A 107,359-nucleotide genomic window follows, 5' to 3' on the forward strand; every position below is an offset into this window, starting at 1 on the left:
GACCGCACCCCCGGCATGCCCAGAACATGCCGGAATGGCAGGCGCTCGTGATGTGCAGCCCCCGGAAAGTCAGGAACCTTCGCCAGCACCCATGCGATCAGCAGCACGGTCAGGCCCGACATGATCCAGAAGGCCAGACGCCAGCCGACGGCAGCGCCCAGCCATGTCCCGGCGGGCACCCCCAGCGACAGTGCAATCGGTGTGCCGACCATGGCAATCGCTAGAGCATTCTGTGATTAGATTGATGCGTATCCTGAGTTCTTGAGATAATTGGCGCATTCCCGTGGAGAGAAGCATTTGATGAGTTCGCCGATGCGTTTCCATGTTGTCTCAACGGATCTCTCTGCGGCTTTTCGCAGCAAAGTCTTGAGTTTGGCGAAGGCCTGTTCGATCGGATTGAGATCGGGACTGTAGGGCGGCAGGAAGATCATCCTCGCCCCGACAGCCCGAATGGCCTTGCGAACCGCATCGCCCTTGTGACTGCCGAGATTGTCGAGCACGACGATATCGCCCGGCTTGAGTGTTGGAACCAGAAACTGCTCGACATAGGCCAAAAAACTGCGCCCGTTGATCGGTCCGTCGAGAACGCAGGGTGCGGTGATCCGGTCATGACGCAAGGCAGCCAGAAAGGTCAGTGTCTTCCAGTGGCCATGAGGGACTCTGGCTCTCAGTCTCTCACCTTTGCGGCAACGGCCGTGCGTGCGCGTCATGTTGGTCTTGGCCCAGGTTTCGTCGATAAAGACCAGATGCGTGGGATCTATATCGGCCTGATAGCGCTTCCAGAATTTACGCTTGCGCGCGACGTCAGGCCGATCCTGCTCGCAGGGCAGCACGCTTTTTTTTGAAGCTGATCCCTTCGGATTGGAAAAAGCGCGAGAGCATGCCTGTGTCGGCCTGAACGCCACGCTCCTCGCGCAGTCGGATCGACAGCGCCGCAAGGGTGATATCAGGTTCGGCATCAATGATGGCCAGCAGCCAGGCCCGTTCAGGTCTGGTTTTCGAGGGACGATGCCCGCCCGTGCCGGCGCAGCACCGATCTCCGATGCGTCTTGCGCGCTGCACCCATTTGATCGCTGAAGAATCACTCACGCCGAAACGCCGCGCCGCTGCCCGGCAACTCATGCCGTCTTTCTCCACCGCATCAATCACGCGGTCTCGTAAATCCTGCGAGTAAGCTTTTGGCATGAAGGCTGGCCTCCTTCACCAGTCTTCATCTTGAATCACATCAGACGCCCTTTTGGAATCCTATGATTCAATCTATTCGCAGCGTGCTCTAGGGCACGGCCCTGCTGGGCGCGCGTCACCATCCGGCGTGCGTAACCAGCCAGCAACGCCCAGGCGAGACCCGCCGCCGCACCCGCTCCGTACCGGGCCACGAGGGTCGCGCCATAATGCGCCGAAAACGCGGTGATGGAATTGAATACCACGAAACCTATGATCGCCAGCAGCAGAACCTTTCTGCGCCGCCATCGCTGCGTGGCGAGTGTCAGCGGAATCGCCGCACTCAGTGAGCCTATGGCATAAGCCGTCACCATCTGCCCTGCCAGCGCAGGGGAAATATGCAGACCCACACCAATCTCGGGCAACAGACCGGCTGGCAGGGTTTCGGTCATGATGCAGATAAAGCCGGTCATTGCCAGTGCGAGCAGACCAGCAACAGGCAGACGTTCATTGGAATTTTGCGACGGTAATGTTGTCTTCGGGGTCATGCGCCACTCATATACGGATCGATTGATACACATATATGGGAGTAGCAAAATCTTGGCAATTATTTCTGGATCACTTAATATGGAAGTCTTTCGGAAGGAGCGATAGCATGGCGCGGACTGGGCGGCCCCGTGAGTTTGGCCGCGACAGAGCGATTGACGCCGCCACGGCGCTTTTCTGGGCGCAGGGCTATGAGCCGACCTCCCTGACCCAGCTCAAGTCCTGCATGGGTAATATCTCGCCCGCGAGCTTCTATGCCGCGTTCGGCTCGAAGGAAGCCCTGTTCCGCGAAGTTGTGCAACGTTATCTGGAGACCTACGGACAGGTGATGGCGCCCTTATGGGACGAGAGCCTGTCCCCGCGTGAGGCCATTGAACGGACGTTGCGCGGTTCGGCACGCATGCAGGCAACCCGTACACACCCGGCCGGGTGTCTGCTCGTCTGCGGCGCCAGTAACTGCTCACCTGAAAACGAACCCGTCCAGGCGCTCCTCGCGGCGGAACGACAGCGCACGCGTAAGGGCATCAGAGCCTGCGTGGAACGCGTCATCGCCAATGGCGAATTAAAAGCGTCCCCGGCGACAAAGGTCCTGCCCAATATTCTCACGACTTTTTTCCACGGCATGACATGTGAGACCAGGGACGGGGTGACCTCCAACACTCTGGATGCGGCCGTCACGTCTCTCCTGACATTGTGGGATATCAACGCGGTGAAGCGGGGGAAGAGCAAAGTGTCCTAAAAAACGCCGACGATCTGACTGCGGCGAGACGATTTGGATCCTATAGGAGTATTCCATATCAGTCGGTCTACAAATTGTTGACCGTGCTTCGCGTTCCTATTATGGATCGATTGGTATGGAAATTGTGCCTTCGAAACACGATGCCACGCCTCTTCAGGGAATCCGATCATGAGCACATTGTTGATTTTCATTGAGAACTGACCCGGGTTTTTCATCAGGAATTGACCCAGCCAGGTGCTATTTCAGGCATAGTCGGACGGGCGGTCGAGAAGAGGATCTGTCCTTTCTGTTTTTTGACGCGGCGGTGCTGGCGCGGAACCTGTAGCTGTCATTTCCTGTCTCGAGGATATGACAGTGATGGGTCAGCCGATCGAGGAGCGCCGTTGTCATCTTCGGGTCACCAAAGACGTCTCCCCATTCACTGAAGCTCAGATTGGTTGTGATGATGACACTGGTGCGCTCGTAGAGGCGGCTGAGCAGATGGAACAGCAGGGCGCCCCCTGACGCGCTGAAGGGAAGATAACCGAGTTCATCAAGGATCACCAGATCCAGGCGGAGCAGCCTGTCGGCAATCTGCCCGGCCCGGCTGGCGGTTTTTTCCTGTTCGAGCGCATTGACCAGGTCGACCGTTGACCAGAAGCGCGCCTTCTTCCTGTGATGGGTGATTGCCTGGATGGCCAGCGCGGTCGCCAGGTGGGTTTTCCCGGTTCCCGGACCGCCGATCAGCACGACATTTTCAGCACGCTCGATGAAGTCCCCGCCATGGAGTTGGCGGACCATGGGTTCGTTGACCTGCGTATCGGCAAAGGAGAACCCGGACAGGTCCTTATAGGCGGGGAACCGGGCGGTCTTTGTTTGGTAGGCGATGGAGCGTACTTCGCGTTCGGCCTTCAGGAGTTGTGAGAGGATGGGGATGGCCGCCTCGAAGGCGGGTGCGCCCTGCTCGATGAGGTCAGCCGCGGCCTGGGACATGCCATACATCCGCAATCCACGGAGCATGACGACAAGTGAAGCGGCGGCAGGATCATGACGCATGGCGGCTGTCCCTTCGCAGAATGTCATATCGCCCTGTATCGGCGCACGGTTCGTGTTCGAGCACCAGGGCCTGTGGGGCATCAAGCCGGGGAACCACGGTTCTCCTGGCATCGATCAGGCGATGAAGCGTATTGAGAACATGGGTCTTGGTGTCGCCACGCCGTCTTCAAGTGCCAGTTCAACCGCGCAGAGGACAGCCTGCTCATCATGCTGCAGCACAAGGGCCAGGATTTCAGCCATTTCCCGGTCGCCTCCAGGTCGCCTGAGCAGTTGATCCTGCAGGGTCCGGAAGGCGGCTGGCAATTCGGTAAACGGCGCGCCATTGCGTAGGGCGCCCGGTTTGCGCTGTATGACCGCCAGATAATGCCGCCAGTCATACACCGTGCGGCCTGGCACGCCATGCGAACGCGTGATGATCCGGTCATGCACGCACAAAACCTGCCCTTCGGCGATAATGCGCAGCCTGTCGGGATAAACCCGCAGGCTGACCGGACGATTGGCAGAGGAGGCCGGCACGCTATAACGGTTGCCTTCGAACTGGATCAGACAGGTTGGTGAGACGCGCTTGGTCTGTTCGACAAACCCGTCAAAGGGACGCCCCGGCACCATGAGGTGAGGACGCTCGCTGGCATGGACCTCGGCGATGCTCCGGGTCAGTTCGATATGCTGCAGCCGTTCCCAGCAGTCCAGGTAGCGAGCGGGCTTCCAGCCAGGCATTCAGCGCCCCCAGATCAGGAAAGGCAGGCAGATCCTGCCAGATATGGCGCCGGGCATCCTGCACGGTCTTCTCGATCTGCCCTTTCTCCCATCCCGCTGCCGGATTGCAGAAGGTCGCCTCGAACAGATAATGGCTGGCCAGGGCCATGAAGCGCAGATTGAACTGCCCCGGGTTTACCGGAGAGCGATTTGTTCAGCGCTCAGGCTGCGATATCAAGTCTGCTCTGATCTGCATAGAAGGCGCGTTCGGCTTCGGCGGGAGGCCTGTAGCCAATTGGTGCCAATAGGCGTCGATTATTATACCAGTCCACCCATCTGAGTGTTTCCCATTCGACCTGCACCATGGATTTCCATGGCCCCAGATGATGGATAACTTCGGCCTTGTATAAACCGTTGATCGTCTCCGCCAGTGCATTATCGTAACTGTCACCGACCGTGCCGACCGAGGCATCGATGTCAGCCAGCGCCAGGCGTTCGGTATATCGGATCGACAGATATTGTGATCCACGGTCCGAATGATGGATCAGCACCTTATTTCCTGCAGGCTTTCGTTGCCAGATGGCCTGTTCAAGGGCATCGAGCACGAACTGGGTGGTCATGGAGGTCGAGACCTTCCAGCCCACGATCCTGCGGGCGAATACATCAATGACAAACGCCACATAGACCATGCCATTCCGGGTCTGGACATAGGTGAAGTCCGAGACCCGGAGCTGGTTGGGAACCTCGGCCCGGAACTGCCGGTTGACCCTGTCATCGGGACAGGGACGCGCCGTATCCGGACGGGTCGTGATGACCTTCCTGCCCCGGATCACCCCCTTCAGGCCCATCTGCCGCATCAGGCGCTCGACAGTGCAGCGCGCGACCTTCCGTCCTTCGCGCTGCAGGCTGTGCAAGACTTTGCGCGCACCATAAACATTACGGTTGTCGTGCCAGATCCGACGGATATGCGCCATCAGATCCCTATCACATTGTGCTCGTATGCTGGCTCTGGCCGGATCTCTCGCTATGGCCGCCTGATGATAAAACGTGGAAGGGGCAATCGGCAGAACGCGACAGATTGGCTCGACCCCATAATCGGTACGACAGGCTTCAATAAACGCGATCATTTGCGAAACGGGCGGTCGAGCTCCGCCTGCGCAAAATAAGCCGAAGCTTTCTTGAGGATCTCATTGGCCTGACGCAGTTCACGAACCTCACGCTCCAATGCCTTGATCCGTGCCGTCCCGGCTGTGGTCGGTCCCGGTTGTGCACCAACATCTCGCCGCGCCTGCTTCCACCAGTCGTGCAGGCTGTCTCCCGAACAGCCAAGCTTGCCACCAATCTCCCGACAGGCTGCCGAAATGCTCGGGTAATCCGATCGATGTTCGTCCAGAAGGCGCACGGCGCGCTCACGGAACTCAGGCGAATAACGCGATGTTTTCTTCTTCTCTACCATAGGGTTCATCCTCCGAGAGTTTTACTCTCCGGTAAACCCGGGGCAGTTCACTCACAGGCGCCCCGTGAACAGGCGAGCAGTCCACCTGCCAGAATGGTCTTTCCATTGGACGGTACAAGGCGCGCTGCAATCCGGTCCCACTGTCTGAGTGTCCGGGTGGCGGTGCCTTCATGCACGAGAACAGGCTCGCCACCCCGCAGCAGGTCACGCGCCGTGAAGCTCTGGCCGGGTCTGATGTCCGAGACTTCATACAGGCTCATGACCGAAGCCCTGAGCGCACGCATATAGGCGCTGTTGCGCGGCCCTTCCTTCCAGCCCCGGCGTTTCAGATAGACGTCAACGATGTTCCGACCATCGTCCCGGTCCTGCCCGAGAAAATCCTCGAAGGCACAGCCCCACAGTGTCATGGCGACGTCGGGGCCGATCATCTCCGCCAGATCCTCGAACGTGATGTCGCCCGCTTCCAGCGCCGGACCGATGTGATCGCCGAGCACTTCCGCGAAACAGTCCTGCCAGTCATCCTGACCGAGATATCTGATCAGTCCCGTGAGTTCGTCTGCGGCCATGAGGCTTTCCTGCTACTCCAGTTATGGACAGCAGAGGGGAGACTGTCCTGACTCGACAGGGCAGGATCATACCCTGAAACAGGCGACGGGATGCCCCTCCCCACTTTCACGCATTTGTGACCTTCGACAAAAATGCGCCGGATTACCTTTCCGTCTGTTTCCTATGTGTTTCCTGCGGTGGTTTTTGAACACAAAAAAAGCCACCCTTAAGGGTGGCTTTTCTCTTGTCTTTTCAGACACTTATATATGGTTGCGGGGAACCGCACACTACGATCACGGCGAAATGTGGCGAATGGTCATTCGCAAGCGTCGTTGGTTGCGGGGGAAGGCAGCCAACGATACTTGCGATTGGTGGATCGCGAGATACCCCGTCTTGCCGCGTGAGACAGAGATTATGCCAAAGTGTAAGCACAGAAGTAACCTCCGGCGAGGCCGTCCATCCCCGCTCGACGCAGGAACGGCCCTTCAACGCTCGACGAGGGCCTCCATTGCGGCGGGGTAACGCTCGCCCCGGAGGGTAATGGAGGAGAGACGCTTCTCGATCGTCCGAAGATCTTGCCCGGAGAGCCGGACATTCACTGCGCCTAGATCGTCTTCGAGATGAGCCAGCTTCCGTGCGCCGGGGATCGGCACAATCCAGGGCCTGCGCGCCAGCAGCCAGGCGAGCGCGATCTGCGCCGGTGTCGTGCCCTTGTTCCACGCGATCTCTCTGACCAGATCGACGATCGCCTGATTGGCCCTCCGGTTCTCCGTATCGAAGCGCGACGTCGCGTTGCGGAAATCGCCTGTCGGGAAGGTGGTCTTTTCGTTGATCGTGCCAGTCAGGAAGCCCTTGCCGAGCGGGCTGAAGGGCACGAAGCCGATGCCCAGTTCCTCCAGCAGCGGAATGATTTCCGTCTCGGGTTCGCGCCAGAACAGCGAATACTCGCTTTGCAGTGCCGCCAGAGGCTGCACCGCATGCGCCTTGCGGATCGACTCGCCCCCCGCTTCGGACATGCCGAAATGCCGCACCTTGCCAGCCGCGATCAGGTCCTTCACCGTCCCCGCCACGTCCTCCACGGGCACATCGGGATCGACGCGATGCTGATAAAGCAGGTCGATGGTGTCGGTGCGAAGGCGCTTCAGCGACCCTTCCACCGCGCGGCGGATGGTCTCGGGGCGGCTGTCTGGCCCGTCCGCGATCACGCCGTTGCGGAAGCCGAATTTTGTGGCGATCACGACCTGATCGCGGATCGGCTGCAACGCCTCGCCGACGACGTCCTCGTTTGTGAAGGGACCATAGACCTCCGCCGTGTCGAAGAACGTGACGCCGCGATCATGCGCCGCACGGATGAGCCTGATCGCCTCGCCGCGATCTGTCACCGTTCCGTAGCTGTGGCTGAGGCCCATGCAGCCGAAACCGATTGCGGAAACCTCAAGGCCACTCTTGCCAAGTACACGCTTTTCCATCGCTTATTCTCGCTTCCGGGATGTCGCCTACAAATTCCTCCCCCACTCTAACCGCTGCCCTTTATGGCGACTATGGCGTAAGATCGGCATGAACCTGTGAGCATGACGCATCAATGTTGCGAGAGAACACGAACGACCTTCTGGCCTTCATGGCGGTCGCCCGCGAACGGAGCTTCACGCGCGCGGCCGCGAAACTGGGCGTTTCGCGATCGGCTCTGAGCCACACGATCCGTAACCTCGAAGAGCGTCTGGGCCTGCGGCTGCTGGCGCGCACAACCCGCAGCGTCGGCCTAACCGAAGCCGGTGCGCGTCTGCTGGACACCATCGCGCCACGCTTCGACGAGATCGAGGCGGAACTGGTTGCCATGAGCAGCCTCAGAACCAGACCGGCCGGCACCATCCGCATCACGGCGACCGAGCACCCTACCTACACCGTCCTCTGGCCTCGGGTGTCGGAACTGCTGCGGCAATACCCGGACATAAAGATCGAGATCGTCGTGGATTACGGCTTGCGGGATATCGTCGCCGAGCGCTTCGACGCCGGCGTGCGCGTGGGCGAGAGCATCGCCAGGGACATGATCGTCGTGCCGATCAGCCCCGCTCTGCGCTCCGCCGTCGTGTGCAGCCCGGCCTATGTCGCGCGGCACGGCGTGCCCGCGACGCCGCAGGACTTGACGACACACGCCTGCATCAACATGCGCCTGCCCACCCACGACACGATTTTCGAGTGGGAGTTCGAGAAGCAGGGCCGGTCCCTGAACATGCGTGTCGATGGCCCGGCGGTGGTCAACACGCTCGCACTGCGCCTCAACGCCGCACTCGACGGCGTGGGCCTTGCCTACATGCCGGAGGATTACGCCATGCCCCATATCGAGGCGGGCCGACTCGTCCGCATTCTGGAGGACTGGTGCGATCCTTACCCCGGCTATCACCTGTTTTACCCGAGCCGCCGGCAGATGACACCGGCTTTCGCCCTGCTGGTCGAGGCGCTGCGGTATCGGGCGTAAGTCGCCAGCATCCGGCAACCACGCCCTACGTAATCCTGCAGTCCCAACTCTGATCGCTGATGTCAGGCAGACAGCATAGGTCGTGAGCGATCACGGTCGGTGCCCACGTGGCGGCCACGGACGTGGCCGGGGAACCGAAGACCTGGAAAGCATAGGGATGACACTCCCGCCGCGACAATACTGTCGCGAAGTGAAGACCGATTATCGGGAGAACGAAAGAAAGCGAGCATCTTGATCTTCTTCTTCCAGAACATATCTTCGGCTAGAAAAAGGTATCTGTTCAGAGAAACTCGCCAATGCTCCTCAACAATTCTTCCGGCGCTTCTTCCTGGGGGCTGTGACCACAGTCAATAGCGTGTCCCCGCACATCCGTGGCTTTTTCGCGCCACGTTTCCACGACGTCATAAAGTGCGCCGATGGTCCCTCGTGCGCCCCACAGCGCAAGGAGTGGCGCTTCGACCCGACGGTCGGCATCTTCCGCGTCGTGAACGAGATCGATGCCTGCCGCTGCACGATAGTCCTCACACGCGGCATGCCGCATCCGGGCATTGGCATAGCAGCGACGGTATTCCGCCATCACCCGAGGATCGACGGCGCCTGCAATTTTGACCTGTCCCGCTATATGCGTTTCCAGAAAGAAATCCGGATCGGCACTGATCAGCCTTTCCGGCAACGGATAGGGCTGGATCAGAAAGAACCACCAGAAATAGCGCCGCGCAAACTCCATGTCGGTCCGGGCGTACATTGTCGCTGTCGGCGCAATGTCGATCAGCACCAGCTTTTCCACCGCCTGCGGCGCATCGAGCGCCAGGCGATGAGCCACGCGTCCACCGCGGTCATGCCCGACAAGCCGGAAGCGCTCAAAACCAAGCGCTTTCATGACGCCAATCTGATCCGCAGCCATGGCGCGCTTGGAATAATTGATGTGTTCAGGGCCGCCGTCGGGCTTTGCGCTGTCACCATAGCCTCGGAGATCAGTCGCCACGACGGTAAAACGCTCCGCCAGTACCGGCGCGACCTTATGCCAGGTCAGATGCATCTGCGGATGGCCGTGAAGAAGGAGAAGCGGAGGTCCTTCCCCGCCTATGGCGGTACGGATACGAACTCCGTTCACATCGGTATCCTGCCACGTAAAGCCGGGCAGCAATTCCGGAAATGCCCTGACGACCATGACCCCACCTGATTTTTTTTCGACGACCGCACCAACAAGTGTGACACTACAGGACTATCTCTTCGTCTTCGGGTCAAAACCTGTTTATTTACTATCTTTCGCCACTCTCGATATTCCCGCTCCTGTCACGCGGTATTCCCGTCTCCAAATTTCCGGGATGGATTATTGCAGGCGCGCTTCTGCTCAACCGGCGCCATCCGCGGCGTCTCGCCCACCGACGCCAACAGCCGCCTGCATCACCAGCCCGGACGCGCAATACCGTCCCAGAGCCGCCACAAGATGCCCAAACACCGCATCAATCCGGCGGCTGTGACGCAGATCTTCATGCGCGACAACCCAGGCCTCGAGTTCGGCGACAACCAAGCCCGGCAGCACGCGCACCAGATCCCGTTCGCCAATTGGCAATTGCGTGACACCGATCCCCAATCCCGCGCGTACCATGGCAAGCTGGGCCGGATGACTGTCGGTGCGGAGCGCGAAATACAGCTTCTCTCCCAGCGTCTTTTGCAATTCCCGTGTAAAATCTTGATCCATCCGGGATCGGTCCGAGCCGATCAGCGTGTGCCGGGCCAGATCCGTCGCACCTTCCGGCACCCCATGCCGCTCCAGATAAGAGGCGGTCGCGAAAAACCCGAGCGGGATACATCCTGCCCGTTTCGCCACCAGCGCCCCATGGCGCGGACGACGCATCCGGATCGCGATATCCGCTTCCTGCCCCGGCAGATCTGCGTTCTCGTTGCTCAGGACCAGTTCGACGGCGAGGCCCGGATGGCGCTCCCGCAGCGGGGCCAACAGACGCGGCATGACCTCGATGCCGACGAATTCGGCGACGCTGATACGCACCGTACCCGCGATCTCACCCCCGGACGCGGACGCAGCGCGATAGAAAGCCTCTGACGCGAAGGCCATACGCCGGACATGGACCGCCAGTTCCCGGGCGTCATCCGTCGGAACCAGCCCATTCACCGTGCGCGAGAAGAGTGGCTGACCGATCGCGCGCTCCAGCGCCTCGATCCGGTGACGCACGGTCGGCTGGGTCAGGCCGAGGCTGCGCGCCGCCGCCGACAGGCTTCCCGTATCGAGAACCGCGAGGAAGGCCCGTTGTCCGTCCCAGTCCGGAGAAAGAATGCTCATCGTTTTTCAATGAGCAGCATGCCGATCTTTGTCAATTTCCTTCGCGACCGCCTCCGTTCACTCTTCCGGTGGAAACGCAGGGAGATCGCAGCGTGACGAAAGCAATCCTCGTTCTGGGGGCAACCGGCGGCATTGGCGGCGCGGTCACACGGGTCATGCTGCGTCGCGGCTGGCAGGTGCGGGCAATGGTGCGTGACCCGGCCCGGGCTCAAGGGGGCTGGGGTGACGATGTGATGCCCCACTGGGTGCAGGGCGATGCCATGCTCCGGGACGATGTGGTGAGGGCCGCGACCGGGGTCGACGTAATCCTGCACGGCGTCAATCCGGCAGGCTACCGCAATTGGGAAACAACAGTGCTGCCGATGATCGACAACACGATCGCCGCCGCCAGGGCTACCAGCGGAGCGCGCATTGTGCTTCCGGGAACGATCTACAATTATGACGCCGCCACAGCGCCGGTGATCGGCGAAACGACACCGCAAAATCCGCCAGGCCGCAAAGGCAAGATCCGCAAGGCCCTCGAATGTCGCCTCACCGACGCCGCCCCGGAGGTTCCGAGCCTGATCGTGCGGGCGGGCGACTATTTCGGCCCTGACGCACAGCAGAGCTGGTTCGCTCAGGCGTTGGCGAAGGCGCCGCTGAAGCAGATCACCTATCCCGGCCGCACTGGTATCGGTCACGCTTGGGCTTACCTGCCTGATCTGGCCGAAGCAATTGCGCAACTGCTCGAACTACGACCCGGTGCCATGGCAACCGTCGAACGCATGCAGTTCAGCGGGTTCTGGGACGCAGACGGCACACACATGATCGCTGCGCTCCGCCGCATGACGGGCACGCCGGATCTCTCAGTCCGGCACTTCCCATGGTGGTTGATGCGCCTTCTTTCTCCATTCGGTGGTTTTCCGCACGAAGTGATCGAGGTTAAGCCCTACTGGCATTATCCGGTCCGGCTCGACAACAGTCGCCTCGTCCAGTTGCTGGGATCAGAACCTCATACCGACATCAATCAGGCTGTCAGAAACGCCGCGAACTGTCCCGGAGTCTCAACGTCCTAATATTTGGCATATGCATTTTGGCTCGCGGGAGCAGAGCTGTCTGCAACTTTAGTTAACCTGCATCATGACTGCCCCCCCTGCTTGAGTCGGTGGCCAGATCGAAATCCATGCGATCGCGCTGTCCATGCGATCAGGAAACCGACGGCGACGAGCACCATCACGGCCCATGGGAACGACGCCGCGCCCCATGTATCGAACAACACACCACCCAGAAGGCCACCTCCGGCTATGGCACTGTTCCACGCCACGACATTCATCGACAGCGCGACGTCCGCGCCAGCGCCGGCCGCATCGGCCAGCGCGGTCTGGAGCAAGGTTGCGGCCCCGCCGAATGTCAGCCCCCATATCGTGACACCAATCACGATCACAGTCGGCGACGCTGATTCAATGGCGAAAGCCACTGACACGACTGCGAATAGGGCCAGACTGAGCAGAACGGACAAGCGTAAAGCATGATCGACCGTGCGGCTGGTCAGCAAGATGCCCGCCAGCGCGGCAATCCCGAACAGCAGCAGAATGCGATCCGCCTGCCCTACTAGTCCGGCGGGTGCGATGAACGGCACAATGTAGGTGTAGAGCACGTTGTGCGCGAGCATCCACGCCATCACGACCCCCAGAACGGGCTTCACACCCGGCATGCCCAGAACATGCCGGAATGGCAGACGCTCGTGATGTGCAGCGCCCGGAAAATCAGGAACCTTTGCCAAAACCCACGCAATCAAAAGCACTGTCAGACCCGACATGATCCAGAACGTCAGGCGCCAGCCGACAACAGCCCCCAGCCATGTGCCTGAGGGAACCCCCAGAGAAAGCGCGATTGGTGTGCCTACCATAGCAATCGCAAGAGCTTGCCCCTGCTGAGCGCGCGTTACCATCCTGCGCGCGTAGCCGGCCAGCAACGCCCAGGCGAGACCCGCCGCCGCACCCGCTCCGTAGCGGGCCATGAGAGTCGCGCCATAATGCGTCGAAAACGCGGTGATGGAATTGAACACCACGAAGCCGATGATCGCCAGCAGGAGAACCCTCCTGCGCCGCCATCGCTGCGTGGCGAGCGTCAGCGGGATCGCCGCACTCAGAGAACCGACGGCATAGGCCGTCACCATCTGCCCAGCGAATGCCGGGGAAACATGCAGACCAGCACCGATCTCGGGCAAAAGACCCGCCGGCAAAGTTTCTGTCATAATGCAGATGAAGCCGGTCATGGCCAGCGCGAGCAGACCGGAAACAGGCAAGCACTCGTCGGTTTTTTTCGCGGACGGTACGATGGTCGGTGTCATGAGCCACTCAATATATGGAACGAATGATACACATATATGCGGACCGTAAAATCTTGGCAATAATTTCTGGATCGATTAATATGAAAGTCTTTTCAAAGGAGCACTAGCATGGCGCGGACTGGCCGTCCCCGTGAGTTTGACCGCGACAAGGCGATCGACGCCGCCACGGCGCTTTTCTGGGCGCAGGGTTATGAACCGACGTCCCTGACCCAGCTCAAGGCCAGCATGGGCCATATCTCGCCCGCGAGTTTCTATGCCGCGTTCGGTTCCAAGGAAGCCCTGTTCCGGGAAGTCGTGCAGCATTATCTGGCAACGTATGGTCAGGTCATGGCCCCCTTATGGGATGAAAGCCTGCCGCCACGTGAGGCCATCGAACGGACGTTACGCGGCTCAGCGCGCATGCAGGCGGCCCGTACGCATCCGACCGGCTGTCTGGTCGTGTCCGGCGCCAGCAACTGCTCACCCGAGAACGAACCTGTCCAAGCCCTTCTCGCCGCAGAACGACAGCGTACGCGGGCAGGTATTAAGGCCTGCGTGGAGCGCGCCATAGCCAGAAATGAATTGAAGGCCTCCCCGTCAACAGATGTCCTGCCCGATATTCTCGCTACTTTTTTTCATGGCATGACATGCGAAGCGCGGGATGGAATGACTGTTGACACTCTGGATGCTGCCATCACATCCCTCCTTACGTTGTGGGATATCAACACTGTCAAACCTCTCAAAAATCGACAAAAAAACACCGAAAACACGGGGGTCAGACTGTAGCCTTCCACAAAAACCCCCAACTTTCATATCGTCCGGTCCACAATTCCTTGACGTCGCTTCATGTCCATATTATGGATCGGGTGATACGGAAGTTGGGTTTCCGAATAGGACGCCATCTTTCCGCGAGGAGTCCGTTTATGAACACACCCAAAATCGCCCTTATCACGGGTGCCAATCGCGGCATCGGCTACAGTATCGCGAAGCATCTGACGGATGCTGGCATTAATGTCGTCGGCACTTATCATGCCAATGAAGATGAGGCGAAAGCTGCCGAAATCGCCCTCAGCCATGAAAAAGTGAAGTTGCGTATGCTGCAACTGGACATCGCGAACCATACGTCGTTCACGGATTTTGCTCAGCGGGTGAAAGCCCTTCTCGCAAACGAGTTCGGGCTGCAGGGACTAAATTATGTTGTCCAGAACGCCGGCAACATCATTCACACACGCTTCGATGCCGCTACCTCCGAACAACTCGATAATCAGTACAACATCCACTTCAAGGGCCCTTACCTGCTGACAGTGGCGCTCCTGCCACTGCTTCGCGATGGCGGCCGCATTCTCAACATCACCTCTGCCGCGACCCGCTTTTATCTGACGGATCATGGCCCCTATTCGGCCATGAAGGCCGCAACCGAGGTCATTTCGCTCTACATGGCGAAAGAGCTGGGGGAGCGCGGGATTACCGTCAATGCCGTCGCCCCTGGGGCGGTCGCATCGGATTTCGGCGGGGGGCTGGTCCGTGACGATGCCACGGTAAATAAAAGCCTTGCAGACATCACTCCGCTGGGACGTGTCGGGCAACCCGATGATATCGGAGCCGCTGTCCGTGCCCTTCTGTCTGATGATATGCGCTGGGTGAATGGTCAGCGTATCGAAGTGACGGGAGGGCAGTCGCTATGATGGCCGGACAGACACGAACAGGAGCCGCATTATGATCCATGTGATGGCCAGCAGCGTTCTTCCTGCCTCCGTTTCGTCCGTCTGGGGGCTAATCCGTGATTTCGGCGCCCTAGGCAAGTGGTTGCCGGGGGTGAAAACCTGCGTGATCGAGGGCGATGAGCCCGGTGACCGTGTCGGCGCGGTCCGCCGCCTTGAAATGGGCGATGTCGGCGTGATCCGTGAACAGCTTCTCGCATTATCCGACGTAGATCATACTGTGATGTTCTCGATTATCGAGTCCGCCCTGCCGATCAGTAACTATCGGTCAACGATCAGCCTTCTTCCCATAACGGATGGTGACCGAACGTTCATTCAGTGGCGGGGACAGTTCGAAGCGCCCCTCGAACATGCCGCCAGTATGGAGGCCAGAATGCCGACAGGTATCTATCAGCCAGCATTCGACAGGCTGGCAGAAATCTTGGCGTAGCAGGAAATGCCGTCATGAACAATTTTGAGGGAAAATCCGTCCTCGTGCTTGGCGGCAGCCGCGGGATTGGGGCCGCCATCGTGCGCCGTTTCGCTTCGAAGGGAGCGAAGGTTCTTTTCACATATTGGTCTTCCCCGGACGATGCCGAAGTTTTGGCGGCTGAGACCGGAAGCAAGGCCCTCCGCGCCGACAGTGGCGACCGGGACACTCTCATCGCGCTGATCGCTTCGCTCAGTCCTCTCGACGTGCTGGTCGTCAACTCTGGAATTCTTGGCGCGGGCGATCCGCTGGAGATCCCCCCGGATGACATCGACCGGCTGTTTCGTATCAACATCCATGCGCCTTACCATGCCGCCATTGCTGCTGCCCGGACCATGCCCGCCGGGGGCCGCATCATCTTGATCGGGTCCGCCAATGCAGACCGTATGCCGATGACTGGCCTTGCAGCCTACAGCGCCAGCAAGGCCGCACTGAAAGGCATGGTCAAAGGACTGGCTCGTGATTTCGGAGCGCGCGGCATCACCGTCAATGTCGTCCAGCCCGGCCCCACTGATACAGACATGAACCCTGCCGATGGACCGCTGAAAGACGTGATGCACGACTTCATGGCGATCAAACGCCATGCCACGGGCGCGGAGATTGCGGGGCTGGTCGCGTATCTTGCCGGACCAGAGGCCGGCATCATCACGGGCGCCGCATACAACATCGATGGTGGCTTCGCGGCCTGACGAAATGACTGATCCCTTAACCACTCGCTGGAAATAAGGACCGAGGACCATGACCGATACAGCTTCCAACGCTGCCAGCTCCGGCACCTTCACGATCGGCGGCGATCTCGCCGTTCATCGGCTCGGTTTCGGTGCCATGCGCATCACGGGCAAAGGCATATGGGGACCGCCCACCGATCACGACGAGGCCATCCGCACGCTGAAGCGCCTTCCCGAACTCGGCGTCAACTTCATCGACACGTCGGACGCCTACGGGCCGGATGTTTCAGAATGGCTGATTAAAGAGGCGCTTCACCCATATCCCAAAGGTCTCGTGATCGCCACGAAGGGCGGGCTTACCCGGTCGGGGCCAGATATCTGGAAGCCGGTCGGACGACCGGAATATCTTCTCCAGCAGGTGCATAAAAGTCTGCGGAATCTCGGCGTCGAGCAGATCGATCTGTGGCAGTTGCACCGGATCGATCCCAAAGTCCCGGCGGATGAGCAGTTCGAGGCGGTCCGGTCCTTCATCGATCAGGGACTGATCCGCCACGCGGGACTGAGCGAGGTCTCCGTAGAAGAGATCAAAGCGGCATCGAAGTTCTTTGACGTGGCGACCGTCCAGAACCGCTATAATCTCGTGGATCGCAGCAGCGAAGACGTGCTCGACTACTGCACGCCGCAAAACATCGGATTCATCCCGTGGTTCCCGCTCGCGGCCGGCGACCTCGCCAAGCCGGGATCGATTTTAGACACCATGGCAGGCAAATACGGCGCTCACCCGAGCCAGATCGCTCTGGCCTGGGTCCTAAAGCGCAGTCCAGTGATGCTGCCAATCCCCGGGACCTCGAAGGTCGCGCATCTTGAGCAGAATATCGCCACTGCAGACATCACCCTGTCTGAGGAAGATTTCGCGGTGTTGGACGCGGAGGGACGCAAGGCGCTTCAAGCGGCATCTTGACCTCAATGTCGCACATCACCCGACGTATCAATTCATAAGAGAAGCCTTAAATCCATGGCCGGACGATATCTACACAATCCACGTGGAACACATGTCGGACAAGCACGGATGGAACAAATAGGAACCGAGGCAGAAAGGGACCATAACGACCATGCGCACTGCGGAACTCCGCTATTTTCTGGCTTCTGTTGAAGCTGGAAGTTTCGGGAAGGCCGCATCATCCCTTCAACTGCGAGTATCGACGGTCAGCCGAGCAATTGCTCGACTTGAGGATCAACTGGGTGTTGCGCTCTTTGAACGAACCTCCTCTGGCATTAAACTTACGACTGCGGGACGCATAGCATTACGCTGTGTCCGTCGCGTCCTGCGCGAGACAAATGCACTCACGGAAACACTCGACCGAAGTTCCTTCGGAGAAATCGGAGAGGTGCATCTCGGTTTTCATCTTCCACCTCTAAACGCCGTCCTGACAAGTTTGCTCGTCGAATGGCGGACAACCTATCCCGGCATAAGTGTCACACCACACGAACCGGGTGAAAGAACACTCCATTCCGCACTGATCGAACGTCATATCGACGTTGCCTTGCTTCCTGAATTAGCCCTTTCTCAACACCACCCGCATACTCCAATTTACTTCGAGCCCTTGATGGCGGCCGTGCCAAATACTCACCGCCTCGCCGAAAAAACAACAATTCAATGGACTGACCTCAAAAACGAAAATCTGCTTCTATGGTCGTGGGGAAAAGATAGGATCGGTCGTGATTTCTTTGCTACGCGGCTACCCGGCATTAATGTGCGCATTTTTGAAACGGGCAACATGACCCTGCTCGCTTTCGTGCGGGCAGGATACGGCGTCACTGTCGCAGCGCAAACTTATTCGACTCTCAACCTCCCCGGCCTGAAATTCATCCCAATCGACGAGGAAGATGCCGGGTTCAAGATCAATCTGGTCTGGCGTGCCGAAAGCGAAGATCCCGTAGTAGGAAAATTTGTCGCCTTCATGCGTGACCGGGCAAAGCCCTATTGGCGAGTTACCTCTCCCCGCGCAGCTTCCGAAAGCCCCTATCCGCCCCCATGAAACGAGCGAGCATTGGTGAGATCAGCTTCGCTACTGCGATCTCGGCCTGACCGCTCTCACGCGCCAGCAACCGCCCGTATTCAACCAGATCGCGATGTACGGTGGCCGGTAGCTCAATGGTCAGCCGCACCGGTTTGTCATTCTCAATCGGCCCAAGCCTGAGCTTTGTCATCGGGGAGCCTCCTGTCTGTAGGGGGAAAGAACCAGATCGCGATGCACCATGACCCGGACGGGAAAACCGCGCCGGATCGTATTGGTGGGCTGGATATTGAGCGAGCGTCCGACCATCTGCTCACCGATCTGGTTAAATCCTTGCGATCCGCCGGTGCGCAGCGCCTGGGCGATGCCATTGCTACCGCCAATATCGGCTTCTGAACCCACGCTCAGCATCGTCGAAACCAGAGCGGCCTTGAACACCTCCCCCCAGTGATTGTCGGTCTGGTCCTGCAACCCGGCGTAGCCCGCCGCATCGGCGGCAGGTTCGTTTTCTAATACGATCGAATCCCCGACCCCGCGTATCAGCCGGGTCCAGACCAGCAGCACGCGGGTCTGGCCGTAGGCGATCTGGGAGTCATAGCGGCCGATCAGTTTCGCGCCCTGCGGGATCAGCAGGATATGGCCGGTCGGACTGTCATAGACATTCTCCGTCACCTGCGCCGTGACCTCACCGGGCAGGTCGGAGCGGATGCCAGTAATCAGCGCGCCGGAAATGATCGATCCCGCCTGGATTACATACGGACTGGGAGCGAGCGTCAGACGCACGGCGCTGACGGTACGCTGGTCGACCGGGCCATCGAGAAACGCCTGGTTGCGATCGGTGGCAGCACCGGCGGCCAGAAGCGGGGTGGCACCGGCCGTCACCGGGGCGGCGCTGTTTCGCCCGACCTGCGTCTGGGTAAAGAGATGACTGACCCGGGCTGCTTCCTGCTCCTGGGCCATGCGCTGCTTCTCGGGATCGGCCGGTGCGGCGGGTGTCGCCATGCCGGGGGCACCCACGCCTGCCTTGAGGAACGGCCTGCCGAGATCGCCGGGCAGCGGAGGCCCGAGGCGCGGCGGGTGGGTATAGTCTCCCGGCAGGGTCGCCAGCCCGTCCGGCGTGGTGCGATTGCCGGTATTATAGAGTTCAGCCTTGCCCGTTCGAGGTGCCGGCTTCAGCGCCACATAGAGCGCACCCCCGACGCCGATGATCGCCATCAGCGTCAGCCCCATGATCACCTTGCGCGACAGTCGCGTGACCGGCGGTCGCGTCACGCGCATCCGCATCTCGCCGGGCGGCCTGACCGGAGGTACCGGTTTGCTCGCCTCCTCTGCTCCGGTGCTCCCGCTCACGACCGGCGCGCTCCATCGGTACGGACGATGCGCACTACCTGCTGGTGCTTCGCCCCAAGCCGCAATTCGGCTGCCGCGAACAGGCGATCGACGATCATCCGGTTGCCGCGCACCCGGTAATTCACCAACTGGCCGTCCCCTTGCGGGCCGATGACCCACAGCGGCGGCATCTCGCCCTGGGCGATGCCGGTCGGAAACTCGATGAACACCTGCCGCCCGTCATCGAAGGCCCGCAACGGCCGCCACGGCGCCTCGTCGCCCTCGATCCGATAGCGGAAATTCAGCGCATCGAGATCGACGCCCGTCGCGACCGGAGTGCCAAGATCAGAATCCCGATCCTGCCCGCGCAGGGCGACGATCTGGTCCTGCGGATAGTCCCATGAGACCGAAGCCATATAGGTCCGCTCGTCGGAGCGCAGTTCCAGATGATAGGTCCGCCGGTCGGTATTGATGACTAGGTTGGTGGTCAGGTCCGGCCGCGTCGGTTTGAGCAGGATATGAATCCGTTTCGACGCCCCTGCCCCGCTCTCTGTATCACCGATGATCCAGCGGACGGTATCGCCGGCGGCGACCGGACCGGAGCCAACCAGCTTCTCGCCCGGCTGCAGTGCGATGTCGGTGATCTCGCCGGGTGCGGCGTAGAGCTGATAGAGCGCGCCCTCGGAGAAGGGATAGACCTGGATCGCATTGAGATAACCGGCACGCGTCGGCTGGACCCGCGCCGCACTATTGGCATGCTCGACCCGCTGATGGGGATCGGCGGCTTCCGGCGTCGTACGCCGATACGGGATCGGCTTGAGCTGCCCCGGCAGCGGCAGGGGCTCGGGCAGAGCCACCACCTGCACCGGTTTCGGTAACTCCGGGGTAAGAACCGCCTGCCGGGGCGTATCGTCGTACCGGATGGCAGGCGGCTTCCATGAGGAGCAGGCCGCGAGCGGCGCCAGCAGGATCATGAGCGGCGCGACGGTATTGAGGGTGCGCATCAGCCGAGTTCCCTGGACCAGTTAAGGGCGTGAATGTAGATGCCGAGCGGATTCTTGCGCAGCCGCTCGGCATCGGTGGGGGTGGTGACGACAAGGGTCAGGAGCGCGCTCCAGCGTTCGGTCGAGGCCAGCGCGCCATCGACATAGCGGCGCTCAATCCACTCCACCCGGAAACTGTCGTCGGAGGCACGGATCACGCTGGCAATCTCGACCGCCACCTGCATCCTGCCGAGCTTGCCGAACGGATCGTTGGTGCGGGCATAATCGTTCAGGGCCAGCGCGCCGCGATCGGTGACGTAATTATAGGCGTCGAGCCAGTTCTGCCGCAGGACCACCGGATCGGCCGGGATGCCGCGCACCTCGGAGATGAAGCGCGCCAGATACCAGGCGATCTGCGGATCGGTCGGCCGATAGGCGGCGGTTGCCGGACCGACGGCCTGCGCCTGGCCCAACCGGTCGATCTGTACCACCCATGGCGTAATGGTGCCCCGCGCCGACTGCCAGACCAGCCCGGCGGAAAGCCCTCCGCTCAATGCCAGGCAACCGAAGAACGCCAGTCGCCAGTTACGGGCCTGGACACGAGCCGAGCCGATGCGGTCGTCCCAGACCTGGGCTGCCTTGTGATAGGGCGTTTCCGGTTCCGGCGTTCTGCCGAACCGTATAGTGGGGCGGCGGAACATGGCTATTCTCCTTCCGAGAGATCGACGTCATGGCCGCCGCTGGGCCGGTCGCCGCCTTTGATCGCCTGCGCAGCGGCATCAGCCCCGCCTTTGATCCGGTTGTTGCGCTGCATCCGGCTGGCCCAGGGCGGCGGCTTGCCGGCAGAAGCTCCGCCAGCGCCAGAAGCGGTCGCACCGCCCGTGGCGGCGGCTCCGCCGGCCTGATAACTGGTGCGGACACTGGCCATGGCGCGGCGCAACGGGCTGGCGGCAGCGGACAATCCGGCCTTCGCGACACCTGCCGCACCTCCGGCCTGATAGGCGGCGGTCGTGCCGCCCGCGACAAAGGCCCCGCCACGCACGGCGGCGGCCGCGGCCCCCACGGCCAGTCCGGCCCCGGATGCGGCAGCCACACCAGCGCCGACCACACCAGCCGCCGTGGCGACAGCGGAGCCAGCCCCCAACTGCGGACCACCGGCGATCAGCCCGTTGGCCAATGCCGGTCCGAACACGGTCAGGCCGAGCAGCGTCAGGGAGGCGAGAATCAGGGTCAGCGCATCATTGATGGTGGGCGGGTTGTTGAAACCACTGGTGAACTGGCCGAACACCGTCGAGCCGATGCCGACGATGACGGCCAGCATCAGCACCTTGATCCCGGACGAGACGACATTGCCCAGCACCTTCTCGGCGAGGAAGGCGGTGCGACCGAACAGGCCGAAGGGCACCAGCACGAAGCCTGCGAGTGTGGTCAGCTTGAACTCGATCAGCGCCACGAAAAGCTGGATCGCCATGACAAAGAAACTGATGACCACGATCAGCCAGGCGAGCAGCAGCACCACGATCTGGATTGCGTTGTTGAAGATGGCCACGAAACCGACCAGCGAGGAAATCGAGGTCAGGATCGGCTTGCCGGCATCGATGCCGACCTGCGCCAGCCGCCCCGGCTGGAGAAGCTGCGCCTGGGTGAGATGGCCACCACCAGCCTCGATGCCGAGGCCTGCGAAGGATTCATAGATGATGCGGGCGAGACCGTTAAAATTCCCGATGATGAAGGCAAACATGCCTATGAACAGGGTCTTGCGGATCAGCCGCGCCAGTACGTCCTCGTCCGGCGCCAGCGTCCAGAACAGCCCGGCCAGGGTGATGTCGATCGTGATCAGGGTGGCGGCGAGCCAGTGAACGTCGCCCTGCACCAGACCGAAGCCGGAATCGATATATTGGGTGAAGATGGCAAGGAAATTGTCGATGACGCCGGTGCCCTGCTGCATGGCGTCACCGTGCGGTTTCGGGCGCAAAGAAGCGCTTGCGGTTCTCGGCCCAGATCGCTTCGCAAGCCGGATCGCCGTCGGCCTTCATGCCGAGGGCCTGGCAGCGCGCGAGACCGACGGCCAACCGGTCACGAGACCCCGGCGGCCCAAGATCCGGCACGCCGACGTCACGGGGGATATGCCGGAGATGAAGGCTTGCGGCCACGATGATCAGAACGACCAGCCCGACGGCAGCCAGCCGGAAGACGATCGGCGGGGAGAGACGTGGCCAGCGCATCAATGGAACATCTGCGCGGAGCCGGAGGTGTAGCCGGCGCCGTAATTGAGGAAATTCGCCAGTTGTGCCCGGCCCTGTTCCTCGCCTTCGACCTGACGCGCACCGTCCAGCGCCTGGGCGCGGCCCATCGCCGTGACGACTGCGGTGAGGTCGGCAAGCTGGCGCGTCTGCAGCGCGGTCAGCTGGTTGCCCGATTGCGCGGCCTGCAGGGCGCCGGTCGCGGACTGGCTCGAGGTGACCAGACTGTCGATCTGGCTGCGCGTGGCATCAAGATTCTGCACCGCGCCGGTCTGCACGCGCAGCCCGTCCTGATAGGCACCCCGCGCGTTCTGCCATCGCGTCTGCGCGTCGGCGGTCATCTGCGTCGCCGAGGACGGGCTGCCGAGCGCCTGCGGGTAGGTCTGCGAAAATGCCTGATCGATACTGGTCAGGTTATAGGAGAGCCCTCGCGCCTGGCCGACGATCTGCTCCGTCTGCTGGATTGATTGCTCCAGCGGCGACAGGACGGAGAGCGGGAGGTTCGCGAGATTGCGGGCCTGGTTCTCCAGCATGGTCGCTTCGTTGAGCAGGCTCTGCGCCTGCTGGTTGACCTGCTGCAGTGCCCGAGCGGCAATCAGGACGCTCTGCACATGATTGGCCCCGTCATAGACTGCCCATTGCGCATGGGCTGGCGCACTCACGGAAAACGGCAGCACCAGAGCAACGCCGGACACGAAAACTGATTTCATTGTCGGCATGTTTTTCATGATCCCTCTCCCGGATTGAGCATCTCCACCGCCCACTCAACACCTTTGTGCATTAGCCATGCCGCCGCGAACCCGTCGCGCCCATGCCGGGCAAAGATCCGGTCGATGGCGGCCTGGTCGGCGGGCGAGGACGCGGCGGTGAAGGCCAGCGCCACCTCGGACAGGCCGAGATCGAACAGCCGGTTGCCCCGCCGGGACTGGCAGTAATAATCGCGCTTGGGTGTCGCCCGGCTGAGGATCTCGATCTGGCGATCGTTCAACCCGAAGCGGCGATAGATCGCGGCGATCTGCGGCTCCAGCGCCCGGTCATTGGGCAGGAACACCCGCGTCGGGCAGCTCTCGATCAGCGCGGGGGCGATCGGGCTGGCATCGATATCGGCCAGCGACTGGGTGGCGAAGATGACGGAAGCGTTCTTCTTGCGCAGCGTCTTCAGCCATTCCCGCAACTGCCCGGCAAAGGCGCGATCGTCCAGCGCCAGCCAGCCCTCATCGATGATCAGCAGCGTCGGGCTGCCGTCAAACCGGTCCTCGATACGATGGAACAGATAGGACAGCACGGTGGACGCGGCACCCGAGCCGATCAGCCCCTCGATTTCGAAGGACTGGATATCGGCGACGCCCAGCCGCTCATGCTCGGCGTCGAGCAGGCTACCCCACGGCCCGCCGACACAATAAGGCTGCAACGCCTGTTTCAGCGCCAGCGACTGGAGCAGCGCCGACAGGCCGGTGAGGGTGCGTTCCGCAACCGGGGCCGAGGCCAGCGAGGTCAGCGCCGACCACAGATGCTCCTTGAGATCGGGCGCGACAGTGATCCCCTCGCGCTCCAGTAATGTCGCGACCCATTCCGCCGCCCAGGCCCGTTCGCCTGGCTCGTCGATGCGCGCCAGCGGCTGCAACGCGACGGGTTCGTTCCCGTCCTGCGCCAGCGCGCCGCCGAGATCGTGCCAGTCGCCGCCCATCGCAAGCGTTGCCGCGCGGATCGAGCCACCGAAATCGAAGGCGAAGATCTGCGCCCCGGCATAGCGACGAAACTGCATCGCCATGAAGGCCAGCAGCACCGACTTGCCGGCACCGGTCGGCCCGGCGATCAGCGTGTGGCCAACATCGCCGACGTGGAGTGCAAAGCGGAACGGCGTAGAACCCTCGGTACGGGCATAAAATAACGGCGGGGCGGCAAAGTGCCCGTCCCGCTCCGGTCCGGCCCACACCGCAGAGAGCGGGATCATGTGCGCGAGGTTCAGGGTGGAGACGCAGGGCTGGCGGACATTGGCGTAGACATGGCCCGGCAGGCTGCCGAACCAGGCTTCGAGTGCGTTCACCGTCTCGCGCATGCAGGTGAAATCGCGGCCCTGGATGGTCTTCTCCACCAGACGCAGCCGATCGGCGGCGACCGCCGGATCCTCGTCCCACACCGTGACGGTGGCGGTGACATAGGCCTGCCCGACCTGATCGGTGCCGAGTTCCTGCAACGCCGCATCGGCATCGGCGGCCTTGTTGGCGGCATCGGAATCCAGCAGCACCGACGCCTCGTTGGTCATCACCTCCTTGAGGATGGCCATGATCGATTTGCGCTTGGCGAACCATTGCCGCCGGATCTTGCCCAGCGCTCTGGTCGCGTCAGTGCGGTCGAGACAGATCGCCCGCGTCGACCAGCGATAGGGAAAGGCCAGCCGGTTCAGCTCGTCCAGCAGCCCCGGCCAGGTCTGGGTGGGAAAGCCGGTAATTGTGAGCGTGCGCAAATGGGCGTCACCCAGGCGCGGCTCCAGCCCGCCGGTCAGTTCCTCGTCCACCAGGATGGCATCGAGGTGCATCGGGATTTCTGGCACCCGGACCCGCTGCAGGCGGGTGGAGATGCAGGAGTGGAGATAGGTCAGGGTTTCGCCGTCATCGGGCCAGTCGGCTTCCGGCATGAAGCCGTCGAGTAGCGCCAGCACCCGGTCGGTCTGATCAATGAATCCCGCGACCACGGCCTGCCAGTCGGAGCCGCCACGGGCGCGGTTCTCGTAGAGCCAGGCCTCCGCGCGGGCGGCGTCGTCCGCCGGTGGCAGCCAGACCAGGGTGAGGAAATAGCGGCTCTCGTAATGGGCACCCTCTTCCTCGAACTGCGCCCGACGCTCGGCGTCGACCAGTTCGGAGGCCGGATCGGGGAACGGGCTGGAAGGATAGCCCCGCGCTTGTCGGCGCTGCGCCTCCACGAAAATGGCCCAGCCGGAGCCGAGCCGCCGTAGGGCGTTGTTCAGGCGGGACGTGATCGCGACCAGTTCGGATGCGGTCGAGGAGTCCAGGTCCGGACCGCGAAAGCGCGCGGTGCGCTGGAAGGCGCCATCCTTGTTCAGCACCACGCCTCTGGCGACCAGCGCCGCCCAGGGCAGAAAATCGGCGAGACGGTCGCGACGATGGCGGTATTCGGCAAGGTTCATCATGGCGACCTCATCCGACCATATGGGTGGGATAGCGCAGGTGCCGGCGCACCACGTCGACGAAGGCGGGATCTCGCTTGGCGGCCCAGACGGCGGCGAGATGGCCGACCAGCCAGAAGATCCCACCGGCGATCCACAGCCGCAGGCCGAGGCCGATCGCTGCCGACAGCGTGCCGGTGACGATCGCCACCGTGCGCGGCGCCCCGCCGAGCAGGATCGGCTCGATCAGGGCGCGATGCACCGGGGCGGTGAAGCCGGGAATGCTGTCCGGCTCCATCAGATCAGCGCCCCGCCCGAGAAGGAGAAGAAGGACAGGAAGAAGCTGGACGCGGCAAAGGCGATCGACAGGCCGAAGACGATCTGGATCAGGCGGCGGAAGCCGCCCGAGGTCTCCCCGAAGGCCAGGGTCAGACCGGTCACGGTAATGATGATCACCGAGATGATCTTGGCCACCGGCCCCTGCACGGATTCCAGTATCTCGTTGAGCGGGGTTTCCCACGGCATGCTGGAGCCCGAGGCGTAGGCCGGCGCCGACAGCAGGGCGAGCGAGAGCGTGGCGCCAGCCACGGGAAAGCGGCGGCGCAGGGCAATCATGCTTGTCATGGCGGATCTCCGGCGGATGCGAGGATGTAGTCCCCGTCCGGGGTCAGGCCCCGGACAGTGGCGAGTTCGGCCAGCCGCCGCGCGCTGCCGCGCCCGGACAGCACCGCGATGACGTCGATCGTCTCGGCGATCAGGGCGCGCGGTACAGTGACGACGGCTTCCTGGATCAACTGCTCCAACCGGCGCAGGGCGCCGATCGCAGACCCGGCGTGCAGGGTGCCGACCCCGCCGGGATGACCGGTGCCCCAGGCCTTGAGCAGGTCGAGCGCTTCGGCGCCGCGCACCTCGCCGATCGGAATCCGGTCGGGGCGCAGACGCAGCGAGGAGCGCACCAGGTCGGAGAGCGAGGCCGCGCCGTCTCTGGTGCGCAGGGCAACCAGGTTGGGCGCGGCGCATTGCAGTTCGCGGGTGTCCTCGATCAGCACCACCCGGTCGCCGGTCTGCGCGATCTCGGCCAGCAGGGCGTTGACCAGCGTGGTCTTGCCGGTGGAGGTGCCGCCGGCAACGAGAATATTCTGACGCTCGGCGACGGCACGGCGCAGAAACGCGGCCTGTGCGGCGGTCATGATGCCGGCAGTCACATAATCGTCGAGCGAGAACACCGCGACCGCCGGACGCCGGATGGCGAAGCACGGTGCTGCCACCACCGGGGGCACCAACCCTTCGAACCGCTCCCCGCTGCCCGGCAGTTCGGCGGAGACGCGGGGGCTGGCGGGATGCACCTCGACCCCGACATGATGGGCGACAAGACGGACGATCCGCTCGGCGTCGGCAGGCGTGATCCGGGTGCCGGTATCCTCCATCCCGCTGGCGAGCCGGTCGATCCACAGTCGGCCGTCCGGATTGAGCATCACCTCGACGATCGACGGATCATCAAGATGCCCGGCAATCGCCGACCCAAGGGCAGTGCGCAGCATGCGCGTGCCCCGGGCAACGGCTTCGGAACGGAAAGGCGCAACGGTCATCGGAAACCCGCGATTGGCCTCCCGAGGGAGGCTGTGGATCAGCGGGGTTGATTAGAAAGAGGCACGAACACGGAAGCGCAACAAGTCTCTGGGACCGTAGGGCGCCGGGATAGAAGAACTTGCATAGGAGTAGGTTGCTGTTTGGGCGCTGACGGGGCGACAGGGCGCTGCTACCGTTTTCTGGAATCGACCACGACACGGAGCTGTGCCCGCATGAGCAAAGCCTTTATTGCCGCCGTTCTTCGGGACGTTCATCATCCACAAGACCAAGGTCGGCAATACCGTGCGCTTCAAGGCCAGTCCGGTGCTGAAGAAGGTCGTGTGATCTGTCAGTCGGTCTCGTCAGCAGGTTCGAAAAAAGAGCCGGAAAGTGATAGAACTTGAAGATGGAGAGCGGACTGCACCCCCATCATAACTGTCATCCGAACGGACGCGGCTCTTCGACACAAGCAAGCACGCCATCCGGCAGCGGCCGCTGAAGGCACAGAGCCTCTACTGCCGGCGCGTTCATCCATACATCCAGTTCGTCCGGCTGCGTCAGGATCACTGGCATGGCCTTCGGATGGACCGCTCCTACGTCCCGGTTGGCGTCGGTGGTCAGAAACCCGAACAGGTCATCCGTCGTCTCTCCATCAGCCAGTTTCCGCACTGACGTCCAACGACACCAGATCCCGGCAAAGAAGGCCAATGGCTCTCCGTCGCTGCGGGCAAACCACACCGGCCGCGATTTCCCGTCGGGCAGACGCTCCGGTTCCGAGAAGGCGGTCAGCGGCACCAGACAGCGATGGGCAACACCTTCCCAGCACTTCCACCATGTCGAGGTCGGATTGCGGATGTTGGTGACACCACGATCGACCTTGTGCCCCCTGAGATAACCGGGCGGTGTCGGCATGCCCCAGCGCGCCATGACCAGTTCGCGACCATTGTCGCCATTCCGCACGACCGGTGCCATCGTATTCGGCCAGATCTCGGGCAACGGCTGAAGATTGCCTGTGCGATCCTCAAGGACTTTCGCGATCTCCCTGATCGCCTGCGGGTTGGAGGTCATGGAATAGAGATTGCACATCGGTCCTGCTCCCTTATGACCACATGCCGCGTAATCTGGCCGCCATATCGATCCTTACGGATTTCACCGCCTCCTGCCGGACCTGTTCCTCCGGTTTCACGACCGGCCACGCCACTGACTGAAACAGAGGCAGCATGTCCCGGTCGATGAAACGTGTGCGCGAGGCATAGACATGCCGGTCGCCCCGACTGTGCTGACCGTGCACATAGAAACGCTGCGGCACCATGATATCGAGACTGTCCTTCGCCCTTGTCATGGCCACATAGAGCAGGCGACGTTCCTCCTCGATGTCATCCTTCTCACCGGTGGCCAGATCGGACGGAATGCAGCCATCCACAGCATTCATCACGAAGACATTCTTCCATTCCTGCCCCTTGGCGGAATGAATGGTGGAGAGGATCAGATAGTCCTCGTCCAGCAGCGGCACGCCAGCCTGATCGGACGTGACATCCGGCGGGTCCAGCGTCAGTTCGGTCAGGAACTTCTCGCGTGACGGATAGCCGCCGGCGATCTGCTCAAGCTGCACCAGATCAGCCAGACGGGTGGAGGCGTCCTCATGCAGCCGCTCCAGATGCGGCTCATACCAGTACCGGACGGCCGCGATCTCACCGGGCCAGCCGACCTGATGGCTGCCAACGGCTGTCAGCAGGTTCACGAAACCCGTCCAGACCTCGCCGCTGCGTTGTGGCGCTTTGACATCCTTCAGCGCCTCGAAGGGATGCGCACTCTCGCCCATCGTATCCAGCACGCGCCGGGCCGAACTTGGCCCCACGCCTAGCAAAAGCTGCAACACCCGGAAGCCCGCGATGCGATCGCGCGGGTTCTGGGCAAAGCGCAATAGCGCCAGCACATCTTTCACATGCGCACTGTCGAGAAACTTCAGACCGCCAAATTTCACGAACGGAATGTTCCGCCGGGTCAGTTCCACCTCCAGCGTGCCGCTATGGTGCGAAGCCCGGAACAGCACGGCCTGCTGCTTCATCGGTGTCCCGGCCTCACGCTCTTCCAGGACCCGATCGGCGATGTAGTTCGCCTGGGCGGTGTCATCCCATATGGTGACCAGTCGCGGCTTTTCTTCCGACGCCCGGTCGGTCCACAGATCCTTGGTGAAACGCTCGGCTGCTTCTCCGATCACGGCATTGGCCGCATCCAAAATGGGTTTCGTGGAACGATAGTTCCTATCCAGCGTCACTACACGGGCCGGTGGATCGAAGGACGCCGGAAAATCAAGAATGTTGCGCACGGTCGCGGCCCGGAAGGCGTAGATCGACTGCGCGTCATCGCCCACCACCGTCAACCCGCTCCCGTCGGGTTTCATGCCTAGCAGGATGTCTGCCTGCAGCCGGTTGGTATCCTGATACTCATCAACCAGCACATGATCCCATTTGCCGCCGATGTCGGCGGCAAGCACCGGATCGCTGACCATCTGCGCCCAGCACAGGAGCAGATCGTCGTAATCCAGAACACCCTGTTCCTGTTTGGCCGTGACATAGCCTGCAAAGAGCTGTTTCAACTGGACTTCCCAACCCGCGCACCATGGGTAGTGCTTCAGCAGCACATCGGCGAGCGGTGCGCCGGAATTCACCACACGGGAATAGATGGCCAGACACGTGCCTTTGCCGGGGAACCGCTTTTCGGTTTTCGAAAAACCCAGATCATGGCGGATCAGATTCATCAGATCAGCGGAATCCTCCCGGTCATGGATCGAGAAGGCCGGATCCATACCGATCTGCTGGGCATACTCCCGCAGCAGCCGGGCACCGATGGAATGGAACGTCCCGGCCCAGGCCAGCGCGTCGGCCAGAGGACCAGCCTTGTCTCCCAGCACCGTTTTGCAAATGCGCTCCACACATCGCGTCATCTCGACACTGGCGCGCCGGGAGAAGGTCAGCAGCAGGATGCGGCGCGGATCGGCGCCCGAGGCGATCAGATGGGCCACCCGATGCGCCAGCGTGTTGGTCTTGCCCGATCCCGCGCCCGCGATGACCAGCAACGGAGAAGAGTCCGCCCCGCCCGGCGAGACTCCGGTCCCATGCGTGACCGCCTGTCGCTGGGCGTCATTCAGACGGGACAGATAATCGTCGCTGCCCGAAGCGGGAGAAGGTTCTGGATTCAATTCCTTAGCGCACTTTCATCAACGATACTGAACCAACATCGGACACCAGCATGCCGGATACGGGGCGAATTTGCATTGACTTGCGTAGCATAATTGGAACAAATCAGGAACATATAATCAGGAAATTTGCCTGCACAAGGAACGTCGAGCCGTGACATGACTGCTGAAACCCATAAAAAACCCGGTCTGGAGACGCTGCAGGCGGCGATCAACCGTCTCGAAGGGCACAGCGACCGACGCCGCACGGTGCTGCCCTTTGGTGTGTGCGAGATCGACAGCCGCCTGCCCGGTGGCGGGCTGGCTCTGGGCGCGCTGCATGAAGTGGCAGGCGGAGGCAACGACGCCCTTCACAGTGCGGCCGCCGGTCAGTTCTGCGCCGGAATTGCAGCCCGCACGCCCGGCAAGGTGCTCTGGATTGTCACCCGTCAGGACGTATTCGCTCCCTCCCTGAAACAGGTGGGGCTGTCGGCACGGCGAACGATCTTTGTCGAAGCCTGTTCGGACGTCGATGTGCTGGCCTGTTTCGAGGAAGGGCTGCGACATGGCGGCCTCGGGGCCGTTGTGGCCGAGGTGGCGCGTCTGTCCATGACGGCCTCACGCCGCCTGCAACTGGCGGCCGAAACGTCTGGTTCGCTTGGCATCGCGATCCGCCGCTGGCGGCGGCAGACCGACGCGGCGGATTTCGGCCAGCCGACCGCCAGTGTGACCCGCTGGCGGGTCTCCGTCCTGCCGTCCGTGTCGTTGCCGGTTCCCGGTGTGGGAAGACCGCGCTGGTTGCTGGAACTGATCCGCGCCCGTGCGGGCGAATGTGCCGATTTTGAAGTGGAGGCCTGTGATGGCAAAGGGAGACTGGCACCGGGTCGTCTCTCTTTACCTGCCGCTCTGGCCGACGGATCGGATCAGGAAGCGGCTGGGCAAAGACGCGCCAGCGCCTGAGGTGCCGCTGGCGCTGGCCGGGCGAGAAGGACGGCGGCGGGTTGTGCTGTCTGTTGATCTGGCCGCCCGCAAGCTGGGGCTGCGCCCCGGCACACCGGTCGCCAGGGCTCAAGCACTCTATCCCGATCTGGTGCTGATGGATGCCGATCCTGATGGCGACCGTCTGGGACTGGAAAAGCTGGCGCTGTGGTTCCAGCACCGTATTGCGCCCATCGTGGCCGTCGATGCGCCGGATGGGCTGGTTCTGGACACGACCGGGGCAGATCACCTGCACGGTGGCGAGCTTCCCATGCTCAAGGACATGGTTCATCGCATGACGGGCGCCGGGTTTCGGGCAAAGGCCGTGGTGGCGGAGACGTGGGGTGCCGCGCACGCCATTGCCCGTTATGGCCGGGCACCGATTGCCGTTGTGCCCTCAGGCGAGACAGCTTCCGCACTGGCTGATCTCCCCGTTGAAGCACTCCGCCTGCCGGACACGATTGTCGACGGACTGGCCACTCTGGGTGTGTCGCGCATTGGCCCCCTGGCCGCCATGCCTCGTGCGCCGCTTGCGCTGCGGTTCGGTCCCGAGGTGACCCGTAGGCTGGATCAGGCCTTTGGACGCATCGGGGAGGCCATCGTGCCAGTCCGCCCTGTCGATCCGGTGGAGGTCAGCCGCAATTTCGCCGAGCCGATCGGAGCGGTCGAAACCATAGCCAAATACATCGGCAAGCTGGCGCCGCTGCTCTGCCAGGGACTGGACGAACGCGGACAAGGGGTGCGGCGTCTCGACCTGCTGCTGCATCGCGTGGACAGTCGCACCGAAGCGATCCGCGTGGCGACCGCCATGCCGGTGCGCGACGTGAAGCGCCTGACGCGGCTGCTGTGCGAGAAGATCGAGACCATCGATCCGGGGTTCGGCATCGAGCGCATGGTGCTGATCGCCTCACTGGCCGAACCGATGGACCGGCGGCAGACCGTCTCCTCCCTGATCGCCGAGGAAGAGGCCGATGTGTCCGATCTGGTCGACACACTGGCCAACCGTGTCGGCATGCAGGCGCTGTATCGCTTCGCGCCAGTAGAAAGCGATTTGCCCGAACGCTCCTTCTGCCGCGTGCCCGCGCTTGCCCCCGAGGAGACGAAGGAGTGGCCCGAGCACTGGCCTCGCCCTACCCGGCTGCTGGCACGACCGGAACCGGTGCAGGCCATGGCGGAACTCCCGGACCAGCCGCCGCTGTTCTTCATCTGGCGGGGTGTACGACGGAAGGTGAAATGCGCTGACGGGCCGGAGCGCGTGTTTGGCGAATGGTGGAAGAACGACGCGGAACTGACCATCGCCCGGGACTATTTCCGGGTGGAGGATACGAGCGGCGAGCGGTTCTGGCTTTACCGGGCGGGTGATGGTGAGCACGGCGAGACCGGCTCGCAGGGCTGGTTTCTGCACGGGATTTTCGGATGAACACCCCGGTACCGTGCTATGCCGAACTGCAGGTCACAACCTATTTCTCGTTCCTGCGTGGAGCCTCGTCGCCCATTGAGTTATTCGAGCAGGCAAAGGCCCTTGGCATCGAGGCACTGAGCATCTGTGACCGCAACTCTCTGGCCGGAATGGTGCAGGCATACGGAGCCGCGAAGGCTACCGGTGTCCGGCTGGTTGTCGGCTGTCGCATCGACCTGGCCGATTTCCCAGCAGTGCTGGTCTATCCGACCGACCGCGCGGCCTACGGTCGCCTGTGCCGGCTGCTCACCATAGGCAAGGCACGAGCCGGCAAAGGGAAATGCCATCTGCTCTGGGAGGATCTGGTCGCCTGGGGCGAGGGCCTGATCATCGTCATGGTCCCTGACACGGCAGACGATGCCTGCGCTTTGCATCTGCGCAAACTGAAAGACGCCTTTGCCGACCGGGCCTATATGGCGCTGACCCTGCTGCGCCGTCCCAATGACCAGATGCGGCTCTACGAACTGGCCAACCTGGCGCAGCAGGCGCATGTGCCAACCGTTGTAACCAATGACGTGCTGTTCCATACCCATGACCGGCGCATCCTGCAGGACGTCGTCACCTGCATCCGGCATAACACGACCATCGACGAGGCCGGGTTCGTCCGCGAACGTCATGCGGACCGCTATCTCAAACCCCCGCAGGAAATGGCCCGGCTGTTCAGCCGTTATCCGGAAGCGGTGGCTCGCACCGTGCAGATCGTCGAGCGCTGTCACTTCTCTCTGGATGATCTGGCCTACCAGTATCCCGATGAAGTGTCCGTTCCCGGCCAGACGCCCCAGCAGGCATTGGAAGCGCTGACATGGGAGGCCGCAGCCCGCACCTATCCTGAAGGTATCCCGGACGAGGTTCGCAAAAGCCTGAACCATGAACTCGGCCTGATCGGGCGCATGGCCTACGCACCGTATTTCCTGACGGTGAACAGCATCGTCCGCTATGCCCGCAGCCAGGACATTCTCTGTCAGGGACGTGGATCGGCGGCCAATTCTGCCGTCTGTTACGTGCTCGGCATCACGGCCATTGATCCCGCGCGCAACTCCCTGCTGTTCGAGCGCTTCGTCTCCGAAGAGCGGGGCGAGCCGCCGGACATCGATGTCGATTTCGAGCATGCGCGACGTGAACAGGTCATCCAGTGGGTCTATGAGCATTACGGACGTGATCGGGCAGCACTGACGGCCGTGGTCATCCGCTATCGCGCCAAGGGAGCCTTGCGCGATGTCGGGAAGGTCATGGGGCTACCGGAAGACCTGATCCGCACACTCTCGGGCCAGATTCATGGTTGGGGCCGCACGCTGGACGATGACGCCCTGACTGACAGCGGTATTGATCTGTCCGATCGGCGCATCCGCCTGACTCTGGATCTCGCGCGGTGCCTGATCGGGACGCCCCGCCATCTGTCGCAACATCCCGGCGGCTTTGTGCTGACGCATGACCGGCTGGATGAACTGGTGCCGATCGAACCCGCTTCGATGGAGGCCCGCCAGATTATCGAGTGGGACAAGGATGATATCGACGTCCTGAAATTCATGAAGGTCGATATCCTGGCGCTTGGCATGCTGACCTGCATGAAAAAGGGGCTGGATCTGCTGGCGGAGCACAAGGGCCAGCATTTCACCCTCCAGACCCTCCCTGCCGAAGATCCCCGCACCTACGCCATGATCCGCAAGGCGGACACTATCGGCGTGTTCCAGATCGAGAGCCGGGCACAGATGTCCATGCTGCCACGGCTCAAACCGCGTGTGTTTTACGATCTCGTCATCGAGGTCGCGATTGTTCGACCTGGTCCCATACAGGGAGACATGGTCCACCCCTATCTCCGAAGGCGCGAAGGGATCGAGCCGGAAGACTATCCCACCCCGGAACTGGAAAAGGTTCTGAAAAAGACGCTTGGCATCCCGCTGTTTCAGGAACAGGCGATGCAGGTCGCCATGATCTGCGCCGGGTTTACAGCCGCCGAGGCCGATCAGTTGCGGCGGGCCATGGCGACGTTCAAGAACACTGGTACCGTCTCTCAGTTTCAGACACGCCTGATCAATGGCATGCGCGCCAACGGGTATGATGAGGAATTCGCTGAACGGATCTACCTGCAACTGGAGGGCTTCGGGTCTTACGGATTTCCTGAGAGCCATGCGGCCAGTTTCGCCATTCTGGCCTATTCGTCATCGTGGATGAAATGCACCCATCCGGACGTGTTTCTGGCCTCGCTTCTGAATTCCCAGCCTATGGGGTTCTATGCCCCGGCGCAACTTGTCCGCGATGCGCGGGAACATGGCGTGGAAATCCGGCCCGTTTGCGTCAATGCCTCGCGCTGGGACAGCACGCTGGAAGGACCGGAAAGCCCCAACGGGATGTTCGCCGTGCGACTGGGCATGAGCCTGGTGAAGGGACTGGCCAATGATGATGCGGCCCGGATTGTTGCCGCACGAGACTCCCGTCCCTTTACATCCATTGATGATCTGTGGCGTCGGGCGGGTGTGAAGGCGGCAGCCCTGACCCATCTGGCCGAGGCCGATGCGTTCCGGCCCTCGCTTGGGCTGGCCAGGCGCGAGGCGCTCTGGGCGATCAGGGTCCTGCGCGATGAACCGTTGCCGCTGTTCGCGGCAGCCCAGATCACGCGGGAAGCTGAAGAACCGGATGTATTGCTCCAGCCCATGCGCGATGGGGCCGAGGTGGTGCGGGATTACAACCGACTTGGCCTGACCCTTCGGGATCATCCGTTGACTTTTCTGCGTGAGGATCTTCAGGAAAGGGACATCATGTCCTGTCGGCAGGCACTGGCAGCGAAGGATGGGAAGCGTCTCACCGTGGCAGGGCTGGTGCTGGTCCGGCAGCGACCGGGCTCCGCCGAAGGCGTGGTGTTCATGACGCTGGAGGACGAAACGGCCAATATGAACGTCATCATCTGGCCAGACATGTTCGATGCGAACCGGCGCGTGGTACTGGGCGGGCAGATGCTGGCGGTAATGGGCATGCTGCAAAAGGAAGGTGAGGTCGTGCATCTGGTGGCGAAGGAGATCACCAACCTGTCTGGATTGCTGGCCGATGTCGGGAACCGGTCCCTGCATGAGGTCGGCAGGGCACAACAGGAAGCCAGATCTGAACGGATCACGGTGAAATCAAGAAACTTCCACTAGCCCCTGCGCTTACGTGATAATTCTGCTGGTCAACGATGTCGTCTTTCGCCCTCAAAGCAGAAAAATTCAGCAGAGCTTGCCTGATTTGTTTTTTTTGGTGACCGCTCAAAGTACAGTCACGTCGAAGGTTGTCGAGTTTCGCGGTTGTTTTCTGAGTGGTTGATGAAGCGCGTCGTGAGTAGCAGAACGCCATGAAATAACGCGAGCACTCCAAATGCTTCGGCAAAAGCCTCTGATGGGATATGAGACGGACCGGTTGTCGCGAGCCGCCATCCAAGGAATGTGGCGCACACCGTGGTCAACGTCGGCCCCCCGATCCTTTGCATGATGTTCAGCGCAGTCGTTGCCATGGGAATATCGTCCCGAGCGATCGACGCATACCCCGCGCTCATCGCCGGAATGCCCACGGCTCCTCCGCCACCACCGCGCAGAAGCAGGGCGACGCTGAGCAGGGCGGCATTCAGACCGTTATAGGCGAGCACAGCCAGAATCAGTGTTCCAACCAGCGAAAGCAGCGCGCCGCAACCGGTCAGATCGCGCGCGTCAAACCGGTCACTCAGACGACCAATGAGCGGATAGACGCACATCATTCCCAGGCCCAGCGGCGCCATGAGCAGGCCCGTCCGCTCGGGCGAGACACCGCAGGCGTGGATCAGCCATACGGGTAGAAGCATCTGACCAGCGAACGACACCCCGTTCGTCAGAAACATGATGATCGCCGACACCGAAAAGGCGGGCGCACGCAACAGGCGCAGGTCGATCAGCGCATCGTCGCCCTTGCGTCGCGCGGATCGGATATACAGGACGAACAGCACAAGGGATGCGCTCAGGGTCGCCTGCCCGTAAGGTCGGGCGATGTGATCCATGCCGTAGAGAAACAACACCAGGGCAGGCCCGAGCAGCCCGAGCCCTGTCAGATCGAGCGGACGGGCACGCGCGCCCTCTCTGTCGTCCGGGAGAAACAGGACGGCGAGGACAAAGGCCGCCAGCCCGACCGGCACATTGAGAAGAAAGATCCAGCGCCACGACGCGACGGAGAGGATGGCTCCCGCGACAACGGGTCCGAGAAGCGGCGCGAGCAGAACGGGTGCCGTCATCGCACTCGCAACCCTCGGCATCTGTCGGCCCGCCACACGGGCGACCGTCATCTGCGCCATGGGAGCAAGCAGGCCGCCAGCCATGCCTTGCAGCAGGCGGAACGCGATCAGGGACGGTGCCGACCATGCCAGCGCGCAGAAGCCTGATGTCAGCGTGAAAGCACCGAAGCACCATAAATAGACCGCTCGCCCCCCGAGGCGGCTTACGAGCCATCCGTTCAGCGGCAACGTCAGGGCGAGCGCCAGCAGATAACCGCTGACCACCCATTGAACGCTTGAAAACGGCGCGTGCAGGGTCCTAACGAGATCGGGGAGCGACACGTTGACGATCGTGGCGTCCAGTTGCGCCATGAAAGACCCGATCGCCGCGACGCTCACGATTTTCCAGGTTCCGGGAGGCAGTTGATCCGAGCCTTGGGCTGGCAACGACGTTCCGGCGTTCATGAATGATCTCGCCGGGAACCGCGAGACGCGCAGATGTCCGCCATTCGCTCACGCATCCAAGGCAATCGCCTCGCTGGTCGTCACGCGGCCAAGACGAGGAAAAATCTCCTCGCAGGCAAAGCGCTGCATCTCTTCGGTGAATGTGGACATAACATCCTCGGCGAGCACGACGTTGTATCCATGCTCATGAGCCCCCCTGGCGGTGGACTCCACGCCCAGATTGGTCGCGATTCCGCCCAGGACGATGGTGGTGATGCCGCGCCGCCGCAACTGAAGGTCGAGATCCGTGCCGTAGAAGGCACCCCATTGCCGTTTCGTGATACGCAGATCATTCGGTCCGGCGAGCCCGTCAACCAGTTCGGTCCAGTCGGGAGCAAAGCCTCCGGGCGGCGAAAAGGAGCGATCGACGACCGCATGCACCGCGTCCGCGAAATCGGGCGCGAACGCGACATTCACCAGAATGACGGGAGCACCGGCGGCCCGGAAACGCGCCGCGAGTTCTTTCGATCGTTCGACGATCGTGGCCCCCGGTATCGGGGCCAAAGGCAGTCCCGTGATTCCCTTCTGGAGATCGATCAGGACGAGGGCCGTCCGGGTGGGCGGAAGTGAAATCATGGCGTGAGCTTCCCTGTTGACGTTCGCGCGACCGTCCCGAAGCGTTGTCCAGACCACACGGAACCGCTAGAAGTTGAGCAGATACTCAAACAGGAGCATTATTTGAGGATGGACTCAAATACGTCAAGAGCAAAACGGACATCTCTTCAGCCGCTACGCTCGGCCGGACGCCAGCGCGTCGAGGAACTGCTCGCGGCTGCGTCCGACCTTATGGCGGAACGCGGTTACGAGGCGACGACCATGGCGGAGATCGCCGCGCGCGCCGGGGCGAAGATCGGCTCGCTCTATCGCTTCTTTCCGAACAAGGAGGCTGTGGCGGACGCTCTGGTGCAGCGGCATATCGCCATTCTGGAAGACGAATACGCAGCACTTGCCAAACGTGCGGCCACGCTTTCGCCGGAAGCGTTGGCGGATATCCTGATCGAACTGCTTGTCACGCTTCATCCGCGTGTGAAATCGCTGTCCGCCCTGATGGAGGCGCGGACTGACAAGATGGAGATCCGCGACCGCGCGCGAGGTCATGCCGTGGCCGGAATTGCGGCGGCGCTGCGCGTGTGTGCGCCGGGACTGGATGAGGCGCTGGCGAAAGACATCGCGGCGGTCGTTCTGAACACCATGAAAGTCTTGCGCGGCATGCTCGCGAACGACGCGCCCACGACGTCGGGCGCGCCCGATGAGTTGCGGCGGATGAACCGACTTTATCTTTCCGACAGGCTGGCGCCGTTCCGGCGCGGTGCAGACAGCGCAACGGATGGAAAGACACGCTAAATGCGAACCGGAGACGAAGCCACACTTTCCCGGTGTGATGCGTCCTTCGACTGACGGCGCGAGAGATCGGCCGCACTTGCGAAGTGCGAGATGCGCAGCGGCGGCTTCCGCCTACATCCCGGTCATACAGGCGGTTGGGAGAGTTTCCCGAAAGCCGACATGAATCCATCCGACGCTCTGCCGGCAAAGGCGGATAGCGGATTTGCGCATGCATTCTACCCAGTCGAGGCTCGAATCTCACTAGGCGGGCCGGAACCAGATGAGAACTACGTCTACGCCATAGCCCTCTAAAGCCCCCTTTTGGGACTGAGTCGCCATCCATGGTGCCGTTACCTAACGGCTGTTTATGCCATAATCTGCCGATGGTCTGTTGACGTTGGATCAGCGGGACGAACGTTCAGTTTCAGGTTAGCGATCTGCACCCTACGTGTTTAGTCCCGGGATTTGATGGATTGGGTTGATGATGAATCGATCTGGTTCTGAAGTCCATATTTTGCAGATGTATTCATAGGGTGTGAGGCCTTTGAGTGTCTTGAGCCTTCGCCCGAAATTATACGCGGCGATGAAGTCATTGAGGTGCGTCCTCAACTGCTCATGGCTGTCGTAATGGAAGCGTTTGACCGTTGCTTCCTTGATCGTCCGGTTCATTCGCTCGACCTGACCATTGGTCCAGGGGTGATTGGGTTTTGTCAGGCGATGCTCGATCCCGTTAGCCTCGCAGATCATGTCGAAACGCATGGAACGTGACCATGCCGAGCCCCGGTTGCGGGGCTGTTCGGCGAACTGGATGCCGTTGTCCGTCAGGATAGTATGAACCTGATAAGGGACGATGCGCAGAAGATATTCGAGAAATTCCCAGGCTGTCCGTCTGTTGGCTTTGTCCACAAGCTGCGTTACCGCAAACTTGCTTGTGCGATCTATACCGACGAAAAGGTAAAGCTTTCCTTCGGCAGTCTGGACTTCGGCAATATCGAGGTGAAAGAACCCGATCGGATAGCGCTTGAAGTGCTGCCGTTTTGGCTTGTCTCCTTCGACATCAGGCAGGCGTGAAATCCCGTGACGCTGAAGACAGCGATGCAGGGCCGAGCGTGTCAGATGTGGAATGGTGGCCTGCAATGCATAAAGGCAATCATCCAGCGGCAGTAAGCTATGCCGACGGAAGGCCACGATCATCGCTTCGTCAGTCTCGGACAGAACCGTTGAGCGCGGCGCTTTGGGACCTGTCTTCTGATCCTCGACAGTCTGACGCTTCCGCCATTTCGCCACCGTTTTCGGGTTGATCCCGAACTCCTCGCTCAGCGCCGCGAGCGAAGCCTGCGATCGCTGTATTGCTGCTCGCACGGCGTGCGTGGTCGTGGCGCTCCCATGACGTATCTGTCCCATAATGCTTCCTTCCACTCGCGTGAAAATATCACACCATCAAACCCCGGGACTAAACATCTAGGCTAGCCGAGACGGATGGATTTGCAACAGACAGGTTCCAGCGCAAGCCGGGATATGGTGCCGTTAACCGTGTCTTCACCACCGCCAGAGGGCGAAGCGAGCAGATCGTCAGAAGAGAAGCTTCCTGAGATTGGCGTAGATCAGGGCCTTAGTCTCGGTTTCGTCCAATCCTAGCAAAGCGGCCAGTGGAGCGAGTGCCCGCCCCGCATCTGTAGGCTCAGCCGCACGATCCCCTACCTTAGTAAACGGACCGTCCGTTTCGGTCAGGAGACATTCACGCGGCAGGGATCGCAGAAATGCCGTTTTACCTTCCTTGGCGAGCATCTGTTCGTTGATCGAGAAATAGCACCCGAGATCGGCCGCACGGCGTGCTTCCGCTGCCGAGCCCGTGAACCAGTGTAGCACCACCTTCCCGCGATCGGACGGCATGTGAGCCTCGACCATATCGAGGACGATCTTCGCCGACCGTACGCTATGGACCGACAGGATCTTGTTACCGGCTTCGGCACAAGCTTCCAGTACGTGGGCGAAGACCTTCTTTTGCACGTCGAACGAGCTATAGTACCGAGGTCCCGCATCGAGGCCGACTTCGCCGACATAGCGCGTCTCGGGCAGCAACCTCTCCCATAAGCCTATCTCGGCTGCCCTTTCGCCCACAAGCTGAGGATGGAGGCCGAGGCCCGCGCGCACATATTTCGTCGCTCCCGTCACTTCCGCGTTCCGCCGCCACGCCTTAGGCGTCGTCGTCACCGTGAGGGTGAAGACGCCTGCGCGTTCGCAACGCTCGACCGCGCGCTCGAAATCTGGATACAGGTCGAGGTGACAATGGAAATCTACGAGATTGCTCATCCCCGCCCTCTACCTCGGACGCGTGCGAACGCCATCCAGCAATCGCCCGACTTCCTCCAGACCACGCGCGTAGACCCCTGCCATGCGGCCTTGGTCATCCAGATCATGGTCGTAGAGGGGGCCGGGTTTATGGATGAGGATCTTCGCCAGGTCGGGTCGGTCGCGGAGCCGCGCGATCGCCAACTGAAACGAGCGGACCTGTACGCCTTCTGCTTCCGCGCTGTTCAGCGGGCGCTGGCGCAGGTCCTCGAGGAAGTACCTCGTCGGATCGCCGTCCGGCATCGATGCCCGCCGGATGAGGCACGGAACGCAGTATCCGCAATGTCCTTGAGCATAGCCCGCCCACCGCAGTTTCGCGGGGGACGAACAGGAGATCGATTTGTCGGCGATCGTCATGAGGAACGGCTTGTCCGCGCAAGCGTCGACCATCTCGCCCTTGGTCATCGCCCAATAAGGGTTTGACAGTGACCCATCGATGCCGAGCGCGGCGATGATCTCGCGCCAGCGCGCCATATAGAATGGGTGTGTCGTTCGGGTACTAAGTGCCCCGAGACGTAGCGGATCGAGCGGTACGTTAAGCGCGATAAGGCCATTTTCGGGCACTTTGAGGTCGAATGGCCGACGCAGCGCCGTTCCGGCCGCAACACCGAAGGCGAAGAACAGAAACGATCGCGCCCTAGTCGACGTCTCCGATCCGACGCCTTCTGCCAAGTCATGCGCGAAGACCATCGGCAGCCTCACCCATTCGAAACGACGCTGCGGGAATTTCGCCTTGAGCGCCGCGTGGCAAAGATACTGCGCTTTGCTCCCCGCACCTTCGCCAGCATGGCTCACCAGCAGGGGCCGCTCATCGGCCGCGAGGCTATCGATGGCGCCGATCAAGCTATCGAGGCCGCCCGAGAAGAGGTTCACACCCCCGAGATCCGTATTGAGCAGCGGCGCGTCGCCACCGAGCCTTCCCTTGCCCACTGGCCGGGTGCGGAACTCAATCTCCCATCGGTCGCCGCTCAGGAAGCCTAATGCGCGGTCGATCACCGGTCGTGCCCTTTCCCACGCGGCGACGTCACTGACTGGCAACGAGATGCGTATCTCGCGGGTCCAGCCGTCCTGGGCTTCGGTCGCGCGAGCGATCCGCGTATCCGCCGCGTAGACGAGGGCGCCAAGCGCCAGCAGGTCGATGCCGATCTCATTGGGGACCAGATCGAACTTGCGCAGCTCATTGAGCGCCGTCTGTACCCCATAGGCCATCCCGCCTGCGTTCAGGAGCTGGACGTCGGATCGGACTTCGTCGATCCGCGTCAAGACAGTAGGGTCGTCCGTGGGTCCCAATTTGCCGACGAGGAGATGACGCTTCATCGTGCCGCCTCCGCATCGCCCATCGCTTGGAGGATCTGGAAGGCATCCTCGTAGACCGATGTCACGAAACCGTTGATCTGGTCGGGTGAAAGCGTCTGGATGTTACTACCGGAACGCGCCACTGCGTCGGTTACGCCGCGCTGGATGAAATCGTGCAGCATATCCTCGACCTTCTGGGCTGCCGCCGGGTTCGCGGGCAAGGCCACCGCCTTGGTCCCGATGTCATTGCAGATGCGGGCTTCGATCGTGTGCGCCACATAAAGCTCAAAGACCGTTGTCATCTGCTCGGAGGTCAAACCATCGATGTCAGTGATGCCGGCTTCGGCTAGGTCGGCGATCGTCTCTATGAAAGCGTTGCGCGCGATGCCTTGATCTATCGACCCATCTTCCGGACAGACATAGTCCGCCAGCCCCGCGAACACTTCCTCGATAGGACGTCCGGCGAGCGCGGTGAGATTAAGCTCCCGCAAGGTCTCTGCGATCCCGTTGGCCTGCACCGATTGCAGCATCCGGACCACGTTGCCGCCGGACGCGCGAGCGGTGCCCATCCGCTGCGCTGCGCGGCGCGGGCTCCCCATGGACGAGCGCACATAACCTGATACCGCCCGGCCCAGACTGCGCCGATCGGTGCCGCCAGAACGCGCAAACGTCGTGAAATTGGCGCGCGGGGCCGTGAAGCGACCTGCTGCACCCGGTGGCGGGAGTGGCGGCGCGGCGGGCGCAGGTTCGCCATCACCGCTGTTGCCATCGGCACCATCCTGCCCATCGCCTGCGTCATCACCGGCCCCACCGTCCCGGTCGCTGTCGTCGACGAAGGTGGGCACCAGCGGGCGATCGTTATTGGGGCCGTCGAAGGTCGAGGACGTGCCCATCAGCCCTTCGCCCTCGTCCGCAGAGCGGCGGTCGCGCTCGCGGCCAGCGCCGGATTGTCGGTAGCCTTGCTCCATCGCTCCAGCAGAGTCTGGAAGCGCCGTCTTTCGGCGTCTTCGGTGATCACCTCCGACCAACCCGCGACGATCCAGGGACCGCTTGAGGCGGGCAGCGTTCCGAGCATGTCCAAGAGAGCCGACTGAAGGTGCGGTTGCGTACGCACGAGGATCGTCGCGCCGTCGATGCCGGCGGGTGGCCGCGAGAAATCACCCGCACCTAGGATTCGCCGACGCACATAATCGAAGACGAGCGAGGCTTCGGGCTTTGCGAGCGCCCGCAGTTCCGCATCCATTCCCGAGACGGCCATGCGACGGCCCATCAGCCGTTCGACGACCGCCGCCAGCGGGCCGAGGGCGGAGGCTGCTGCGAGATAGTCCTTCCGGTCCTTGGTGACGAACAGATACGGACGCAAATCAACATTGCTCAAGGGCGGCTGAAGCTTCGCCCACGCCTTGATGACGTCCGACGCCTGCCATTGTGTCAGGACCGGATTTTCGACCGTCGCAGGCTCGGGGGCGGCGACAGCCTTGGGGGGCACGACTTTCTTCCCTTCCCCGCCTGCCACAAGTGGTGCAGGGGCCCGAGCCGTTTCGGGTTTGGAACCTTCCTCGAGGACAGCGAGGTCTTTGCAACGACCATCGGGATCGTTCGCCGACGCGAGGCCGATCTCGTCGAACAACGTGGGGATGAACCGTTCCGCTAGCATGAGCTTGGCCAGCACCGGCAATTTGACCGCAGCCCCGAAGCCTCGCGCGTCCGCCGTCCGCTCGCGGAGCAGCAAGCTGTTGAGGAATCGCTTGATCTGCCGCGGATTGCCGGACGTCCCACTAGCCAGCAGCGGCACGATCTGTTCGGTCAGCACGAGATCGTCCGCAACATCCTTCGCGCGCGCACCGAGCGCAGCTTGGACCGCGGCACCATCGAACCCCGTCGGATCCCATGGGCGCTTCAGCGCCTCGCGCGCCACCGCCACCAACGCCTTGAATTGCGCGTCTTCGTCACCGAGCCGTGCGCCCACGAGGAGCAAGGTCACATAGATATGCGTCTCAACCCCGCCGAGCGCCGGGATGCGAAACGGGATCTGGATGAGCTTCTCGAGATAATTGCGCGCATAATCACGCGGACCGGTGGTATCCGGTAAGTCGGGGAAGTGCTTACGCACCGAATATTCGATCATCGCCTCGTCCGCCGCGATGACGAAGGCGGTGCGGTCCATCATCACGAACAAGCGCATCGCTTCAAGCGTCTCGATCGCCGGCTCGGGCAGGCAGCGGTCGAGATCGTCGATCAGGACGACCAACTGCTTCAGTCCAGCGCGATTTAGCAGTTCATCGAATGCCTTACGGAATTCCTCGACTTCCTGCGGGACCCGCCGACTTTCCTTCTCCTTCAATAACCCTTCGGCACCTTCTATGACCTTGTTTATCTGCTCCTTGTCGGCATACTTGGCCGGGTCCGCGAAGAAGCCTTTCACCATGCCGACGACCGCGCCGACATGATCGGGACTGGGCAAACCCGACATCGCGGTGAACGCGAGCCCACCGCCCATCCGCGCTACCTTGAGCCAGTCAATGCGCTTGACGACATCCTTGACGGCATCGGCTGCCTTCGTCGTCAGCGACCTCTTCTCGATCAGCTGCGTGACCACGCCTTCAATCAGCGCGATCTTCGCATCCTCTAATCCCTGGAACCGCCATGCGTTGAACTTAATGCACAGCGTCTCATCATGATCGGCGAACGACGCTTCGATCATCTCCAGCACGCTTGATTTGCCCGCTCCCCAGTCACCGTGGACACCAACGGTGACGGCGCGCTCGGGATCTTCGGTAATGAGGCCGACAATAGTCTTGGCGATCGCATCGTTGTTCAGCAGATCGAAAGTGGTCTCGTTGTCCGCAAGCAGCATTTATTCCCCCGAGAGAGACGGTTTGGGCCAGCCGTCTCCGAAAGCTATCCTGCATCTTGCGATGACTAGATCAAGGGGTGTCGGTATTAAAGCCAAGAGGAACCAGGCAACTGCCTGATGAAAATTGGCCGTGCGAAGGACATGCACCGAAGGCAAAAGGCCGCTTCCGCCCTCATCCCGGACATGCCAGGCAGTTGGGAGAGTTGCCCAAAAGCCGACATGACTATTGCATATCTCTATCGCCACTTTGGGCGGAAAAAGTCCTAATTGTAGGCGCCTGAACAGCAGGCTTATTCCGATAATAAACTATGAATGATATCTATATTTTTATGAATTAAAATCATTTTTGTTCACGGTTTTATTCGGGCATAAAGCGATCACGATAACGATTGCAGCCTGTGAACGTCAGAAACCAAAACGAGAGACTTCCTGTCTACCGTTTGGTCTGGTTCTGGTTTTTTCGGGAAAAGAGAAGTAGAACCACAATGATTCAGGATTCAACATTCAGTATTCATCGACTTCGCTTCGATGAGACCTATCATCCATCTGACCGGACGCGTCTCACGACCAATTTTGCCAATCTGGCGAGAGGGGAAAGCCGTCAGGAAAATCTACGTAATGTCATCAGAATGATTGACAATCGTTTCAATGAACTGGCGCATTGGGATAACCCCACGAGAGACCGTTATTCCATTGAACTGGAAATTGTCTCTGTAGAGATGGATCTCGCTTTTGCTGGAAAAAATGACAGTTTTCCTCTGATTGAAGTATTGTACACAACGATTGTCGATAAAAAGGAAAATAGGCGTATAGAAGGTCTCGCAGGGAACAGCTTTTCCTCATATGTGAGAGATTATGATTTCAGCGTGCTGCTGCCGAAATATAATAAAGACAAGACAGAATTCAGCGTTCCTCACAATTACGGAGATCTGCATGGCAATCTCTTTAAAAGTGTTATAAATTCCGCCGCATATAAAAAGAACTTCAAAAAACGTCCTTTGATATGCCTCAGTGTTTCTACCAACCGGACCTATCATCGGACAGAAAATCAGCACCCTATTCTGGGTGTTGAATACCAGCAGCGTGAATTCTCACTCACGGACGAATATTTTGCAAAAATGGGGATGAAGGTTCGCTATTTCATGCCCTCCAACAGTGCAGCTCCGCTGGCGTTCTATTTTTTCGGTGATCTGCTGTCTGATTACTCCACGCTTGAACTTATCAGCACCATCAGCACGATGGAGTCCTTTCAGAAGGTTTACCGCCCTGAAATCTACAACGCCAATGCCTCGGCAGCCGATTGTTACAAGCCCAGTCTGAAGCACCAGGATTATTCAAATACCCTCATTATCTATGACCGGGAGGAACGCACTCAGCTGGCAACGGCACAGGGGAAGTATACGGAAGAGAATTTCAGCGAACCTTACTACGATGTTCTTGAGCAGTGGTCTGCCAGCTACGCCGCCTGATCAATCAGAAATGCAGGATCAATTCTTATGAAAACGCTACTCCCGACCTCCACAGCCGGCAGCCTGCCCAAGCCGTCCTGGCTCGCCAAACCGGAGACCCTCTGGTCTCCCTGGAAATTGCACGGCGAGGAACTGATCGAAGGTAAACAGGATGCGTTGCGCCTGACGTTGGACGATCAGGACCGGGCCGGTATTGATATCGTCAGCGATGGCGAACAGACGCGTCAGCATTTCGTCACAACATTTATCGAGCATCTCAGCGGCGTCGACTTTGAGAACCGTCAGACGGTTAAAATTCGCAACCGTTACGATGCCAGTGTGCCATCAGTTGTCGGTGCTGTGGCACGCGAGAAGCCTGTCTTTGTCGAGGATGCGAAGTTTTTACGCGCACTGACGAAGAAACCGATCAAATGGGCTCTCCCCGGCCCGATGACCATGATCGACACGCTCTATGACGGCCACTACAAAAGCCGCGAAAAGCTGGCGTGGGAATTTGCCAGGATCCTCAATCAGGAAGCGAGAGAGCTGGAAGCGGCTGGCGTCGATATCATCCAGTTTGATGAGCCTGCCTTCAATGTGTTCTTCGATGAGGTGAATGACTGGGGCATCGCCACATTGGAAAAGGCCATTGAAGGCCTTAAATGCGAAACCGCCGTCCATATCTGCTATGGCTATGGTATCAAAGCCAATATCGACTGGAAAAACGCGCTGGGGGAAGAGTGGCGTCAGTATGAGGAAATCTTTCCCAAGATTCAAAAATCCAATATCGATCTTGTCTCTCTGGAATGTCAGAATTCCCGTGTTCCGATGGATCTGATCGAACTCATTCGCGGGAAAAAAGTGATGGTCGGCGCCATTGACGTTGCCACAAAAACCATTGAGACACCCGAAAAAGTCGCTGATATCTTGCGAAAAGCGCTTCAGTTTGTCGATGCCGACAAGCTTTATCCCTGCACGAACTGCGGCATGGCGCCTTTGCCGCGTGACGTGGCACGAGGCAAGCTCAATGCTCTGGGGGCAGGTGCGGAAATCGTTCGTAAAGAACTCTCGACCTGACAGACTGCCGTAGGTGGATTCCAAAAGAGGGAGAGAAGTAGAGACGACCATGTCGATACGCTCTCCCTTGGGCAAGCAGGATACGATTCAGCTTCTCCATGACGTCAGGGTTTCGGGGGAGATCAACAGTCTTGCAACATCGTCCGCACTGTAAAACGTCAGCGAAAAGCGTCCTGAAGCCTGGCAGGGGTGAGGGGGCGTGTGCCGATGTCTTGCATCGTTATGATCAGCCGTTCGACATCTCTTGCCGTATCGGCCATGGGGCGGGAAGCGCCGAGCACATGGCTGAACCGGCGCAAACGCTTGCGGCACTCTCCCCGTCGACAGCCGACGATTTTGTGAGTTTCCGAGAGGAAATCGACAAAACGGGATATCTGTTCTCCTTTGGACAGCACCGGGCGATCAGGCATTTGAAGATAGCGCATGATGTCTGCGGCAAGGGTCTGTGGCATGGTGCGCGTCAAAGCCTGAGCCGCATTTCATCCGGCTCAACGAAACCAGGGCACCACGCAACACGGGCATCCGAACGGGCTTTCGTCATCAGGATCGTCGCAGGCCAGAGATGGACCGGCCCGATGACGAGCCTGGTGGTTCAGCCTCGGCACAATCGTCGTAGTGTCGGAAAACGCCTCGTCGTCCTGCGGCGTGTTATGAGGCGTCATCGTTCGTTCCATAATACAGCTTGCCAAGTTCGATCGCCGGGCGGCCCTGGCTGCGACGATGGGCGTTGGTATCCCGCAGCGAATAGGCGCAACCGCAATATTCCTGCTGGTAGAAGCGCTCCTGCTTGCTGATCTCGATCATCCGGGCGGAGCCTCCCCCTTTGCGCCAGTTGAAATCCCAGTAGGACAGCCCGTCATAGGGAGATACGGCGCGTTGCCCGCACTCGTTGATCTGCGCCATGTTCTTCCATCGTGAAATACCGAGCGAACTCGTCATGACCGGGAAATCATGCTCATGGGCGTAGAGTGCGGTCCGCTCGAAGCGCATGTCGAAGCACATGGTGCATCGTACGCCACGTTCCGGCTCCCATTCCATGCCTTTCGCCCGGGCGAACCAGTTATCCTTGTCGTAATCAGCGTCGATAAAAGGAACATCATGTTTTTCGGCAAACCGGATGTTTTCGTCCTTGCGGAGGAGATACTCCCGCTCGGGGTGGATGTTCGGGTTGTAGAAGAAGATCGTGTAGTCGATGCCCGATGCCGTCATCGCCTCCATCACCTCACCCGAACATGGTGCGCAGCATGAATGGAGAAGCACCTTCCTCTGTCCGCCCGGCGGTGTCAGAATTTGTCTCGGCTTCTCGTTCATCACTTGTCTCTTCCTGTTCCGGATAGTCTGCCACATGATCCAATATGGAACGGCCGATCTCCTGCAGTCCGAGGATATGGGCGATTGCATAAGTCGGGTCCGCACGATTCAACGTGGAGATATGAAATTCGTTGATACCGTTGGCCTGCAAGGTTCGGATCTGCTCCACCGCCACAATACTGGCGACGATGCGCCGGAGTTCCGGGTTTTCGTCGGTGTCTTCAAACAGACGCCTGAGCCAGGCTGGCACCGCGACCCCACAAAGCGCCGAGAAGCGTGCCACCTGCTCGTAATTCGAGACCGGCATGATGCCCGGAATGATGGGCGCGTTGATACCAGCGGACTGACACCGGTCAAGGAAGCGCAGGCAGGTCGAAGCGTCAAAGAAATATTGCGTGATGGCGCGTGTGGCCCCCGCATCAAGCTTACTTTTGAGATTGTCGAGATCGGCTTCAGGGCTAAGGGCTGCCGGATGCGTTTCCGGGTAGGCAGCGACGGAGATGTCAAAATCGGCGATACGACGTAACCCCGCGACGAGATCGCGGGCATAGGCATAACCACCCGGATGCGGAGTGTAGTCCGCTGTTCCCGCTGGTGGATCGCCGCGCAGTGCCACGATGTGCCTGATCCCTGCTTCCCAATAGCTGCGGGCGATAGCGTCGACTTCTTCCCGTGTCGCACCGACACATGTCAGATGGGCAGCCGGTACGAGGTCAGTCTCACGTCTGAGGCGCAACACCGTCGCATAAGTGCTGGCCTGAGTGCTTCCGCCCGCACCATAGGTCACGGACGCGAAGCACGGCGAGAGCGGTGCAAGGCGCCGGATGCATTGCCATAACCGCTGCTCCATAGGTTCTGTTCTTGGCGGGACGAATTCAAAGGAAAGCGCAGGTGGCGGCATGTCGCAGCTGCACGACAGCAGGTTGCCGATCCGTTCCTCCGAGACCAATCCGTTCAATCTGTCTGTCATGTCAGTTGCAGGGAAACACAATCTCCGGCTCGTTCCCTGCATGTCTCATGCTGGCGATCGAATTTGTATTCAGATTCAGAGCACAAGAGGCCACGATTATCGGTCGGGATCATAGAAAGCTATCCGAAAGAATCCTGTAAACCATCACGATAAAAGTTTATGTAAGTGAACTGAAATGATATGTTTTTATAATTATATGAATTTCGTGCATTCGAGAGGTAAGTCATGAGTGTTCTGGAGCGCAGTCATCTGACAATTATTCGGGAAGTCGCGCGAGAAGGCTCATTGACGGCCGCAGGAATGCGTCTGAACCTGACCCAGCCGGCGCTCAGCCATGCCATCCGCAAGATTGAACAGCAGCTTGGCGTCAAGATATGGCGCCGTGAGGGACGTTCCCTTGTGCTCAACCAGGCAGGCGAATGGCTGCTTTCTCTGGCGAACCGTCTGCTTCCTCAATTTGAGCTCGCGGAAAGCCGCCTTGAGCAGTTCGCAAATGGCGGGCGTGGCACACTCCGCATCGGCATGGAGTGTCATCCCTGCTATCAGTGGCTTCTGAAGGTGGTCTCCCCTTATTTGGAGAGGTGGCCCAAAGTTGATGTGGATGTGCGGCAGAAGTTCCAGTTTGGCGGTATTGGTGCGTTGTTCAGCAATGAAATCGATATCGTGGTCACGCCTGATCCGCTTTACAAACCTGGCCTGAAATTCACGCCGGTATTCGATTATGAACTTGTTCTGGCCGTTGGCCCTGGACATCCTCTGCGGAATGAGAAGTTTGTCTTGCCGGAGCAACTTGCGGGCGAAACATTGATCACCTATCCCGTTCCATCCGAGCGGTTGGATATCTATACACAGTTTCTGCAGCCTGCTGGTATTGGTCCGCGGCATCAGAAACAAATTGAAACCACTGATATCATGCTGGTGATGGTGGCACATGGACGGGGCGTTGCAGCACTTCCTCGCTGGCTTGTGGAAGAGTACGCTTCCCGCTTTGATCTTTATCCTGTGAAGCTTGGCAAGAAAGGCATTGCAAAACAGATATTTCTTGGTTGCCGCGAAACTGATGAAGAGATTCGATACCTGCAAGATTTTATCGAATTCGCCGCTTCACCTGATTCAGACACTTAAGTATTGCCTTCGAAATCCACATATAGAACCTACTTGTTTTTTTACAATGTCCGGTTTCTCTGTTTTCCTTTCGATACCGGACCTTCCGTATTCCCCCTGAACGGTCAGTCCGCTCAGTGATATAGAAGCGGACCTGCTGCTTACGCCTCTTTTCTGCCGTTTCCGCAACCGATCAGGTTTCTCGAATGCAGACATCAGCATCGACCATCTTTCGCTTCATTTGTACCAACAACTGTGATACATATGTGCATACACGCAAGGAGGCTTTGTATGTCTGCTGTTACATTCCGGGTAGATGAAACGCTGAAGGCAGCCGCAGTTAAGAAGTTGTCGGCTCAAGGCATTTCACTTTCTGACGCACTGCGCGATACGCTCGCGTATATTGCTGAAACGGGTCGCTCTCCCGTCAAGCGGAGGCTTGTCACAGACGAGGATGCGGAGCTTATCGAGATTGTGCGCGAACGCCTAAAAAACCCTGCCCAAAAGCATCGTATGACTTTTGCAGAGCTTAAGAACCGTCATCGCGAATGAAAGAGTATTGTCTTGAATTCGACGACAGAGCGCTCAGAGAGTGGGATGCTCTTGACGGCAGCGTGCGTAAGAAATTTGAAAAGAAGCTGGAAAAGCTGATCTGGAACCCTCACTCTCCAGGAAACGAACTGCATCGCGACCTATCAGGGTTTTATAAGATCAAGCTTCTGAAAGATGGTTACCGCCTTGTTTATCAGGTCATCGACGAACGGATCGTCATCTATGTAATTGCCGTTGGCCGGAGAGCCGATAATGAGATTTATGAACTGGCTTCGAAGCGAACAGAGTGAATTTACTTTCTTGGTAGAAAGTCAGCTCCCGCCTCATTTTTGTCATTCAATGCCCGGTTAAGCTTCTCGAATAGCGGACTATTTTCGGTTTTTCTTGACGTAAGGAGCCTGAGCAGTCAGCGGTGAGGTCATGGATACCATCAGCCTTCTTGCTCTACTCCTGACGCTCTCGGCAGGCTTCAGCATTCTCAACCACCATACGTTGCGTGTTCCTGTCACGATCGGCGTTCTGGTCTTCTCATTGCTGACCTCGCTTCTGGTCATGATCCTGAACCCTCTGATCCCGGCCTATGACCTTCAGGCTCTCCCACGGTCTGTACTCGGCGCGATCAATCTGCCTGCGGCACTTCTGAACGGTGCCCTGTCGCTGCTGCTTTTTGTGGGAGCCATGCAGGTGGATGTCGGGCATCTGCGAGCAAAGCTGATGTCTGTGACCGCTCTCTCCATTCTGGGAACCGTTCTGGCCGTGGCGTTTCTGGCGGTCGCGGCGTGGTGTGTTTTCCCGCTGCTGGGCCATGCCGTTCCCTTTACATGGTGCATCGTGCTCGGCGCTATCCTCGCTCCGACAGACCCGGTTTCGGTCGTGGGAATGCTGAAACGTCTGGGACTGCCAGGACCGCTACAGGCCGTCTTTGCGGGCGAGAGCCTGTTCAATGACGGCGTGGGCGTCGTCATTTTCGGTGTGACGATCGGGCTGGCGACTGGAGACAGTCAAGGGGTGGGCGCTTCTGAGATTGCCATGAGCTTCTGCCGCGAAGCGCTCGGTGGTGGTCTTCTTGGAGCGATAACCGGGTGGATTGCTCTTCGTGTGCTCAAGGGACAGCGTGACCCGCATATTGATCTGCTGACCTCGCTGGCTCTGGCGACCGGAACCTTCAGCATCGCCAATCAGTTGGGGATGTCCGGTGCGATTGCCGTCGTCGTGGCCGGTCTCTGCTTCGGAACCAGCTACAGCCATTCCATTTTCGATGAAGTATCGCGCAAGGAACTCGACATTGCATGGACGCTGATTGACGAAGTGCTGAACGTCCTGCTGTTCATGCTCATCGGCTTTGAAATACTGGAGATCACGCCGCATCTGTTCACGGTTCTGGCGACGCTTGCCGTGATCCCGCTGTCCATTGCCGTGCGGGCATTGAGTGTGCTGTTCTCCACCCTGCCGGTTCATCTCCGGCAGTGGGAGCGGGGCCGTGTCCTCGGCATCCTGACATGGGGCGGCCTGCGTGGCGGCATCTCGGTTTCTCTGGCGCTTGGCCTGCCGCACGGAGACCTGCGTGATCTGCTGCTGCCTGTCTGTTACGGTGTCGTGGTGTTCACCATCATCGTGCAGGGGCTGACCATGGAGCGGGTCGCCCGCAGGCTCTATCCGTCAATCGTCTCCCGGCCGCAGTAATGCCGTCTTCCCTTCTTCCCGTCTCGATTTCCGCCCGGCGGGTTCTCATTCTCGGGCTTGTCGCAGGCTATGTGGATGCCCTGAGTTTCGTCGATCTGAGCGGTGTCTTTGCCGGCGCGATGACCGGCAATACCACGCATATGGGCGCCTCGTTTATCAGTGGGAACTGGCAGCACGGCCTGCTTCTGATGGGTGTGCTGGGCGTATTTTTTCTTGCCGCTATTCTGGCCAGCCTGATGCGGCTGTTATGGTCGCCAGCTTGCGGGGTCATGGTCATGACGATCTTCATGGTTCTGGCGCAGGCGGTTCAGGGATCGTCCCTGCGTTACTGGGGAGAATTTCTCGTGCTTCCGGCACTTCTGGCCGTGCAGGGCGAAACGATCGCGAAATTCTCCGGCACGCCCATGCCCACGATCGTCGTGACGACAAACCTGTTAAAAGCCGCATCGGGAATTGCGGAATGGATGGCGTCATGGATTGCGCCGGACAGGAACATTCGCCCTATCGCAGGAAGCATTTTTCTGCCGCTACTTTCGTGGGGGGCTTTTCTGGCAGGCGTGATGGCCGCCGCTACGGGGCTGGCCCTGCACGGTAGTTTTCCGTTCCTCTGGCCCGTCCCTTTCCTTGTCTTTCTATACCGGGATATCTGGAAAACGGAGCGTTCCGGGCAGGACGATAATTGAACACCCTGTCTGACAGGTCAGGATCAGACGCAGGACGTAACGCGTTTATGATGCGAATCTGCCTCTCGGTCAGGTCAGATTTTCATGCCTGACAGCCGACATTCAGCTTCCCCCCCAAATCTGCCTGTCGGCTTCACCAATTCAGCAGACAGGCAGTGCTCACCTCAAGTCAGACGAGGTTGTAAGCCTTCTGTTGTATTCCTCGTGAGGCTTCCCAAATTCATAGGAACTGCATCTTTTAAGAAGGATCTGTCATGACCAGCCTGTTTGAGCCGATTGAACTGGGAAGCATTTACGCCAAAAACAGAATTCTCATGGCGCCGCTGACACGCGGTCGGAGCACCCGTGATCATGTGCCCACCCCCATCATGGCCGAATATTACGCGCAACGGGCCGGAGCCGGTCTGATCATCTCAGAAGCGACCGGGATCAGCCGCGAAGGTCTTGGCTGGCCGTATGCGCCGGGCCTGTGGTCGCAGGAACAGGTGGAAGCCTGGAAGCCCATCACCGCCGCAGTTCACGCCAAGGGCGGAAAGATTGTGGCCCAGCTCTGGCATATGGGTCGGATGGTTCATTCCAGCGTGACGGGCCAGCAACCTGTGTCCTGCTCGGCGACAAAAGCGCCTGAAGCCCTCCATACGTACGATGGCAAGCAGGCTCCCGAAGTCGCCCGCCCTCTCACCAAGGAGGACATTGCCCGCATCCTGAACGACTACGAAAATGCTGCTCGCAATGCCCTTCAGGCAGGCTTTGACGGTGTGCAGATTCATGCCGCCAACGGTTATCTGATCGACGAATTTCTGCGGGACGGCACCAATCATCGTTCCGACGAATATGGCGGTTCGCCGGAAAACCGCATCCGCTTCCTGCGTGAAGTCACCGAACGCGTGATCGCAACGATTGGCGCGCACAAAACGTCAGTAAGGCTGTCCCCCAATGGCGATACGCAGGGCTGCATCGACAGTCATCCAGGGCAGGTTTTTGTGCCGGCCGCAAAGCTGCTGAATGACCTCGATATCGCTTTCCTTGAACTGCGCGAGCCCGGACCGAACGGCACGTTCGGCAAGACCGACCAGCCCAAGCTGCATGGTCCGATCCGCGAAGTCTTCAGGAAGCCGCTGGTTCTGAATCAGGACTACACACGGGAAGAAGCGATCGAGACAGTCGCTACCGGTGTTGCGGACGCCATTTCGTTTGGTCGGCCTTTCCTCGCCAATCCGGACCTCGTGCGTCGTCTGGAAGACAATCTGCCCCAGAACAAGGACGATATCCGCACCTGGTACTCGCAGGGTGCAGAAGGCTATACGGATTATCCGCTTGCTCGCTGATACCCTATTTTTCCCGCAAGTTCCTTCCAATGGAAGGAACTTGCATTTGAACTATAGAAAATATTTAGCCGCCGACGTGATACTTGTCGTGAAGTAGGCGAAATCACCTGAATAGTTCTACTCCCTGCCATGAATGTGAACACTGCGAAAGGCTGTTTTCGGTAACTCTATCCCGATAGCCGACTGTCTGTTTCCCCCAGTCACCCGACGAGTAGTCTTGTTCGTTCGCGCACCGCTTCCAGTTCTCTTTCGGAGACCCGACCTTTATGCTTTGCTCGTCTGGCGCGCCAATCAAGACTGCGAACCTGATCAGAGAGAACCACGCTTGTCGGCTCTCCTGTCAAAGGCACTTCAAAGGGATACCCTTTGATTTTTGTCGTTGTCGGGCAACAAACAATCATACCAGATTTTTTGTTGTAACTAACTGGCGAAAGCACCACAGCCGGGCGATGCCCAGATTGTTCACGCCCTGCCTGAGGATCAAACTCCAGCCAGACGATGTCTCCGCAATCTGGCACCCATGCTGACATTTACCAGATCTCTCCGCCAATTTCAGGCCCAAAACTCACTTCACCGTGACGGTTATCATCCGTGATGGCGGCAGTCAGGGTGTCCAGCGAAAGGACAGCAGGGTGAACCGGTTGAATGATGATACGCCCATCTTCTTCCCGGACATCAACAGCCTGATTGATCTGTAGGTGAACCGCTTCAAGGATATTGGCTGGTAGACGGATGGCAGCGCTGTTCCCCCATTTGCGAACGGTCCCATGCATTGGATCTCTCCTTTGTGTGTCTACATTGTAGATACACCTTCGGCCACTTCTGTTTCAAGCTAAAAGTAGCCAATGTCCGCTTCCAATGAGCCAGGTATGCAAACCGGACCTTCTGCATTCCCCCCTTAACCGACTCAGGTATCGTGCCGTTCCGCCTCAGATCCCACGTCCAGCCTGACCTCATCATCCAGCGTCGTCCCACGCGCCAACCTGCGTCCGACAGCCTCGACAAAGCCGTCATACCGCTCCCGCCCCTTGCTCTGCGCCGCAGCCAAAGCCGCATCGGGCAGTGGGGGAGTGCTGGTGAGCCAGAACCGCACGAACACGGCGAGCGATTCATTGGAGATCGTCACCCGTCGTTCCATCCGCTCCAGCTGCCGCGTCATCCGGTCCAGCCGCCGAGCGAGCGCCGCCTCCAGCCGCTCCGGCCCATCCGGCGACAGAAACGATGCCAGCGCCGTCTCCACAATCAGCGCCTGCGGCACCTTCTTACGGGCGGCGTAATCGGCGAGCCTGACACTAAGGTCAGCGGGTAGCCGGATCGTGTGTCTGATCCGCATGGCGGTCACAGCCCCATCCGATCACCAGGATCGAGCGACACCTGCCGCGCGAGAGCCCGCTCCCCGCGCCGCAGGGTCTGTGCCCGTGTAGCATCGTCCTCGGATTCATCCTCAGGCGGGTCGAACTCACGCACCGGCTTCCTTGGTGCCTGTACTACCTCTTCCTGTTCCGGCAGTTCCGGCTCACGGCGGATGCCAGCATTGGCGGGATCATCATCCCCATTGCTGGCAGGAGGCGGCTGCACCACGTCGGCCCAGTCCCCCGGCGGCGGTCCGATGGGTGGCGTTCCATCCGGAGCCAGAGGCGGCTCGAACCGGGGTGGCGGGAGGACGCGCGCGGCCAGTTCGGCGTCTTCGAAATACCGCGCCTTGCGCGCCCGGATCGGCGGGCAGCCCGAGACCATTACCAGTTCTTCGTCAGGGGGAAGCTGCATGATCTCGCCGGACGTCAGCAGCGGCCGCGCGGTTTCGTGGCGCGTCACCATCAGATGCCCGAGCCACGGCGAAAGCCGGTGGCCGGCATAGTTCTTCGCGTCACGAATCTCGGTCGCGGTGCCGAGCGCGTCGGAGACCCGTTTGGCGGTCCGTTCATCGTTGGTCGCGAAACTGACCCGGACATGGCAGTTGTCGAGGATCGAGTTGTTCTGCCCATAGGCTTTTTCGATCTGGTTCAGGCTCTGTCCGATCAGGAAGCTCTTGATCCCATAGCCCGCCATAAAGGCCAGCGCGCTCTCGAAGAAGTCCAGCCGCCCCAGCGCCGGGAACTCATCGAGCATCAGCAGCAGGCGATGGCGGCGCTTCGCCTCCAGTTCCTCGGTCAGACGACGGCCGATCTGATTGAGCACCAGCCGGACCAGCGGCTTGGTGCGGCTGATATCCGATGGGGGTACCACCAGATACAGCGTCGCCGGATGGCTGCCGGCGACAAGGTCCCGGATCCGCCAGTCGCAGCGCCGGGTCACATGCGACACCACCGGATCACGATATAGACCGAGAAACGACATGGCGGTGGACAGCACGCCCGAGCGTTCATTGTCGCTCTTGTTCAGCAGTTCCCGCGCGGAACTGGCGACCACCGGATGCACACCCTTCGCGCCAAGATGTGGCGTGGTCATCATGGCGCGCAGCGTGGTCTCGATCGCCCGCTTGGGGTCGGAGAGGAAATTGGCGACCCCGGCCAGGGTCTTGTCTTCCTCGGCGTAGAGGACATGCAGGATGGTGCCGACCAGCAAGGCGTGGCTGGTCTTTTCCCAATGGTTGCGCTTCTCAAGGGCGCCCTCGGGATCGACCAGCACATCGGCGATGTTCTGCACGTCGCGGACTTCCCGTTCACCGCGCCGGACCTCCAGCAGTGGATTGTAGGCGGCGCTGGCGAGGTTGGTCGGATCGAACAGCAGCACCCGACCAAAGCGGGCGCGCCAGCCGGCGGTCAGTGTCCAGTTCTCGCCCTTGATGTCATGGACGATCGCCGCACCTGGCCAGGTCAGCAGCGTCGGCACCACCAGTCCCACCCCCTTGCCCGAGCGGGTGGGCGCGAAGCACAGGACATGTTCCGGCCCATCATGGCGAAGATAGGCATCGGCCGAGCGGCCCAGCACCACGCCATCGGGGGCGAGTAATCCGGCGCGACGGATCTCGCGCGGGTCGGCCCAATGCGCTGAGCCATAAGTGGTGGCGCGCTTCTTCTCGCGGGCGCGCCAGACGGACATCGTGATCGCGACGATGACGGCGGCCACGCCGCCCGCCGCCGCGATATACCCGCCGATGGTAAAGATGTCCGGAGCATAGGCGTCGTAGGCGAACCACCACCAGAAGAATTCCGGCGGATAATAGACTGGCCAACTGAGCAGCATGAACCACGGAGCGCCAAGCTGCGTCTGGAAGCCGAGCCGCCAGGCGGTCCATTGCGTCGCCGCCCACGTGAAGGCGAGGATCACGGTGCCGACAGCAAACACCGAGCCCCAGAGGATCCTGGTCTGGTTCATGACAGGAACCGACCAGACAGCTCGATTCTCCGATATTCAAGGTCTAATGACAACGCCTGGGGCCGCAGGACAGCAGCGGATAATAAACGGACGGACGGCCAGTCCGCAGGGATTGAACGATGACCGACACCATCCGCCTGATCGACTCCATCGCCAGCTATCATGCCCATGTCTATTTCGACGGCGCAATGGAACGCGCGGCGGCGGAAAGGCTTCGCGCCGAGGTCGCCGAGCGCTTCGTGGTCCGGCTGGGTCGCTGGCACGAGGTTCCGGTCGGCCCACACACGTTGCCGATGTATCAGATCGCCTTCGAGACCGGGCTGTTCGCGACGCTCGTTCCCTGGCTGATACTCAATCACCGGGGCCTGAGCATCCTGATCCACCCGAATACGCGTTCTCCGCGCCGGGATCACATCAGCGACGGACTCTGGCTCGGGCAGCGTCGCGCCTTGCTGCCAGAGCAGCTACCGGAAGACTCGCTGAAGGCGGACGACGCAGGGGCTCCGAATACTGAACCGGCGGGCACGGCGCCGATCTGACGCCAGCCCGAAGCCAGGAGCGTGGCAGCGTTCTATTGGTTGCTTTGGTTGTCATGGTTTCCTATATTGCCATCACGAAGAAGACTCTGCCAGGAGGCGACAGGATGCCCACGACACCCGTTTCGGAAACGCGCGCCCGCGTTGCGGGAAGCCATACGAGAACCCGACTTCTCGGCGTGGGCAGCATCGTGATGGTGCCTGCCGGGCTGGAACTGGCGGCACGCAAGACAGCCCCCGGACGTGTCAGCGCGAAGCCACAGGTGCTGGAATACGAGGTTCGTCCGCAAGCCGGTCGCTCCCCCTCCCGCGAGACCGCTACAGATGCCTATGCGGTCGGCCCGCGGGGACTTGCCCTGTTACGCGGGAAACAGATCAGGGACGACGATCTTCGGCGCGCGGGCGGTGCCTACACGCTCGATCAGGTCAGGGAACTGCTCAGAGTCACGCGCCAGGCCATCGAGAAGAAGGTCCGTGAACAGGCGATCCTGGCGGTTCCGGGACCGAGCGGCGAGCGGCGCTATCCGGTCGCGCAGTTCACCGGCGATGGGGTCATGTCGGGTTTGAAGCCGGTGCTCGCCGCCCTGCCAAGCGAAAGCGCATGGTTCCGTCTGAATTTCCTGGTCACGCCGCTCGCACAACTCGACGGGCAGACACCGATCGAAGCGCTGGGCGCCGGCAAGACAGAGGCGGTGGTGAAAGCCGCGCAGTCCATCGGCGTCCAGGGCGGCTGACCGCGTGCCGGACCAGCCCTGGCCGCCGGGAGACCTCGCTTCCCGGCAACCCCGCTGGCGCATTCTGCCCGCGGGCCATCCCCTGCATCGTTTTCACTCCCGCGCTCATGACCCCGTCTATTTCGACCGTTCGCGCTCCGGGCGTCTCAACGCGCCGAACGGCTCTCATGGCGTTCTCTACACGGCGGAACAGCAGGCCGGCGCGTTCGCGGAGACGTTCCTGCGCGCGCCAGGACGCACGCTGCTGCCGATGGATCTCATCGCCGCCAAGGCCTGCGCCATCCTGAGCGCCAATCGAGAACTGCGGCTGGTGGAGCTGCACGGTCCCGGACTGGCTGTACTCGGCGCCACGGCGGAGGTCACATCATCCGGCCTGCCGTACGATCTGCCGCACGCGTGGTCGAAAGCCGTTCACGACGCATGGTCCGATGCGGACGGCATCAGCTACCGCGCCCGTCATGACAACGATCAGATCTGTTTCGCTCTTTTCAACCGGACGGAGAGCGCGATTGCGATCGCCTCCCAGAGCGACAATCTCGATGCGGACTGGTTCTATGAACTGATGGAGATCTATGGCGTGGGACTGACGAGCTGACCGGCAAGGTTTCAAATCCCGAGCCCGCGCTTCCGCCCGAAATTCCAGTCCACCGATCCGCCCGGCGACAGGGTACCGGAAACCTGCCGTCCGAGCTTCTGCTCCAGCGCCGGGCGCCACGGCACGAGCTGGAAGCCCAGCCCGTCATCGACCATCGCGAACCGACCCGAGGACAGGGCCACCCGCTGGCGATAGACCCCCGAGACGATCTCGCCTTCCTTCGCGGGCCGGTGCTCCAGCCCGCTCTGCGCCGCCAATCTGGCGACGGCCTGATCCAGATCGCGCTGACGCAGGGTGCCGATCAGGTCGGGCGCGAACACCACGCGCTCGCCCTGTCGTCGGGCCAGCCCCTCGGACGCCAGATGATCGATCCGCCGCGCCATTGCCTCACGGACCTCCGAGCCGAAACCCGCATTGGCCGGTGCCGGGTCTTTGGCCAGTAACTGGCGGTCAAGCCAGGTCGCGCCGGGCGCCGTCACCTGCTCGGCCAGCGTGAAGTCCGAGCGGGTCGCCAGCGACAGGCGCTGCGTGCCCTTGGCATCCTCCCAACTCCGGGTCTCGACGATCGCACCGGTCCTGGCATCGCCGGTTAGGTCCAGATCGGGGAAGCGGACATGATGCGTGCGCCCGTCGGTCCCCGCGATCACCACGTAGCCCGAGCCCCTCAACTCGTCATCCAGCCCGCGCTCCACCAGCCGCCCGATGACCGGATCGGCGAGTTTCTCGCCATGGATCGCAAAGCCCGCGACATCGGGATCCACCACCCCGCCGCCAGACATGGCGCGGTGCATGGTTTTGATGATGTCGCCCCGGATGGAGAGATCGCGCAGGGTCGCCTCCAACCCCGGCTTGAGGGTCCAGCGGGCCACCCCGACCGGTTCGGCAAGACCAAGCCCTTCCAGCTTGGTCGCCCGGCCCATCAGCAGACGCCGCAGTTGCGGGTCTTCGCCTCCTGCGCCCGGCCGGAGATCGACGATGCCGCCGCGCTCGTCGTTGATGTCCTGCAACGCGCGATCGAGGCTGGTCCAGCGGTCGGCGCCGATCTCGGTCTCCAGGGCGGTGCGGATTTCCTGCTCGCTGCGCGGGCCAAGTTCCAGCGTTACCCGTTCGGCGGCGCGGTCGCGCAGGCCCTGGCTGATATAGGCGCGGCTGATCACCAGATCCTTGCCGTCATCGGCCACCCCGCGCACCAGGATGTGGACATGCGGATTATCCGTATTCCAGTGATCCACCCCGACCCAGTCCAGTTTGGTGCCGAGGTCGCGCTCCATGTCCTGCATCAGTTCGCGTGCGAAGCCCCGCAGATCCTCCATCCGCGCCGCATCCTCGGGCGAGACGATGAAGCGGAAATGGTGGCGGTCGTCGGCGCAGCGTTCCGCGAAGGCCTTGCTGTCCGCTTCGTCGGAGCCGGCATCGAACAGATGGGCTTTGGCACCGTCGCGGGTCACGCCCTCGCGTCTGAGATAGGCGATGTGGCGGGCGAGCGGCGCGGAGCGGAAGCGCGTGCCCTGCTGACGGACGACGCGCGCCTTGACCACGACCCGACGGGCATTGCTGCGCAGCCGCATGGACAGGGCCGCCCGTCGGCCGCGCCCGAAACGGGAGCCGCCACCGCCTCCCCTGCCCTTCGCGCCGAACCGGGTGCCGGTATGACCGGCCCTCTTCGCGGCACGCATGACCTCGCCAACGAAGGATTTCGGGCGTGCGCCCTGATTGCCATGCTGGATGCGTCCGGGCCGGACAGTCAGGCCGTCATCGCGTGTTGCCATAGCCCGCTCTCCGCTCCGTTTCGCCCCCGACGGCGCCCGGATCGTTGAAAAGATGAGAAAAAATGCACGGACTGCCGCAGGCGGTGCGTGATGAGAAGGAAAATTCCCCAATCAAACCAACCATATGCAGTCCCGAAGGAGCACTGCTTTTACCTTGCCGTCCTTCCCTCCGTTGCCAGCCTCCCCCCAGCGCCCCCTCCCAAAGGCACCCATGGCCCGCCAACGCCCGATGGACCGGAACGGGGGTCATCGACGTGCTTCCCCATGCCCTGAGGCGATGAACAGCCCGACCGACTGCGGTGCGAGTGCCGTCCAGTCTGTCGGGCGAGCGTCATCGGCATGCACCGGATCATGCGCGCTCTCGCCATGCCGAGGGGCATTTCCTGTGCGCAGGAATGACGCCGGAAAGAGTGAAGATCTCTGCCAGGACGGTGTCTCCGAAGCACCGATCACGATGTCATCGGCAGGCGGAAGAGCCAGCCGCGCGCTGACCGATGCAACGTAATCCCGCGTCTCGGCAGGCAGTGGTCGGCCGGTTGCGAGATGCTCGTCATAGCGCGCGGGACCGGCATTATAAGCAGCCAGAAATCCGGCTTCGCCATAGCGATCCCGCATCCAGCGCAGATAGGTCGCACCAGCCAGAATGTTGTCACGCGGGTCGAACGGATCGTCGCCGAGGCCGAGCGACGTACGCAGGCTGGCCCATGTTCCGGGCATCACCTGCATGAGCCCCATCGCACCCGCCGACGACACGGCATGCGCATCGCCCCTGCTCTCCGCGTGCAGCACGGCAGCAATCCATGAGGCCGGAATCTGCGCGCGCGTGGCGGCTTCCGCGATCATGTCGGCGTAGGGATCGGCAACCGCATTATGCGTCGGCACCGTCAATGAAACGACGGCCGGAAGCACGACACCGAGCAGACGGAGCGCCGCCTTACCGCCGGTCATCACGCTTCACCGGGCGGCTCCAGACCAGATGGAAGGCACGCCCCTGACGATCGGACTGGAACAGATTGGCGCGGATCGGCTGCGCCAGCATGGGGTCGTCGAGAACCAGCGAGAGATAGGTGCCCGCCTTCTCGCCGGTGCGTTTCCAGGCCGCGCCGACCTCTGGTCCGGCATCGGCGTCACCGAGATGGACGCGATAATCGGGCGCATGCTCGGCGTCCGACGATGTCGCCGGCACGATCGTTAGTTCGACGTCGAGGGCGAGCGTGCGCAGCCGACCGGCGAAGCCGTCAGCCGTGCGTGTAAAAGTTCCGATCTGGGCCATGTCAGCCTCGTTTCTGCTTGGGGGTGGGAGACATCGGTGACGGCACGAGCCACAGCGGCTGCGCGCGGCCGAGCACCGCAGCGACCGGCAGGATGCCGAAATAGCGACCGTCAAGACTGGTCGGGACTGCTGCGTTCATGACGAAAATCTGGCCGGGCAGGACGTGCCGACAGCCTTGCCAGATCGGCAGCGGACGACCGCGATGATCGTAGGCGAGTGCCTCGCCAAGCGCCTTGCCGTCGACCGAAACAGCAGTACCGATCCGGCAGACCAATTGCCCCGGCAGTGCGGCAACCGGCTTGAGCAGCGGCACACCGAGGGGCAGATAGCCGCCGTGCGCCAGCATCGTGGCAATGTCGGCCGGTGGTCGGATCGCGATCAGGTCGTCGACATGCAGGGTGCTTACCGATTGCAGGCGATACAATCCGACCGGTGTACTGGCGGTGGCATTCCAGATCAGCCGGGGCGCCGGATGAATCGCCACTGACGTGCCAACACCGAGTATTGCGAAATACGTGGTGAAGAACCAACCAAGGCGCGTCATGACACCGCCCTCCGGCGCAGCCAGGCCTGATGGCGGTCGCGCGTGTAGGAGCGTGCCGCCTGCCCGGAGAGCATCCGATTGTGCAGATGCCGCCAATGCTCGGGCGCCACGTCGACGGGGTCGATGCCGATAGCTTCGATACGATCGACAGCTTCGAGCACCAGACGGACCTTCGGCCAACCGCTCTGGCGCAACAGGCTCTCCCCGCCGGGGCGCACGAACGGCACCGTCTGATACGGCTCGCCGGGACGGGTGACGCGCACGATGTCGATGCAGGACACCACCGTGCCGTAATCGTTCGCTGCCCAGCGCAGGAAGGCGAATACGGTGTCCGGCGGAAAGCTCAGTATCCGCCGACGACGATCGAGAATCTGCTCATGGGCGACAGAGCCGAAGCGGATCCAGTGCTCGATGCGCTTCTCGATCCAGGTCAGTTCGACATGAGCGAGGGTGTCGGTCATGGCACATCTCCAGCAGTATCGGGGAACTCGCGGGCCAGCAGCGCGCGCAGCATGTCGGCGACCGTGATGCCGCGCTGGAACGCCGCGACCTTGAGCCGCGCGCGCAGCGCCGGCGTGACGTCGATGGTCAGCCGGGCGGTAAAGCGGTTGATGGTCGAAGGCTTGTCCGGCGCCCTGACCCAGCGTTCGGGATCGGCGGGACGCGCCGCGAAGCCGGGCGGCGTGCGACGTTCCGTCATGGCGAAATTCCTTCGCCGAGCGGCAGCACGGAGGCGATGCGGTCGCGCGCCTTTTGCGCCATGACTGGATCGATCTCGCAGCCGACATAGCGCCGACCGGCGAGCCGGCAGGCGACACCGGCCGCGCCCGAGCCGGCGAACCAGTCACCCACCAGGCCACCTGGTGGGCAGCTCGTGCGGATCAGGATCTCCAGCAGTGCCACCGGCTTCTCGGTGGGATGGATGGCGCGCCCATGCGCATTGCGGACCGGAATCACGGAGCGCATCAGGCGCGGGCCGCCATCCTCGCTCACGTAATGGCCGGCATCGATCCGGCCCATGTGGGGCGGCCGGTGTCTCCGCCTTACCGTGCGCGCCCGCGCATCGGACGTGGTGGGAACAACATTGTAGACGGCGCGCCAGGGCGTATCGTCGCGATAGAACTGGACGATCAGTTCATGCACGCGGCGGAAGCGATCGGCATGGAAGCTGGAACCGTTCTGCTTCTCCCAGACCAGTTCCTGAGCATATTTCCAGCCCGCATTCCGAAATGCCGCGTTGGATGCGAGAAAGCTCCGCAGGGAGCCGAAGACCCAGAGCGAGCCGCTCGGTTTCAGGGCGGCGAGTGCCTTGCCGGGCCAGTCCGCCACGCGCCGGTCCCAGGCGAGCGACGTATCGCCATAGGGCGGGTCGACCAGGATCATGTCGTAGGGGCCGTGCCAGGGCATCAGGAGCGCGCTGTCGCCGGTCAGGAGGGTCATGGCACCAGCCCCCCGATCTCGGCCGTCAGGGCGGCGATTTCGCGGGCGGCAATCCCGTGCGGGCGCAGGTCGCAGACCAGGCGGCCGGTGCGCGCGGCGTCGGCGAAAGCAACCCGCTGGCCGATCCGCGCCGCTAGAGCGGCAGGCTCATGCCCCATCAGCGCCAGCCGGGTTTCGCGGGCGATGACCGTGCGCGCGGCGCAGCGGTTGAGCACGAAGCGGGCCAGCAGGCCGGGACGGAAGAAGCGCGCGTCCTCCAGCAGCCGCAGCATCTCGGCCGAAGCCCATCCGTCGAACGGCGAAGGCTGCGCGGGAATCAGCACCAGGTCGGCAGCCAGCAGAGCGGAGCGCAATAATGCCGCCACCCGAGGCGGACCGTCGATGACGACGTGATCCACCCCCTGAGCTAGTTGGGGCGCCTCGTGGTGGAGTGTGTCGCGTGCCAGCCCGATCACGCCGAACAGCCGGGGCAGTCCTTCCCGCGCGCGCTGCGCCGACCAGTCCAGCGCCGAACCCTGCGGATCGGCGTCGATGACCGTCACGCGCTGGCCTTCCCGAGCCCATTGGCCGGCGAGATGCAGCGCCAGAGTCGTCTTGCCGACGCCGCCCTTCTGGTTGAGGAAAGCCACGATCATGGCCCCTCTCCGGGGGTTTTCCACGGATCGGCAGGGGGGCCAACATCCTTAAAGTTAGACTCTTTTAAGTTAGAATCTAAGTTAAGGGCGTCGTAACCAATTGATTCAATGTCATGATTCGGCGTTTTCCGCAAACGATAGCACGGATGCCGTGGCAGTGATGGCACGGATAAATCCACAACTGATAGCACGGATGAACTCACAGCTTGTCCACAGACGCCTGTGGATAATTTGACAGGTGCAAAGGCCAGCGTGTCATTGCCGTTGCGGTCGGGACGCACCGACAGCCGATAGCCGGCAAAGGGCTGCCGCTTCGCCATGTCGCGCAGTTCGAAGGCAAAGCGCCGATAGGGGGAAAGACTGGCGGATTTTTCGTAGAGATGGCGCAGGCCGAAGGCCCAGCCCGCACGCTGGCGACCGCCATGCTTGCGCACGATGCGATAGAGCCAGCGCTCCAGACCGCCGGTGAGGCCAAAATAGGCCGGGTCGATGGTCAGCACGAGCGCGTCATCGAGAACCGCCTGGTAGAACCAGTCGGGCAGGATCAGTTCGATCACGCGGGTGCGCCCTTCCCGCGCGGTATGCCGTTTCCATTCGTTGATCCAGGAAAAGCGGTGCAGTTGCCCCTTGCCGGTCTGCCGCAGCGACGTCTTGATCGTGGTGGATTGCAGCCGGTCGAAGGCCGCTTCCAGCCGCTCATAGTCCCGCGCGCTGTCGCCCCGACCGATGAAGGTCAGGATCTCGCGCGGGCTGGCCACCATCAGCCGCGACGTGCGCCGACCGGCGTCACGCGCGGCAACGAGATGGCTGGCGGCCCAGATCAGCACGTCAGCATCCCAGATCGTGGCCATGCCATGTTCGGCAGACGCCTCGACCCGGATGGTGACGTCCGGGGTCCGGTAATCGATCGGGACCATGCGGGGGGATTTGGCGAGGCTGAAGAACGGAAACGCCATCAGATCCTGTGCGTCACGAGGAGCGAAATCTCCCGCGATAGCGTGGAAGAGTTCCAGTTGCTCGCGCTCGGAGCGCGCCCTGCCGGGCGGAGGCATCAGCGACGGCTCCCGCGTGATGTCGGCGGAATCAGCGGACTTTGCCGCGCGGCCGCCGGCACGACGCCGGCAGTGGTGTCCGAGGTATGGGCGCGGGCACCACTCTCGACCCAGGCCTGCAACTCATCCACCCGATAGACCACGCGGCCACCGAGCTTCGAGTAGCGCGGTCCGGTGCCGTAGATCCGGTGTTTCTCCAGTGTGCGAATAGATAGTCCGACGAAGCGCGAGGCGTCGGGCGTGCGCAGATAGCGCGGCGGCAGATCGCTGTAATTGGCGGACATGAGGTGGCTCCGTGGTCGCTGGCTGGGGCCGCGGGACAGATGCGGCCAGCAGGGATCAGCGTGGCGGAGCGAGGTCTTCCGGGACTAGGACCGATCTCATCGGGGGGCGAGATCGGTCCTTGACTGGCGGGAGATGGCGACGCGGCCGCCTCGAACCGGGCGACCGAACCAACTGGATTTCGGCTTTCGCCCTCGTCCCAATCATACAAAGTTCTGCTGAAGGTTTCGGTAAGCGGACATCATGCTGCGATGACACGAGCCAGTCTGCCAGTTTCTGAACCATAACCCATGCCATATGGTCTGCTCTCAGCAAATTGCGAACTTAGCCCATGCCGGGCCCCATGACCCAGTAGCCAAGGACATGGGGCCTGGACCGCTTACTGCATCGTGTCGCCGTCCGGTTCAGCCAACAGAGAAAGAAAGCCGGGTTCAACAGTGGGGCAGCGGTCTACAGTCCATACGTTCTGGGACGTTGGGATGTCGGTCCTCACAAGACGATCACGCCATTGCAGCAGTCAACGTTGTGTTGGCTGGTCTGTCTTCTCGGGTTGCATCGACCTCACGACCTGACTACCCTGCAAGCACCATTGCCGCGTCGGGCCACAATACGACGAAACCTTATTGAGCGTGCTTACTACCTAGAGAGGTTTCGAAAAAACGCCATGAACTTTGCGACTTATCGGTCGCAGTGGGCTTATAACCCGCTGCGCGAAGTGCTGGCCGGAATGGTCGGCACCTTCGCCCTCATTCCCGAGGTCATTGCTTTCTCCTACGTTGCCGGCGTCTCTCCCGCCGTCTCCCTTTTCGCGTCATTTGTCATTAGCGTCGCCATTTCCATCACCGGTGGCCGCCCGGGAATGATCTCAGGGGCGGCGGGTTCCGTGGCCCTCGTAGCCGCGGCCCTCGTGCATAGCTACGGGCTTCAATACCTTCTCGTCGCGACATTACTGGCTGGCGGACTACAGATCATTTTCGGTGCGCTTGGCTTTCAGGTCATTATGCGCTTCGTATCGGCTGAGGTCCGCACCGGCTTTGTGAATGCTCTCGCGATCCTGATCTTTTCGGCACAGTTACCACAAATGCTTCATGTGACGTGGCACACGTATGCACTGATTGCCCTTGGGCTTGCCATCATCTATCTCATGCCACGGATATCAACCCTGATACCGTCGCCCCTGATCTGTATCGTAGTTCTGACAGGCATCACGATGTGGTATCCAATGCCGGTGCACACTGTCTCTGATCTGGGCACGCTGCCGACAGGCCTTCCTGCTTTTACGATCCCCCACGTACCATTCAATCTGGCCACACTGAAAATTGTGTTTCCCTATGCCCTTGCGATGGCATCTGTGGGCCTCCTTGAATCTCTAATGACAGCAGGTGTCGTGGATGATGAGACCGACACGCACGGTGATCCCAGAATGGAATGCGTAGGTCTTGGTGTCTCGAATGTGTTTGTAGGACTGTTCGGCGGCATCGCCGGGTGCGGTATGGTAGGGCAGACAGTCGGCAATCTTCGGTACGGCGGCCAAGGACGTCTGTCGACCTTTACTGCCGGCGCTTTCCTGCTGTTTCTGATGGTCATGCTGCATACTTATGTCGCCCGCATTCCAATGGCTGCCCTTGTCGCCATTATGTGCATGGTCTCAATCAGCACATTCTCGTGGTCATCCCTGCGTGATCTTGCGCGTTTTCCAAAGCTCTCAAGCCTCGTCATGGTCGTAACCGTTGCCGTGACTGTCGCATCCTCGGATCTGGCTCTAGGTGTGCTCGTCGGTGTTCTGCTCAGTGGTGTGTTCTTTGCCTGGTCTATGACGCATTTGATGCACGTCAAAAAGATCAGAGAAGAGGGTACGGATATCTACGAGGTTGAGGGACAGGTTTTCTTTGCTTCGTCTGACCTTCTTCACGATCAGATCGACTTCAGGACCAATGCGCGCCGGGTCGTCATCAGGCTGAACAACGCCCATTTCTGGGACGTGACCTCGGTGGCTATGATTGAGAAGATCGTATCCAAACTCAAGGCTCGCGACATTGAAGTTGAAATCGAGGGCTTGCATGCGCTCCGGCATGGCATCGTCATGCGGTTGACCAGTGAAAAGCTCCTGACCACCTGATAAACTTCGAATAAATGTCCGGAAAAATTCGCCGTCAGGCCAATTTTTCCGGGCAGGTTTTCCATATCTGGGTTGCGGTATTCGATTACAAAATAACTGCCCCTGCAGAAACATTCCCGATGCAAACATGCGATGGCTCGTGTCAACGTTATCTTTTGACGTATAATGTTCAGGAATGGACTATTTTCTCCTTATGTATCTGAAGCCTCACTTCTTCTTTTCAACGAACCGTCACGCGTCTCCAATAGCGGACCATTTTCGGTTTTCCTCGACACAAAGCACCGGAGCGGCCAGCAGTGAGGCCATGGATACTATCAGCCTCCTTGTTCTGTTCTTCCGGCCCTACAAGACATTCATCATCCACTATCGTCCCCGAAACGGGTGCAGTAGCAGGCGCCGATATCCTCCGTCAGTCAGTCCCCGCGCAAAACGCACCAGCCGTTTCATGCGGAAATGCAGATCATGGGAGAGCCAGTCCCCTGCGGAAACCTCCCGACCGAACAGGACGCCGGCGATCTCGCGCTGCGACACCCCGTCGTCCAGGCCATCGAGCGTCCGGAGCGCCAGGATCAGCCTGCGGATGCGATCGGATGACAGGCAGGCCGGATCACGACCGGGACGCCGATCCATCAGCACGCGCCAGAGCCGCAGGGCGGCCTGGACACGCACCTCGAACAGCGCGTCGAGCGGCAGGAGCACGCCGAGCTGAGCCCCGTCAGGCGGCAAGACGTACAGCCGCAGGATCATCTCCCCCTGCTCGACCAGCACTTCTCCCGCCATATCAGGCGGCAGTTCTGCCCGAGCGAGGGAGACCGGATGATACGCCGCGTCAGCCAGTGCTGTCGGCAGGCGGACAACCGCAATCACGGCCGGCGATACCGCAACAGTCCAGCGGGCGGTACGCGGATTGAGGGCCGTGCGGACACTCTCGAAATCGCAACCCCCAGCGCCGGGCGAAGGCTTCGGCGTCTGACGTGGACAGCGCGGCCCGGAGCGCGGCGCGCTGAAGGGCGGCACGATCACGGATAAAGTCCCGATTGCGACTGACAAACTGCAAGGCAAAGGCAGGAGCGTCGAGCGACCGCAGGCCCTCGTACGCGCCCGCCGACCGCCAGTTGGCGCGGCTCATGGCGTCGTCTCCGATGCGTAACGGGTGGGAACAGGGCAAGTACTTGCTCGCGAGAGTATGCCAGACCGTCCCGTTGCCCGCTACGCCCCGCACCTGCAACAGGTCTTGCAGGTCACGCAACGATTCAGGGTGTCAGTGGGGCGCGCCGCCGCGCAGCAGATGCTGGTAGCCATGCTCGGTCATCCAGTGCGCCCGCGCCAGATGACTGTGCCAGCAGCGGTGGACGCCCTCGGGGTCAACCACCGGGTCGCGGTGGAGCACGATGCGGGCGACCTCGCGCCAGTCGGCGCCGTCGGCCTCGGCATCCAGCAGGCGGAGATAGGTAATCAGATGCTGTTCGTCGTAGCCGGTGAGACAGGACGCTTCCGGAGCGCTGTCGGCGACAGACGGGTCGAGCGGGGGCTTCTGCATGATGGAGTCGATCAGGTCGGAGAACGAACGCGACGCACCCTAGCCTGCCGCGTTTCGATGCCGGAAGTCTCGTTAAGAAACATGACGCCACGCCCTTGTCCGGACTCGATGAACAGGATGCCCGCCGCTTCCAGCGCGCGGCGAACCTGGTCGGTCGTGCCCTCATGAACGCCGAGACCGCGTTCGGATTCAAGGCGCTTGAGCGCGGTCAGTGCTACGAGGGCTTTTTCAGCGAGCATCTCCTGTGTCCAGTTCAGGAGTGCCCGTGCCGCCCTTACCTGTCGGCCAGTGATCATCCATGATCACATCCGACACGCGGGGCATGCACACCAGTAATACGACTATAATAGTCGTGTTAGAGAGATTCAACAACGTTCTTTCAGGAGGATGGCAAAGTGGAATCGGCGCCTGGATATCCGATGGCACGGGCGACCATACGAAAAGCCCCCCGCTCTATGCGGGGGGGGGGCTCGTCGTATCGGTCCGCCGCGAATTGCGCGCATGCCAGCTTCAGTTCTCGTTCGATCCGTCGGCGCTCCCCGTGGCTCAGGTAAAAGCTGGTCAGTTCGGCGCGCAGCATCTGGATATGGTCGTGTAGCGTGGTCATCGTCCTGCTCCTTTCGTTTCTCGAAGACAGGACTCCGCCTCATGCACGCGGGAGCCGGGTCAGGGATCGCCGCAGGCGACCGCGCCAGCGGCGCCCGGGGGAGCCGATTTTGTCCGGTGTGCCCGTAGGGTGCGCCGGGCAAAATTGGGGGGACCGCGCGTCCTTGAGGCGGTTCACGCCGGGCATGGTATAATGGGAAGACTGAGGGAAGCCCTGTTCCCCTTTCTTGCCCGCACCCCGGCAGATCGAGAGGAGCGCGACTGCTGCGCACGCCCGCTGGTTTCCAACCGGTCATGCGAAGGCCCCGCCCGGACCGGCCGGGCGGGGATCGCGGGCACTTCAGTCGCCGTTGCGGCGACCATTGGGGCGGGACCAGATCAGGCTGTAACCCTCGCCGTCCTCGTCATCGAAGAGATTGGCGAAGATCGGGGCGTTGAAGCTCGGATCGTCGAGCTTGAGGCTCAGATAGTCGCGCCCCTCGTTGGAGCGCCGGGACCAGGCCGCCCCGATCTCCACCCTGCCTACGAAGACGCGGTGGCTGGGGGCGTTGTCGTTCGCGCGCGTGGTCTCGGGAGCGATACGGACGTTGGGGGTCTGGAGCGAGAGGGTGACGATCTCGCCGTTATACCCGTTGCCGACTTTCTTGAAGGTGCCGATGGTGGCCATGATACTCTCCGTGATCTCTGTTATCGAGCCCGCACCATTGCGGCCTCGATGGCGATCGGACAGACGGAGGCGAGCGGCGGCGCATCCCTTGGGGCCGAAGCGCAGCGGAGGACGGCGGGACAGAATTTTCTTGGTGCGCGAGGAATGACGGCGCAGCCGGCAGGGGAAGAAAATTATGGCCCGTTGTTGCGCCATAGCCGATCGAGGCGTAGCCGGCCTTCGGCTAGATCAGCCATCTTGAGAGGCAGCATGCGTGCGCGGCCCGACAGAGCACACATCACGGAGACTATGGCGACCGGCACAGCGCACGAGATCCGGCGGCAACCAGAATGACGGCGTCATCCTCCCTCCATACCAGCCCACCGAACCGGCCCGTTCCGGGACTGCGCCTCACCGGACATGCCCGGCTTCCCCGTTGCGATCGGCCTGCGGGAAATCAGAGCGCCAGTTCGTTTGCTTCAACAGGCGGACCGTATCTGGAACAGCGCGTCGCATCCGCGCTTCGCTGCCCATCGCTCCCCGCCTCTCGATGACGTGGAAAGACAGGCAGGTACCTGATCCATGCCTGCCCGCCGGCTGCCGCGCAGGCGGTCAGACCCGCGCGACGCTCCCGTTGGCCGGTTCGGGCGGGGCCATGCCGGTAAAGCGGACGAACGCGGTGATGCCGACCGCAATGGCGCCGATGACCGAAAAGAAGAGCTGCCAGACGACGGACGGCATCATCATCTCGGCGAGACCGTGCGTGGCGCTATAACCGGCAATGATGGCGGGCACGGTATAGAGCAGGACGATCAGCCCTCTCAGCCAGATCCACGGCGCGCAGGCGAGTGCGATCTGACCGGCGACGAAAGTCGCTATCCCCGCCACGACGCCGACGATCAGGGCGCCAATCACTCCGGCACCGGTATGAAACGCCCAGAGCCCGGCATACAACCCGCCAGCAAACGGCAAGGCGAAGACCGCGAGCGTGAACATGAGCCAGCAGAAAAATCCGATGCCGGCGACGATCAGGAACGGTGCGAAGATCACCATGGTGGCGGCTCCCGTAAAGATGACATGATCTGACGGTCACGCCTGCCACCACCACCACGGCGCAATCCGCATCATAGAGAAAACGATGTATCGACGGAACGAGAATCGTACTGACGTCCGCCAAGCGGACGTGCATCGTGGGGCTGCTCAGGGAGACAACGTCATGGCGGACATCACGGGACGCGAACTGCATCTGGTCAAAAAGGCGCTCGCCATTGCAGTGCTGGCCATTGAACAGCAACCAGGGCCGTTTCAGTCCTATTCGGACATGCAGGACATGAAGGGCCTGCTCGACCTTCTGGCGCCCGGCGATACCGAGCTGGCCTTCTATGCCCGTTCCGCGCGGATCGCCGTCACGGGTAATCCGGACTGAAGACGGCGCTCACGCGCCGCCTCCGAACCGCAGGACCGGGATACCGAGGCGCTTCGCCTTGTCGGCCAAATTCTCCTGGATACCGGTTCCGGGAAAGACGATGACGCCAATCGGCAAGGTATCGAGCATGGCGTCGTTGCGGCGGAAGGGCGCGGCCTTGGCATGCTTCGTCCAGTCCGGCTTGAAAGCGATCTGCACGATCTCGCGGTGATCAGCCCAGCGAGACGCGACGAACTCCGCGCCCCTGGGCGAACCACCATGCAGCAGCACCATGTCGGGATGCTTGGCACGGACCTTGTCCAGCCGGTCCCAGATCAGGATATGGTCGTCGAAGTCCAGCCCCCCGGTCACGACGACCTTGGGGCCGGGCGGGACCAGCAATTCGCTCTCGGCGCGGCGTCGGGCGTTGAGAAAGTCACGGCTGTCGATCATAGAGGCCGTCATGGTCCGCCGCGATACCAGCGAGCCGGTCTTCGGCCGCCACGCGCTCAGGGTCAGCCGCTCGAACTGCTCCTGCGCCTCGTCGCGGAAGATCTCGTAGGCGTTGCGGCGTTCGATCAGTGTCAGCCCTTCGGCGATCAGTCGCTCCAGTTCCACCGAGCGGATCTCGCTGCCATCCTGATCCTGCTGGCTGCGTTTCTGCGCCTGCTCGTTGCGGTCAAGCTCACGCTCGACCTGGCCGACCATGCGGTGGAAGATGTTCACGGTGGACCAGAGCAGCGCTTCGAGGTCCGGTTCCAGCCGTGTGTCAGTCAGCGTCGCGGCGACGGCGTCGAAGATGTCGGCCACAGCACCCCCGATGCGCGGAGCTTCGGGCAGCGGCCTTGGATCAGGCTCGTCCTCGAAGGGACGGTAGCCATACATCTGAAGTTCAGCCAGCACATGGGCGGTGGATGAAGCGGCGTGCGGCGGTTCAAAATCATCGGTGCGGGTCATGATGCGGTCCTCCCAGGTCTCCGGCCGCGCCCTTCGCGGCCTTTCCGGGGGCGGATAGCGGCAGACCAGGGACGGGCCGGAACCGCGCGCTCGCGCGCGGCCGCAGCACAGCGAAGGATGGCAGGGGGCCGGCTATTTTGCTTCGCGATGTAAAGCGCCCCCAAAGGGGCGCGACGGAAAATAGCTGGCTCACGCCATTGAAGGCCCGGCCCGGCTGACGCCCGCTCCCCACTTGAAAGGCCGGGGCGCGAACCTGCCGAACGGGAGGCACGACAGGACCGCCGATAGAAGACGGAAACCGCCCGCCCCTCTTTCCGGCCCGCTCATGTGCCGGCAGTCTCCAGAAACCGTGCCACGTCCGGTGGCGCAAGTTGCGGATGCAGGATCGCCCGCAGTGCGCCGCGTCCGAGCGCCCGGAGATCATCGTTGAAATCGCCCAGCCGTGGCGACAGCCCGATCACCTCGATCCCGGCGTCATCCGCGCGGGCGTGCAGCGTCGCCAGCGCCTGATCCCCGGCCGGATCATCGTCGCGCAGCACGTAGAGCCGGCGCAGCAGCGGCGGAAAGATCAGGGCGGCGAGATGCGCCGAGGACAGGCATGCGGCCAATGGCAGATCGGGCAGAACCTGCCGCAGCGACAGCACCGTCTCGATGCCTTCCCCGGCGGCGAGCACATCGGATGCCACCCCAAAGCGCACGGCATGGCCGAGCAGCCCGCCCAGGGCGCGACGCGGATGATCGACCGGCGCCTTGCCGCGCCCTTCCGCCGCCAGCCAGGTGCGATGCACACCGGTCAGAGTGCCGTCGAGATCGGTGACGGCGGCGATCATGGCGGGCCAGGTCTCGGTCGGACTGTCCTCGTCCGGGCGGTAAAAGCAGCGCGGATGGAAGCGCAGGGCGCCGGCTCCGTGCAAAAGCGTAATATCGCGTCTACGGAGATACGCTTCTACGGATGTACCCACGATCGGCCCGGACATGGCCCAGAGCCGATGTGCGGCTTCAGAAGAACTGGCAGAGCCACGCTCACGGGCCGGACGGTCCTGTGACGACGGTACCGGATCGGGACGCGGCAGGCTGAGAAAGGCGCGCGCCTCGTCGGCCACGTCGCGGAAATCCACCAGGCCGAGGCTTTCGCGGATCACGTCCAGCAGGTCGCCATGTTCAGCGGACTGCGCGTCCGTCCATTTTCCCGCCCTGCCGTTGGCGGTGTTTTGCAGCCGGACAAACAGCGACCGGCCGGGCGTGTTGCGTACGTCACCGACCAGCCAGTAATTGCCGTGACGACGACCAGCGGACAGATACCGACGGCACACCGCCTCTGCGTTCTCCGCCAGACGGCGGGCCAGATCGCCCGCGTCATGCAAGGTCATCGCCCTGCCCTCCTGTGTCGGGATTGCCTCCGTCCAGGGCGATCGCCAGCCAGCGATCGGTGGTCATCCATGAAATCGTCTTGCGCCTGCCAAGGTCAAGCAGATGCGCGCCTCCGCTGAAGGCGCCGATCCGGGGACGTGAACAGCTATTGGCCCACTGGAACCCCCATCGCCCCCGCAGCCGGAATGCCCGCGCACAGCGTAGCACGAAATCCACCACCTGATGCGGATCGCCGGTTGTCTCATCGTGCATCCAGAGTTTCGTGCCACCATATTCAGGCACGATCGACAGGACAAAACCGTCAGAGGGCGGGTCTTCCGCCGCCAGTTCGTCGATGAATTCATTGTAGAGGTCGAGCGCCTTTGCGGCATTGTCCACTGTGCCCACATCGAGAACGCAGGAAAAATGCGTGAAGAAATCAGCCATCGGAAAACTCCCGAAACGAAAAAGCCCGGCGCGGTGGCCGGGCTCGTAAAAACGTATTGGCGGAAAAGCGTGCAGTCGGCTTTCAGGAAGCCCGTTCCATCAGCCTGCGGGCCTTCTCTTCCAGATCCAGCCGCGTATCCTGATTGGCCCTGGTGCGGGCCAGTGCGGTAATCCCCTGCACGAAATCGAACACGCTCTCGGGCTTGCGCCCTTCCTCATGCAGCACGGTTTCGATGATCTTCGCCGTCTCTGGCTTCGAGAACCCGCGACGACGCAGGAAACTTTCGCGGTCCTCATCGGTTCTGGCCACCAGCGCCTTGCGCGAAGCCTGAATGCCGGAGACGAACGAGGCCGGGCTGGCCGTGGCGAAATTCCGTAGCGCTGGTGTCGCCTGATGCACGAAACGGGATGCTGCAAACTTGCTATGCCGGATCGTGATCTGTTCGAAATTTTCCACGCCCCAGAGCATGCGGTTTTGACACACTCCGCGCAGGTAAAAGGAGGCGATGCCGAGGCTCTTGCTGCCGACTTCGGAATTCCAGGCGTAGAAACCCCGGAAATAGAGATCGGGATCACCGTTGGGCAGACGTCCCGCCTCGATCGGATGCGTATCATCCACGAGGAATAAAAAAACGTCCCTGTCTGACGCGTAGAGTGTCGTGGTTTCCTTCGTGATGTCCACGTACGGATTATGGGTCATGGTCGCCCAGTCGATCACACCCGGCACCTTCCAGTTGGTATCACCTGTGCCATCGCCGGCGATCTTGCGCACCGCCCCAACCAGCTCATGGTCCCAGATGCGGCCGTAATCCGGCCCCGTGACGGCGCGCAGTTCCACACGCCCGTCCTCGGTTTCCAGCGTCTTGACCAGTTCGGCCCGGTGCGACAGCAACCCGTGCTGCAGGTTGATTGCCGCCAGCGGAGCCGGAAGATTGCGCAGGTACGACGAGGGGGCACCAACCAGGCTGCACATCTGGCCAAAGGACCAGTGTGTGGGAGCAATCGGGTCATTCTGCCCCGGCACGGTCAGGGTCAGGCGCTCGGCATTGTCGCGGCTCGCCTCCACTCGGATGGCGCGGCTTTCTACCGTGCGGGCCGTGGCGCGCTCGGCACGGCCAAGAGTGGCCGCGTGCAAATCAGATAGGGACAGATACCGCTCGTCATCGGGGCGCGAGAACCATTCGGACGAGACGCGGGCACTACGCTCCCCGCGCGAAGGATCGATCCGGAAGCCGCCGGACGCCGCACCACGGAACGCAGGGGGCAGGATGGTGGTTGTGGTCATGGAAAACTCTCCTCTGATACCGGTTATTCGGCACCAGAGGCGAAACCACCCTCTTCCTCCTATGACTACTTCCCGCGCGGGACCCCATCCGACCACGGAGACACCCTGCCCCTCGTTCCGCAACACGGCGAGGCCGCAGCCTCGCCGAAATCACGACGGCAACGGGGGGTAAACTGCCTGTCCGTTTTCTGGCTGACTTACACAGGAAACGGCCGAAACATGGCCCTTATAACGACGCGCCATTATTGAAGTGTGCGTTGAAAAACGGTATGGCGATCACGCGTCGATGCACGTCGCTGACTGAACATTTCATTATGCTGCCTGCCCAATGACGACCCCTCCCAGCGCGCTGATACCGACTACCACCAGGGGTGGCGCCCGCCAGACGGTCAGCAGGACGAAACCGACCAGCACGATCCCGAAATCCGCCGCCGACCTGACCGCGCTCGTCCAGACCGGTGTATAGAGCGCCGCCCCCAGCAGGCCCACGACCGCTGCGTTGACGCCGCGCATCGTCGCCTGAACGGCCCGCTGGCTGCGGAAGGTGTCCCAGAAGGGCAAAGCTCCGATCAGGACCAGGATGCCCGGCAGAAAGATGCCGAAAAGACCGAAAGCGGCACCGGCAACACCGTGGGGAGATTGCCCGACGACCGCGCCGAGATAGGCCGCGAACGTGAAAAGCGGCCCCGGAACCGCCTGTGCCGCGCCATAACCGGCGAGAAAGGTGTCGTCGCTGACCCAGCCCGATGTCACGAAAGCCTCGTGCAGCAAGGGCAGCACGACATGACCGCCACCGAACACGAGCGCGCCTGACCGGTAGAAGGCGTCGAACAGGGAAACGCCCTCTGGTGCGCCATGGCGGGCGAGAACGGGCAGACCGAAGAGCAACGCCAGAAAGAGAGCCAGTGCGACGATCCCTGCACGATGCGATACGGGCACTGTAATATGCTCGCCATCTGACGTCTGCACAGAGCGGCAAAGCCACAAGCCGGCGAGGCCCCCGAGAACGATGGCCGCGATCTGGGCAAGCGGTGAGATGGCGAACAGAACGATGAGCGCGGCCGTGACCGCGATCGAAGCTCGCGTCCGGTCCGGACACAGCGTGCGCGCCATGCCCCATACGGCCTGTGCGACGATGGCGACGGCGACGAGTTTCAGTCCATGCAGAAGGCCTGCACCAGTCGGGCCGGCAAGCGCGTTCGCGCCATAGGCGAAGAGGACCAGTATAAGTGCCGAAGGCAGGGTGAACCCCGCCCACGCCGCAAAACCGCCTGCATAACCGGCCCGCATCAGGCCAATGGAAAATCCCACCTGGCTGCTCGCGGGACCGGGCAGGAACTGACACAGCCCGACGAGATCGGCATAGGCGCGCTCATTGAGCCACCGGCGTCGGACGACGAATTCGTCCCGGAAATACCCGATATGCGCGATCGGCCCGCCGAAGCAGGTGACGCCCAGCCTGAGAAAGATGAGGAGCACCTCAAGAGCCGACCCCGGTCTTTCTGGTCCCACGCCACGCGGCACGATCGTCATTGGGTCGATACTTTCTTATTTTCCCGTTCGACAGGAGACAATTCCCATGAACCGGCATTCATGTGGAGCTGCTGATGACAACAAAAAAATCATCACTTCTGGCTTGTTGGCGACCCAGCATCACGGTGTGCCCAGTCATACAATCAGACAGGATACTGACCGCCTCACTGACGGAGCAAGAAACACTGCGGCAACATGCGCCCGAGAACTTTGTCCTTCAGGACGAACTGATGAAAAAGCGCCGCCGCGCCATGGCCTGTCGCAAGACCCATAATCAACCAGGCGTTCCAGTAATGTAGCGTCTGAAACCACGTCACGGTTTCCGCCGGGAACCGCGCGAACGGGGATGGAATCAGGAGGCCGAAAAAACTCATCGTCTGCCCGGCACCCCATCGCCAGAGATAGCCCAGCAAGATTTCCGCCAGAAGCAGCACATAGAGCGTGTACTCTGCTCCAAGGGCGAATACCCGGTCCACAGGCACGAGAAGGTCCGACAGATGCCGGCCTTTCGTCAGACGCCAGACAATGCGGAACACCATAATTGCGGTCAGCAGGATGCCGGCTGTCAGATGCGCGACCACCATCAGATGATGGACGGGTTTTGTTGGCCAGTTCCAGGTTTCGCCAAGAGCAAACTGAAGCAGCACCAGAAAGGCCGTCATCCAGTGAAGGATGATCGTCGGCCTGTCGTAACGCAGCAGGCTATCTGTGATGTCCGGCGTTGAATAAGGCATATACGTCTCGGCAAAAAAGAACCCTGAATCCACTTCCGTATCATGCTTACCTGACAGGATTCTGAACAGAACAGATTTTCCTAAAACATAAACAATATTGAAAATAACTCGCAATATCAGAATGAAATATCTGTTGTCGCGGCAAATGATGCATCTTAACCTTTATTTGTATTCACCAGAAGCAGCAGGTCATCTTATGTCGCGTCTCCATCCTTTGGCCGAACGTCATGCCGTCGAGAAACTGGGATGGCTGCGTGCGGCTGTTCTCGGCGCCAATGACGGAACGCTGTCGACCGGCAGCCTCATCGTCGGCGTTGCCAGTTCTCATGCGACACGCGGCAGCATTCTCGTCGCGGGACTGTCCGCGCTTGTCGCGGGCGCCCTGTCCATGGCGGCGGGCGAGTATGTCTCGGTCAGTTCCCAGGCCGATTCCGAACACGCCGACATCGCCCGCGAGAAACAGGAACTGGTCACGGACTGGGAGGGCGAAGTCACCGAACTGGCCGGGATTTATCAGAAGAGAGGGCTGGATAAAGACCTCTCGCGCAAGGTCGCCGTTGCCCTCATGAAGCATGATGCGCTCGGTGCCCATGCAAGGGATGAACTGGGTCTGTCCGAAGCCACGGCGGCACGACCCATACAGGCGGCATTCGCCTCAGCAACCGCCTTTTCATCCGGAGCACTACTGCCTGTGCTGGCGGCGGTTCTGACGCCCGTGGCGTGGGTGTCCTGGGGCGTGTCCCTGACGTCCGTCGTGGTTCTCGCTGTTCTGGGGGTCGTTGGCGCGATTGCCGGCGGCGCAGCGCCTCTGCGCCCAGCACTGCGTGTGACGTTCTGGGGTATTGTGGCAATGATCGTCACGGGCGGGATCGGCCGCCTGTTCGGCGTGTGAAGCCGCGTTCCAAGCTCTGAACGAGGCATGTCCTGGGTAGTCTTGACTTCATCCCATATATCTGTGATCGTCGATTTATGGATACAGAATCCGCACTCTCGGCCCTCAACGCGCTGTCCCAGTCCACGCGGCTGGAGATCTTCCGCCTGCTGGTGCGCCACGAACCGGACGGACTACCCGCCGGAGACGTCGCGCGGCATCTCGATGTCCCGCAGAACACGATCTCGGCCCATCTTGCCACCCTGACCCGTGCCGGCCTGCTGACCTCGCAGCGCCACAGCCGGCTGATCGTCTATCGTGCGTGTCTTCCGCGCCTGCGCGACCTGATGCTTTTCCTCGTCAGGGACTGCTGTGCGGGCAGCCCCGAACTCTGCGCGCCCCTGATCGCGAACCTGTCTTCCTGCAGCCCGAGCCCGGCCTCCTGCCCATGACCGTCACCATCTACCACAATCCGGCCTGCGGCACGTCGCGCAACGTGCTGGCACTGATCCGCAATAGCGGCGAGGAGCCCAGGATCATCGAATATCTGAAAACCCCACCGAGCCGCGCGGAACTGTTCGATCTGATCGCCCGTATGGGGGTTCCGGTGCGCGCGGTCCTGCGGGAAAAGGGCACGCCCTTTCACGAGCTCGGCCTCGATAATCCGGCCCTGAGCGATGATACGCTGATCGACGCCATGATCGCACACCCGATCCTGATCAACCGGCCCATCGTCGCAACGCCACTCGGTGTTGCGCTCTGCCGTCCGTCCGAAACGGTGCTGGATATTCTTCCCTCCCCACAGCGCGGCGCATTCGCCAGGGAGGACGGCGAGAAGATCGTGGATGAGGCCGGAAAGCGGATCGTCTGATGCTGGCCCTCGCCATTTTCATTGCAACGCTGGTCTTCGTCATCTGGCAGCCACGGGGTCTCGGCATCGGCTGGAGTGCGATGGCCGGTGCCGCCGTGGCACTGGCGACCGATGTCATCCACTGGCACGATATTCCTGTCGTCTGGCACATCGTCTGGGACGCGACCTTCACCTTTATCGCGCTGATCGTCATCTCGCTGTTGCTGGATGAGGCAGGGTTCTTCCATTGGGCCGCCCTGCACGTCGTACGCTGGGGCAAAGGGCGAGGCCGGACGCTATTCCCGCTGATCGTGGTGCTGGGAGCGGCCATTGCAGCGGTTTTCGCCAATGACGGCGCGGCGCTGCTGCTGACGCCCATTGTCATCGCTATCCTGACGCAACTGCGCCTGAGCCATGGCGCGGCGCTGGCCTTTATTATCGCCACTGGGTTCGTCGCGGATACCACCAGCCTGCCGCTTGTCATTTCCAACCTGGTGAACATCGTCAGCGCCAATTTCTTTGGCATTGCGTTTGATCGCTATGCCGCGATCATGGTCCCTGTCGATCTGGTGGCGCTGGGCGCGACGCTGGCTGTGCTTTGGCTGTGGTACCGGCGGCAGGTGCCTGCGACCTATCCCGTCGCCGAACTGCCAGCACCCGCTGCGGCAATTCGTGACCACCATGTATTTCGGGCGGCATTTCCGCTGCTGGTCCTCGTTCTGGCGGCCTATTTCCTGACAGCGCCGTTTCATATCCCGGTCTGTGTTGTAGCCTGTCTGGCCGCCGGAACCCTGTTGCTCGTCGCCGGATATGGCCGGGTGATCCCTGTTCGCAAGGTGCTGATAGGCGCACCATGGCAGATCGTGATCTTCTCGCTGGGCATGTATCTGGTGGTGTATGGCCTGCGCAATGCCGGGCTGACCGACTACCTTGCGGCCGCACTGGTCTGGCTTGGCCATCAGGGGCCGTTCATCGCCACCATCGGCGCCGGCTTTCTGGCGGCTGTTCTGTCGTCCATCATGAACAATATGCCGAGTGTGCTGGTCGGGGCACTGGCGATCCAGCAGGCTCACGACATCACGCCGCTGACACGCGACCTGATGGTCTATGCCAACATCATCGGCTGCGACCTCGGGCCGAAATTCACGCCGATCGGCAGTCTCGCGACACTGCTCTGGCTGCATGTGCTGGCATCCAAAAATCATCGGGTCACATGGAGGCAGTATATGAAGGTCGGACTGGTGATCACCCCGCCCGTCCTGCTGGCAACACTCGCGGCGCTGGCCCTATGGCTGCCCCGGATCAGTCACCCGTAATACACGACAGGACCGATATATATGACCGAACCTGAGCTGCCAGCCTTGCATCCGGAGTATCTTGAACCGGTCGATCTCGCGCGGCTGGAACCGCAACCGCGTGTGGACCATCCGCCGCGTATCCTTCTGCTCTATGGCTCTTTGCGTCCCCGCTCGTTCAGCCGCCTGCTGGTGCTGGAGGCAGAGCGCATTCTGAAAGTCCTCGGCGCCGAGACACGGGTGTTCGACCCGACCGACCTGCCGGTAGCGGATTCCGTGCCCGCGACCCATCCGAAAGTGCAGGAACTGCGGAAACTCTCGATCTGGTCGGAAGGTCAGGTCTGGTGCAGCCCCGAACGGCACGGCAACATCACTGCCGTGTTCAAGAACCAGATCGACTGGCTGCCGTTGTTCGAAGGCTCGATCCGCCCGACGCAGGGCCGCACGCTGGCCGTCATGCAGGTTTCGGGTGGATCGCAGAGCTTCAATTCCGTCAATGCCCTTCGGGTGCTGGGCCGGTGGATGCGGATGTTCACCATCCCCAACCAGTCCAGTGTGCCGATGGCCTATACCCAGTTCGGTGACGACGACCGGATGAAACCGTCTCCCCTCTATGACCGGATGGTAGATGTCATGGAGGAGCTGATGAAGTTCACATGGCTGCTGCGCGACCGGGCCGACTACCTCGTTGATCGCTACAGCGAACGCAAGGCGGAATTCCGTCTCCCGGAAAGTCTGTGAGCCGGGCAATGGCGGAACAGTTCGATGTTGTGATCGTGGGAGGCGGTCAGGCGGCCCTCGCCGCGTCGTATTTTCTACGACGGACCGGACTGCGTTACGTCATTCTTGATAACGGGACGCAGGCGGGTGGTGCATGGGTGCATGGCTGGGACTCCCTGCATCTGTTTTCACCCGCGTCCTACAGTTCGCTGCTCGGCTGGCCGATGCCAGACACGCCGGATGGCGGCTATCCGACCCGTGACGAGGTGTTGGACTATCTGCACCGCTACGAGGCGCGCTATGCGCCGCCGATCCGCCGTCCTGTAACGGTCGGGCGCGTGGAACGGGCCGGTGGGAAATTCCTGAATATCCGCACAAACGCGGGCGATTTTCTGAGCCGTGCCGTCATCGGTGCGACCGGCACATGGTCGGTCCCGTTCGTTCCTGATGTCGCGGGGCATGAATTCTTTGGCGGGACGCAGATCCATTCCGCGCACTATCAGAGCGCCGCACCTTTTGCCGGTCGGCGCGTGCTCGTGGTCGGTGGCGGCAATTCCGGGGCGCAGATCCTGCCGGAAGTGTCACTGCTCGCGAACGCAACGTGGGTGACGCTGGAGGATCCGGTATTCCTGCCCGACGATGTGGACGGACGGGTTCTGTTCGAACGGGCGACCGCACGTGTTTTGGGCAACGCCGGCGCCATGCCGACAGGAGGCTTTGGCGATATCGTCATGGTGCCACCCGTGCGGGCCGCCAAGGCGCGCGGCGTACTCCACGCGGTACGGCCGTTCGTGCGCATGACGGCAACGGGCGTCGTCTGGCCCGACGGGCGGGAAGAAGCCATTGACGCGATCATCTGGTGTACAGGCTTCCGTCCCGCGCTCTCTGCATTTGCACCACTCGACGTGATCGAGCCGGACGGGCTGATTCACGTGAACGGGCAGCAGGCCATCAGGGAGCCACGCCTGTGGCTGCTGGGGTATGGTTCCTGGTGCGGCCCCGCATCCGCAACCCTCCTGGGGGCGGGCCGTGTCGCGAGATCCATGGTCCGGCAACTGGCGGGCTGGCTTGCGTCGCCGACACAGGATGTCCGCTTACCAAAACCTTGAGCGACTCTCTTTACGACCGACATGTAGGCGACTGCCGCCTGTCTGCTCCTACATCACTGAGCAGACAGGCGGACTAGGGGGGGAAGCCGAATGTCTGCTTCAGAACTGGCCTGATCATAAACTGCCACCATGGGAGCACGTATAGTCCTTGAATTTTCCATGAGGATTTTTCAGATTCTGACACGTGAGGATGAGGCCGTATAACTATTTCGGGTAATCTTCCGTCAAATGCAGAATCGACTGGCTGCGAAAAAAGTCAGGAGAACTAATTATCAAACGGAGAAAGTGCTTCAATAATTCGGCATTCTGAAATATTACCTCCCCCGCATGATTCTATCATCGTAGAAAGTTCATGGCGCAATGCGATGAGATCCGCAATTTTGCGCTCAATTTCTGCCATATGGTCACGAGCAATTCTATCAACTGTCTTACAATCCTGGGTTCCCTGATCCGTTAGGGATAATAGAGCTCTTACCTGGTCTAATGAAAAACCCAGATCCCGAGATCGACGAATAAAAGACAGTCTCGCGAGTGCCTCATCATCATAAGTGCGATAATTGCCATCGGTCCGCTGTGGCGGAGCCAGAAGACCGATCCGTTCGTAATAGCGGATCGTCTCGACTTTGGTATTCGTCGCCTTCCCCAAGGCACCAATCGATCGCATTCCCTGCCTCTTGACCCTGTAGTTGCTACAGGGAGCATACATTAAAACAGATGATTCGTCAGGGAGGCACTGGATGGCAGGAGGATGCTGTGGTGGATGCACAGATACGCCGCTACCAATCAATAAATCATGGCGGAGAGCGCTCCTGATCGCGCTTTTTCTCAATGCCAGCATGTTTGCCGTTGAAGCTGGGGCTGGCGTGTCGGTTGGATCTGCATCCGTACAGGCGGACGCGATTGATTTCCTTGGCGACAGCGCCAACTACGCAATAAGCCTCAGTGTTGCCGGAATGGCATTGCGATGGCGAGCTGGCGCGGCCTTTCTGAAAGGCCTGACCCTGTTCATGGCTGGGCTATGGGTAATGGCCAATGCTGGGTGGATAGTAATGAACAGCAACCATCCGCCTCACCCAGACGCAATGGGCGGCATTGGTCTGCTTGCCCTCGCGGTCAATCTGGCCTGTGCCCTCATATTATGGACACACCGGAAAGGTGATGCCAACCGCCGTTCTGTATGGATCTGCTCTCGTAATGATGCGATCGGAAATGTTGCCGTTGTGCTGGCAGCTCTGGGCGTGTTTGGCACTCGTTCTGCGTGGCCGGATATTGCGGTAGCTGCCATCCTTGCGATGCTTGGTATTAGTGGAGGTGTGCAGATTATGCGACAATCGAGAGTAGAACTAACAGATAACAAATCAGATATATCACGACATATCAATGTATAAATCATATAATACTCTAGAATATATTAAGCAGGTAAGGAGACGCACACGCTATAATGCGGCATTCATTCTCCTGATTTTTCCCCTGCTCTGTGGCTGTACAAATAGTGATCACTCAAATATTTCGCCGGAATCAGATGTCCAGAAATTTTCCAGCCGTCAATTTACGGATGCCGGATTGCAAGAATTCATTACAAAAGTTCTCGGACCAAACGTATCGAGTCAGGAAAACGCATGGGGCATCACTCGCCTGACGCTTGCTACCTTGTATTTTCATCCCGATATCCTTGTAGCTAAAGCTGAACTGGAAACGGCTCGCGCTGGAATCAAGACAGCCGGTCAACTGCCCAATCCCAGTTTCACGGTGCTGGGTGGCCCATCGGCTCATTACGTCGGCTACGGCGCGTCAATACTGATCGAATTTTTCGGCAGGCGTTATCACCGTATCAAAGAAGCCAGATATCGGGCTGCCGTCGCGCAATGGGAAGTCATCAATACTGCATGGAAACTACGCAGCGACACGCGGTCTGCTCTTCTCGGCGTCTGGGCTGTATCCGGGCGCCTCAAGCTTGTGGAAGAGACTGCGGCAGCTAAACGCGAACTCTTTACCCTGGAACAGGCACGTTTTGATCAGGGGCGAGCATCCGCTCTCGAAATATCGCAGGTACGGACGGAAATGATCCATGCCGAGTTGTCTGTCAGTGATCTGCGGCGCGAGTATGCCGTCCGTAAGGCAGCTCTGGCAGGAGCAATCGGGGTTCCTGCCGAAGCACTTGATTCCATTGCTCTTGATACAAAAGCATTTGATGTCTGTCCCGACCTCATGGAATACCGCGATTCACAGGACATGAGATACCAAGCCGTAATGCAACGCGCGGATCTGCGGGAACTTCTTGCGTCTTATGACGCCGCCCGACAGGCTCTACGGGTCGAAGTTTCCCGACGCTATCCCGATGTCACCATCAGTCCCTCCTATAACTGGGATTTTTCAAATCGCTTTGAGGTAAATCCCTCTCTGCAAATTCCGATTTTCAATCAGAACGAAGGCCCCATAGCTGAAGCTGTTGGGCAGGAGCATGAGGCGGCGGCTCGTCTCCGGCGTGCAGAGAACACGGTGTTTAAGTCCATCTCGCAGGCTACGGCCAATTACCGCGGCACGACATCAATTCTGCTACAGGCGGATGAACTTGCCAAAACCGTACGGGTAAGGCTGAACCAGATGCAGCACCGCCTTCAGTCAGGCGCAATCGACCGACCAACGATGGTTATGACTCATATAGAGCAGATTCAAGCAGAGACCGCTCTTCTTGAAGCAGAAATTCAGCAACGGCAAGCCATAGGTCAGATCGAAGATGGCATGCAGCAGCCCATTTTTGATCACACCAGTGCCGCGCAGGTTTCCGGCCTGCTTGAAAATAACCAAAGGAACTCACCATGAAAGCGAGGGCCTTCTGGCTGCCTCTTGTAGGTCTTTCTGTCTTCCTAGAGCATAATCCGATCAGTCTGGTTCATATCCAGCGGCGGTGAAGCACGCTGCGGCCTGGCGATGAGAGATATCGTCAATTGCTCCACAGACGGTATTTTGAAGAGCGTCGAGGGTTCGCGGTGCCACCCGTCTGATCCACGCCTTCATTTTGGCGAAGATGTTTTCGATCGGGTTGAAATCAGGACTGTAGGGCGGCAGGAACAACAACCTGGCGCCGACTGCCTCCACAGCCTCGCGGGCAGCGGCTCCTTTATGGGCGGGCAGATTGTCCAGAATGACGACGTCTCCCGGCGACAGGGTTGGAACGAGCACCTTGCGGGTATAGGCGGCAAACCATTCGCCGGTCATTGGGCCGTCCAGCATCATCGGTGCTGTCATGCCGGAGAGGCGCAGCCCGCCGATGAACGTCGTGGTTTTCCAGTGCCCGTGGGGCACGGACATCCGACAGCGCGTGCCCCGTTGTGACCGCCCCCGCAGGCGGGCCATCTTCGTTGAGACGGCTGTTTCGTCGATGAAGATCAGACGGGCCGGATCAAGGTCAGGCTGACTGTCAAACCAGGCCTCGCGCCGCTGTGCGACGTCGGGCCGTGTCTGCTCGCTGGCGTGCGCCGTTTTTTTTGATGGTCATGTCGTGACGGTCGAGACAGCGCCAGATCGTACTCGGCGCAAAGCGGACACCGTGTTCCGCTGCAAGTGTCTCCGCCAGTTCGACAAGGGAAATATCGGCCTTTGTTTCAATCGCGGCCAGCAGGAAGGCTGACCACGCTTCAATCCGGTGAGAACGGCGATCACCGCCCTGTTTAAGCGCATGGTCACGACCGCTGGCCTGCCACTCGGCAACCCAGCGGATAACGCTCGACGAAGACACACCAAAACGAACCGCCGCCGCACGACGGGTCATGCCAGAGGCAACAGCCGCAATCGTGCGGCGGCGAAGGTCAGCAGACAGGGCTCGGGTCATACGGGCCGGCCTCCATACCGGCACATAGTATGAATCAGATTTCGACCAGTATGGGAATCTTAAAATGAACCTATTAGATCAGATTATGCTCTAGTTCTAAACGTGGCGGACATTGCTATTGCAGATGATGATGATCCACCAGTTTCGGTTCTTGGCGCAGAGGCGACCGTGACGGTCTCCCCGGAAGCAGTTACGAAGAGTGGCATCGCTTCTGCACGACCCAGCATCGTGCCTTGGAGAAAGTTGGTTCCCGCCTATGGTTACGTTCTGAACGCAACACAACTTATCACTCTTGTTAGTGATTATGCTGACATGAAAGCGCGGCTGGAGAGCATGCAGGCACAGCAGACGCTTGCCCGTGCGAAACTCGATCGTGACAAAGGACTGTATCGCGACCGGCAGAATATCTCTCAGGAACAATTCCAGGAGACAACAGCCAGATTTCAGTCCAACTCAGCTATGGTAAAAGCAGAACAGGTCCGGGTGAATAACGCACTTAATATTATCAGACAGCAATTTGGTTCGGTCATATCTGACGCTACCGAAAAAAATACAATTTTCATTACACAGTTACTTCAACAACAAGTGGTCTTGGTCAAGGTGACCCTTCCACCAGATACGGATCTACCAACCCCACCAAGTCAGGCGGATGTGACCGATTATGGAAACACGGGTGGACACGGGACAATGCTCCACTATTTGTCTCCTGTAACCATGACCGATCCTGCTATTCAGGGGCGTAGCTTTTTCTATTTTGCGTCGGCTGAAAGTCAGCTTGTCGCGGGCATGAATGTTTCCGTTCTCCTGCCTACCGAAGAGGAACGTCCCGGTATCCGGATACCTGCATCAGCTATTATCTGGCTGCAAGGTAAGTCGTGGATATACCGTGATAACGGACACGGAAAATTTACACGCCTACCCCTTACGACCGACGTGCCGGACCGAGAAGGTGGCTACCTGATCCAAGATACTCCAGGACAAATCACACACGAAACGCAAATCGTCGTAGGGGGTACGCAATTACTTCTGTCTGAAGAATTCCGAGCTCAGCTTGAATCAGGAGGCGATGACGACTGATGACGGGACGTTCTTTCAGCCTTCAGGCAGCTATTATCGGGTTTTCGATCCGCTTCCGGGGCGTGGTTATCGCAACCGCATGTCTGTTGTTCTTCTATGGCCTGTATGGCTTGAGACATGCCAGCTATGATGTGTTTCCGGAATTCATTCCGCCACGGGTCACGATCCAGACCGAAGCCGCTGGTTTTACGCCGGAACAGGTCGAAACATTGGTTAGTCGCCCAATGGAAATTGCCCTGAGCGGCCTCCCGGGTATTCAGCGCGTGCAATCGACTTCGATTCAGGGACTGTCAGTCGTCAACGTCCTGTTTGCGACATCGACCGATATTTATCGCGCCCGGCAACTGGTCGGGGAACAAATGAATGTTGTTGCACAGCAATTGCCAGCCGGTGTTCATGCTCCGACTATGACGCCACTGACCTCATCCGCCGGTCTGGTACTGGTGATTGGTCTGACGTCGGAACAACAGTCCCTCATGCAGTTGCGCACGCTTACTGACTGGTCATTAAGGCCGCGTCTGCTGGCGTTGCCTGGTGTGGCTGGAGTCAGTGTGTTTGGCGGGGAGCGTCGGTCACTCCAGATACAGGTACATCCAGACCAACTCATCTTGCATCATATCGGACTTGATGACGTCCTTGCGGCTGCCCAGGAAGCAACTGGCATACAGGGGGCCGGCTTTATTGATACCCCGAACCAAAGAGTCGTTCTTCAGTCTGACGGTCAGGCCCTGACGCCAGAAAGTCTGGCCCGCACTGTGATTGTCCGCTCTGATAATGGTGCTGTCACACTGGGCAGTATTGCCACTGTAACTGAAGCCCCTATTCCCGCCTTCGGCGCGGCCAGTATCGAGGGAAAGACAGGCATTGTGGTTAATATATGGGAACAGTACGGTGCCAATACGATGGCTGTGACCCGGGAAATCGAGGCGGCACTTACCGATTTCCGCCCGCAATTGCAGGGACAGGGGATTACATTGCATGCTGACCTGTTCCGACCCGCCAATTTCATTACGACCGCATTGGGGAATGCCACACAAGCATTGCTTCTGGGCGGTTTTCTGGTGGTTGTCGTAATCTTTCTTTTCCTTTTTGACCTGCGAACCGCTGCAATCTGTTGCGCCACCATACCTTTGGCTATTCTGATAGCCCTGTCGTTGCTGGAGACACTCGGGGTTACTTTGAATGCCATGACCCTGGGGGGGCTTGCTATCGCCATCGGCGAGGTCGTGGATGACGCCGTGATCGGGGTCGAAAATGTTACACGCCGATTGCGTGAAAACCGGCTTCTGGTCCAGCCCGCATCTACAGCGCGCGTCGTACTCGATGCATGCGTTGAAGTCCGCAGTGCAGTGGTTTACGCGACCTTTGCTGTCATTATCGTTTTCTTGCCTGTCATCGCCCTTCCCGGACTTTCGGGACGACTGTTTGCTCCACTGGCAACAGCTTATGTTCTTGCGGTCATGGCTTCTCTTGCCGCTGCTGTAACCGTTGTACCTGCACTCTGCGCATGGCTCTTGGCGACGCCTGGAGAAACCCGGAGAGAGCCCCCCCTGGCAGGATGGACCGCCAGAGCTTATGAACGTCTTCTGGCCAGATTAATGCGCCATCCCCGATTTGTTATAGGCGGGATGATCCTGACCACCTTGATAGGGTTTGCGGCCCTTCCATTCCTTGAAAGCGATTTCATTCCTGATTTCAAGGAAGGTCACCTTATCATTCATATGACGGCTGCTCCGGGGACTTCCCTGGAACAGTCTCTGAAATTAGGTAGACAGGTTACAGAAAAACTTCGTCAGCTTCCCGAAATCCGTTCGGTTGCTCAGAGAGTCGGACGCGCCTCGCTGGATGAGGACACGTCTGGACCACATACCAGCGAGTTTGAGGTTGATTTGAATCAGGTGGATGGGAAGGCTTCCCGACAGATTGATGCCCGCGTTCGCAAAGCGCTTGACGGGTTCGTTGGGGCCAGTTTTTCTGTCAGTAGTTTTTTGACGATGCGCGTAAACGAAACCCTTTCTGGTTCGTCTTCGGCTGTGGCAATCAATATTATTGGCGATGATCTGGATGTATTGGATATCCAGGCAAATAATATTGTCCGCATGTTGCATCAGATACATGGCGCAACAGATGTCCGGATAGAAGCACCCCCTGGTGTTCCGGAACTTGCTATTCGGCTACGCCCTGCTGATCTGGAGCGCTGGGGGCTTCGGTCGGCGGATGTACTCCGATCCATCCATACAGCCTGGCAGGGTGAAACCGTGGGGCAGATATACGAGCGTTCTGCGGCTTTTAATGTTATGGTTCGTCTTGATGACGCAAGTCGTAATGATGTTGCGTCTGTCGGCTTCCTGCCACTGCATACTGTTCACGGAAACTACGTACCACTCCGCGCTGTCGCAGACATATATGAGACGAACGGTCGCTATCAGGTGTCACATCTGGGAGCACAGAGAACACAGACTGTCACCGCAAATGTTACAGGACGATCAGCTCAATCTTTCGTTCAGGACGCACGCACGGCTATAGCAAAAAATATCAAACTGCCTCTTGGAACCTACGTTCAATTTACATCCGCAGCGGAAGCTGAATCACAATCACGCAAGGAACTGTTTATAAATTCCGGGCTCGCTGCCATAGCGGTCATGATTCTGCTCTCAATAATCACACAAGGATGGCGCAATCTCGCTCTGATACTCGTCAATCTTCCCTTCGCATTTGTCGGCGGCATTCTGGCAATCATTGTTTCCGGCACAACGCTAACTCTTGGGGCAACAGTCGGCTTCGTTACTCTATTCGGGATTACGCTTCGGAATTCGGTGATGATGATTTCGCATTTTGAGACTTTGGTCGAGCGGGAACATCTCACATGGGGAGTAACAACAGCGCTCCGGGGGGCCAGAGACCGCGTCGTCCCCGTACTCATGACATCGCTCGTTACGGCGCTTGGACTGGCGCCTCTGGCTGTTGATATGAATGCGCCTGGGCGGGAAATCGAAGGACCTATGGCAGCTGTCATTCTTGGAGGGCTCATGACATCAATGATACTTAACCTGTTTGTTTTGCCTATTCTTGCTGTCAAATTTGGTAGTTTTTCTGAAAACGAAACGGGAGTTCCGGAAACCTTGTTCAAGTGACAGGTATGGGCCACTGCTGCACAGAACTACTTGAAGATTATGTCCGATATGCCAATAGAACCCAGAATGAAAACTGCTTCCGTATCACGCTCGGCCACCATTCGGTCTGGCTCGACCTTCTGGTTGGGTTCGGAATTGCCTTCATGAATCTTGACGCTGTCCAGAAAATCTGGATTGCCGCCCGCACCGAACATCATCGTGTCAAGGCCGAAAACCGAAAGCATCGTTGCCCGATCCAAATGATTTATACTCCCTGCCCAGTGGCTTCGGGCGTGTCTTGCTACGGCCAACCTAAGCGCCTGTATTCTTGCTGGTTATTTCCCATAACGATCACCCCACTCTCGGCTCCAAGTGATAGCGGGGGACTGCGCGGACTATGTCCGTTATGCGAAAGGCGAGCCAACCCACTTTTATGTCCGACATGAGGCGACTGCCGCCTGTCTGCTTTGTTTTTTCTGAGTCGACAGACGGTCAATTATGTCGAGTAAAAACCCATTCATGAACGCGTCTCTCATCCGGACAGCACAGGCCTGATCCCTCCATGTGCACAGCAGATCCACACTGAAGAAGTGGAGGCGTCTGGACTGTGAGCGTGCCTCCAAAGGAACGTCCGCTAACATGACTAAGCTGAAGGCCTTTCTGGGCCGATAACCGAACATGTCTCAAGTACATCCCCTCAATCGCTGCCTCGGGCAAACCTAACCCAACGCCGGCTGTCTTGGCATTTATCGCAGTCAGATCTGTTATGGTCACATCATGAATATGCGGGGTCGTTGATGTTACTGGAGCAACGGGATCGGTCATCGAGACAGTCTGCTGCACGAGGCCGGGTTGCGGATCGTGAGATGATCGATCCTGATCTGGCTGGACTCCCTGACAACGACCATCCACATTGGAGAATTGGTCGCCGTAATACCTGAGATCCGTCCATGCTGCACATGCGAAAACTCAATCAGCCAAGGACGTGGCAGACCAAAACGTTACTGACATTGCCACTGCACGATCGCGCATATCGTCTCTATCCGCGCTTCGGTGGTGCGGCTTCCCCAGGTTCACGAGAGGGCAAAGCAGGGGCTCATCACACCGCTGATCGAGATTTTTCGTGCAAATGGGACCTGCGCCTATGTGGGAGATGGGAGCAATTTCTGGCCTGCAGCGCATGTGCTCGACGTTGCCCGTCCTTATAGGCTGGCCATCGAGAAGAGGGCGACGGGTGCTGCGTGCGGCGATCCGGAGTGGTGTGGAGCGCGCGGTGATGACATCGTCTGTGGCGGCCGTAAGCCGAAGGGTCGGTAGCCCGGACTGCGAATGCGACGAGACGGTGTGGACCGATCCGGATCCCTCTGGTGTGGACGCCTATACACGCTCATATCCGGATCAGACGATCAATGTAGTCTTCCTCCACCTCTTGCTGGCGCTATTTACCCAGCCCATATTCCTGCCGTCGTCCGACACTGCTTAACAGACACGGAGGATTCCAAAATGCATTTTTCTCGTATGTTTCAGGCTGGCGTCTTTGTTGCTACACTGGCCTGCGGCGCGGCTGCCCTGCCTGCGCAGGCTCAGGATACGTTGCGCGTCGTTGATGCACGGGGACACCAGGTCGGTATCCTGGTCCCGGTCCAGGGCATCGCAACGACAGCGGCAATGCCTGATATCGACATCATGTTCGAGGCCGTTGATCGCATGATGGCACGCAATATGGCTCTCATGGAGGCGGTCGATCGGACATTGGGCTCGCGGCTGGACGGCGTCCTGCGCGCCGTTCCAGCTGTTGGTCATGACCTCCCGAAACAGAGCATGTCCTGGCAGCGTTTCGAGGCGGTCAGCACCGGTGGACCCACCGCCTGTACGCAGACGATCACGATCACATCAAACGGTCAGGCGGCGCCAATCGTTCATGTGTCACGCACCGGAAGCAAGTCCTGTGCGACGCTCCCCGCGCCGACGGCAGTTGACAATCCCGGAGGTCAAAAGACTGTTTCCACGGCTCTGACGCCCGCCGTCGAGACGCGGATGGAAGTCCCGACAAACGGACGCGCTGGAAGCGCTCTCTAAAACAGGTGGTGGCCGGAAAACCCCGGGCCACCATCATAGAAGGAAAATATATTGATTTTCTGTGATCATCGCCATGATGTTTAACGAATATCAACAAAACCCCTGTAATTTCCGTCCGCAACACCGCCACAAAAAATAAATACAAATATAAATAATAAAATTATCCATGAAAAAGGATCTGCATTTCGTGTCCCCTTGACGAGGCAAGCATCTCTTCCAATCTTGCTTTCGCTGGAAGCCATCGGGTCCGGCATAGGCTCTGTGAGCCAGACAACTGAAGTCCATGTTGCTTTAATCGGAGGATGTGGATGTCGACACTGAAAGGACTTTATTCCCGCTATCGCCGCTCCTTGCGTACAGCCGCCCGGAGATGGCGCAACCGACTGGAGGGAGGCGTATCATGGTAACGCGCCCCCTTTTCGGAGACGATCCGCTCGCTCCGCGTGTCCTCTCCGTGCTCCGCCGCCTCGGTCATGACGGACGTGGCGTGACGCTGACGTCTCTGGTGGCCCATACCGGTATACCGGGGATCAGACTTCGCTCCACGCTGGAACGCCAGGTCCAGGCGGGCGCGGTCGCCCCTGCCGGGTGTGATCCCCTGGCTTCTGATCTCGCGTTCCGTCTCCCCATGCGGGCAAGAGCCGTACCGCCAGTTCCGGTCGCGGCGTAAGGCACTGACCGCGCCGGGTAGATCAGAAACGCCTTCTCCGAGCGGAAGCGCCATCTTTTCTGGAACGACCGCACGAATGAGAGGGTGGAGCGGGGCCTTCCATCGGAGGCCCCGCGTCTCTGAAGGTGAGGTCGAAAGCAGAGAGAACAGGGAGATGTCGAGTTTTATCCATTTTCTCAACCTGAAGGCACTTCAGCACTATTGGAATAACCATCCCCCGGTGCCCCGTTCACTTGGGACGAGGAGGCCAGTTTGGTCGCATTCCGCCGGAGAGACCGAGCGAGCGGAACAGACGGCCAAGCAACCTCGGCGCCTTCGGCAGAGGGAGAGACCACACCTCGCTGTCGGTCTCGTCCTCATGCTGCTGGTCGGAATGGCCTCGCAGGCATCGGCTCATGCGCCGCATGATGTGCTGTCGTGCGAGACAGAAAAGCAGCCGGTGAATATTCCATCCATGCCACTGGCCCGCGCCATCGAGATATTAGGCCGCCAGTCAGGGTGCCCGGTCCTTGTCGACCCGATCCTTATAGACGGTCGGACCTCCGCAGCCGTCAAGGGCGCCTATACGCCTCAGGCCGCTCTCCTGCATCTGTTCGGGTCCGTGCATGTCGACGTCACCGCCACTGTTTCGGGCTTGAGCGTCAGCCCTCTGGATGCGACGGCTCTGACCTCGGGCGACACGCGCGCCAGCCTGAGGACTGCATCATGACTCTTCACACGGACAGGCCGAACAGAATTATGTCGCTTCCGACCGTTCGGATCGGTACAGAGCTGGCGGTCCTGCTGGCCGACTATCTCGGCGACCAGGAAAAAAACCAGGGATATGACGGCCTCATGCGTCGGGCGGCCGACCACCGGATTAACGATCGGGTTTCTCGCTGGAGAACCGCGTCAGACCCGGAAGCGACGACCGTCGCCGTGGTCCGAAAACTCCTGCCTGTCGCCGACCGCACGCACATGGCCAAGGCCTTGGGCTGGTCGTTGGGAGACCTCGAAAACCAGCTGACATCGATCTTGCCAAAGGCCGTGCGAGACCATGCCAGAACATTGTCCTGTCGCCTGCCACGCTGGCAGCGGCTTTGAACCGGATGTGCGCCGGAAGGGCCACGACGTAGGAACTATAACTCAATTCATAGATGGGAAAACGGCTATGGAAGACCTCTCCATGAAACGTTCCTGGCAGAGCAGGGACTGGTCCCGCTTCATCAAGCTGTTCAGGGGCCTGACATTCTACGAGCGTTTTGAACAGGCGATCATTCTGACCCTGATTGCGCTCATCATGCTGGTCACCGCCATCGCGACGATTCATCTGATCGGCGCGGTATGGCATCTGGTCGTCGATGTCGGAATCGATCCGATCAACCAGACGATCTTCCAGGCGATTTTTGGCGCGATCTTTACTGTTATCATCGCTCTTGAGTTCAAACACTCCCTGCTGGTCGTTCTTGCCCAGCATGAGAACGTCATCCGGGTGCGGACCATCGTCCTGATCGCCCTCCTGGCGATTGCCCGCAAATTCATCCTGCTGGATCTGCATGATGTGACTGCCATGGAACTGTTCGCTCTCTCGGCGGCTGTTCTGGCGCTGGGCATCGTCTACTGGCTGGTCCGCGAGCAGGATGCGCGTGTCGCGCGCGATGCCAGGGAACAGGCGCATCTCGAAGATAATCCTGCGGCCCGCTGTGAGCCTGAAGGGTCTTCATCCTGAAGAATCGAGGTAAAGGCGGTCTATAACGCCGCCTTTACTCAATCCCCACTACGTCCCGTGCGATGAGGACGTCTTCTCCGGCGTCTCTGGCCCTGACGGTGCCAGATGATCTGTGTCGATGGGCCGGAACGGCGGAATGGGTTGTCCGGGATAATAGACCGGCCCCTTGTAGTTCTGATCCAACTGGCTTGCGTTCAAGCTGTCGACCAGCATATCACCCGTGCCGTCTTCGTAATGAGTGCGAGCCCCAGTTTTGGGGATTGTGGACGTTCCCTCAGTCGCCCTCGCATCGAACGATGTTGCAGTCGTCCGGACAATATCACCAGCATGTGCGCCCGACTGGCTCAGTAGAGACAAGCCCAGAGCAGCGCACGACAGAGATATTTTCATCCTCTTCATGCTCATGACCTTTCGAGATTCTCCCCCGGCCGGATGAATGGCCGGGGGAGAGTTTTCGTCACGCCATCAGGCTGCCTCTTTCCGCGCCTCAATCTGGGGCACGGCTTCCTCCGCACGTGCTGTAGAGGACGTAATCGCGATACGACGCGGCTTCATCGCTTCGGGTATCTCACGTTTCAGAGTAATGGACAGAAGTCCGTTCTCGAAGTGCGCATCGGTGACTTTCATATGCTCGGCCAGATCGAAGCGGCGTTCGAATTCTCTGCCCGCAATACCCCGATGGAGATATTCGGCGGCGCTTTGCGGCTCCGGCGCCTTTCGTCCTGTCACGACAAGAGTATTGCGCTCCTGTGTGATCGTAAGGTCGGCCTCGGCAAGTCCGGCAACCGCCATGTCGATCCGGTAATCATCCTCACCGGTCTTGACGATATCGTAAGGCGGCCAGTTATCGACCGCTGGAATCCGGCTGGCGAGATCAAGGGCGTTGAGCATTCTGTCAAAGCCCACGCTCGAACGGAACAGGGGAGCAAAATCAACGGTGGCTCTCATAGCCATATCCTCCTTTGAGCAACATGGACACAAGATCAAAACTGATAGTTCTGTCTGCCGACCCCTTTGGCGGCCGGCAGATTCAATCTGGGCACTCCGTGCATGGTGTCAAGAGGTATCAAAAATGCAGAAAGGCAGGTTTGGGCGTCCTCAATCGTTCGCGTGTTCAGAGTGGACCAGAACAATGCCTGATAGCATCGGATGGAAGTTGCTAGCCGCGGCATTCGCCGCGACCATGCTGAGTGCCGCTCCGGCGGAGGTCTGGCCGTGGATTTATGCTGGACCACCAATTGTCGTTCCACCACCAGTCGTGGTCGCGCCGCTAGCTGTCAGTTGGGGTGGGCGGTCTCCTTCAGAAGGTTTATCAACCGCCGGTATGGCACATCAATGCCGCAAGGAGGCCTTCCACCCCATCTGACATGTCTTGTTCTATGATACGTTCTCAGAAGGGGCTGCTTTTATGCAGCCGAGCGGAGAATGCACTCGGGTGGGAGGAAACTCCATCAGCTCATGGTGATTGCGGACTGTCCGCTTAGGAGCTTGGCGAATGGGGGCTTGTATGTCCGGGATGAGGCGTAAGCCGACATTACGACGACGGAGACTGAGCTGAGATGAGCTCCACGTCACAAATCCAGATTGGCAACTCGCACCAGTCTGGTTCATTGTTTACCCGATGCGGCCATTCCATTCACCCAACGACGGCGACCTCCCCCTGTCGCATGCCCTCATACTGAAGGCCGCGCTGCTGACGATCGGCTATATCGAGGAACACGGCCCGATCGGCCTCACGCCCAGCAAGGCGCTGAAACGCTATTTTGTCGCATGAGCCGCCGAGGCATTTGACTGGCCCGGCTATACGGTTGAAGAGCTCTATGCCGTCAATAAAGTCCTCAATGAACATGATTTCCCGCCGCTGGTGATCCTGCATGAGGTTCTGCTCAGTGCGAAGCTCGCAAGGCATTTCAAGGGAACCCTGCGGCTGACCGACCTGGCGAGAAAGCTCAAATCGGAGCCAGCCCGGCTCTGGATGCTGTTGACGACTCATCTTCTCTTTGTCATCGACCACAGTCCATACACCCGAAGCGAAGAGCCACTGCTCGGCAACTGGGACATCTTTCTCAACGTCATTAATATCGAAGCTCAGGTTGCCGTCACCGAAGAGCGGCTGTGTTCGGTTCTCTACGGGGGCGAGGAAGATGATATCCGTCGCCGGGATTTCAAGCTGACCGCCAGTCTTTACGTCCATGTCCTGCGACCGCTGTGCTGGGCAGGACTGCTCAACGAGCACCGAACAGGCTCCGGCTTCAGCAGACCGGATTTCTATACCAAAACGCCTTTATGGCCAGTAGCCCTCAGCCTTGAAACGGACCGTCACCTGCAACCGGTGACCCATCACTAACGACTGCCGGCTTCCACTCCGGCGCGATATCGCTCCAATACAAAAGGCGGCTCCCGGAGACCGGAAGCCGCCCATGATATTCATCGACAGATCTCACTCGGCTGCGACCGCATCATGACTATCGGTCATACGCGCCGCCCCTTCTTCCCTTTCAGTTCGCTCCGGCACGTTCGCCGTCCGCAGAGCCTCGGGCAGCCAGCCGGCGCCCTCAAGCAGCCTTTCGGCCGCCTGCGCCATGTCGTTCTTTTTCAGATGTGCAATACGCTCGGCTGCCTCACTTCCCCGCGCCTCGCGCACGGCTTCGAGAATACGGGCCTTGGTGACGCGGCCCAGATAGTTCTCCACCGTCGGCTGCCAGCCCGCTTCGACCAGATCAAGCGTAAGCGCAGTGGCGAGGCGGTCGGCTCGCGCCAGCCGTTCCCTGACGCTGCGTGCCAGAGACGGGCCATGGGACGATTCATGCAACGCGTTGATCCCGAAAGACAGGCAATGCGCCAGCAGGGCCAGACGGCTGGTGTCATCCAGTCCGTCGATCCAGCGCCACAACGCGTCCTCATCCTCCGGCAGATCGTGCTTCCAACCTTCGTTGCGCTGGCGCAGCGCATGAGCCGGCAGGCTGCCCGGCATGTCGGGGGAATGCACCGGCAGAGAGATTTCCCGAACATAGGCTTCCAGGCAGTCCGCGCCCGAGACCTGCCAGTACAGGTCGCGCATCAGCGTGTGGAGCAGTTCCGTCAGCGCGATATGCGGATTGCCGGCAAACGCATCGCGCAGGGCCAGCGTGCGCCAGGCCGTCAGTTCGGTCAGCAGGCGGTCGGAAAGCGGCTTGAGTCCGTCTTCTTCTTCGGGCTCGGTATCGAAGGTATCTTCCATCCCAATTCCTTCGACATCGTCACCCGTGCCGTGATGAACGACCGTGTCATCATATCCCTCGGACTCATCGTGACCATCCTCGGGCTCCACCGGCATATCCTCGGGCAGAACGAAGCCCCGTTCGACCAGCAACGTGCCGTCGGTATCGAGACTGACAAAGACGCCGGCTCGCTGCATGTCCACCGGATCGAAGGACACAGGGCGTTCTTCCAGCGCCTCAATGGCCTGCTCGATCTCGCCCAGGCGGATATCAACGTCTTCGGGGAATTCATCGGCCTGCGCGTATTCCGCCTCGATCGTTTCCTGCTCGCTGTGCAGCGCGGTCAGGCGGGCGGCTTCTTCTTCCAAGAGCACCACTGGCACACCGTCGATCTCCGCTAAGTGCCGTGTGTGCCCCCAGGGGAAGGATAGCGCCGTCTCGACCCATTTCCAGCCTTCGGCACGGACCTGTTCGGCCGCCTCCTGCAGCTTTTCCATCACCAACTGATCGAGCAGGGTCGGATCCTGCAGCCAGCCGCCGTCGTCTGCCTCGAACAGGTCACGCATGACGGGACCGCCGGCGGCAAGATAGACGTCCAGCCCGACAAAGCGCACCCGGCGATCTGACGCCCGCACGGTTTTCTCCGTCAGCATGCGGCGGATCAGATAGGGTTCGCGATTGTGGCTCTGGGCAATAATCTCCCAGACCTGTTCCTGACGGGTGTGGTCATCGCTGATCGAAAAGGCCATGAGCTGGTCGAGCTTCATGCCATCCTGCTCGTAGATCTCGCGCAGTTTGTCGGACACGGTCATCAGGCGCAGACGCTGTTTGACCACGGTGGGCACGACGAAGAACGCGGCCGCGATTTCTTCCTCGGACATGCCCTTCTCCAGCATGTCACGGAAAGCCCGAAACTGGTCCAGCGGATGCAGGGCCACGCGCTGGACGTTTTCGGCCAGGGAATCATCCTCGGCGAGAATGGCCGATCCTGCCTCACGCACGACACAAGGCACCGGGGCGGTTTTCGCCAGTTTCTTCTGCTTCACCAACAGTTCGAGGGCGCGGAACCGGCGCCCTCCAGCAGGCACCTCGTAGGCACCGGTTTCCGCCCCCTCACCATTCAGGACGGGACGGACGTTCAGGCTCTGCAGCAGGCCGCGGCGTTCGATGTCGCGGGCCAGTTCCTCGATCGACAGACCGGACTTCACACGCCGCACATTGGACTGCGACAGCACCAGCTTGTTGAAAGGAATATCACGGGACGCATTGAGGGCGATTTTCTGGATGGCGCTCGCCATGGCAGGACACTCCGTAACGGACGGGCGGAAGCCTCTCTCCCACCCCTGAATCCGTCACGAAAAACCCCACGTCCCTCTTCCTCTCTCCCGGCCCCACGAGAGGTCAAACCGCATCCACGGAATGGCACGGACACGACTTTACGGAAGCTACATCTGCTCCAGTCGATCTGCGAGTCGACACGCGTCACGATAAAATACGACCATTATAGTCGTTCAATCACTGATTTGTGATAGTGCCGACCATGATAGCCGCGAATGTTCGCGCGTATCCCCAAGCCCTCTCTGCACGGCGCATCTCCCTGTTTCCACGTATTTTTCTGTTCACGCCTATCCCGTCCGACCTCCACAGTGCTGTCAGAACCACTCACAGGTCCATGCAGAAAGGACGGGAAGATGGCACGCCAACGCGATACGATAGCGGGCAAGGTGCGGCTCGTTCTCGACGCCCCGGAGGCCAACGTGACACCATTACGCAATGGAGCCGATCCTCGGCTGGTCAGTCTGGTCCGGCTTCTGGCCCGTCAGGCCGCACGGGATTTCGTCAACGCTGAAGTGGAGGCCGCGAGGCGACGCGATCTCCAGGATTAAGGAGATGGGATTGTGAAAGTCGCGCTCTACGCCCGCTACTCATCCGACAACCAGCGCGATGCGTCGATCGAGGATCAGTTGCGCCTCTGCCGGCTTCATGCGGAGAAACAGGGCTGGACGATCATCGACAGCTACACCGACCGTGCCATCTCCGGTGCTTCCCTGCTCCGCCCAGGTATTCAGGAACTGATCCAGGACGCTACGCGCGGCCGCTTCACGATCATCGTGGCCGAAGCCATGGACCGGCTGTCGCGCGACCAGGAAGATATCGCCGGCCTGTTCAAACGGATGACGTTCGCTGGCGTGCGGATCATCACCCTCTCCGAGGGCGACGTTACCCACCTGCATATCGGCCTCAAGGGCACCATGAATGCCCTGTTCCTCAAGGATCTGGCCGAGAAGGTTCGGCGGGGGCTGCGCGGGCGTATTGAGGACGGCAAGTCCGGCGGCGGCAATTCCTATGGCTATGATGTCGTGCGCCAGTTCGATGCGAAAGGCGAGCGCATCCGGGGCGACCGGACCATCAACGAGGAGGAGGCCCGCACAGTCAGACGGATCTTCACCGATTACACACGGGGAAAGTCGTCCCGCACGATCGCCATGGAATTGAACCGGGACGGCGTTCCGGGTCCGCAGGGACGTGATTGGGGACCGTCCACCATTCACGGCAATCGGGAACGCGGCACCGGTATCCTCAACAACGAGATGTATGTCGGGCGCCTGGTCTGGAACCGGCTGCGTTATCTGAAGGATCCGGATAGCGGCAAGCGCGTCTCACGCCTCAATCCTGAATCCGAATGGGTGATCCAGGAGGTGCCGGAATTACGGATCGTCGAACAGGATCTGTGGGATGCCGTAAAGGCCCGCCAGGCCGAAACGACGTTCAGCCAGCCGGCACGGGGAAACGAGGCCCTCAGCGCGCAACGGCGTCCCCGCCATCTCTTTGCCGGGCTGATCCGCTGCGGCTGGTGTGGTGGTGGTTACAGCATGATCTCAAAAGATCTGCTCGGCTGCTCGACAGCACGCAACAAGGGCACCTGCGACAATCGGCTCAACATCCGTCGCGACGCCCTCGAAGCATCAGTGCTGAGCGGGCTGCGCACGCATCTGATGGAACCGGACCTGTTCAAGGAGTTCTGCAACGAGTTCACCCGCGAGGTGAACCGACTGCGCATGGAACTGGGTGCCGATCTCGCAGCAATGCGGAATGAAATTCCCCGCATCGACAGAGAACTGGATAAGCTTCTGAATCTTATCCTTGCCTCAGATGACATTGAGGCATCCAAGCGGGTCATGAAAAAAATGACGACGCTCGAAGCCCGCAAGGAGGAACTGGAACAGAAAGTCGCCAATACCGAGGAGCCGCCTCCCCTTCTCCATCCGAACATGGCGGAGATCTACCAGCAGCGGATCACGTCTCTTTATGAGAGCCTTCAGGCCGAAGAGACGAAGACCGAGGCTGCCGAGCGCCTGCGCACACTGGTCTCGCAGATCACGCTCCAGCCGACCGACGGCGAACTGACGATCATCCTGCGCGGCGACCTAGCGGCGATCCTGCAGTTCGCGGCGCACAAGAAAAACGCCACGGTCCATCCGGACAGTGGCGTTCTCGATGCGTTCGTATCGCAAGTATCGTTGGTTGCGGGGATAGGATTTGAACCTATGACCTTCAGGTTATGAGCCTGACGAGCTACCGGGCTGCTCCACCCCGCGGTTGTGGGGGAGACTGGAAGACCTGGCGGCGACCGACTTTCCCGTGCCTTAAGGCACAGTATCATGGGCGCTGGGGGTTTTCACGGCCGAGTTCGGGATGGGATCGGGTGGATCATTCCCCGCCATGGCCACCAGGTCATCCAGTCTCCCCGGTATGGGGTTGGACTGGAAGTGGATGGGTTGGTGTGTATGATTTTGTGTTGAGAGTGGATGACTGCTGTGCATGTGTGTTGCCCTTTTAAGGGGCCTTGGAATGAGCCTATTGGGCGATTAGGACCAGTCAGCTGCACGCATTACTGCGCTTCCACACCTGGCCTATTGACGTGATGGTCTATCACGGCCCTTGGGGAGACCTTGTTTTGAGGTGGGTTTCCCGCTTAGATGCTTTCAGCGGTTATCCCGTCCACACTTAGCTACCCGGCTGTGCCGCTGGCGCGACAACCGGTGCACCAGAGGTATGTTCATCCCGGTCCTCTCGTACTAGGGACAAATCCTCTCAAGTCTCCAACACCCACGGCAGATAGGGACCGAACTGTCTCACGACGTTCTAAACCCAGCTCACGTACCACTTTAATCGGCGAACAGCCGAACCCTTGGGACCTGCTCCAGCCCCAGGATGTGATGAGCCGACATCGAGGTGCCAAACCTCCCCGTCGATGTGGACTCTTGGGGGAGATCAGCCTGTTATCCCTAGAGTACCTTTTATCCGTTGAGCGATGGCCCTTCCACGCGGGACCACCGGATCACTATGGCCGACTTTCGTCTCTGATCGAGCTGTCACTCTCACAGTCAGGCGGGCTTATGCCATTGCACTCGACAGCCGGTTTCCGACCGGCCTGAGCCCACCATCGCGCGCCTCCGTTACACTTTGGGAGGCGACCGCCCCAGTCAAACTGCCCACCATGCAGGGTCCCGGACCTGGCTAACAGGCCTCGGTTAGACATCAGAAACAGTCAGGGTGGTATTTCAAGGATGGCTCCACCGGAACTGGCGCCCCGGTTTCAAAGCCTCCCACCTATCCTACACAGAATGTCTCTGATGCCACTGCAAAGCTGCAGTAAAGGTTCATAGGGTCTTTCCGTCTGACCGCGGGTACCCCGCATCTTCACGGGGAATTCAATTTCGCTGAGCCGATGCTGGAGACAGCGGGGAAGTCGTTACGCCATTCGTGCAGGTCGGAACTTACCCGACAAGGAATTTCGCTACCTTAGGACCGTTATAGTTACGGCCGCCGTTTACCGGGGCTTCAATTCGGTGCTTGCACACCTCCTCTTAACCTTCCGGCACCGGGCAGGCGTCAGGCCGTATACGTCGTCTCTCGACTTCGCACAGCCCTGTGTTTTTACTAAACAGTCGCTACCCCCTGGTCTGTGCCACCCGCCGATGGTTGCCCACTGACGGGTCTTGCTTATCCCGAAGTTACGCAAGTAATTTGCCTAGTTCCTTCAGCATCGTTCTCTCAAGCGCCTTGGTATTCTCTACCAGTCCACCTGTGTCGGTTTCGGGTACGGTCTATATGCCAGAGCTATTTCCTGGAATACTCCAAAAGCCGGATCAATCCGATAAGACCCGACAACATATTGTATTCGTCACTTCTGGCAGGCCCGGGAATATTTGCCCGGTTTCCATCGACTACGGCTTTCGCCCTCGCCTTAGGGGCCGGCTCACCCTGCGCGGATTAACCTTGCGCAGGAACCCTTGGACTTTCGGCGACAGTGTTTCTCGCACTGTTTGTCGCTACTCATGTCAGCATTCGCACTTCCGATATCTCCAGAGAGGGTCACCCCGTCTCCTTCACAGACCTACGGAACGCTCCGCTACCGCGCATTCATAGAATGCACCCACAGCTTCGGCACGTGGCTTGAGCCCCGTTACATTTTCGGCGCAAGGTTTCTATTAGACCAGTGAGCTATTACGCTTTCTTTAAAGGATGGCTGCTTCTAAGCCAACCTCCTGGTTGTTTTGGAATCCTCACATCCTTTCCCACTTAGCCACGATTTGGGGGCCTTAGCTGGTGGTCTGGGCTGTTTCCCTCTCGACAATGGACCTTAGCACCCACTGTCTGTCTGCCGAGCTCATACTTCCGGGTATTCGGAGTTTGGTTAGGTTTGGTAAGGCTTTGGGCCCCCCTAGCCCATCCAGTGCTCTACCCCCGGGGTAATACTCGACGGTCTACCTCAATAGATTTCGCGGAGAACCAGCTATTTCCGAGTTTGATTGGCCTTTCACCCCTAGCCACAGCTCATCCCCGACTTTTTCAACAGGCGTGGGTTCGGCCCTCCAGTGCGTGTTACCGCACCTTCAGCCTGGCCATGGCTAGATCACTCGGTTTCGGGTCTTCTGCCAGCAACTCGTCGCCCTGTTCAGACTCGCTTTCGCTGCGCCTACACCTAACGGCTTAAGCTTGCTGCAAACAGAAACTCGCTGACCCATTATACAAAAGGTACGCCGTCACCCCATAAGAGGCTCCGACTGCTTGTAGGCATTCGGTTTCAGGTCTATTTCACTCCCCTCGTCGGGGTGCTTTTCACCTTTCCCTCACGGTACTTGTTCACTATCGGTCACCAGGGAGTATTTAGGCTTGGAGGGTGGTCCCCCCATGTTCAGACAGGATTTCACGTGTCCCGCCCTACTCAAGGACTGTTCCTGACACTACGCATACGGGGCTATCACCCGCTCTGGCCGGACTTTCCATTCCGTTCTGCTTCTTCAAAAACAGCCACTG

The 107,359-nt window shown here is 60.3% G+C and carries 106 protein-coding genes, 1 tRNA gene, 2 rRNA genes, 5 pseudogenes and 1 other annotated feature (2 of these 115 cut by a window edge); of the genes and pseudogenes, 45 read left to right on the top strand and 69 right to left on the bottom strand.

Translation table 11 applies throughout. The features are described from left to right. The 3 genes and pseudogenes from FMA36_RS00855 to FMA36_RS00865 all read right to left on the bottom strand — a co-directional run. Window positions 1–227 (bottom strand): annotated as a pseudogene (locus tag FMA36_RS00855) (MFS transporter) (its annotated part extends 559 nt beyond the left edge of the window); the annotation flags it as partial. 9 nt (window positions 228–236) lie between these two features. Next, window positions 237–1,185 (bottom strand): IS630 family transposase gene (locus FMA36_RS00860; protein ID WP_159260215.1). Its coding sequence is split into 2 segments (ribosomal slippage): window positions 237–821 and window positions 823–1,185, totalling 948 coding nucleotides; the frame shifts between segments, so codons are not numbered across the junction. A gap of 89 nt (window positions 1,186–1,274) precedes the next feature. Beyond that, window positions 1,275–1,709 (bottom strand): annotated as a pseudogene (locus tag FMA36_RS00865) (MFS transporter); the annotation flags it as partial. A 107-nt stretch (window positions 1,710–1,816) separates the two neighbouring features. Here FMA36_RS00865 and FMA36_RS00870 point away from each other — a divergent pair. Next, on the top strand, window positions 1,817–2,446 hold the full coding sequence (locus tag FMA36_RS00870) for a TetR/AcrR family transcriptional regulator (protein ID WP_159260217.1): 630 nt from the start codon (window positions 1,817–1,819) through the stop codon (window positions 2,444–2,446). Between the two features lie 237 nt (window positions 2,447–2,683). On the opposite strand, the gene istB is transcribed toward FMA36_RS00870, so the two are convergent. The 5 genes and pseudogenes from istB to FMA36_RS00895 form a co-directional block, all read right to left on the bottom strand. Then, window positions 2,684–3,481 carry an IS21-like element helper ATPase IstB gene (istB, locus tag FMA36_RS00875; RefSeq protein ID WP_159260219.1) on the bottom strand — a complete coding sequence of 266 codons (798 nt, stop codon included), beginning with the start codon at window positions 3,479–3,481 and terminating at the stop codon, window positions 2,684–2,686. Further along, window positions 3,471–4,364 (bottom strand): annotated as a pseudogene (locus FMA36_RS00880) (Mu transposase domain-containing protein); the annotation flags it as partial. The gene istB and the pseudogene FMA36_RS00880, both read right to left, overlap by 11 nt. A gap of 34 nt (window positions 4,365–4,398) precedes the next feature. After that, window positions 4,399–5,633, bottom strand: a protein-coding gene (locus tag FMA36_RS00885) for an IS3 family transposase (RefSeq protein ID WP_159260221.1) whose coding sequence is annotated in 2 segments (ribosomal slippage) — window positions 4,399–5,339 and window positions 5,339–5,633 — 1,236 coding nt in all. Because the reading frame shifts where the segments join, the coding sequence is not laid out codon by codon here. Next, window positions 5,230–5,346, bottom strand: a sequence feature (AL1L pseudoknot). It overlaps the preceding gene by 117 nt. 50 nt (window positions 5,634–5,683) lie before the next feature. Beyond that, window positions 5,684–6,199, bottom strand: a pseudogene (locus FMA36_RS00890) (DUF7986 domain-containing protein); the annotation flags it as partial. A 465-nt stretch (window positions 6,200–6,664) separates the two neighbouring features. Next, window positions 6,665–7,648, bottom strand: a complete 984-nt coding sequence (locus tag FMA36_RS00895) for an aldo/keto reductase (RefSeq protein ID WP_003618909.1) — start codon at window positions 7,646–7,648, stop codon at window positions 6,665–6,667. A gap of 113 nt (window positions 7,649–7,761) precedes the next feature. Here FMA36_RS00895 and FMA36_RS00900 point away from each other — a divergent pair, with 113 nt between their 5' ends. Further along, window positions 7,762–8,655: a LysR family transcriptional regulator gene (locus FMA36_RS00900; protein ID WP_003618907.1), complete on the top strand. Its 894-nt coding sequence runs from the start codon at window positions 7,762–7,764 to the stop codon at window positions 8,653–8,655. Between the two features lie 280 nt (window positions 8,656–8,935). On the opposite strand, the gene FMA36_RS00905 is transcribed toward FMA36_RS00900, so the two are convergent. Together FMA36_RS00905 and FMA36_RS00910 are read right to left on the bottom strand one after the other, a co-directional pair. After that, window positions 8,936–9,826 (bottom strand): alpha/beta fold hydrolase, encoded by an 891-nt coding sequence (locus FMA36_RS00905; RefSeq protein ID WP_003618905.1) that lies wholly within the window; start codon window positions 9,824–9,826, stop codon window positions 8,936–8,938. A 183-nt stretch (window positions 9,827–10,009) separates the two neighbouring features. Next, on the bottom strand, window positions 10,010–10,960 hold the full coding sequence (locus tag FMA36_RS00910) for a LysR family transcriptional regulator (RefSeq protein ID WP_003618904.1): 951 nt from the start codon (window positions 10,958–10,960) through the stop codon (window positions 10,010–10,012). Between the two features lie 92 nt (window positions 10,961–11,052). On the opposite strand from FMA36_RS00910, the gene FMA36_RS00915 reads away from it, so the two are divergent. After that, complete coding sequence (locus tag FMA36_RS00915; RefSeq protein ID WP_003618902.1) at window positions 11,053–12,015, top strand: NAD(P)H-binding protein; 963 nt, start codon at window positions 11,053–11,055, stop codon at window positions 12,013–12,015. Window positions 12,016–12,077: 62 nt separating this feature from the next. Here the strand turns inward: FMA36_RS00915 and FMA36_RS00920 are convergent, their stop codons facing one another. Further along, window positions 12,078–13,292, bottom strand: a complete 1,215-nt coding sequence (locus FMA36_RS00920; protein WP_003618900.1) for an MFS transporter — start codon at window positions 13,290–13,292, stop codon at window positions 12,078–12,080. Window positions 13,293–13,400: 108 nt separating this feature from the next. Between FMA36_RS00920 and FMA36_RS00925 the strand changes: the two genes are divergently transcribed. The 6 genes from FMA36_RS00925 (at window position 13,401) to FMA36_RS00950 (ending at window position 18,168) form a co-directional block, all read left to right on the top strand. After that, a complete protein-coding gene (locus FMA36_RS00925) occupies window positions 13,401–14,057 on the top strand; it encodes a TetR/AcrR family transcriptional regulator (protein ID WP_003618898.1) in 657 nt (218 codons plus the stop codon). Between the two features lie 137 nt (window positions 14,058–14,194). Then, complete coding sequence (locus tag FMA36_RS00930; RefSeq protein WP_003618896.1) at window positions 14,195–14,956, top strand: SDR family NAD(P)-dependent oxidoreductase; 762 nt, start codon at window positions 14,195–14,197, stop codon at window positions 14,954–14,956. A gap of 31 nt (window positions 14,957–14,987) precedes the next feature. Beyond that, window positions 14,988–15,422 carry an SRPBCC family protein gene (locus FMA36_RS00935; protein WP_003618893.1) on the top strand — a complete coding sequence of 145 codons (435 nt, stop codon included), beginning with the start codon at window positions 14,988–14,990 and terminating at the stop codon, window positions 15,420–15,422. 14 nt (window positions 15,423–15,436) lie between these two features. After that, on the top strand, window positions 15,437–16,150 hold the full coding sequence (gene bdcA, locus FMA36_RS00940) for an SDR family oxidoreductase (RefSeq protein ID WP_003618890.1): 714 nt from the start codon (window positions 15,437–15,439) through the stop codon (window positions 16,148–16,150). 49 nt (window positions 16,151–16,199) lie between these two features. Further along, entirely contained in the window at window positions 16,200–17,090 is an 891-nt protein-coding gene (locus tag FMA36_RS00945) for an aldo/keto reductase (RefSeq protein WP_003618888.1), read from the top strand. Between the two features lie 151 nt (window positions 17,091–17,241). Beyond that, on the top strand, window positions 17,242–18,168 hold the full coding sequence (locus tag FMA36_RS00950) for a LysR family transcriptional regulator (RefSeq protein WP_003618886.1): 927 nt from the start codon (window positions 17,242–17,244) through the stop codon (window positions 18,166–18,168). Here the strand turns inward: FMA36_RS00950 and FMA36_RS00955 are convergent. Genes FMA36_RS00955 through trbB form a run of 11 tightly spaced genes read right to left on the bottom strand, consistent with a single transcriptional unit; the run spans window position 18,122 to window position 27,418 of the window. Next, complete coding sequence (locus FMA36_RS00955) at window positions 18,122–18,340, bottom strand: DUF2274 domain-containing protein (protein ID WP_003618883.1); 219 nt, start codon at window positions 18,338–18,340, stop codon at window positions 18,122–18,124. The genes FMA36_RS00950 and FMA36_RS00955 overlap by 47 nt on opposite strands. After that, window positions 18,337–19,497, bottom strand: coding sequence for a TraB/TrbI/VirB10 family type IV secretion system protein (locus FMA36_RS00960; protein ID WP_040510602.1), 1,161 nt, complete (start codon window positions 19,495–19,497; stop codon window positions 18,337–18,339). The genes FMA36_RS00955 and FMA36_RS00960 overlap by 4 nt, the downstream gene beginning before the upstream one ends. Further along, window positions 19,494–20,480: a P-type conjugative transfer protein TrbG gene (gene trbG / locus FMA36_RS00965; RefSeq protein WP_003618875.1), complete on the bottom strand. Its 987-nt coding sequence runs from the start codon at window positions 20,478–20,480 to the stop codon at window positions 19,494–19,496. The genes FMA36_RS00960 and trbG overlap by 4 nt, the downstream gene beginning before the upstream one ends. Beyond that, a complete protein-coding gene (gene trbF / locus FMA36_RS00970; RefSeq protein WP_048858943.1) occupies window positions 20,480–21,160 on the bottom strand; it encodes a conjugal transfer protein TrbF in 681 nt (226 codons plus the stop codon). The genes trbG and trbF overlap by 1 nt, the downstream gene beginning before the upstream one ends. A gap of 2 nt (window positions 21,161–21,162) precedes the next feature. Further along, window positions 21,163–22,407 (bottom strand): P-type conjugative transfer protein TrbL, encoded by a 1,245-nt coding sequence (trbL, locus tag FMA36_RS00975; RefSeq protein WP_064478769.1) that lies wholly within the window; start codon window positions 22,405–22,407, stop codon window positions 21,163–21,165. Window positions 22,408–22,411: 4 nt separating this feature from the next. Beyond that, complete coding sequence (gene trbK-alt / locus FMA36_RS00980) at window positions 22,412–22,684, bottom strand: putative entry exclusion protein TrbK-alt (protein WP_003618871.1); 273 nt, start codon at window positions 22,682–22,684, stop codon at window positions 22,412–22,414. After that, a complete protein-coding gene (gene trbJ / locus FMA36_RS00985; protein WP_040510596.1) occupies window positions 22,684–23,430 on the bottom strand; it encodes a P-type conjugative transfer protein TrbJ in 747 nt (248 codons plus the stop codon). The genes trbK-alt and trbJ overlap by 1 nt, the downstream gene beginning before the upstream one ends. Continuing rightward, the gene (gene trbE, locus FMA36_RS00990; protein WP_003618869.1) at window positions 23,427–25,853 is read right to left on the bottom strand and encodes a conjugal transfer protein TrbE; all 2,427 of its coding nucleotides are present in this window, start codon (window positions 25,851–25,853) and stop codon (window positions 23,427–23,429) included. Before trbE ends, trbJ begins: the two co-directional genes overlap by 4 nt. 7 nt (window positions 25,854–25,860) lie before the next feature. Continuing rightward, window positions 25,861–26,127, bottom strand: a complete 267-nt coding sequence (locus FMA36_RS00995; protein WP_003618868.1) for a VirB3 family type IV secretion system protein — start codon at window positions 26,125–26,127, stop codon at window positions 25,861–25,863. Next, window positions 26,127–26,453 (bottom strand): TrbC/VirB2 family type IV secretion system protein, encoded by a 327-nt coding sequence (locus FMA36_RS01000; RefSeq protein ID WP_040510593.1) that lies wholly within the window; start codon window positions 26,451–26,453, stop codon window positions 26,127–26,129. Before FMA36_RS01000 ends, FMA36_RS00995 begins: the two co-directional genes overlap by 1 nt. Continuing rightward, window positions 26,450–27,418, bottom strand: coding sequence for a P-type conjugative transfer ATPase TrbB (gene trbB, locus FMA36_RS01005; RefSeq protein ID WP_003618866.1), 969 nt, complete (start codon window positions 27,416–27,418; stop codon window positions 26,450–26,452). Before trbB ends, FMA36_RS01000 begins: the two co-directional genes overlap by 4 nt. A gap of 213 nt (window positions 27,419–27,631) precedes the next feature. Between trbB and FMA36_RS01010 the strand changes: the two genes are divergently transcribed. Next, complete coding sequence (locus FMA36_RS01010; RefSeq protein WP_159260223.1) at window positions 27,632–27,802, top strand: hypothetical protein; 171 nt, start codon at window positions 27,632–27,634, stop codon at window positions 27,800–27,802. 34 nt (window positions 27,803–27,836) lie between these two features. Here FMA36_RS01010 and FMA36_RS01015 read toward each other — a convergent pair whose 3' ends face one another. Together FMA36_RS01015 and FMA36_RS01020 are read right to left on the bottom strand one after the other, a co-directional pair. Next, the gene (locus FMA36_RS01015; protein ID WP_003618862.1) at window positions 27,837–28,484 is read right to left on the bottom strand and encodes an SOS response-associated peptidase; all 648 of its coding nucleotides are present in this window, start codon (window positions 28,482–28,484) and stop codon (window positions 27,837–27,839) included. Between the two features lie 13 nt (window positions 28,485–28,497). Then, entirely contained in the window at window positions 28,498–30,600 is a 2,103-nt protein-coding gene (locus FMA36_RS01020) for an ATP-dependent helicase (RefSeq protein ID WP_003618860.1), read from the bottom strand. A gap of 156 nt (window positions 30,601–30,756) precedes the next feature. On the opposite strand from FMA36_RS01020, the gene FMA36_RS01025 reads away from it, so the two are divergent. Genes FMA36_RS01025 through FMA36_RS01035 form a run of 3 tightly spaced genes read left to right on the top strand, consistent with a single transcriptional unit; the run spans window position 30,757 to window position 36,147 of the window. Then, complete coding sequence (locus FMA36_RS01025) at window positions 30,757–31,536, top strand: ImuA family protein (protein WP_159260225.1); 780 nt, start codon at window positions 30,757–30,759, stop codon at window positions 31,534–31,536. Beyond that, entirely contained in the window at window positions 31,436–32,974 is a 1,539-nt protein-coding gene (locus tag FMA36_RS01030) for a Y-family DNA polymerase (protein WP_276612594.1), read from the top strand. Before FMA36_RS01025 ends, FMA36_RS01030 begins: the two co-directional genes overlap by 101 nt. Continuing rightward, the gene (locus FMA36_RS01035) at window positions 32,971–36,147 is read left to right on the top strand and encodes an error-prone DNA polymerase (RefSeq protein ID WP_003618845.1); all 3,177 of its coding nucleotides are present in this window, start codon (window positions 32,971–32,973) and stop codon (window positions 36,145–36,147) included. Before FMA36_RS01030 ends, FMA36_RS01035 begins: the two co-directional genes overlap by 4 nt. Window positions 36,148–36,263: 116 nt before the next feature. On the opposite strand, the gene FMA36_RS01040 is transcribed toward FMA36_RS01035, so the two are convergent. Beyond that, window positions 36,264–37,688: a DHA2 family efflux MFS transporter permease subunit gene (locus FMA36_RS01040; RefSeq protein ID WP_040510590.1), complete on the bottom strand. Its 1,425-nt coding sequence runs from the start codon at window positions 37,686–37,688 to the stop codon at window positions 36,264–36,266. 48 nt (window positions 37,689–37,736) lie between these two features. Further along, a complete protein-coding gene (locus FMA36_RS01045) occupies window positions 37,737–38,303 on the bottom strand; it encodes a hydrolase (protein ID WP_003618841.1) in 567 nt (188 codons plus the stop codon). 108 nt (window positions 38,304–38,411) lie between these two features. On the opposite strand from FMA36_RS01045, the gene FMA36_RS01050 reads away from it, so the two are divergent. Then, complete coding sequence (locus FMA36_RS01050) at window positions 38,412–39,071, top strand: TetR/AcrR family transcriptional regulator (RefSeq protein WP_040510588.1); 660 nt, start codon at window positions 38,412–38,414, stop codon at window positions 39,069–39,071. 423 nt (window positions 39,072–39,494) lie between these two features. On the opposite strand, the gene FMA36_RS01055 is transcribed toward FMA36_RS01050, so the two are convergent. The 5 genes from FMA36_RS01055 to qatA form a co-directional block, all read right to left on the bottom strand. Then, window positions 39,495–40,454, bottom strand: a complete 960-nt coding sequence (locus tag FMA36_RS01055) for an IS481 family transposase (RefSeq protein WP_159260227.1) — start codon at window positions 40,452–40,454, stop codon at window positions 39,495–39,497. Between the two features lie 168 nt (window positions 40,455–40,622). After that, a complete protein-coding gene (gene qatD / locus FMA36_RS01060) occupies window positions 40,623–41,363 on the bottom strand; it encodes a Qat anti-phage system TatD family nuclease QatD (RefSeq protein WP_003618836.1) in 741 nt (246 codons plus the stop codon). Window positions 41,364–41,372: 9 nt separating this feature from the next. Then, a complete protein-coding gene (gene qatC / locus FMA36_RS01065; protein ID WP_003618835.1) occupies window positions 41,373–42,719 on the bottom strand; it encodes a Qat anti-phage system QueC-like protein QatC in 1,347 nt (448 codons plus the stop codon). Beyond that, on the bottom strand, window positions 42,716–43,591 hold the full coding sequence (gene qatB / locus FMA36_RS01070; protein ID WP_003618833.1) for a Qat anti-phage system associated protein QatB: 876 nt from the start codon (window positions 43,589–43,591) through the stop codon (window positions 42,716–42,718). The genes qatC and qatB overlap by 4 nt, the downstream gene beginning before the upstream one ends. Beyond that, window positions 43,591–45,555 carry a Qat anti-phage system ATPase QatA gene (qatA, locus tag FMA36_RS01075; RefSeq protein ID WP_003618831.1) on the bottom strand — a complete coding sequence of 655 codons (1,965 nt, stop codon included), beginning with the start codon at window positions 45,553–45,555 and terminating at the stop codon, window positions 43,591–43,593. The genes qatB and qatA overlap by 1 nt, the downstream gene beginning before the upstream one ends. Window positions 45,556–46,040: 485 nt before the next feature. On the opposite strand from qatA, the gene FMA36_RS01080 reads away from it, so the two are divergent. Together FMA36_RS01080 and FMA36_RS01085 are read left to right on the top strand one after the other, a co-directional pair. Next, complete coding sequence (locus tag FMA36_RS01080; RefSeq protein WP_003618828.1) at window positions 46,041–47,024, top strand: DUF1852 domain-containing protein; 984 nt, start codon at window positions 46,041–46,043, stop codon at window positions 47,022–47,024. A 27-nt stretch (window positions 47,025–47,051) separates the two neighbouring features. Continuing rightward, complete coding sequence (locus FMA36_RS01085; protein WP_003618826.1) at window positions 47,052–48,080, top strand: methionine synthase; 1,029 nt, start codon at window positions 47,052–47,054, stop codon at window positions 48,078–48,080. 158 nt (window positions 48,081–48,238) lie between these two features. Here the strand turns inward: FMA36_RS01085 and FMA36_RS01090 are convergent, their stop codons facing one another. From FMA36_RS01090 to metF, 3 genes are all read right to left on the bottom strand, one after another. Then, a complete protein-coding gene (locus tag FMA36_RS01090; protein ID WP_003618825.1) occupies window positions 48,239–48,532 on the bottom strand; it encodes a hypothetical protein in 294 nt (97 codons plus the stop codon). Between the two features lie 196 nt (window positions 48,533–48,728). After that, window positions 48,729–49,298 (bottom strand): epoxyqueuosine reductase QueH, encoded by a 570-nt coding sequence (locus FMA36_RS01095; RefSeq protein ID WP_231106186.1) that lies wholly within the window; start codon window positions 49,296–49,298, stop codon window positions 48,729–48,731. A gap of 4 nt (window positions 49,299–49,302) precedes the next feature. Next, on the bottom strand, window positions 49,303–50,361 hold the full coding sequence (gene metF / locus FMA36_RS01100) for a methylenetetrahydrofolate reductase [NAD(P)H] (protein WP_040510584.1): 1,059 nt from the start codon (window positions 50,359–50,361) through the stop codon (window positions 49,303–49,305). A 225-nt stretch (window positions 50,362–50,586) separates the two neighbouring features. On the opposite strand from metF, the gene FMA36_RS01105 reads away from it, so the two are divergent. The 6 genes from FMA36_RS01105 to FMA36_RS01130 all read left to right on the top strand — a co-directional run bounded on the left by FMA36_RS01105 (window position 50,587) and on the right by FMA36_RS01130 (window position 55,711). After that, a complete protein-coding gene (locus tag FMA36_RS01105; RefSeq protein WP_040510582.1) occupies window positions 50,587–51,486 on the top strand; it encodes a LysR family transcriptional regulator in 900 nt (299 codons plus the stop codon). A 270-nt stretch (window positions 51,487–51,756) separates the two neighbouring features. After that, a complete protein-coding gene (locus tag FMA36_RS01110; RefSeq protein WP_003618686.1) occupies window positions 51,757–52,017 on the top strand; it encodes a type II toxin-antitoxin system RelB/DinJ family antitoxin in 261 nt (86 codons plus the stop codon). Beyond that, complete coding sequence (locus FMA36_RS01115; protein ID WP_003618711.1) at window positions 52,014–52,307, top strand: type II toxin-antitoxin system RelE family toxin; 294 nt, start codon at window positions 52,014–52,016, stop codon at window positions 52,305–52,307. The genes FMA36_RS01110 and FMA36_RS01115 overlap by 4 nt, the downstream gene beginning before the upstream one ends. A 130-nt stretch (window positions 52,308–52,437) precedes the next feature. After that, entirely contained in the window at window positions 52,438–53,700 is a 1,263-nt protein-coding gene (locus FMA36_RS01120; RefSeq protein WP_159260229.1) for a cation:proton antiporter, read from the top strand. Beyond that, a complete protein-coding gene (locus FMA36_RS01125; protein ID WP_003618716.1) occupies window positions 53,700–54,383 on the top strand; it encodes a YoaK family protein in 684 nt (227 codons plus the stop codon). Before FMA36_RS01120 ends, FMA36_RS01125 begins: the two co-directional genes overlap by 1 nt. A 254-nt stretch (window positions 54,384–54,637) precedes the next feature. Next, window positions 54,638–55,711, top strand: a complete 1,074-nt coding sequence (locus tag FMA36_RS01130) for an alkene reductase (RefSeq protein ID WP_003618718.1) — start codon at window positions 54,638–54,640, stop codon at window positions 55,709–55,711. A gap of 200 nt (window positions 55,712–55,911) precedes the next feature. Here FMA36_RS01130 and mazF read toward each other — a convergent pair whose 3' ends face one another. The 4 genes from mazF to FMA36_RS01150 all read right to left on the bottom strand — a co-directional run bounded on the left by mazF (window position 55,912) and on the right by FMA36_RS01150 (window position 59,029). Next, window positions 55,912–56,241 (bottom strand): endoribonuclease MazF, encoded by a 330-nt coding sequence (gene mazF / locus FMA36_RS01135; protein ID WP_003618720.1) that lies wholly within the window; start codon window positions 56,239–56,241, stop codon window positions 55,912–55,914. After that, on the bottom strand, window positions 56,242–56,484 hold the full coding sequence (locus FMA36_RS01140) for an AbrB/MazE/SpoVT family DNA-binding domain-containing protein (RefSeq protein ID WP_003618721.1): 243 nt from the start codon (window positions 56,482–56,484) through the stop codon (window positions 56,242–56,244). Between the two features lie 134 nt (window positions 56,485–56,618). Beyond that, a complete protein-coding gene (locus FMA36_RS01145; RefSeq protein WP_003618781.1) occupies window positions 56,619–57,044 on the bottom strand; it encodes a hypothetical protein in 426 nt (141 codons plus the stop codon). 5 nt (window positions 57,045–57,049) lie between these two features. After that, entirely contained in the window at window positions 57,050–59,029 is a 1,980-nt protein-coding gene (locus FMA36_RS01150; RefSeq protein ID WP_040510572.1) for a conjugal transfer protein TraG, read from the bottom strand. A 119-nt stretch (window positions 59,030–59,148) separates the two neighbouring features. On the opposite strand from FMA36_RS01150, the gene FMA36_RS01155 reads away from it, so the two are divergent. The 3 genes from FMA36_RS01155 (at window position 59,149) to FMA36_RS01165 (ending at window position 60,894) form a co-directional block, all read left to right on the top strand. Next, a complete protein-coding gene (locus FMA36_RS01155) occupies window positions 59,149–59,568 on the top strand; it encodes a DOPA 4,5-dioxygenase family protein (RefSeq protein WP_003618779.1) in 420 nt (139 codons plus the stop codon). 104 nt (window positions 59,569–59,672) lie between these two features. Beyond that, on the top strand, window positions 59,673–60,299 hold the full coding sequence (locus FMA36_RS01160) for a hypothetical protein (protein WP_003618778.1): 627 nt from the start codon (window positions 59,673–59,675) through the stop codon (window positions 60,297–60,299). Between the two features lie 4 nt (window positions 60,300–60,303). Further along, window positions 60,304–60,894: an RES family NAD+ phosphorylase gene (locus FMA36_RS01165; protein ID WP_003618777.1), complete on the top strand. Its 591-nt coding sequence runs from the start codon at window positions 60,304–60,306 to the stop codon at window positions 60,892–60,894. An 11-nt stretch (window positions 60,895–60,905) separates the two neighbouring features. Here FMA36_RS01165 and FMA36_RS01170 read toward each other — a convergent pair whose 3' ends face one another. The 10 genes from FMA36_RS01170 to FMA36_RS01215 form a co-directional block, all read right to left on the bottom strand. After that, complete coding sequence (locus FMA36_RS01170) at window positions 60,906–62,663, bottom strand: relaxase/mobilization nuclease domain-containing protein (RefSeq protein ID WP_003618776.1); 1,758 nt, start codon at window positions 62,661–62,663, stop codon at window positions 60,906–60,908. Between the two features lie 246 nt (window positions 62,664–62,909). Continuing rightward, a complete protein-coding gene (locus FMA36_RS01175) occupies window positions 62,910–63,611 on the bottom strand; it encodes a lytic transglycosylase domain-containing protein (protein ID WP_003618774.1) in 702 nt (233 codons plus the stop codon). After that, entirely contained in the window at window positions 63,598–63,936 is a 339-nt protein-coding gene (locus tag FMA36_RS01180) for a DUF736 domain-containing protein (RefSeq protein WP_003618772.1), read from the bottom strand. Before FMA36_RS01180 ends, FMA36_RS01175 begins: the two co-directional genes overlap by 14 nt. Window position 63,937: 1 nt before the next feature. Further along, the gene (locus tag FMA36_RS01185) at window positions 63,938–64,480 is read right to left on the bottom strand and encodes a S26 family signal peptidase (protein ID WP_003618770.1); all 543 of its coding nucleotides are present in this window, start codon (window positions 64,478–64,480) and stop codon (window positions 63,938–63,940) included. Further along, entirely contained in the window at window positions 64,477–64,941 is a 465-nt protein-coding gene (locus tag FMA36_RS01190) for a DUF2840 domain-containing protein (protein ID WP_048858930.1), read from the bottom strand. The genes FMA36_RS01185 and FMA36_RS01190 overlap by 4 nt, the downstream gene beginning before the upstream one ends. Further along, window positions 64,938–65,180 carry a ribbon-helix-helix protein gene (locus FMA36_RS01195; protein ID WP_003618765.1) on the bottom strand — a complete coding sequence of 81 codons (243 nt, stop codon included), beginning with the start codon at window positions 65,178–65,180 and terminating at the stop codon, window positions 64,938–64,940. Before FMA36_RS01195 ends, FMA36_RS01190 begins: the two co-directional genes overlap by 4 nt. Further along, entirely contained in the window at window positions 65,177–65,920 is a 744-nt protein-coding gene (locus FMA36_RS01200) for a DNA-methyltransferase (protein ID WP_003618763.1), read from the bottom strand. Before FMA36_RS01200 ends, FMA36_RS01195 begins: the two co-directional genes overlap by 4 nt. Further along, window positions 65,917–66,555 (bottom strand): ParA family partition ATPase, encoded by a 639-nt coding sequence (parA, locus tag FMA36_RS01205; protein ID WP_003618761.1) that lies wholly within the window; start codon window positions 66,553–66,555, stop codon window positions 65,917–65,919. Before parA ends, FMA36_RS01200 begins: the two co-directional genes overlap by 4 nt. Continuing rightward, complete coding sequence (locus FMA36_RS01210; RefSeq protein ID WP_048858929.1) at window positions 66,552–67,607, bottom strand: replication initiator protein A; 1,056 nt, start codon at window positions 67,605–67,607, stop codon at window positions 66,552–66,554. Before FMA36_RS01210 ends, parA begins: the two co-directional genes overlap by 4 nt. Next, window positions 67,607–67,891: a helix-turn-helix transcriptional regulator gene (locus tag FMA36_RS01215; protein WP_003618758.1), complete on the bottom strand. Its 285-nt coding sequence runs from the start codon at window positions 67,889–67,891 to the stop codon at window positions 67,607–67,609. Before FMA36_RS01215 ends, FMA36_RS01210 begins: the two co-directional genes overlap by 1 nt. Before the next feature lie 662 nt (window positions 67,892–68,553). On the opposite strand from FMA36_RS01215, the gene FMA36_RS01220 reads away from it, so the two are divergent. Next, window positions 68,554–70,008 carry a SulP family inorganic anion transporter gene (locus FMA36_RS01220; RefSeq protein WP_003618757.1) on the top strand — a complete coding sequence of 485 codons (1,455 nt, stop codon included), beginning with the start codon at window positions 68,554–68,556 and terminating at the stop codon, window positions 70,006–70,008. Between the two features lie 363 nt (window positions 70,009–70,371). Here FMA36_RS01220 and FMA36_RS01225 read toward each other — a convergent pair whose 3' ends face one another. The 7 genes from FMA36_RS01225 to FMA36_RS01255 form a co-directional block, all read right to left on the bottom strand. After that, the gene (locus tag FMA36_RS01225; protein ID WP_231106187.1) at window positions 70,372–70,875 is read right to left on the bottom strand and encodes a DUF2285 domain-containing protein; all 504 of its coding nucleotides are present in this window, start codon (window positions 70,873–70,875) and stop codon (window positions 70,372–70,374) included. Further along, complete coding sequence (locus FMA36_RS01230; protein ID WP_225578689.1) at window positions 70,838–71,137, bottom strand: transcriptional regulator domain-containing protein; 300 nt, start codon at window positions 71,135–71,137, stop codon at window positions 70,838–70,840. Before FMA36_RS01230 ends, FMA36_RS01225 begins: the two co-directional genes overlap by 38 nt. A 132-nt stretch (window positions 71,138–71,269) precedes the next feature. Beyond that, window positions 71,270–71,548: a DNA -binding domain-containing protein gene (locus FMA36_RS01235; protein WP_010669065.1), complete on the bottom strand. Its 279-nt coding sequence runs from the start codon at window positions 71,546–71,548 to the stop codon at window positions 71,270–71,272. 11 nt (window positions 71,549–71,559) lie between these two features. Next, the gene (locus FMA36_RS01240) at window positions 71,560–71,844 is read right to left on the bottom strand and encodes a helix-turn-helix domain-containing protein (protein ID WP_026200050.1); all 285 of its coding nucleotides are present in this window, start codon (window positions 71,842–71,844) and stop codon (window positions 71,560–71,562) included. 83 nt (window positions 71,845–71,927) lie between these two features. Beyond that, on the bottom strand, window positions 71,928–72,155 hold the full coding sequence (locus FMA36_RS01245) for a hypothetical protein (protein ID WP_159260231.1): 228 nt from the start codon (window positions 72,153–72,155) through the stop codon (window positions 71,928–71,930). Between the two features lie 339 nt (window positions 72,156–72,494). After that, window positions 72,495–72,821: a DUF736 domain-containing protein gene (locus FMA36_RS01250; protein ID WP_034931914.1), complete on the bottom strand. Its 327-nt coding sequence runs from the start codon at window positions 72,819–72,821 to the stop codon at window positions 72,495–72,497. Between the two features lie 591 nt (window positions 72,822–73,412). After that, window positions 73,413–73,853, bottom strand: coding sequence for a hypothetical protein (locus FMA36_RS01255; RefSeq protein ID WP_003618753.1), 441 nt, complete (start codon window positions 73,851–73,853; stop codon window positions 73,413–73,415). A 163-nt stretch (window positions 73,854–74,016) separates the two neighbouring features. Between FMA36_RS01255 and FMA36_RS01260 the strand changes: the two genes are divergently transcribed. Next, on the top strand, window positions 74,017–74,226 hold the full coding sequence (locus FMA36_RS01260) for a hypothetical protein (RefSeq protein WP_003618751.1): 210 nt from the start codon (window positions 74,017–74,019) through the stop codon (window positions 74,224–74,226). Between the two features lie 9 nt (window positions 74,227–74,235). Here the strand turns inward: FMA36_RS01260 and FMA36_RS01265 are convergent, their stop codons facing one another. The 6 genes from FMA36_RS01265 to FMA36_RS01290 all read right to left on the bottom strand — a co-directional run bounded on the left by FMA36_RS01265 (window position 74,236) and on the right by FMA36_RS01290 (window position 80,511). After that, the gene (locus tag FMA36_RS01265; RefSeq protein WP_048858928.1) at window positions 74,236–75,162 is read right to left on the bottom strand and encodes a DUF2493 domain-containing protein; all 927 of its coding nucleotides are present in this window, start codon (window positions 75,160–75,162) and stop codon (window positions 74,236–74,238) included. Between the two features lie 323 nt (window positions 75,163–75,485). Beyond that, on the bottom strand, window positions 75,486–76,532 hold the full coding sequence (locus tag FMA36_RS01270) for a DUF7146 domain-containing protein (RefSeq protein ID WP_159260233.1): 1,047 nt from the start codon (window positions 76,530–76,532) through the stop codon (window positions 75,486–75,488). Beyond that, window positions 76,519–76,959: a hypothetical protein gene (locus FMA36_RS01275; protein ID WP_003618738.1), complete on the bottom strand. Its 441-nt coding sequence runs from the start codon at window positions 76,957–76,959 to the stop codon at window positions 76,519–76,521. Before FMA36_RS01275 ends, FMA36_RS01270 begins: the two co-directional genes overlap by 14 nt. Window positions 76,960–77,041: 82 nt before the next feature. Next, window positions 77,042–78,244 carry a DUF932 domain-containing protein gene (locus FMA36_RS01280; RefSeq protein ID WP_146892212.1) on the bottom strand — a complete coding sequence of 401 codons (1,203 nt, stop codon included), beginning with the start codon at window positions 78,242–78,244 and terminating at the stop codon, window positions 77,042–77,044. A gap of 312 nt (window positions 78,245–78,556) precedes the next feature. After that, window positions 78,557–79,777: a chromate efflux transporter gene (gene chrA, locus FMA36_RS01285; RefSeq protein WP_003618732.1), complete on the bottom strand. Its 1,221-nt coding sequence runs from the start codon at window positions 79,775–79,777 to the stop codon at window positions 78,557–78,559. A 164-nt stretch (window positions 79,778–79,941) separates the two neighbouring features. Further along, window positions 79,942–80,511: a cytochrome b gene (locus FMA36_RS01290; RefSeq protein WP_040511740.1), complete on the bottom strand. Its 570-nt coding sequence runs from the start codon at window positions 80,509–80,511 to the stop codon at window positions 79,942–79,944. A gap of 196 nt (window positions 80,512–80,707) precedes the next feature. Between FMA36_RS01290 and FMA36_RS01295 the strand changes: the two genes are divergently transcribed. From FMA36_RS01295 to FMA36_RS01320, 6 genes are all read left to right on the top strand, one after another. Then, entirely contained in the window at window positions 80,708–81,403 is a 696-nt protein-coding gene (locus tag FMA36_RS01295) for a VIT1/CCC1 transporter family protein (protein WP_035379753.1), read from the top strand. Window positions 81,404–81,480: 77 nt separating this feature from the next. Then, the gene (locus tag FMA36_RS01300; protein ID WP_003618728.1) at window positions 81,481–81,834 is read left to right on the top strand and encodes an ArsR/SmtB family transcription factor; all 354 of its coding nucleotides are present in this window, start codon (window positions 81,481–81,483) and stop codon (window positions 81,832–81,834) included. Further along, entirely contained in the window at window positions 81,831–82,253 is a 423-nt protein-coding gene (gene arsC / locus FMA36_RS01305; RefSeq protein WP_048859140.1) for an arsenate reductase (glutaredoxin), read from the top strand. Before FMA36_RS01300 ends, arsC begins: the two co-directional genes overlap by 4 nt. Further along, window positions 82,253–83,548: an arsenic transporter gene (locus FMA36_RS01310; protein WP_048859141.1), complete on the top strand. Its 1,296-nt coding sequence runs from the start codon at window positions 82,253–82,255 to the stop codon at window positions 83,546–83,548. Before arsC ends, FMA36_RS01310 begins: the two co-directional genes overlap by 1 nt. Window positions 83,549–83,569: 21 nt before the next feature. Then, a complete protein-coding gene (arsH, locus tag FMA36_RS01315; RefSeq protein WP_003618725.1) occupies window positions 83,570–84,268 on the top strand; it encodes an arsenical resistance protein ArsH in 699 nt (232 codons plus the stop codon). Between the two features lie 8 nt (window positions 84,269–84,276). Next, window positions 84,277–85,356, top strand: a complete 1,080-nt coding sequence (locus tag FMA36_RS01320) for an ArsO family NAD(P)H-dependent flavin-containing monooxygenase (RefSeq protein ID WP_003618723.1) — start codon at window positions 84,277–84,279, stop codon at window positions 85,354–85,356. Between the two features lie 265 nt (window positions 85,357–85,621). Here FMA36_RS01320 and FMA36_RS01325 read toward each other — a convergent pair whose 3' ends face one another. After that, entirely contained in the window at window positions 85,622–86,020 is a 399-nt protein-coding gene (locus FMA36_RS01325) for a MerR family transcriptional regulator (RefSeq protein WP_003618791.1), read from the bottom strand. Window positions 86,021–86,093: 73 nt separating this feature from the next. Here FMA36_RS01325 and FMA36_RS01330 point away from each other — a divergent pair, with 73 nt between their 5' ends. Continuing rightward, complete coding sequence (locus FMA36_RS01330; protein ID WP_010516881.1) at window positions 86,094–86,744, top strand: cation efflux transmembrane domain-containing protein; 651 nt, start codon at window positions 86,094–86,096, stop codon at window positions 86,742–86,744. Next, entirely contained in the window at window positions 86,737–88,179 is a 1,443-nt protein-coding gene (locus tag FMA36_RS01335; RefSeq protein WP_012813328.1) for a TolC family protein, read from the top strand. Before FMA36_RS01330 ends, FMA36_RS01335 begins: the two co-directional genes overlap by 8 nt. A 60-nt stretch (window positions 88,180–88,239) precedes the next feature. Here the strand turns inward: FMA36_RS01335 and FMA36_RS01340 are convergent. Further along, window positions 88,240–89,188 (bottom strand): IS630 family transposase gene (locus tag FMA36_RS01340; RefSeq protein ID WP_240906627.1). Its coding sequence is split into 2 segments (ribosomal slippage): window positions 88,240–88,849 and window positions 88,848–89,188, totalling 951 coding nucleotides; the frame shifts between segments, so codons are not numbered across the junction. A gap of 72 nt (window positions 89,189–89,260) precedes the next feature. Between FMA36_RS01340 and FMA36_RS01345 the strand changes: the two genes are divergently transcribed. Both FMA36_RS01345 and FMA36_RS01350 read left to right on the top strand, forming a co-directional pair. Then, on the top strand, window positions 89,261–90,265 hold the full coding sequence (locus FMA36_RS01345) for an efflux RND transporter periplasmic adaptor subunit (protein WP_159263469.1): 1,005 nt from the start codon (window positions 89,261–89,263) through the stop codon (window positions 90,263–90,265). Continuing rightward, window positions 90,265–93,399, top strand: a complete 3,135-nt coding sequence (locus tag FMA36_RS01350) for an efflux RND transporter permease subunit (RefSeq protein ID WP_003618803.1) — start codon at window positions 90,265–90,267, stop codon at window positions 93,397–93,399. Before FMA36_RS01345 ends, FMA36_RS01350 begins: the two co-directional genes overlap by 1 nt. A 26-nt stretch (window positions 93,400–93,425) precedes the next feature. Here the strand turns inward: FMA36_RS01350 and FMA36_RS01355 are convergent, their stop codons facing one another. After that, window positions 93,426–93,638 (bottom strand): hypothetical protein, encoded by a 213-nt coding sequence (locus tag FMA36_RS01355; RefSeq protein WP_003618805.1) that lies wholly within the window; start codon window positions 93,636–93,638, stop codon window positions 93,426–93,428. A gap of 1,243 nt (window positions 93,639–94,881) precedes the next feature. On the opposite strand from FMA36_RS01355, the gene FMA36_RS01360 reads away from it, so the two are divergent. The 5 genes from FMA36_RS01360 (at window position 94,882) to FMA36_RS01380 (ending at window position 97,835) form a co-directional block, all read left to right on the top strand. Beyond that, a complete protein-coding gene (locus FMA36_RS01360; protein WP_048858932.1) occupies window positions 94,882–95,457 on the top strand; it encodes a hypothetical protein in 576 nt (191 codons plus the stop codon). A gap of 400 nt (window positions 95,458–95,857) precedes the next feature. Further along, window positions 95,858–96,127 (top strand): hypothetical protein, encoded by a 270-nt coding sequence (locus FMA36_RS01365; protein ID WP_048858935.1) that lies wholly within the window; start codon window positions 95,858–95,860, stop codon window positions 96,125–96,127. Between the two features lie 358 nt (window positions 96,128–96,485). After that, window positions 96,486–96,836 carry a hypothetical protein gene (locus FMA36_RS19400; protein WP_225578690.1) on the top strand — a complete coding sequence of 117 codons (351 nt, stop codon included), beginning with the start codon at window positions 96,486–96,488 and terminating at the stop codon, window positions 96,834–96,836. Between the two features lie 29 nt (window positions 96,837–96,865). Further along, window positions 96,866–97,210: a hypothetical protein gene (locus tag FMA36_RS01375; RefSeq protein WP_225578691.1), complete on the top strand. Its 345-nt coding sequence runs from the start codon at window positions 96,866–96,868 to the stop codon at window positions 97,208–97,210. A 67-nt stretch (window positions 97,211–97,277) separates the two neighbouring features. Next, window positions 97,278–97,835, top strand: coding sequence for a phosphate-starvation-inducible PsiE family protein (locus tag FMA36_RS01380; RefSeq protein WP_003618818.1), 558 nt, complete (start codon window positions 97,278–97,280; stop codon window positions 97,833–97,835). Window positions 97,836–98,300: 465 nt separating this feature from the next. On the opposite strand, the gene FMA36_RS01385 is transcribed toward FMA36_RS01380, so the two are convergent. Beyond that, a complete protein-coding gene (locus FMA36_RS01385; RefSeq protein WP_003618820.1) occupies window positions 98,301–98,783 on the bottom strand; it encodes an Hsp20 family protein in 483 nt (160 codons plus the stop codon). 673 nt (window positions 98,784–99,456) lie between these two features. On the opposite strand from FMA36_RS01385, the pseudogene FMA36_RS01390 reads away from it, so the two are divergent. Then, window positions 99,457–100,182 (top strand): annotated as a pseudogene (locus FMA36_RS01390) (hypothetical protein). 93 nt (window positions 100,183–100,275) lie between these two features. On the opposite strand, the gene FMA36_RS01395 reads toward FMA36_RS01390, so the two are convergent. Beyond that, on the bottom strand, window positions 100,276–102,333 hold the full coding sequence (locus FMA36_RS01395; RefSeq protein ID WP_048846583.1) for a ParB/RepB/Spo0J family partition protein: 2,058 nt from the start codon (window positions 102,331–102,333) through the stop codon (window positions 100,276–100,278). Between the two features lie 393 nt (window positions 102,334–102,726). Here FMA36_RS01395 and FMA36_RS01400 point away from each other — a divergent pair, with 393 nt between their 5' ends. Together FMA36_RS01400 and FMA36_RS01405 are read left to right on the top strand one after the other, a co-directional pair. After that, window positions 102,727–102,921, top strand: a complete 195-nt coding sequence (locus FMA36_RS01400) for a hypothetical protein (protein WP_048846582.1) — start codon at window positions 102,727–102,729, stop codon at window positions 102,919–102,921. Window positions 102,922–102,933: 12 nt separating this feature from the next. Then, window positions 102,934–104,601: a recombinase family protein gene (locus tag FMA36_RS01405; protein ID WP_159263471.1), complete on the top strand. Its 1,668-nt coding sequence runs from the start codon at window positions 102,934–102,936 to the stop codon at window positions 104,599–104,601. Here the strand turns inward: FMA36_RS01405 and FMA36_RS01410 are convergent. The 3 genes from FMA36_RS01410 to FMA36_RS01420 form a co-directional block, all read right to left on the bottom strand. After that, window positions 104,558–104,634: transfer RNA gene (locus FMA36_RS01410), tRNA-Met, on the bottom strand. The genes FMA36_RS01405 and FMA36_RS01410 overlap by 44 nt on opposite strands. Before the next feature lie 20 nt (window positions 104,635–104,654). After that, window positions 104,655–104,770: ribosomal RNA gene (gene rrf, locus FMA36_RS01415) — 5S ribosomal RNA — on the bottom strand. Window positions 104,771–104,884: 114 nt separating this feature from the next. Beyond that, a 23S ribosomal RNA gene (locus FMA36_RS01420) occupies window positions 104,885–107,359 on the bottom strand; it runs 263 nt beyond the window's last position.

This window comes from Komagataeibacter xylinus (assembly GCF_009834365.1).
Taxonomy (GTDB): Bacteria; Pseudomonadota; Alphaproteobacteria; order Acetobacterales; family Acetobacteraceae; genus Komagataeibacter; species Komagataeibacter xylinus_D.

Coding starts and splice junctions, on each gene's coding strand:
- bdcA (WP_003618890.1), top strand. CDS start 15,437: ATGAACAATTTTGAGGGAAAATCCGTCCTCGTGCTTGGCGGCAGCCGC.
- FMA36_RS00925 (WP_003618898.1), top strand. CDS start 13,401: ATGGCGCGGACTGGCCGTCCCCGTGAGTTTGACCGCGACAAGGCGATC.
- arsH (WP_003618725.1), top strand. CDS start 83,570: ATGACCGAACCTGAGCTGCCAGCCTTGCATCCGGAGTATCTTGAACCG.
- FMA36_RS01010 (WP_159260223.1), top strand. CDS start 27,632: ATGAGCAAAGCCTTTATTGCCGCCGTTCTTCGGGACGTTCATCATCCA.
- FMA36_RS01290 (WP_040511740.1), bottom strand. CDS start 80,511: ATGCCTTATTCAACGCCGGACATCACAGATAGCCTGCTGCGTTACGAC.
- arsC (WP_048859140.1), top strand. CDS start 81,831: ATGACCGTCACCATCTACCACAATCCGGCCTGCGGCACGTCGCGCAAC.
- FMA36_RS01335 (WP_012813328.1), top strand. CDS start 86,737: ATGTATAAATCATATAATACTCTAGAATATATTAAGCAGGTAAGGAGA.
- FMA36_RS01325 (WP_003618791.1), bottom strand. CDS start 86,020: ATGCGATCGATTGGTGCCTTGGGGAAGGCGACGAATACCAAAGTCGAG.
- FMA36_RS01400 (WP_048846582.1), top strand. CDS start 102,727: ATGGCACGCCAACGCGATACGATAGCGGGCAAGGTGCGGCTCGTTCTC.
- FMA36_RS01320 (WP_003618723.1), top strand. CDS start 84,277: ATGGCGGAACAGTTCGATGTTGTGATCGTGGGAGGCGGTCAGGCGGCC.
- FMA36_RS01110 (WP_003618686.1), top strand. CDS start 51,757: ATGTCTGCTGTTACATTCCGGGTAGATGAAACGCTGAAGGCAGCCGCA.
- metF (WP_040510584.1), bottom strand. CDS start 50,361: ATGACAGACAGATTGAACGGATTGGTCTCGGAGGAACGGATCGGCAAC.
- FMA36_RS01000 (WP_040510593.1), bottom strand. CDS start 26,453: ATGACAAGCATGATTGCCCTGCGCCGCCGCTTTCCCGTGGCTGGCGCC.
- qatA (WP_003618831.1), bottom strand. CDS start 45,555: ATGCTGCTTGCGGACAACGAGACCACTTTCGATCTGCTGAACAACGAT.
- FMA36_RS01015 (WP_003618862.1), bottom strand. CDS start 28,484: ATGTGCAATCTCTATTCCATGACCTCCAACCCGCAGGCGATCAGGGAG.
- mazF (WP_003618720.1), bottom strand. CDS start 56,241: ATGTCAGCATGGGTGCCAGATTGCGGAGACATCGTCTGGCTGGAGTTT.
- FMA36_RS01275 (WP_003618738.1), bottom strand. CDS start 76,959: ATGGCTGATTTCTTCACGCATTTTTCCTGCGTTCTCGATGTGGGCACA.
- FMA36_RS01175 (WP_003618774.1), bottom strand. CDS start 63,611: ATGACCGGCGGTAAGGCGGCGCTCCGTCTGCTCGGTGTCGTGCTTCCG.
- FMA36_RS00935 (WP_003618893.1), top strand. CDS start 14,988: ATGATCCATGTGATGGCCAGCAGCGTTCTTCCTGCCTCCGTTTCGTCC.
- FMA36_RS00870 (WP_159260217.1), top strand. CDS start 1,817: ATGGCGCGGACTGGGCGGCCCCGTGAGTTTGGCCGCGACAGAGCGATT.
- FMA36_RS01170 (WP_003618776.1), bottom strand. CDS start 62,663: ATGGCAACACGCGATGACGGCCTGACTGTCCGGCCCGGACGCATCCAG.
- trbG (WP_003618875.1), bottom strand. CDS start 20,480: ATGCGCACCCTCAATACCGTCGCGCCGCTCATGATCCTGCTGGCGCCG.
- FMA36_RS01180 (WP_003618772.1), bottom strand. CDS start 63,936: ATGGCCCAGATCGGAACTTTTACACGCACGGCTGACGGCTTCGCCGGT.
- FMA36_RS01195 (WP_003618765.1), bottom strand. CDS start 65,180: ATGACGGAACGTCGCACGCCGCCCGGCTTCGCGGCGCGTCCCGCCGAT.
- FMA36_RS01210 (WP_048858929.1), bottom strand. CDS start 67,607: ATGCCTCCGCCCGGCAGGGCGCGCTCCGAGCGCGAGCAACTGGAACTC.
- FMA36_RS01090 (WP_003618825.1), bottom strand. CDS start 48,532: ATGCCACAGACCCTTGCCGCAGACATCATGCGCTATCTTCAAATGCCT.
- FMA36_RS01045 (WP_003618841.1), bottom strand. CDS start 38,303: ATGATTTCACTTCCGCCCACCCGGACGGCCCTCGTCCTGATCGATCTC.
- FMA36_RS01160 (WP_003618778.1), top strand. CDS start 59,673: ATGCCCACGACACCCGTTTCGGAAACGCGCGCCCGCGTTGCGGGAAGC.
- qatD (WP_003618836.1), bottom strand. CDS start 41,363: ATGAGCAATCTCGTAGATTTCCATTGTCACCTCGACCTGTATCCAGAT.
- trbE (WP_003618869.1), bottom strand. CDS start 25,853: ATGATGAACCTTGCCGAATACCGCCATCGTCGCGACCGTCTCGCCGAT.
- FMA36_RS01150 (WP_040510572.1), bottom strand. CDS start 59,029: ATGAACCAGACCAGGATCCTCTGGGGCTCGGTGTTTGCTGTCGGCACC.
- FMA36_RS00945 (WP_003618888.1), top strand. CDS start 16,200: ATGACCGATACAGCTTCCAACGCTGCCAGCTCCGGCACCTTCACGATC.
- FMA36_RS19400 (WP_225578690.1), top strand. CDS start 96,486: ATGCTGCTGGTCGGAATGGCCTCGCAGGCATCGGCTCATGCGCCGCAT.
- trbF (WP_048858943.1), bottom strand. CDS start 21,160: ATGTTCCGCCGCCCCACTATACGGTTCGGCAGAACGCCGGAACCGGAA.
- FMA36_RS00900 (WP_003618907.1), top strand. CDS start 7,762: ATGTTGCGAGAGAACACGAACGACCTTCTGGCCTTCATGGCGGTCGCC.
- FMA36_RS00950 (WP_003618886.1), top strand. CDS start 17,242: ATGCGCACTGCGGAACTCCGCTATTTTCTGGCTTCTGTTGAAGCTGGA.
- FMA36_RS00905 (WP_003618905.1), bottom strand. CDS start 9,826: ATGGTCGTCAGGGCATTTCCGGAATTGCTGCCCGGCTTTACGTGGCAG.
- FMA36_RS00895 (WP_003618909.1), bottom strand. CDS start 7,648: ATGGAAAAGCGTGTACTTGGCAAGAGTGGCCTTGAGGTTTCCGCAATC.
- FMA36_RS01260 (WP_003618751.1), top strand. CDS start 74,017: ATGGCGGACATCACGGGACGCGAACTGCATCTGGTCAAAAAGGCGCTC.
- FMA36_RS01080 (WP_003618828.1), top strand. CDS start 46,041: ATGATTCAGGATTCAACATTCAGTATTCATCGACTTCGCTTCGATGAG.
- FMA36_RS01040 (WP_040510590.1), bottom strand. CDS start 37,688: ATGAACGCCGGAACGTCGTTGCCAGCCCAAGGCTCGGATCAACTGCCT.
- FMA36_RS01280 (WP_146892212.1), bottom strand. CDS start 78,244: ATGACCACAACCACCATCCTGCCCCCTGCGTTCCGTGGTGCGGCGTCC.
- qatC (WP_003618835.1), bottom strand. CDS start 42,719: ATGAAGCGTCATCTCCTCGTCGGCAAATTGGGACCCACGGACGACCCT.
- FMA36_RS01130 (WP_003618718.1), top strand. CDS start 54,638: ATGACCAGCCTGTTTGAGCCGATTGAACTGGGAAGCATTTACGCCAAA.
- trbB (WP_003618866.1), bottom strand. CDS start 27,418: ATGACCGTTGCGCCTTTCCGTTCCGAAGCCGTTGCCCGGGGCACGCGC.
- FMA36_RS00955 (WP_003618883.1), bottom strand. CDS start 18,340: ATGACAAAGCTCAGGCTTGGGCCGATTGAGAATGACAAACCGGTGCGG.
- qatB (WP_003618833.1), bottom strand. CDS start 43,591: ATGGGCACGTCCTCGACCTTCGACGGCCCCAATAACGATCGCCCGCTG.
- FMA36_RS01235 (WP_010669065.1), bottom strand. CDS start 71,548: ATGCAGAAGCCCCCGCTCGACCCGTCTGTCGCCGACAGCGCTCCGGAA.
- FMA36_RS01030 (WP_276612594.1), top strand. CDS start 31,436: ATGGCAAAGGGAGACTGGCACCGGGTCGTCTCTCTTTACCTGCCGCTC.
- FMA36_RS01395 (WP_048846583.1), bottom strand. CDS start 102,333: ATGGCGAGCGCCATCCAGAAAATCGCCCTCAATGCGTCCCGTGATATT.
- parA (WP_003618761.1), bottom strand. CDS start 66,555: ATGATCGTGGCTTTCCTCAACCAGAAGGGCGGCGTCGGCAAGACGACT.
- FMA36_RS01310 (WP_048859141.1), top strand. CDS start 82,253: ATGCTGGCCCTCGCCATTTTCATTGCAACGCTGGTCTTCGTCATCTGG.
- FMA36_RS01105 (WP_040510582.1), top strand. CDS start 50,587: ATGAGTGTTCTGGAGCGCAGTCATCTGACAATTATTCGGGAAGTCGCG.
- FMA36_RS01350 (WP_003618803.1), top strand. CDS start 90,265: ATGACGGGACGTTCTTTCAGCCTTCAGGCAGCTATTATCGGGTTTTCG.
- FMA36_RS00995 (WP_003618868.1), bottom strand. CDS start 26,127: ATGGAGCCGGACAGCATTCCCGGCTTCACCGCCCCGGTGCATCGCGCC.
- FMA36_RS01265 (WP_048858928.1), bottom strand. CDS start 75,162: ATGACCCGCACCGATGATTTTGAACCGCCGCACGCCGCTTCATCCACC.
- FMA36_RS01240 (WP_026200050.1), bottom strand. CDS start 71,844: ATGATCACTGGCCGACAGGTAAGGGCGGCACGGGCACTCCTGAACTGG.
- trbK-alt (WP_003618871.1), bottom strand. CDS start 22,684: ATGCGCTGGCCACGTCTCTCCCCGCCGATCGTCTTCCGGCTGGCTGCC.
- FMA36_RS01095 (WP_231106186.1), bottom strand. CDS start 49,298: ATGGAGGCGATGACGGCATCGGGCATCGACTACACGATCTTCTTCTAC.
- FMA36_RS00920 (WP_003618900.1), bottom strand. CDS start 13,292: ATGACACCGACCATCGTACCGTCCGCGAAAAAAACCGACGAGTGCTTG.
- FMA36_RS01120 (WP_159260229.1), top strand. CDS start 52,438: ATGGATACCATCAGCCTTCTTGCTCTACTCCTGACGCTCTCGGCAGGC.
- FMA36_RS01185 (WP_003618770.1), bottom strand. CDS start 64,480: ATGACGCGCCTTGGTTGGTTCTTCACCACGTATTTCGCAATACTCGGT.
- FMA36_RS01230 (WP_225578689.1), bottom strand. CDS start 71,137: ATGAGCCGCGCCAACTGGCGGTCGGCGGGCGCGTACGAGGGCCTGCGG.
- FMA36_RS01375 (WP_225578691.1), top strand. CDS start 96,866: ATGTCGCTTCCGACCGTTCGGATCGGTACAGAGCTGGCGGTCCTGCTG.
- FMA36_RS01250 (WP_034931914.1), bottom strand. CDS start 72,821: ATGGCCACCATCGGCACCTTCAAGAAAGTCGGCAACGGGTATAACGGC.
- FMA36_RS01025 (WP_159260225.1), top strand. CDS start 30,757: ATGACTGCTGAAACCCATAAAAAACCCGGTCTGGAGACGCTGCAGGCG.
- FMA36_RS01295 (WP_035379753.1), top strand. CDS start 80,708: ATGTCGCGTCTCCATCCTTTGGCCGAACGTCATGCCGTCGAGAAACTG.
- FMA36_RS01140 (WP_003618721.1), bottom strand. CDS start 56,484: ATGCATGGGACCGTTCGCAAATGGGGGAACAGCGCTGCCATCCGTCTA.
- FMA36_RS01255 (WP_003618753.1), bottom strand. CDS start 73,853: ATGGTGATCTTCGCACCGTTCCTGATCGTCGCCGGCATCGGATTTTTC.
- FMA36_RS01300 (WP_003618728.1), top strand. CDS start 81,481: ATGGATACAGAATCCGCACTCTCGGCCCTCAACGCGCTGTCCCAGTCC.
- FMA36_RS01220 (WP_003618757.1), top strand. CDS start 68,554: ATGAACTTTGCGACTTATCGGTCGCAGTGGGCTTATAACCCGCTGCGC.
- FMA36_RS01050 (WP_040510588.1), top strand. CDS start 38,412: ATGGACTCAAATACGTCAAGAGCAAAACGGACATCTCTTCAGCCGCTA.
- FMA36_RS00930 (WP_003618896.1), top strand. CDS start 14,195: ATGAACACACCCAAAATCGCCCTTATCACGGGTGCCAATCGCGGCATC.
- FMA36_RS01215 (WP_003618758.1), bottom strand. CDS start 67,891: ATGTCCGCCAATTACAGCGATCTGCCGCCGCGCTATCTGCGCACGCCC.
- FMA36_RS01085 (WP_003618826.1), top strand. CDS start 47,052: ATGAAAACGCTACTCCCGACCTCCACAGCCGGCAGCCTGCCCAAGCCG.
- FMA36_RS01270 (WP_159260233.1), bottom strand. CDS start 76,532: ATGACCTTGCATGACGCGGGCGATCTGGCCCGCCGTCTGGCGGAGAAC.
- FMA36_RS01385 (WP_003618820.1), bottom strand. CDS start 98,783: ATGAGAGCCACCGTTGATTTTGCTCCCCTGTTCCGTTCGAGCGTGGGC.
- FMA36_RS01380 (WP_003618818.1), top strand. CDS start 97,278: ATGGAAGACCTCTCCATGAAACGTTCCTGGCAGAGCAGGGACTGGTCC.
- FMA36_RS01155 (WP_003618779.1), top strand. CDS start 59,149: ATGACCGACACCATCCGCCTGATCGACTCCATCGCCAGCTATCATGCC.
- trbL (WP_064478769.1), bottom strand. CDS start 22,407: ATGCAGCAGGGCACCGGCGTCATCGACAATTTCCTTGCCATCTTCACC.
- FMA36_RS01035 (WP_003618845.1), top strand. CDS start 32,971: ATGAACACCCCGGTACCGTGCTATGCCGAACTGCAGGTCACAACCTAT.
- FMA36_RS01190 (WP_048858930.1), bottom strand. CDS start 64,941: ATGACCGACACCCTCGCTCATGTCGAACTGACCTGGATCGAGAAGCGC.
- FMA36_RS01115 (WP_003618711.1), top strand. CDS start 52,014: ATGAAAGAGTATTGTCTTGAATTCGACGACAGAGCGCTCAGAGAGTGG.
- FMA36_RS00910 (WP_003618904.1), bottom strand. CDS start 10,960: ATGAGCATTCTTTCTCCGGACTGGGACGGACAACGGGCCTTCCTCGCG.
- FMA36_RS01200 (WP_003618763.1), bottom strand. CDS start 65,920: ATGACCCTCCTGACCGGCGACAGCGCGCTCCTGATGCCCTGGCACGGC.
- FMA36_RS01360 (WP_048858932.1), top strand. CDS start 94,882: ATGCATTTTTCTCGTATGTTTCAGGCTGGCGTCTTTGTTGCTACACTG.
- FMA36_RS01245 (WP_159260231.1), bottom strand. CDS start 72,155: ATGACCACGCTACACGACCATATCCAGATGCTGCGCGCCGAACTGACC.
- FMA36_RS01145 (WP_003618781.1), bottom strand. CDS start 57,044: ATGCGGATCAGACACACGATCCGGCTACCCGCTGACCTTAGTGTCAGG.
- trbJ (WP_040510596.1), bottom strand. CDS start 23,430: ATGAAAAACATGCCGACAATGAAATCAGTTTTCGTGTCCGGCGTTGCT.
- FMA36_RS01125 (WP_003618716.1), top strand. CDS start 53,700: ATGCCGTCTTCCCTTCTTCCCGTCTCGATTTCCGCCCGGCGGGTTCTC.
- FMA36_RS01365 (WP_048858935.1), top strand. CDS start 95,858: ATGGTAACGCGCCCCCTTTTCGGAGACGATCCGCTCGCTCCGCGTGTC.
- istB (WP_159260219.1), bottom strand. CDS start 3,481: ATGCGTCATGATCCTGCCGCCGCTTCACTTGTCGTCATGCTCCGTGGA.
- FMA36_RS01055 (WP_159260227.1), bottom strand. CDS start 40,454: ATGGGACAGATACGTCATGGGAGCGCCACGACCACGCACGCCGTGCGA.
- chrA (WP_003618732.1), bottom strand. CDS start 79,777: ATGACGATCGTGCCGCGTGGCGTGGGACCAGAAAGACCGGGGTCGGCT.
- FMA36_RS01330 (WP_010516881.1), top strand. CDS start 86,094: ATGGCAGGAGGATGCTGTGGTGGATGCACAGATACGCCGCTACCAATC.